Below are 115,343 nucleotides of genomic sequence, written 5' to 3'. Positions count from 1 at the left end.
TTTTCTATCCTCTCCCACAAGGGGAGAGGAACGGGCGCAAGCGGCGCGGCATACGCCTTATCTCTCCGTCCTGAGCTTGTCGAAGGGGTGGGAAAGAAAGCAATTTCAACATCTTAGCCAAAGGCTAAGTGTTAGAAATTGCAAGTGAGGGGTCGATTTTGTTCACAGATCAACAAAAAAACCGGCCCCAAGGGACCGGCTTCCAATCTCAAACTATCACCCCACTCAAATCGCAGCGGTTACGATGAACTCGACCTTGTAATCCGGTGTCGCCAGCGGTGCGCCGCTGGTGGCGCGGGCTGGTGGGTTTGCCGGGTCGATCCAGGCTTCCCAGACGGCGTTCATTTCGCCGAAGGTGGACATGTCGGATAGGTAGATGATGGTCTGGAGGATCTTCGACTTGTCGGAGCCGGCCAGAGCCAGCAGGCGGTCGACTTCAGCCAGCGCAGACTTGGACTGCTCGGTCACGGATGCACCTTCGCCAACCTGGCCTGCGAGGTAAACGGTGTTGCCGTGAACGACGGCGCCGCTCATACGCTTGCCGGGTTCGATGCGCTTGATGCTCATGGGTAAACTCCTGTTGGTAGGCTTAGATGAAACTGGCGCGGATCAGCCGCGCAGATGATGTGTCTTTTCGTAGATGGCGGTTGAGCGTGCGCCGGAGCGGCAATAGCCGAGCATGGGGCGCTGCAAATCGTCCAGCGCATCCACCATGCCGGAGACGGCATCGGGATCCACCCCGAAACGGCCAACCGGCACATGCATGATCGTCAGGCCAAGTTCCTCGGCACGCTCGGCAATATCGGCGAAGCGGGGCTGGCCCTCTTCCTCGTCATCCGGTCTGTGGCAGACAATCGACTTGAAGCCGAGCGCCTTGACCTCGTCGAGATCGGCTACGCTGATCTGACCGCTGACCGAGTAATCGTCATCGATACGTCTGATATCCATATTCTGCCCTCCGATGGTGACGGCCAGGGCTTGGAAACCCTGCATCCACATATTCCGCATACGATGTAGGACGTTAAAACCGGTGCGTCAATGACAGGGTTTTTCAATTACGGTACGGTTTAGAGAATGGAAAACCGCAATGCATATTCGCGGCTTTCGCCCGGCTGGAGCATATTGAACTCACCCGCCTGCTCCAGTTCCGCGCGGTCCACCCAGCGGTGCGAAACGGGCTCGATGCCCAGCACATTTGCAGGCGCTTTCTGGTTTCGCCACATCTGAAGATAAGGCAGCGTATCGTTGCGGAAAGCGACTTTCAGCGTGCGCCCGCCGATGGCTGCAATAGGCCCCAGTTTAAGCTCGCTCCAGCCCGCCTGCCCTTCGGCGGACACGCAGAAAACGCTGCCCGGCTCCTCGCCAAACCGCCAGCCGAAACCGCCGTCTTCGAAGGAAGCGCTTTCCAGCCGCACGGCATCGTCAAACAGCTTTGCGGCAACATTCATGTGATACATGAGGAAAGTGGGGTGCGCGCGGTCGCTGGTATTGGTCACCCGGTCTTCGAGGCTCACCTCGCCGGTCTCGCCGTCGATTCGCCACTGGCGTTCCAGAAGCGCGGTGCCGCCATCGGTAAGCGATACCGGAACCCGCGCCGCCGCCTGCGCATTGACCTCCGATACCGACCATTCGGTGATTTGCGCAGGGTGAGAGGAGAAAGAGCCATGCAGCGGGTATTTCCGCCCTGTCGAATCGCCGGAAATGGGCTGCGGATGGCGGATATGATCCGGCCCGCAGGTGAAGAGGAAGCCCTCGAGCGAGTGATCGATACGCGGGTCGCCGTCATCGGGAATGGCTCTTTCCGGCGCGATGTTCACACCGTCGACAAGGCAAGGCCCGATGTCGAAAACGGATGTTTCATCAAGGAAGATAGAGGGCGATTTTCCGGCTTTGAGTTCCCGCACAGGGTCTCCTTTGTGGCTCATTTGACGCAGCAATCACGCAAAAACTATCGAACGCCATGGAAATTAAGATTGCATTAACCGTGAATTCACCTTTTCCACAATAGGGTCAAGATTAACGTGTGTTTATTGGGAAGAACCCAAGGGATCGCAGGAACGTGAAACTTTTTCTTAACGCAGTGTTCTGTCTCGCAGTCGCAGCGTCGCCGGTGCTTGCACCGTCGAGCGCCAGCGCCCAGCAGCGCTATGTCTATCAGGATCAATCCGTTCTGGTAACGCCGGATGGCCGTGTGCTGGATTTCATGCCGGAACGCGGCGATATCGTCATCAGTAGGGATCGCATGGGCCGCACGGTCTATTACGACCGATACGGCAACCTGGTGGCGACGGAAATGCCGGGCGGCGCAGCGCAGCCGCGCCAGCAGCAGCGCGATCCCTATCAGGCACAGCGTGATCCCTATTACAACGAACCGGACACCTATTACCCACCCCCGCCCGGCCAGTATCGTGAGCAGCAACAGCCGCGCCGCGATTACAGCAATCAGGGCAACGGCCAGTATCGCGACTACCGCGAATTCCGCAACGATGGTAGCGACCGGGATGTCTATACCGGCTCCGTCGAGCCGCGCCGCGGCGATGTGGAAAGCGGCGGCCCCTTGAGCCAGCCGATGCCGGGCGAAAGCACCACCGCTGCCGTGCCGCAGCCGGATCACCTCATCGAACGCAACCAGCCGGTGACCGCACCGGTCAACCGCTCGCGTCAGGAAATCGTGGCACTTCAGGTGTTTCTGGATCGCGAAGGCATCTCACCGGGCGTGATCGACGGCAAGATGGGCGACAACGTCAACAAGGCAATTGCCGCCTGGCAGGAAATGACCGGCGAGCGTCTGGACCCGAACAATACCGATGACATTCTGGAGCGCCTGCGCAACAGCGGCGGCATGGCCATCGTGGATTACACGATTACGGCTGCGGATGCTGCCGGTCCTTACGTGGCCTCGATTCCGGACGATTATGCCGCCAAGGCCCAGCTTCCCGCCATGTCCTTCACCTCCACCACCGAAGCGCTGGCTGAGCGTTTCCACATGGACGAAACCTATCTGAAGGAACTGAACCCCGGCGTTGATTTCACCGTTCCCGGCACCATCATCAAGGTAGCCAGCCCCGGCGATACGAAGAAGGGTCAGGTTGCCCGCATCGTTGCGCATAAGGGCATCAAGCAGGTCTTCGCCTATGATGAGGGCGGCACGCTGATCGCCGCCTACCCGGCAACCATCGGATCTTCCGACACGCCTTCGCCAAGCGGCACGCACACGGTGGAGCGCATTGCGCTGAACCCGGGCTATACCTACAATCCGAAGATCAACTTCCAGCAGGGCCAAAACACCCAGATCCTGCAAATCCCGCCCGGCCCGAACGGTCCCGTTGGTACGGTCTGGATTGCCTTGTCAAAACCGACCTACGGTATCCACGGTACGCCGGAACCATCCAAGATCGGCAAGACCAACAGCCACGGCTGCATCCGCCTGACCAACTGGGATGCGACGGAACTGGCCAAGATGGTTCGTCCGGGTGTTGTTGTGGAGTTTGCGGAGTAAGGCCTCACCACCTTCTCGTCGTCATCTTCGGGCTTGCCACACTACCGTCTGGAAACTGAGTGGGTAGTTTGGAACGAAAGCAGCTCCCCACTTCCGTCATCCCGGACTTGATCCGGGATCCAGCCAGACCAAGTCCTTGGTCTGAAAGACTCTTTTGACGCGCAGACGCGCGTCTGCTGGACCCCGGCTCGAGGCCGGGGTGACGGGCGGGGAGCTGTTCCCGCCCCAAACTACCCACTCAGTTTAATCCAGACAGTAGTGGGTCAAGCCGAGCATGAATAATCGCGGTGAATAATCTTTAGCCCAGCTTCAAAGCCCGCTTCTCACTCCGCCCTTCCGTCAAAAAGAACCCCAGCGCCATAACCGGCAGAGCGAAGCCGAGCCAAGACGCAGCTGCCCATTGGCCGCTCGCATAGGCCCAGCCGCCGAGTGCAGATCCCAATGCGCCGCCCATGAAGAAGGTGGCCATGAAGACGCCGTTGAGGCGGCTGCGGTATTCTGCGCCGAGCGCAAAGATAGCGCGCTGACCAAGCACGAGGGTGGTGGTGACGGCGAAGTCCAGCGTGATCGCGGCCAAAACAAGCAGCGCCAGCGAAAGATGCGTGCCTTCGGACGCGATATGCGTGATGAGGAACGACACGGCTGCCGTCACCAATGCAAACAGGGTTGCGCCCCATGTCCAGCCACGGTCTGCCATCCGCCCCGCAATGGGCGCGGCGATTGCGCCTGCTGCTCCGGCCAATGCAAAGAGCGCGATTTCACCTTGTGTCAGCCGGAAGGCAGGACCGCTGAGATAAAGCGGCGTCGTCGTCCAGAACAGGCTGAAAGCGCCGAACATCGCGGCCTGATAGGCAGAGCGACGCTGGAGAATTGGCGTGTTGCGGGCAAGATGACCCATGGAGGCGAGAAGCGAACGGTAAGGCAGCTTCGCATCCGGCATACGCTGCGGCAGAAGACGATAAAGGACCAGGGCAAGCACGACCATGACCGCAGCCGAGAGCAGGAAGACGCCGCGCCAGGATACGAACTCCGAAAGTACGCTGGAAACCGGCCGCGCCAGCATGATGCCGACCATCAGCCCGCTCATGACATTGCCGACGACGCGACCGCGCGTGGCATGCGGCGTCATATGCGCCGCGAAGGGCACGATCATCTGAACGGCAACCGAACTGATGCCAACGAGGAAAACGGCGGCCAGAAACGGCGCGGCATGCGGGGCAAGTGCTGCGGCTATCAATGCCAGAACAGCGGTCCCAACCGTCGCGACGATCAGCCTGCGGTTCTCCACCAGATCACCCAGTGGCACGACGAAGAGAAGGCCGAGGCCATAGCCGATCTGCGTCAGCGTCACGATCAGGCCGGTTGCGGCAGAGGAAAGGCCGAGTTCGGCGCCGATGACACCGGCGAGCGGCTGCGCATAATAAAGATTGGCCGCCACCAGCCCGCAGGCGCTGGCCAGCAGGAAGATCATGGCGGAAGAAATCGTCTCTTCCTGCGGCTTGGCCGCATCAACAACCGTCGAGGTCATCATTTCACTCCTAATTGGAAATGATCATTTCCGAATTAAACAAAAAATCAATCGAAAACCCGCATCGCGGCATCAACGATCAACGACAATTCCTCCCGTGAGGGGCCGGTTTTCCCGACAACCCGCATTCCGTACAACAGGCAGAGCGCCGTCTTCGCCAGCACGTCGGCTTGGCCGTTACTGACAACGGAGCCATCCGCCTGCCCTTCCCGCACGAGGCGGGCCAAAATCTTTTCGCGTGCTTCGATTGCGCTACGCACCACGCGCGCCATATCCTCATCCAGCGACGCCAGATCGGCTGCCGCGCCGACGACAAGGCAACCCTGCTTGCCGGATTGTCCGGCAGACCCATCCGCATAGAAATTCATCGCCGCCAGCAGTTTCTCGCGGCCATTCCGGCCCGCCTGAACCTTGGCTTCGAAGCGCCTAGTCTGCACCAGCTTGTAGCGCTCCACGGCAGCAATGTAGATGTCTTTCTTATCCTTGAAAGCCTTGTAGAGACTGCCCTGCGTCAAATCCATCGCCTCGGTCAGGTCTCCAACCGACGTGGCATGAAAACCGCGCTCCGCGAAAACACCAATCGCCTTATCGACGGCGGCATCGACATCGAATTCACGCGGACGTCCGCGCTGACGGTTTAGGTGATATGTGGTGGCGATCTCGTTCATGAGGCGGAATATAGGAAATGATCATTTCCAAATCAAGCAAAAAATAGCGAGGCGTCTTTTCAGGTTTGGCGGGTATGGTTCACCCGCCAACACCCCGCTAAAACTCAAGCAGCCCGACGATTGAAAATCCGCAGATCCCGCCCGGACTTCACCACCCGGACCGGCAAAAGCCCAAGAACTTCAGCCGCGAGAAGGCGTACATTTTCCAGCGCCTTATCCACATTGCTGACCTTCTGACAGTCCAGCGCGGCAATGGTTCCGCCATGGTCGAAAATATCGCGGAAGGCGGCGCGTTCGGCGATGGGGGTGTTGAGCACGCGAACGTTTCTCTGGGCAAGAAGCCCCTTTACCAGCAGCAGCGCGCGGGTGCTGATCATGGCGTTGACGCGGGTCAGGACGACGGAGTGATCGATATCGCGGCCCATCTTTTCGCGAAGGAAAGTGAGGTGATCGAGAACTTCGGCGGCACCGCGCGCATCCATGGCCGATCCCTGAACGGGAATGAGAACGTGGTCCGAAATGCCGAGCGCCATGGTCAGAAGCGGGCTCCTGGTGCCGGGCAGATCGATGATGAAACAGTCCGTGCTGGCCTTGTTCTCGCGAATATGCGTTTCCAGCGAAGCCATCGTCACGTTGGAAATGACGGAGAGATTATCGACCGAGCCGGAAAGCTCGAACCAGTGCGAAATCCACAACTGCGGATCGGCGTCCAGAACGGTGACGCGATGACCGGTGCGGGCAAGCTCGGTTGCGAGCAGCAGAACGGCTGTCGTTTTGCCTGCTCCACCTTTGGTGTTGGCGAATGTGATGACTGGCATAGGGCCCCCGAAAATTTCAGAGCCTGAAAATTGCGATGCTCTGCACTGCACCGAAGCAATCATGGTGCTTTACGCACTCTTAACCAACATGGTTAACAAATCGGAAACGCAAGGAGGCTACCTCTCGCCCCGCCGCGTTTGTTCGAACGATTCAGCCACCGCGCCGGGCAGCCTCAATCGTCGCAATGTCGATCTTCTTCATCTTCATCATCGCGTCGAAAGCCCGCTTGGCTTCGGCACCACCGGCGGCCATCGCATCCATCAGCGCACGCGGCGTGATTTGCCAGGAAATGCCCCACTTGTCCTTGCACCAGCCGCATTCACTCTCCTGCCCGCCATTGCCAATGATGGCGTTCCAGTAACGGTCGGTCTCTTCCTGATCGTCCGTCGAAATCTGGAACGAGAAGGCTTCACTGTGCTTGAAAACCGGGCCGCCATTGAGGCCGATGCAGGGAATGCCCGCCACGGTGAATTCCACCACCAGAACATTGCCTTCCTTGCCATCCGGGTAGTCACTGGGCGCACGGGTTACTTTGCCCACGCTGCTGTTCGGGAAGGTCTCGGCGTAAAAACGCGCGGCAGCTTCCGCGTCCTTATCGTACCAGACGCATATCGTGTTCTTGTTCATGATCTTCCTCCCATGGAAGGAATGATCATAGCTTGTTTGTGGGAGGGTGGCGATGTTTTAGAGGACAAGCTCCCCCGCCCCTCATCCCTGTGCCTGTCACAGGGATCCAGCCAGCCCAAGTCCTTGGGCTGAAAAGACTCTCTTAGCCGCGCAGACGCGCGTCTGCTGGATTCCTGTGACGAGCACAGGAATGAGGGAGCGAGACGAGAGGCCCTGCTAAAAGCAATCCTCAAACAACGCCTTGGTATTCTCCAGCGTCATCTCAACCGGATTACCCCCGCAACTCGGATCCTTGATCGCCTCAGCCGTCAACTCATCGATACGGTCCGGCTTGATGCCCATGGCAGTCAGCGTGTCGGGCACGCCGAGTTCTTTGCGCAGTTCCAGCACATAATCATAGAAACCATCGAACCCGCCTTCGATGCCGAGATAGGCGGCGGCGCGGGCGATTTTTTCTTCGATGGCCGGGCGGTTGAAGCGCAGGACGGCGGGCATGACGACGGCATTGGTCATGCCGTGGTGGGTGTTGTAAACCGCGCCGATGGGGTGCGAGAGCGAGTGGATGGCGCCGAGGCCCTTCTGGAAGGACACGGCACCCATGGCGGCAGCGGCCATCATGTTGGTGCGGGCTTCGATATCCGTGCCGTCCTTATAGGCGCGCGGCAGGAATTCCTTGATCAGCCGCATGCCTTCCAGCGCAATGCCCTGGCTCATGGGATGGAAGAAGGGCGAGGAATAGGCCTCAAGGCAATGGGCGAAAGCGTCCATGCCGGTACCAGCCGTGATCGCCTTCGGCATGCCGACAGCCAGTTCGGGATCGCAGATCACAACACCGGGCAGGAATTTCGGATGGAAGATGATTTTCTTCACATGAGTCTTGGAGTTGGTGATGACGCTGGCGCGGCCCACTTCCGAGCCTGTCCCCGCCGTCGTTGGCACCGCAACGATCGGCGCGATGCCATCGGCATTGGCGCGGGTCCACCAGTCGCCGACATCTTCGAAATCCCAGACGGGCCGCGTCTGGCCCGCCATGAAGGCAACCGCCTTGCCGAGATCGAGGCCCGAGCCGCCGCCGAAGGCGACGACGCCATCATGGCCGCCATCCTTGAAGGCCTTCACGCCCGCTTCGAGGTTGATTTCGTTGGGGTTCGGATCGACATCCGAAAAGAGTGCGCGGCCAAGGCCTGCATCTTCGAGAATATCCAGCGCGTGGCCGGTGATCGCCATCGCAGCCAGACCACGATCCGTGACCAGCAACGGCTTTTTGATGCCGAGCGTCTTGCAGGCATCGGCCAGTTCCTTGATGCGGCCACGACCGAGCTTGATGGGGGTTGGATAGCTCCAGTTTGCGACGATATTCATTTCGTGACTTTCTTCAGATGGTATGATTTTGGGCGCGTCAGGTTCTGGAAGCCGATGACGGAAAGCGAACCGCCACGGCCTGTCTCCTTGACGCCGGTCCAGCACAGCGCCGGGTCCAGATAATCCGCACGGTTCATGAAGACAGTGCCGGTTTCGATCTCGCGACCGATGCGCCCTGCCCTGTCAGAATCCTGCGTCCACAGCGATGCCGTCAGGCCGTATTTGCTGTCGTTCATCAGCTTGATCGCTTCGTCGTCGTTCTTCACCTTCATGATGCCGACTGCGGGGCCGAAGGTTTCTTCCTTCATGAACTCCATGCTGTGATCGACATCGATGAGGACCTGCGGCGCGACATAGGCGCTCTCGCCATCATCGGCGGCAAATAGTTTGGGATCGACGAGCGCCTTGGCACCCTTCGAAACCGCATCCGCCACCTGCTGGCGAACCACCTTGGCGAAACGCTTGTTCGCCATCGGCCCCAGCGTCGTTTCCTGCTCGAGCGGATTGCCGAGCTTGTAGTTGGACACCCATGCCACAGACTTTTCAACGAAGGCGTCGAACAGCAACTCATTGACATAGATACGCTCGATGCCGCAGCAGCACTGGCCGGAATTATAGGTCGCACCGTCCATCAACGTATCGACGGCAGCGTCGAGATCCGCGTCTTCCATGACATAACCTGGGTCTTTGCCGCCAAGCTCCAGACCGAGGCCGGTAAATGTGCCAGCCGCCGCGCGCTCGATGGCGCGTCCGCCCTCAACAGAGCCGGTGAAGTTGACGAAGTTGAACAGGCTTTCGGAAATGAGCGCGGACGTGGTCTGGTGGTCGAGGAAGAGATTGATGAAAACATCATCCGGCACGCCCGCCTCGACAAAGGCGCGAACCATGCGCTCACCAACGAGCAGCGTCTGCGCGGCGTGCTTTATGACGACCGTGTTGCCCGCCATCAAGGCTGGCGCAATCGTGTTGATCGCGGTCATGTAAGGGTAGTTCCACGGCGCGATGACGAAGACGACGCCGTGCGCTTCGCGCTCGATGCGACGCTCGAAATTGCCGCTTTCCTCGATGACAAGCGGTGCCAGCGCATCGGCTGCGATGGAGGCAACATAGTTGGAGCGTTCGTTGAAGCCCTTGAACTCGCCGCCATAACGAACCGGTCGGCCCATCATATGGGCCAGTTCCGGCACCACCTCATCCACCATCTCGTTGAGACGCGCCACACCCTTCAGCACCAGCTGAACGCGATCTTCCAGCGGACGACGCGTCCACGCCTTTTGCGCAGCACGCGCCCTCAACACGGCGCCCCGCGCCGCATCCAGCGACATCGCTTCCCGTTCGGCATAAACAGTGCCGTCGATCGGCGAGATATTCTGGATCATGACCATGATTGATTGCTTCCTAAGTTGTTATGCTCTCTCGAAACCACGCGCGACTTCCCAATCGGTGACGCGGCGGTCGTATTCTTCCTGCTCCCACTTTGCGGCGCGGACATAGTGGTCGATGACGTCATCACCAAAGGCCGCGCGCAGCATGGCAGAGCCGTGGAGATGGTCGGTGGCGTCGCGAAGGGTCTTGGGAATTTCCCGCACCTCCTTGCCGCCATAGGCATCGCCCACGAATTGCGGCTCAAGTTCCATCTTCTTCTCGATGCCGTCAATGCCTGCCGCAAGCAGTGCAGCCATTGCCAGATGCGGGTTGAGGTCTGAGCCACCGACGCGGCATTCGATGCGGATGCCTTTGGTGCCGTCTCCACAGAGGCGATATCCGGCAGTGCGGTTGTCCATGCTCCAAACGGCCTTGGTCGGCGCAAAGGTGCCCGCCATATAGCGCTTGTAGGAATTGATGTAGGGCGCGAGGAAATAGGTGATTTCGCTGGCATGGGCCAGAAGCCCCGCCACATAATGCCTCATCATGTCGGACATGCCATGCTCGTCATTTTTGTCCAGAAACATCGGCGTCTTGCCATCCAGGCTCCAGAGAGACTGGTGGATGTGGGATGAGCTGCCAGCCGCGCTATAATTCCACTTGGCAAGGAAGGTCACAGCCTTGCCTTTGGACCAGGCGATTTCCTTGGTCGCGTTCTTGATGATGGCGTGGCGGTCGGCCATGGTGAGCGCATCGGCATAGCGAACGTTGATTTCTTCCTGACCGGCGGATGCCTCGCCCTTGGTATTTTCGACAGGAATTCCAGCACCTTGCAGGCCATTGCGAATGGCGCGCATTACCTCTTCTTCCTTGGTGGTCTGGAAGATGTGGTAATCCTCATTATAGGGGCTTGCGAGCTGCAGGTTGCGATAGCCGCTGGCGCGGGCGGATTCGAAGCTCTGGTCGAAGAGGAAGAACTCCAGTTCGCTCGCCATATAGGCTTTCAGGCCCATGGCTTCGAGCCGGGCAACTTGCTTCTTCAGCATTGCGCGCGGCGAGTGCGGCACTTCGGCGTGAGTGTGGTGGTCATAGGCATCGCAGAGAACGAGAGCGGTGCCTTCCAGCCACGGCACGCGCCGCAGCGTCGCCATGTCGGGCTTTAGCGTATAATCGCCATAGCCCTTTTCCCAGCTGGTGGATTTGTAACCGGAGACCGTCTCCATCTCCATGTCGGTCGCCAGAAGATAGTTGCAGGTGTGGGTTTCCTCATGCGCGCTTTCGATGAAGAACTGCGCCTGAAACCGCTTGCCCATCAAGCGACCCTGCATATCCACGAGGCATGCCAGAACGGTATCGATGCGCCCTTCGGCGACATCTTTTTTAAGCTCGTCGAATGTGTAGGTCGTCATGATGTCACTGTTCCCTTTTTCCTTGTTTGGTGGAAGGCGGCACGAAAACGCGCCGCCTTCCCTTGCGAAACATCAGGCCTTTGCCGCAGCCGCCGCGCTGAGTGCCGCCTGCTTGTGTTCCATCGCAAACTCTTCCTCCGGAGAGAGGATGAGGCGGTGGCGACCGACCATCGCGAAATACGCGATGGCGACGGCAAACCAGATCGCGACCCACAGCACGCCCTTGGTGAAGTTCGGGTCCTGCACCTGATAGAGCAGCGTCACGACAGCGATGATGATGGTCAGTACCGCGCCCGGCACACCGAGTGGCGAACGGAACGGACGCTCGATATTCGGCAGGTTCTTGCGCAGCAGGATGAAGGAAAGCGCCTGCATGATATAAGAGAACATCGCGCCGAAGACGGCCATGTTGATCAACACGCTACCGATGATGCTGCCGCCCTTTTCCGCACCAAGCGCGAACCAGATGATCATCATGACGCTGAGGCCAACGATGGCACCCGTCAGCATGGCGACATGCGGCGTTCTGAACTTGGGATGCGTGATGGAAAGCGCCGTGGGGAAATAGCCCGCGCGCGACAGCGAATAGATCTGCCGACCCTGCGCATAGAGAATGGTGTGGAAGCTGGCGATAAGGCCAGTCAGCGCCACCAGACCCAGAAGCACGACGCCGCTATCTCCATAAACCGCCTTGAAACCATCCAGCAGAGGCTCAAGCGCCGAGCCGAGATGGAACGCGCCGATGCCCGGAAGCGAAGGGTTGAGCAGCACGATCATGAAGGCGGAAATCATCAGCGTGATGATGCCGAGAATGATGCCCTTCGGCATATCGCGCTTGGGATCGACCGACTCTTCCGCTGCCAGCGGCAATTGCTCGATGGCAAGGAACAGCCAGACGGCGAAGGGCAGCGTGGCGAGGACGCCAGAAATGCCAAATGGGAAGAAGGGGCCGTTGCCTTCCGGCAGTTCGACTGCCGCGCCATCCGGGCCGACGCCGATGTTCAATGCCCAGCGGGAGAAATCCATATTCGGAATGGCGCTGATCCAGAAGAAGACGAGAACACCGAGCGAAATCAGTGTGATGACCAGCGTTACCTTGAACGATAGTTCAAGTCCGAAGACGTTTAGTCCTAAGAAGATGATGTAGAACAGTACCCAGAGGAACGGCGAATAGACAGGATCGAGCCCGAGGATGGAGTTCACATAGGCCGTGATGAAGGTAACGATCACGGCGGGAGTGAGAACATATTCGACATTCTCGCAAAGCCCGGTGATGAAACCGCCCCAAGGCCCCATTGCCGTGCGCGCGAAGGAATAGGCTGCACCCGTATGCGGTAGCGCCGGGCTCATCTCAGCAATCGAGAAGGTCAAGCCCAGATACATGATGGCGATGATGATGCCCGCCACCAGCATGCCGCCCCAGCCGCCCGTGGCAAAGCCGAAGTTCCAGCCGGAAAAGTGGCCGGAGATGACCGCACCGACGCCAAGCGCCCAGAGCGACCAGACGCCCGCATAGCGCGAGAGCCCTCGTTTTTCGAAATAGGATGCGTCCGCTTTCTTATAGCTGACGCCGGATGATGAACTGTCCATGCCTTGTCTCTCCTGATCAAGAAAAAAGCAGGCAGTCAGCCGGAATGGCCGATGTTGCCCCAGTTTCGGCCCGGCGGATTTTCCGCTTCAGGGCCGTATGCATCTGCTGTTCCCTTGCCGGGTGGCTGCGCCTGTTTCGGCGTTCTGAACCACGCGGCAATATTCTCGTCCGGCAGGCGAACCCGCCGGAGACGTCAGTGGCTTTGAGTGGCTAGAGCCTTTCTCAAAAGCTCGCTCAAGAACTCGGCAGCGTCCCGCTGCCCCTCCTCATCTGCAATAAGATCGTTGCGAACCTCGATCATCACATTCAGCAAGCCATGCTGCACGGCGTGCAGACGCAACGTATGGGTCACGCCATCCTGCGGTCCGTAAGGCTCGTTGCGCTCCACCCTGAAAGACGGTCCCGCTTCTTTCAGCATCGCATCCGCAAGCCGCGAGTCGGCATCGTGCAGAATGCCGATTTGTACATCGCGTACCCGCCCGTGATAAACCGGCGTGAAGCTGTGGATCGTGACGAGAACTGTTCCCTTGCCAGTCACTTTCCGCCTTTCTATGTGGTCGGAAACGGCTTCGTGAAACGGAATATAGAGCGCCGCAGTGCGGGCAAAACGCTCAGCTTCGCTCAAATCCCTGTTGCCAGGAATGTCGTAGATTTCGCTGGTCAGCGGCATCGCCGAAGGCGATTCCGGCGGACGGTTGCAATCATAGATCAGGCGCGAAAAGCGCTGGAAAATCAGGGTGGCATCAAGCTTTGCCGAGAGAAGCCGGGCGACGGCGAGAGCGCCGGGGTCCCAGGCAATGTGGCTCGACAGAACATCTTCGCTAAGGCCGAGATCACCGTAACGGGCAGGCAGGGTGCGTGAAGCATGCTCGCAGACGAGCAGCACCGCATGTTTCCCCATCTCATTTTCCACCGCGACCGCGTCACCTTCGTCGGCGCTGAAAAACTGCGAACGAACCGTCATGGTCGAACCCCGCTTGTCTCGACCGCTCCCCAGCGGCGAGAAGAGAATTCTTCACAACTTGCAAAGTGTCAAACGTATTTTTGAAATTTTCTCTTCATTTTTTCGATTGACTCCAGCGTGGCCCCGTATCTTAATCATCGCTAAAAGCCGGTCATGAAACCGGAAAAAGGGGAAAAATTTGCGCAATTCATCGTCTTCGACGGTGTCGGAGGTCATTCAGACCCACTATGAAGGTTTGACGCGCGCTGAGAAGCGTTTGGCGGAGAGCCTTCTGGCAAATTACCCCGTTTCGGGCCTTGGCAGCATCACGACAGTTGCGGAAAATGCAGGCGTGTCTACGCCCACCGTGGCGCGCATGGTGCAGAAGCTCGGCTATAAGGGTTATCCGGAGTTTCAGGCAAGCCTCCATCAGGAGCTTGAAGCTACCATTTCCAACCCGATTGCAAAGCACGACCGATGGGCCAGCAACGCCCCCGGCCTGCACATTCTCAACCGCTTCGCGGATGCCATTACCAACAATCTGCGCGATACGCTGAGCGATCTTGATACTGCCGATTTCGACAATGCAGCGGCGCTGCTCTCGGACAGAAAGCGCGGTATCTATTTCGTCGGCGGGCGCATCACGGGGGCGATTGCTGAATATTTCTTTACCCACATGCAGGTCATCCGCCCAAAGACGGCGCTGATGTCCTCCAATTCCAGTTCATGGCCGCAATATATGCTGAACATGAATGCGGGCGATGTGCTGGTGATCTTCGATATCCGCCGCTACGAGCAGGACATGGTGACGCTGGCGCAGGTGGCGCATGAAAACGATGTCAGCATCCTGCTTTTCACCGACCAGTGGACCTCACCCGTTTCGCGCTTCGCCAAACACACATTTCGCGTGCGCATCGAGGCACCATCCGCCTGGGATAGCTCCGTCGTGACGCTATTCGTGGTGGAGGCTCTGATCGAAGCCGTGCAGAACAATGGCTGGGATGAAACCCGCCAGCGCATGAACGCGCTCGAAGGACTTTTTGAGCAGACGCGTCTGTTTAGGAAGCCCGAAAATAAATGAGCTGCAACTGATCTCCAACCGAGGAAAGGGCGCAACCGAAACTTTTTATGTCGCAGCCAATACATCATGACAAAAAAGTGACGTAATGATGGCAATAAAGCGTCAGACGAGGCTAGCGCGACGCAGATCGGCAGCCCTACAACCGTCACAAAACATTCATGCAGACCACGTACAGCGTCCGCCGACGCATGAGACACGAAGAGGAGAACCAAAGTGATCTCGCACAGCCGCCGACTGCTTTCGCTTACCACCGCAATCATCCTTGCCACCTCGGCAATCGCCTCGGCAGCACCGAGCGAGGAACTCATCGCAGCCGCCAAGAAAGAAGGCATGCTGACGACCATCGCTCTGCCGCACGACTGGTGCGGTTACGGCGACGTCATCGCCTCCTTCAAGGCCAAGTATCCGGAAATTCAGGTCAACGAACTGAACCCGGACGCCGGTTCTGCCGACGAAATCGAAGCCATCAAGGCCAACAAGGACAATAAGGGCCCACAGGCTCCTGACGTGATCGACGTCGGTCTCGCATTCGGCCCGCAGGCCAAGAAGGAAGGCCTTCTCCAGCCTTACAAGGTTTCCACCTGGGACGAAATTCCTGACAACGTGAAGGACGCCGAAGGCTACTGGTACGGCGACTATTACGGCGTCATGTCCATCTTCGTGAACAAGGACCTCGTCACCAATTCTCCGAAGGACTGGGCCGACCTCTTGAAGCCCGAATATTCCGGTCAGGTTGCTCTGGCTGGCGACCCACGCGCCTCCAACCAGGCGATCCTGGGTGTTCTCGCTGCCGGTCTCTCCACCGGTGCAAAGGACGGCAAGGAAGCCGGTGAAGCTGGTCTGAAGTACTTCGCCGACCTCAACAAGGCCGGCAACTTCGTTCCCGTCATCGGCAAGGCCGGTACGCTGGCACAGGGTGCCACGCCAATCGTCATCGCTTGGGACTATAACGCTCTCGGTTGGGCAAAGACGCTGAACGGCAACCCGCCGACAGAAGTCGTCGTTCCTGAGAAGGGCGTTCTGGCTGGCGTTTACGTTCAGGGCATTTCCGCCTACGCACCGCATCCAAACGCTGCAAAGCTGTGGATGGAGCACCTCTATTCGGACGACGGTCAGCTCGGCTGGCTCAAGGGCTTCTGCCACCCGATCCGCTTCAACGCTCTTGCCAAGGCCAACAAGATTCCGAAGGACCTGCTCGACGCTCTGCCACCAGCAGCAGCCTATGAAAAGGCAATCTTCCCGACACTCGAAGACGTTGACGCCAACAAGGCCGCCGTCACCGGTGGCTGGGACAAGGTCGTCGGCGCAAACGTGAAGTAATCACTTGATAACAGCCGCCCCGGCTTACAAAGCCCGGGGCGGCTGATTTATGCATAGGAGAGCATTTCCGAGCCAAAAGTGTTTAGCGGTTTTGCGTCCGGACAATGCGTTAAACAAATTGACCGCGATGATCGCGGCATTGGGGACAGCATGTCATCAGCGAATACTGGCACAGCATTGCCGGTTAAACGGCGCTTTCGCCCGAAGCTCGAATGGCTTGGCATTCTGCCATTTGCAGTTTTCGTTCTTCTCTTTTTGATTATGCCGACGATGAAGATTGTCATCGGCGCGTTTCAGAACGCGGACGGCAGCTTTACATTTGAAAATATCATCGGGCTTTTCACGCCCTCCATCCTCGCGGCCTATTGGATATCGATCAAGATCAGCGTCGCTTCTGCCTTCTTCGGCTGTCTGATCGGCTTCGGCGTCGCCTCCGCAGTGGTGCTGGGCGGGCTGCCGCAGAAAATCCGTGCACCGCTTTTGACCTTCTCCGGCGTTGCATCGCAGTTCGCTGGCGTTCCTCTAGCCTTCGCCTTCATCGCAACGCTCGGCCCGGTCGGCCTCGTCACGGTGTTCCTGAAAACCCAGCTCGGCATCGATCTGCGCCTGCTCGGCTTCAACATCCTGTCCTTCTGGGGACTGACGCTCACCTATCTGTTCTTCCAGATCCCACTGATGATCCTCATTATCACGCCCGCTCTGGATGGCCTGAAGCGCGAGTGGCGCGAAGCTGCGGAAATCCTCGGGGCCAGCGGCGTGCAATACTGGCGCATGGTGGCGTTTCCCATTCTGCTGCCATCTATCCTCGGCACGTTCTCGCTATTGTTCGCCAACGCCTTCGGTGCCGTCGCAACGGCTATTGCGCTCACCGGCTCCTCGCTGAACATCGTCCCAATCCTGCTCTTCGCGCAGATCCGCGGCGATGTGCTGGGCAATCCCAACCTCGGCTTTGCGCTGGCCTTCGGCATGATCGTGGTAACCTGCATCGCCAACACGCTCTATATCTGGATGCGCTCGCGCAGTGAGAGGTGGCTGAAATGAAGCGTATTTTCGCTTGGGGCGCCCTCCTTTTCGGCATCCTCTATTTTGCCCTGCCGCTGATCGGCATGACCAACTTCTCGCTGAAAATGCGGCGCGGCGTCTATTCCTTCGATGCCTATGCCGTGGTGCTGAGCGACCCGCGCTTTCAGGAGACCTTCACCTTCTCGGTGATGATGGCGCTGTTTACCATCATCTTCGGCGTGGTGCTGGTGGTGCCGACGGCCTATTGGGTGCGGCTGAAACTTCCGGCTCTTCGCCCGGTCATCGAATTCATCACGCTGCTGCCGCTCGTCATTCCGGCCATCGTCATCGTGTTCGGCTACATCCGCCTTTACAACACGTCCAGCTGGCTGCCGCTGACGGGCTCCACATCCGGCACCAACCTGCTTTTGATGTTCGGCTACACCACGCTCGCTCTGCCCTACATGTACCGCGCCGTCGATACCGGTCTTCGCACAATCGACATCGGAACATTGACGGAAGCGGCACAAAGTCTGGGCGCCGGATGGACCACCATCCTTGCCCGCATCATCCTGCCAAACGTGCTGGTGGCCGTGCTGTCGGGCGCGTTCCTCACCTTTGCCATCGTCATCGGCGAATTCACCATGGCGGCGCTTTTGAACCGCCCCGCATTCGGCCCTTACATGCAGCTGCTCGGCGCGAACCGCGCTTATGAGCCCGCAGCACTGGCCGTCATCTCCTTCGGCATCACATGGGGTTGCCTGGGGCTCATCCAACTCGTCTCCCGCTACCAGAAGGGACAGGCCCCCAAGGCCTGAAGGATCATTCATGAGCTTTCTGACACTTACGCATATCAAGAAATCCTTCGGTCAGGTTCAGGTCGTGCATGACTTCAACATGGCAATCGAAAAGGGTGAATTCGTATCCTTCCTCGGCCCATCCGGCTGCGGCAAGACCACCGTTCTGCGCATGATCGCCGGTTTCGAGACGCCAAGCGACGGCGCAATCGTCATCAACGGCAAGGACCAGACGACGCTGAAGCCGAACCAGCGCAATATCGGCATGGTTTTTCAGGCCTATGCGCTGTTCCCCAATATGAATGTGCGCGAAAACGTCGCCTTCGGCCTCAAGGTTGCGGGCAAGCCCAAGGCGGAAATCGAGGCGCGTGTGCAGGAAATGCTGGCGCTGATCCATCTGGAGCATCTGGCGGATCGCTATCCCTACCAGATGTCGGGCGGTCAGCAGCAGCGCGTGGCGCTGGCGCGTGCACTGGCACCGAAGCCGGAAGTGCTGCTTCTGGACGAACCGCTTTCGGCGCTGGATGCAAAAATCCGCGTGTCGCTGCGCGAGGAAATCCGTCACATCCAGCGCAAGCTCGGCATCACCACCATCTTCGTAACGCATGATCAGGAAGAAGCGCTGTCCATCTCCGACCGCATCGTGGTGATGAATGCGGGCGTTGCGGACCAGATCGGCTCGCCATTTGAAATCTACAACAACCCGGCCACGCGCTTCGTCGCCTCCTTCGTCGGCACGCTGAACCTCATCGACGCCACCGTAACAGACGTGGCGACCAGCACGGTTCTGGTGGGAGATCAGCAGATTTCGCTGAAAAAGCCGCTCGAAAAAGCCAATGGCGACAAGGTGACCGTGGCGTTGCGCCCGGAAGCCGGTTCGCTGAACCCGAGCGCCAAGGGCGATGTCGCCATTTCCGGCATCGTCACCTCCAGCCACTTCCTCGGGTCCGTCATCCGCACGCGTCTGGATGTCGGCGGCACCGTGCTGTCCTTCGACATGTTCAACGACCCCGGCACCGCCCCGCCTGCCATCGGCGAGCGGATCACGCTCAACTTCGCATCAGAAGATTTGATGATTGTAGCAGAGTAGCGCACTGTTTCTCCTTGGCGAAAAGCGCTACTCGGTGCCAATCTCAGGAGAACACAATGCGCGCTTTATTCTACGAACGCTTTGGCGAAGCCCCGAAAATCGCAACGCTGCCCGACCCGGAACCGACTCCGGGCGGCGTGGTTATCGAGGTGAAGGCGACCGGTCTGTGCCGCAGCGACTGGCACGGCTGGATGGGCCACGACAGCGATATCGCGCTTCCGCATGTGCCGGGGCATGAGTTCGCGGGCGTCATCTCTGCCGTCGGCAAAAACGTCATGCGCTTCAAGGTCGGCGACCGCGTCACCGTTCCCTTCGTTTCCGGCTGCGGCCACTGCCAGGAATGCCGCTCCGGCAACCAACAAGTCTGCGAAACCCAGTTCCAGCCGGGCTTTACCCATTGGGGCTCGTTTGCGGAATATGTTGCTATCGACTACGCCGACCAGAACCTCGTCCAGATGCCAAATGAGATGGCTTACGACACTGCCGCCAGCCTTGGCTGCCGCTTTGCGACCTCTTTCCGCGCCGTTGTCGATCAGGGCCGCCTGAAGGGTGGCGAGTGGCTGGCCGTGCATGGCTGCGGCGGCGTTGGCCTGTCCGCGATCATGATTGGCGCTGGGCTCGGCGCGCAGGTCGTCGCCATCGATATTGCCGAAGACAAGCTGGCCCTGGCAAAACAGCTCGGCGCGACCGTTACCATCAACAGCCGCGAGGTTGCTGACGTCACAGAGGCCGTGCGCGATGCGACCGGCGGTGGCGCGCATGTCTCCGTCGATGCGCTCGGCCATCCCCAGACCTGCTGCAATTCCATCAGCAATCTGCGCCGCCGTGGCCGCCATGTGCAGGTGGGCTTGATGCTGGCGGATCACTCCATGCCGCAAATTCCCATGGCGCGCGTGATCGCGCATGAGTTGGAGATTTACGGCAGCCACGGCATGCAGGCATGGCGCTATGACGATATGCTGGCTATGATCAGGAACGGCAAGCTGATGCCGGAAAAGCTGATCGGCAAGCACATCTCGCTTTCCGACGCCGTGACCGCCCTGCCCGCCATGGATAGTTTCAAGGATAGCGGCATCAGCATCATCAACCGGTTCGAGTGAGGGCGACCAGTCTGTCCAATAATTGCCGCTGGTCGGCTGCAAATGGTAATTTCTGCGCTTCCGGTGCTCACATACGTTGAGTACGCTCCGCTCCGGTTCTCGAAATCACCCTTTTTGCTGACCAAGAGAAATTCTTGAATAGACTGGAAGAAACAGGAAGCCGAATGCTCTATCTCGACAGCATCACCGCAAAAGGCGCTTTCGATAACGGCACGGATTACCCCTTCTCCGTCCCGGCTCTCAGAGGTCTGGAACGCATCGAGTTGAAGACGCCGATCACTTTCTTTGCCGGGGACAATGGCTCCGGCAAATCCACTTTGCTGGAGGCGATTGCGGCTGGCATGAAGGCCTATTCTATCGGGACACATGGTCAGGTTGCCGGAGACATCTATCTTCAACATGCAGAAAAGCTGGCGGGTGCGCTTTACTTCGCCAGAAAGAAATATCCCAAGGTGCGCATGTTCATGCGCTCCGAAGATGTGCTGGGATATGTGCGCCGCCTGAACGACGAAAAGCTCGATGATTTCCGGTATTATCGAGAAAAGGCGTTGGAGAAAGGCACAGCTTTTCCCGAGGAAACGCCCGATACTTTCCGCAATATCGTCGGCAGCAATGCCATCGACCAGCGCTCCCACGGCGAAGGATTTCTGGATATTCTGGAGCAGCGGCTGCATGGCGCAGGGCTTTATTTTCTCGATGAACCGGAAAGCCCGCTCTCGCCGCTCAAGCAACTGACGCTCGCCACCATCATTCGCGAGACAGCCGATAACGGCGCTCAACTCATCATCGCCACACATTCTCCCGTGCTTCTGGCAATACCCGAAGCGACGATCTATCACTTCAGCGAGGACGGAATTTCGGAGCGGCTCTACGACGAGCTGGAAAACATCCAGTTCCTGCGCCGCTTTCTCGACAGGCCGACAAAATATCTGGACGAATAGAGCATCGAAACTCAAACCGCGGCCATGGTTGCCAGTATCGTCACCAGTGCAGAGAGGCAGTTGATCTTGGTGTTGGTGTAAGAGGCAACGCCTTCCCTGCCGCGCATCATCCTCACCACCAGATAAAGCACCGTGTGGAAGACGAAGAAGAAAAGAAGCGGGGCAATGAGGAACGTTCCAATCGCCATGATCCAGTTGCCCTCATTCGCCTCTGCGCTGACGAAGCGGGCGCTGAAAATGGAGACGACCATGAACACCGTGATGAGAGAAGAAACTTGCTGCATCATTTCAATCCATTTGCCTATCGTGATCACATATGCATAACACATTCAGCAATCGGAAGGTGCATTATTAATATCTAATATTAGGTAAAGGCGTGGAACAGCCGAGGACACGACGGTAGACGCCATAAAAGACTTGAAATGCAGGCGGCATTGCCGCATGGCACGAAGAACGATGTAAAAGAAGAAGCCATCTCATGTCTCCCACCACGACCCCGGTTACAGCGCGTGCGCTGAACGCTCAGGATTACAGAACGCTTGGCCTTTCCGCGCTTGGCGGCGCGCTGGAGTTTTACGACTTCATCATTTTCGTGTTTTTCGCCACCGTCATCGGGCATCTGTTCTTCCCGCCGGAAATGCCGGACTGGCTGGTGATGATCCAGACCTTCGGCATCTTCGCCGCCGGTTATCTGGTGCGTCCGCTGGGTGGCATCGTGCTGGCGCATTATGGGGACCGTTACGGTCGCAAGCGCGTCTTCGCATTTTCAATCCTGCTGATGGCATTGTCCACGCTCGGCATGGCGTTGATGCCGACTTACGCGACCATCGGCATTGCTGCACCCATTCTGCTGATCGTGCTGCGCATGTTGCAGGGCGCGGCGATCGGCGGTGAAGTTCCGGGCGCATGGACCTTCGTGTCCGAACATGTTCCCTTCCGCCATGTCGGCCTTGCCTGCGGCTTCCTCACTTCCGGCCTGTCGCTCGGCATCATGCTCGGCTCGCTGATTGCCTTTGCCATCAACTCCATCTTCTCTGCGGAAGATGTGGCCGGTTATGCATGGCGCATCCCCTTCCTGCTCGGCGGTGTCTTCGGCCTGATTGCGGTCTATCTGCGCCGCTGGCTGGAAGAAACACCAGTCTTCAACGAAATGAAGAAGTCGAAATCGCTGACCGACAAGCTGCCGCTCGGCCTCGTGCTGAAGAACCATATGCGCGGCGTTATCGTTTCGGCACTGCTGACATGGGTGCTATCCGCCGCAATCGTGGTCACGACGCTGATGACGGCAACCTTCCTGCAGAAGCTCTATGGCTACACGCCGACACAGGCGCTTGCCGGAACCAGCTTCGGCACGCTGTTCCTCATCTTCGGCGTCATCATTGCGGGCGCATTGATCGACCGCATCGGTAGCGGCATCTTCTTCATGGGCGCCAGCATCTTCTTCGGCGTCGCCACCTTCACCTTCTATAGCTATGCCGGAACTTCGCTGAACATAATGTTTGCGCTCTACGCGGTCATGGGCCTTTCCGTCGGCATGGCGGGTGCGGTGCCTTACGTCATGGTCCGCGCTTTCCCCGCCTCGGTTCGTTTCTCAGGCTTGTCATTTGCCTATAACGTGTCATACGCCGTGTTCGGCGGTCTGACGCCGATTGCGGTCAGCACTGGGCTTGCGGTGAACCCTATGGCGCATGCCTGGTATCTGATCTTCATCGCCGTCCTCGCCTTCTTCATCGGCGTCTACCTCCATCTGCGCGGAAGCGAGGTGGAGAGCCATGTGGGCATTGAGGAACTGGCGGTGCTTCAGGGGCGGTAGTTTGAAGGGTTGGGATTGTCGAAAAACTCTAACTGAGGCGTCTTTCTTTCATTGCAAGGCTTTGGACGCAGGCGAAAAACCGGCATGGAATATGTCTAGACACCATCGCCAAACCCACCGCCGTCATTTTCGGGCTTGACCCACTACTGTCCGGTTTAAACTGAGTGGGTAGTTTGGGTCGAAAACAGTTCTCCCCACCCGTCACCCCGCACTTGATGCGGGGTCCAGCAGATGCGCGTCTGCGCGCCGAAAGAGTCTTTCAGACCAAGGACTTGGTCTGGCTGGATCCCGGATCAAGTCCGGGATGACGGAAGTGGGGTTGCACCTTCGCCACCCCATCAAATAGGCGCAGGCACCTTCGGCGGCTCGAAATCCGGGGCGACCAGACCGCCTGAGATCAACAGCTTGGCTGCATCTTCCGGCGACATGTCGAGCATGATGATCTTGTCTTTTGGCACAAACAGCAGAAAACCAGCCGTCGGCACCGGTGTCGGCGGCAGGAAGACCGCGACCATTTCCTGACCCAATTCGTTGAAGCGAAAGGCCAGTTCGCCCTTTGCCTCGGAAGCAACGAAAACCATCGCCCAGGTTCCGGGTGCCGGGAACTCTATCATGCCGACGCGTTTGAAGGAGTTCGAATGCTCTTTCAGCACAGACTCGAAAAGCTGCTTGATGCTGCGATAGATGGGGCGCACCAGCGGCATGCGGTTGAGGATCGATTCACCCGAACGCACGATCCATTTGCCGATGAGGTTATTGCCGAGAAAGCCGATGAGCGTGATGCCGATGACCGCGATCAGAAGACCAAAACCGGGAATGGCGACATCGAAATATTGCTCGGGATCGTAACGCGCGGGAATATAGGGTTTTACCCAGCTATCCGACCATTGCAGAAACGTCCAGACCAGCCACATGGTAATCGTGACCGGTGCAAGAATGAGAATGCCGGTCAGGAAGCTGTTGCGCAGACGTGCCGCGAAGGAAACTTTGAGTGGGTGATCGGTCATCAACTCGCTGAACGCTTGGCAGAATTTTTATGAAACACGGGACGAAAACGGACAATGCCGGAGGGTGTTCCCTCCGGCAATAGTCATATTATGAAATATTCGTCATCAGAAAGGGCTGCCGACAATCTTTGCGGGATCGCGGCGCCGACGACGCAAAATCACTCGACAGTCACCGACTTCGCCAAATTACGCGGCTGGTCTACATCCGTGCCCATGAAGACGGCAGTGTGGTATGCCAGTAGCTGGATCGGCAACGAGAAGACCATCGGTGCGATGATTTCGTCGACTGTCGGCAGGATGATGGTGGCCATGGTTTCGAGCTTGGAGGCTGCGGCCCCCTTCGCATCGGTGATGAAGATGATTTTGCCGCCGCGTGCGGCGACTTCCTGCATGTTCGACACGGTCTTTTCGAAGAAACGGTCGTGCGGCGCAATGACGATGACGGGCATATGCTCGTCGATCAACGCGATCGGGCCGTGCTTCAATTCACCAGCGGCATAGCCTTCGGCATGAATATAGGAAATTTCCTTCAGCTTCAGCGCGCCTTCCAGCGCCAGCGGGAACGAGGTGCCGCGACCGAGATAAAGCACGTCCTTGAAGCGGGAAAGATCACGCGACAGGGTTTCGATCTGCGGCTGGACGGCGTTGAGAACTTCACTCATCACGCGCGGCATCTCGGTGAGATGGCGAACGAGTTCGGATTCTTCCTCAGCGCTCAACGTGCCACGCGCCTTGCCGGCTGAAATGGCAAGCGATGCCAGCACGGCCAGCTGGCAGGTGAAGGCCTTGGTGGAGGCAACGCCGATTTCTGGACCCGCGAGAATCGGGAAAATCGCATCCGATTCACGCGCAATGGTGGACTCGCGCACATTGACGACCGCGCCGATCTTGAGGCCGTTTTCCTTGCAATAACGCAGAGATGCCAGCGTATCCGCCGTCTCGCCGGACTGCGAAATAAAGAGCGCGGCTTGAGTGGGGACAAGGGGCATTTCGCGATAGCGGAATTCCGACGCCACATCGATTTCCACCGGCAGGCGCGCATAGCGCTCGAACCAGTATTTACCGATCAGGCCGGAAAGATAGGCGGTGCCGCAAGCAGAAATCGCAAGGCCGGTGAGCTTGGCGAAATCAATGGCCGGATCGGCGTCCTTCACGCGCTTTTCGGCGAAGTCCACATAGTGGCTCAAAGCATGCGAAATGACTTCCGGCTGCTCGTAGATTTCCTTTTCCATGAAGTGGCGGTGGTTGCCCTTGTCCACCACATAGGCCGTCGCCTGCGAAAGCTGGCGCTGCCGCTGGACCGGCTGTCCAGCAAAGTCGATGATTTCCGCACCTTTAGCGGTGATGATGGCGCAATCGCCATCCACCAGATAGGTGATTTCGTTGGTGAAGGGCGAAAGTGCTATGGCGTCCGAGCCGAGGAACATTTCACCGCGTCCATGACCGACAGCGAGCGGCGGGCCGGAACGGGCCGAAAGCAGCGTGCCCGGCTCATCCTGAAACATGACGACGAGCGCGTAAGCGCCGGTAACACGGTTCAGCATCTTCAGCATCGCATCGCGATGGGACAGCCCCTCGCGGGTGAACTTCGCCAACAACTGCGCCACGACTTCCGTATCCGTCTGCGTGGTGAATATTGCGCCTTCTGCCGTCAGCTCATCGCGAAGCTCGGAAAAATTCTCGATGATGCCGTTATGGACGACTGCAACGCCTTCAACGAAATGCGGATGTGCATTGGTTTCATTCGGCACGCCATGCGTTGCCCAGCGCGTATGCGCAATGCCGGTAAGCCCCGGAAGCGGCTCTTCGGAGAGCTTCTTCTCGAGGTTGAACAACTTGCCCTCGGCACGGCGACGGGCCATCTCGCCATCATGGATCGTCGCAACGCCCGCAGAGTCATATCCGCGATATTCCAGCCGCTTGAGCGCATCCACAAGGCGCTCCGCAACCGGCTGCGTTCCAACAATTCCGACTATGCCGCACATACAATTCTCCAAATATTTTGAGAACACCGGTCAGGCCGTTAGGCTTTCATCCGGTGTTTTTCGATAGCGGAAGTCCTAGCAATTTCCGCAAAAACCGCAATCGCAACGGCGGTCACTTTCAGTGTCTATTCGTTACGAATGTCAGAAGGTTACGAGGATTTCTTCTTGGCATCCTTGATGGCCCGTGCCCGCGCCCGCAGAGCGCTGGCGCGGCCTTCCTTTACCTCCTGGCGCGCGCGGCCAAAGGCCAGAGCATCGGCAGGCACATCATCGGTAATGACGCTGCCGGAGGCGACATAGGCATCGTCCCCAATGGAAACGGGCGCAACCAGCGCAGAATTGGAGCCGATGAAGGCGTTCTTGCCAATCCGCGTTTCATGCTTGTTGATGCCATCGTAATTGCAGGTGATTGTGCCCGCACCGATGTTGCTTCCGGCACCGATGAAGGCATCGCCAATATAGGTCAGATGGTTGACCTTGGCGCCCTCGCCGATTTCGGCTTTCTTGATCTCACAGAAATTGCCGACCTTCGATTTCGCACCGAGATTGGCGCCGGGGCGCAGCCGCGCATATGGCCCGACGGTTGCGCCAGAGCTGACATGCGCGCCTTCCAGATGCGAGAACGCATGAATAACGGCACCCGATTCGATGGTGACCCCGGGACCGATAACGACGTTCGGCTCTATCAGCGCGTCCTGACCGATCCTGGTATCCCATGACAGGAAGACGGTTTCAGGCGCAATCATCGACACGCCATCGATCATGAACTGGTGGCGCGCGCGCTCCTGCCAGAGCTTTTCAATATAGGCGAGTTCTGCGCGGTTGTTGCAGCCGTTCATCTCGGCCTCGGGAGCATCGACAGCCACGGCCTTGCCGCCCTGCGAGCGGGCAATTTCAACGATATCGGTAAGGTAATATTCGCCCTTGGCATTGTTGTTGCCGATGCGGGTGAGAAGATCGAGCGCGCGACGACCATTGATCGCCATCAGCCCGCTATTGCACCAGGTAACCTCGCGCTCTTCTTCGGTCGCATCCTTTTCTTCGCGGATGGCGACGAGCTCGCCGTTTTCGACCAGAAGGCGGCCATAGCCGGTGGGATTTTCCGTATGGAAACCGATGACAACGACATCCACATTCTCCGCCAAGGCCTGCCGCGCCTTGTTCAGCGTCTCCGCGGTCAGAAGCGGCACGTCGCCATAGGCGATCAGAACGTCATCGAAGCCCTTTTCGATTGCTTCGCGTGCAGCCAGCACGGCATTACCGGTGCCCAGACGCTCTTTTTGAAGATAGGGCTCGACCGAAACACCCGCCTCGCGCGCAGCATCCGCCACCTTGTCTGCATCGCGCCCCACGACCAGCGCCGCTGCACTGACGCCCGCACCGGCAACGGCCTGCATCACATGCGCAATCATCGCCCGCCCGGCAACCGGGTGCAGCACCTTGGACATGGACGATTTCATGCGCGTGCTTTCACCGGCGGCAAGAATTACGGCAAGACAGGTGCGTTCCACGAATATCTCCATATTATCGATACATCGCGCCCGCTATAGCCGCTTGAGAATAAAGAAACCATGGAAATTGCGTGAATGGTTGAAAAGCGGCGTGAAGTTGGACGATAGCTCATTTCGTCATTCATTCCATACAACCACAAGGCAATGCGAGAAACGCACTTTACACCCCCGCGGAATCTCATAATCTCGACCGGTATTCCCGCCAACTTCTCAAATTCCGGAACACCGATGTCCCAACCGCAAAGCGTCAGCCAACCCGTCCGTGGAATGCTTATCATGGCGGTGTGCATGATTGTGCTGCCGGTGATGGATGCCATTGCGAAATATATGGCGCATGAGGGCATGTCTCCCGGACAGGTGACCTTCTATCGCTTCTTCTTTCAGCTTGTCTGCACCCTGCCCCTCTTGCTGTTCATCTCCCCTCGCTCGCTGATCCATGCCAAGCGGCCATGGCTCAACCTGCTGCGCGGCGTGCTGCATGCGGCGGCGAGCCTGACATTCTTTGCCGCCGTCAAATATATGCCGCTGGCCGATGTCTTCGCCATTTATTTCGTCGAGCCTTTTCTGCTGACCATCATGTCCGCGCTTTTTCTGGGCGAGCGCGTAGGCTGGATGCGTTGGAGCGCCATTGCGGTAGGCTTCATCGGTGCCATGATCGTCATCCAGCCGAGCTTCGAACTCTTCGGCCTCACCTCGTTGCTGCCGGTTGCCTGCGCCTTTCTCTTCACGCTCTATCTGTTTCTCAACCGGGCGATCGGAGATGGCGACAGCCCGCTGGTGATGCAGACCATGGCAGGTATTGCCGGGACGGTGTTCATGGGTGGCGCGCTTTTGATCGGCAACGGACTTGGTGATGTTAATTTCGAGATGTCACTGCCGGGCTGGACCCACGGGCTGGTGCTGCTGGTTCTTCTCGGCTCCATCTCCGGCTATATGCATCTTCTCGTGGTGAAAGCCTTCCGGCTCGCACCCGTCTCACTTCTGGCGCCGTTCCAGTATTTCGAGATCATCTCTGCGACAGTGCTGGGCTATGTGCTGTTTTCCGATTTTCCGACACCATCGAAATGGCTCGGCATCGCCATTATCGTGGCTTCCGGCCTCTTCATCATCTGGCGGGAACGCCTGAACGCGCGGCGCGTGAAAATGACGGAAGTCGCGGAAGTTTGAGGAATTGCCGCAGCCGCACTTGTTCGCAAACCGAACGTCGGGCAAAACGTGCATCTACGAATGCAAATACATAAGGAGACGAGACGATGGACGTTCGCGCCGCAGTCGCCGTTCAGGCAGGCAAGCCATTGGAAGTTATGACCGTTCAGCTAGACGGCCCGCGTGCGGGTGAAGTGCTGATCGAGGTCAAGGCGACCGGCATTTGCCATACGGACGATTTCACCCTCTCCGGTGCTGACCCGGAAGGCCTGTTTCCAGCCATTCTCGGCCATGAGGGCGCAGGCATCGTTGTCGATGTCGGCCCCGGTGTCACCTCGGTCAAGAAGGGCGATCACGTTATTCCGCTCTACACGCCGGAATGCCGCGAGTGCTATTCCTGCACCTCGCGCAAGACCAATCTCTGCACCTCGATCCGCGCCACACAGGGTCAGGGCGTGATGCCGGATGGCACCAGCCGTTTCTCCATCGGCAAGGACAAGATTCACCACTATATGGGCTGCTCCACCTTCGCCAATTACACGGTTCTGCCGGAAATCGCGCTCGCCAAGATCAACCCTGACGCGCCTTTCGACAAGGTCTGCTACATCGGTTGCGGCGTGACGACCGGCATCGGCGCGGTCATCAATACGGCCAAGGTCGAAATCGGCTCGACCGCCATCGTCTTCGGTCTCGGCGGCATCGGTCTCAACGTGCTGCAGGGCCTGCGTCTTGCCGGTGCGGACATGATCATCGGCGTCGATATCAACCCTGAACGCAAGGCCTGGGGCGAAAAATTTGGCATGACGCATTTCGTCAATCCGAAAGACGTCGGCGACGATATCGTGCCCTATCTCGTCAACATGACGAAGCGCAATGGCGACCTGATCGGCGGCGCGGATTACACCTTCGATTGCACCGGCAACACCAAGGTCATGCGTCAGGCACTTGAAGCCTCGCATCGCGGCTGGGGCAAATCGGTCATCATCGGCGTTGCAGGTGCCGGCCAGGAAATCTCCACTCGCCCGTTCCAGCTCGTCACTGGCCGCAACTGGATGGGCACCGCCTTCGGCGGCGCGCGCGGTCGCACGGATGTTCCGAAGATCGTTGACTGGTACATGGAGGGCAAAATCCAGATCGACCCGATGATCACCCACACCATGCCGCTCGAAGACATCAACAAGGGATTTGAGTTGATGCATAAGGGCGAAAGCATTCGCGGTGTCGTGGTGTATTGATTGATGGTTGGTGGAGCGCAGACGAAGCGTCGTGCGCTCCACTCTTCCACGTCTTGGCGCACGCCGTGTAAACGGATTAAATGCCTGGACGTCGGCTATTGGCGGCGAGCGGTGCCACATGCACCGTCATCCGGCACTTGATGCGCTATCAAGTCGTTGATCGCAAGAGACTCTTTTCGACGCGCAGACGCGCGTCGGCTGGACCCCGCATCAAGTGCGGGGTGACGGAAGTGGATGTTGGCGCGCAATAACTTTAGCGCCTAGACGCTGAAGGCATTGAATACCACCAGCTACAGCTAAAACCCCATCAAGCCGCCGTCTCAACTTCCTTCGCCGCATCCGTCGGCACATAATTCAGCACCGGCCCAAGCCAACGCTCAACCTCTGCCACAGCCATGCCCTTGCGCTGCGCGTAATCCTGCACCTGATCCCGCTCCACCTTGGCGACGCCGAAATAATAGCTTTCCGGGTGGCCGATATAGAGGCCGGAGACGGAGGAGCCGGGCCACATGGCGTAGCTTTCGGTCAGTTCCACGCCGGTCTGGTTAGTGGCGTCCAGCAGGCGGAAAAGCGTTTCTTTTTCCGTGTGGTCAGGCTGGGCGGGATAGCCCGGTGCCGGGCGGATGCCTGCGTAAGCTTCGCCGACCAGTTCCTCATTGCTGAAGCTCTCCCCGGTGGCATAACCCCAGAACTCCTTGCGCACGCGCTCATGCATACGCTCGGCAAAGGCTTCGGCGAAGCGGTCTGCCAGAGCCTTGACGAGAATGGAGGAGTAATCGTCATTGGCGCGCTCGAAGCGCTCCGCAATCGCCACTTCCTCGATACCCGCCGTAACCACGAAGCCGCCGACATAATCGGCAACGCCGCTGTCCTTCGGTGCAACGAAATCAGACAACGCCACATTCGGGCGGCCATCACGCTTGGAAAGCTGCTGGCGCAGCGTGAAGAAGGTCTCGAGCTCCTTCGTCCGGCCCTCGTCGGTGAACAGGCGGATATCGTCTCCCACCGTGTTCGCTGGCCAGAAGCCGATGACGGCGCGTGGGCGGAACCACTTCTCGTCGATGATCTTCTTCAGCATGGCTTGCGCATCCGCATAGAGCTGACGCGCAGCCTCGCCCTGCTTCTCATCTTCCAGAATGGCGGGGTAACGGCCCTTCAACTCCCATGTCTGGAAGAACGGCGTCCAGTCGATGTAACGGGACAGTTCCTCAAGATCGTAGGTTTCGAAGGTCTTTGTGCCGATGAATTGCGGCTTGACCGGCTGATAGCCCGCCCAATCCACCTTCTGCGCGTTTTCGCGTGCGCGAGACAGCGGCAGGCGCTGCTTTTCGCGCTCGTTGCGGGCGTGCGCTTCTGCCACCTTGGCATATTCCGCGCGGATGCCATCGACATAAGCGGGCTTCTGTTCGGCAGAGAGCAGCGAGGAGACGACGCCGACCGCACGCGAAGCATCAGTCACATAGATCGCCTGACCCTTTTCGTAACGTGGGCTGATCTTTACGGCCGTATGAACACGGCTGGTCGTTGCGCCACCAATCAGCAGCGGCAGGTCGAGACCCATGCGCTCCATTTCGGCAGCAACATGCACCATCTCATCCAAGGACGGCGTGATGAGGCCGGAAAGGCCGATGACATCGACCTTCTCGGCAATCGCCGTCTCGAGAATCTTCGTGGTGGGCACCATGACGCCAAGGTCGATGATTTCGTAATTGTTGCAGGCAAGCACGACGCCGACGATGTTCTTGCCGATATCGTGCACATCGCCCTTCACGGTCGCCATCAGCACCTTGCCGGCAGCCTTGCGCTCATCGCCGCCATTCTGGCGCTTCTCTTCTTCCATGTATGGCAAGAGAACGGCCACGGCCTGCTTCATCACGCGGGCGGATTTCACCACCTGCGGCAGGAACATCTTGCCCGAACCGAACAAATCCCCCACCACATTCATGCCCGCCATCAACGGACCTTCGATGACGTGCAGCGGACGTGCTGCCTGCTGCCGCGCCTCTTCCGTATCGGCATCGATGTAATCGGTGATGCCGTTGACGAGCGCGTGTTCCAGCCGCTTTTCGACAGACCATTCACGCCATGCCAGATCCTGCACCTTTGCTTCCCGACCTGGACCGCCACGGAATTTTTCCGCCACAGCCAGCAGCCGCTCGGTGCCATCTTCGCGACGGTTCAGCACCACGTCTTCGCAGGCTTCGCGCAGTTCGGGATCGATGCTCTCATAAACCGCCAGCTGACCGGCATTGACGATGCCCATATCCATGCCGACCTGAATGGCGTGGTAGAGGAACACGGCATGCATCGCCTCACGCACCGGCTCATTGCCGCGGAAAGAGAAGGACAGGTTGGAAACGCCGCCGGAAATATGCACCAGCGGCATGGTTTCGCGGATCGTCTTCGTGGCCTGAATAAAGTCCACGCCGTAATTATTGTGCTCTTCGATACCCGTCGCGACGGCGAAGATATTCGGGTCGAAGATGATGTCTTCCGGCAGAAGACCTGCCTTCTCGGTCAAAAGCTTGTAGGCGCGGGTGCAGATTTCCACCTTGCGCTCATAAGTGTCGGCCTGCCCCACCTCATCGAAGGCCATGACGACGACGGCGGCACCGTAATGGCGCACGAGACGCGCCTGCTCCAGAAACTTCTCCTCGCCCTCTTTCAGCGAGATGGAGTTGACCACGGACTTGCCCTGAACGCATTTCAGGCCAGCCTCGATGATCTCCCATTTGGAACTATCGATCATGACCGGAACGCGCGCGATATCCGGCTCGGCAGCGATGAGGTTGAGGAATTCGACCATGGCCTTCTGGCTGTCGATCAGGCCCTCATCCATGTTGATGTCGATGATCTGCGCACCGTTTTCCACCTGATCGCGGGCAACGGCGAGAGCAGCCGTGTAATCACCAGCCGTGATCAGCTTGCGGAACTTGGCAGAGCCGGTGACATTGGTGCGCTCGCCCACATTGACGAACGGAATATCCTTGGTCAGCACGAAGGGCTCTAGGCCAGACAGAGACATGAAGGACTTGTGTTCCGGCACCTTGCGCGGCTCGAAACCCTTCACGGCTTCGGCGATGGCGCGGATATGCTCCGGCGTGGAGCCACAGCAGCCGCCCACGACGTTGACCAGACCTTCACGCGCAAACTCGGCAACCTGCGCCGCCATCATATCCGGCGTTTCATCATACTGGCCGAATTCGTTGGGCAGACCCGCATTCGGGTATGCGCAGATGAAAGTATCCGCAACGTCGGACAGTTCCTGCAAATGCGGGCGCATGGCGTTGGCGCCCAGCGCGCAGTTCAGGCCGATTGTGAAGGGGTTGGCGTGGCGCACCGAGTTCCAGAAGGCTGACGGGGTCTGGCCGGAGAGCGTGCGACCGGAAAGATCGGTAATCGTGCCCGAAATCATCACCGGCAGATGAATGCCCTTGGCCGCAAAGCGCTCTTCGCAGGCAAAGATCGCGGCCTTGGCGTTCAGCGTATCGAAAATGGTTTCGATGAGGATGATATCGGCACCGCCATCGATCAGGCCATCGATCTGCTCGCCATAGGCCACGCGAAGATCATCGAACGAAACGGCGCGGTAGCCGGGATTGTTCACATCCGGCGAGATGGAGGCAGTGCGGTTGGTGGGGCCGATGGCGCCCGCTACGAAACGGCGGCGTCCATCCTCGCGCTCCGCACGCTGTGCGGCGCGGCGCACGACGAAGGCACCTTCGCGGTTCAGATCGTAAACCGCACCTTCCATCTCATAATCCGCCTGCGCAATGCGCGTAGAGGAGAAAGTGTTGGTTTCCAGAATATCCGCACCCGCCATGGCGTAGCGGTAATGGATTTCTTCGATTGCATCCGGCTGGGTCAGGATCAGCAGGTCGTTATTGCCCTTCTGATGACAGGCACAACCAATGAAGCGATCTCCACGGAAATGATCTTCATCAAATCCAAGCCCCTGAATCTGCGTGCCCATGGCACCATCGAGAATGAGGATACGCTCCTGAGCAGCCTGTCTCAGCGCTTTCAGAATTTCCGCGCCGTCTTGTTTGCCGCCCAGCGGGCCAAACAGATTATCCAACATCGGCACTCACTCCTCATTCTTTGCAAATCAGCAAATCTCAAGTCACATAAAGATATCTTTATGTCAACATATGAAACGGTTCAAGCAAACCATTTGCGTCCTAAACCAAGGTTACGAAATTTCCGTTATGGATGACACCCTTAAGCCTGAAAGATATAGGTAGAATCCAGACTGCATCAAAGGAGGATTGCATGAGCGAGACGGACAGCACGAAAGCCAACTGGAGCACCCTGCCCTGGCACCGGCAATGGCTGGCAAAGCAGGCAGAAGGCCTGTTCGATTTCTTCCAGTATCGCGCGGTCAATCCCAAGGGCGGTTTTTTCGATCTGGACCGTCAGGGCGTGCCTCTCGTTTCCGATAATCAGGTGCGCGGCATCCATGCTTCCGCGCGCATGGTGCATTGCTTTTCTATCGGCCACCTGCTGGGCCGTCCCGGCTGTGGTGATATCATCGACCATGGCATGACTTACCTCTGGAACCAGCACCGCGATGGCGAGCATGGCGGGTATTTCTGGCAGGTGAATGACGACGGCCCGGCAGATGCCACCAAGCAGGGCTATGGCCACGCATTCGTGCTGCTGGCAGCGTCTTCTGCCAAGGTCGTTGGCCACCCGCTGGCGGATGCGATGCTGGCCGATATCACCGAAATCCTCGAGACGAAATTCTGGGAAGACCGGCACGGCGCGATTTCGGAAGAGTTCTACCGCGACTGGTCGACAATCGAGAATTATCGCGGCCAGAACTCCAATATGCACCTGACCGAAGCGCTGATGGCGGCCTTCGAGGTAACGGGTGACAAGGCCTATCTCACCAAGGCCGAGCGCATTGCGGACCTCGTCATCCGCCGTGCGGCGGGTGCGCTGGACTTCCGTGTGCCGGAACATTTCGATGAGAACTGGGTGCTGGACAAGGATTACCGCGGCAATGAAATGTTCCGCCCCTCTGGCTCCACCCCCGGCCACTGGCTGGAATGGGCACGCCTCATCCTTCAGCTCTGGGTGCTTGGCGGGCACAAACATGAATGGATGCCGACGGCAGCGAAATCCCTCTTCGTTCAATCCATGGCGCTCGGTTGGGACCGTGAAAAAGGCGGCTTCTTCTATACGCTCGACTGGGACAACACGCCCGCAAAAACGGAAAAGCTGTGGTGGCCCATGTGCGAAGCCGCAGGTGCAGCCCACTTCCTCAACGAGCACCTGCCAGCCGATGAGTTCTACGAAGACAGCTACCGCCGCATCTGGAGCACCATCGCCAACCGCTTCCTCGACCATCAGCATGGTGGCTGGCATGAGGAACTGACGGAAGACCTCGTTCCCGCCAACACCCTCTTCCCCGGCAAGGGCGACATCTACCACGCTTTGCAGGCCTGCCTCATTCCACTGTTCCCGGCGGATGGAAGCCTGACGAAGGTTATTGCGGAAAAGGGTGGGCGGTTCTGAACTCGGGTTTAAGCGACTGCCGTTGCCTTGGCGCGGCTCTTGTTCTCGCTTTAAACGGTTCTTTTTGCAGCTGAAAACCAAGACCTCCGTCATCCTTGGGTTTGTCCCACTTCTGTCCGGTTTAAACTGGGTGGCTAGTTTGGGGCGAGAACAGCTTCCCCACTCGTCACCCCGGCCTTGAGCCGGGGTCCAGCAGACGCGCGTCTGCGCGTCGAAAAAGTCTTTCAGACCAAGGACTTGGTCTGGCTGGATCCCGGATCAAGTCCGGGATGACGGAAGTGGGGATTGCCGTTGCCACATTCATAGCCAGCGTTGCACTGGCGAGTCCGAGTTCGCACGGAGTACGAAAAACGAAATGCAATCAATGCCCTATACCAAGTCCATAAACCTCAGCCGGACAGCAGTGGGACAAGCCCTAGGATGACGCTCGTGGGTGGGTCAACTCTTCATTCCAAAGGCGCTGGCTTTGCAGAGCGCACCCCAAAAAAAGTTGGCCGGACAGCCCGCGACAAGCTCAGGATGACGGCAGCATGTGCCAATCAAAACCCAATCGTTTCCTCGAACTTATCCCAGGACGAATACATCGCGTAACGTCCGATCCCCGGGATCGGAATATGTCCGTAAAAAGGTGAGAGCTGAAACTCGGCTGCCGCCTCACTCTTCTTTGCCACGGCGCCCACATAGATGGCAGATGCAAGGCCGGTGCGGTTTGCGCCGTGTTCGCAATGAATGAGGATCGGCTTTTCGGCATCCTTCATTACCCGAACCAGCAACTCGGCATCCTTTTCGGAAAGCTCCCTGGCTGAACTGATCGGGAAATCCACGAGCTGTACGCCGCTCTTCTTCGCAGCGTTGCTTTCGGCCTCGTACCAGGCCTCGCGCTTCTCATCCCGCAGATTGATAATGGTTTTGATGCCCTTGGCCTTGGCATATTCGTTCACGTCGGCACCGCTCGGCTGGGCGGAGCGGTAGAGTTCGCCGGGCAGCACCTCGTGGAAGTTTCCGGTCAGCTGGTTGATGCCCATGTGGGCACCGGTCAGCACCGGCAGCCCGACGAGGCATATGGCGGCGATCTTCAAAATTCTGGTGGCGGAAATCAAACGAAAAACCTTCCGGTGCACTTCAGACGCGCGGCTCATGTGCCACCGGCATCCCTTCCGCGCAAGGTGTCAGAAATTGCCCACCAGAAATGTCGTAGTGCAAAACCATTGTAAAATCGCTTGCCGCCAAAGCCTTCCGGCTGCTCTCACGATGGCGTGATAACCCTCAATCGAACTCGGCTGAAATGACGGTCACGCGCCAATCCAGCGTCCTGGGATCCACATTCTCGTTGTTGCGCAGCCTGAACGGACGGCACGCCGCATAGGTCTCATGCGCCTCCAGCCGTCTCTCGCTTATCTGATAGGGATCGAAGGAAACGGATGCACGAAACGCTGGCTCGAAGCCTTCCAGCGTATAGGTCAACCGCCGCACGGCAACGCCGTTCGTGTTTTGAAAGCTGAGGCGAATGGGCGCGTTCGCATCCTGGCAGGTCGTATCGTAAGAAGCCGTCGCGATGATTGCCTCCAGCCTTTCGCCGGAGCGTATCCAGTCGAAAACAACCCAGACCGCCATGGCCGCCCAGACGATGCCAAGAGAAATCACCACCGGTTTCAGATGTCGCGGATAGGCAATGAGAAACAGCAACAAAACCGCCGTCAAAACCGCGCCAACGATCATGCAGGACCTCCCCCAACTTCACACGACATCCCACATGGATTCGCTGCCATTCTAACGATTACGAAAGCATTTGCGACCGGTGGCGTGATGTCGGGCGGTAAAGACCCTGTGACGATGCAACAAAGATCAGCCAGTTGCTGCCTGGGCGCGCTTTGGATTGGCAACATCCAGAACGGCGAACCAGATGGCAGCGATAATCAACATTGCCGTGCCGGATAGGACGGTAGGAAACGTCATATTTTCACTAACCACGATTTCGGCAGCGACCACCAAAATCTGAGCGCCCGCGAGAAAAACCGTTGTGAACGGCGATAACGAACATCCGCGCCGATCAAAATAGCGCCAGTAAAGCCAGACGAAGACCGGGATGAGAATGACGGTCCAAATGGTCTGAAAGGTGATGAACCAAGAAATTGGATGAATGATATCAGACAACAAAAAAGAAAAGGCATCCAAAGAAGTGAGCGGCGTAAGTTGCCGCGCAAACATCATCGCAAGAAAGGGTGGCCATACAACGATTCCCAAAAGGTTTCGGCAGGTAGGTGCACCAGTGCCATGGTCAGATTGGATCATGACGCCTTTCAAAAGCAGCCGGACAGCGAGCATGGATAAGAAAATACCGGCGATACTGCAGCCAATGGCAATCAACGGTTCGGATAATGGAATTGCGCCCATACGTAGCATCTCGAGGGTTCTCATCACAAAAAGCGGCATTGATGACAGCGTGCCAGTAAGCAAGATAAGCCAGAATCCCGACGTCAGAAGCGGCAATCGCAACAAGCCGCCAAGAAAGAGAGTGACTGCAACGCCACCGACGAGTGTGACGGTAATCAGCATGCTTCGAATCACGCTGTCCTCGCCGCCTTGCCCAGTCGCGAGAAGTGCTTGCGAAATACCGTAAGCTTGACTGAGCGCGGAAATAAAGATGAGAACCAGCAGTGAAAGGACGAAAACGCGCCGCCCCTCCAATTTGGGCGCGAGAAGTATCAGCACCTGCCCAAGCGCAAAGATGGTCGGCAGCGGCTGAATTCCAAGCGCCATGATTGAAATACGCGAGGAACCACCTCTTGCCATTGTCTCGTCTACAAGCCCCTGCTCCAAGCCCGGCAAAGGGATAGACCCACCGATTGCAAGGACAATCAGAATACCAAACATCGTCAATATGATAGATCTAACCGAATAATGGTCTTGAGAAAGATTGCGGTATGACAAACGAACATCCTCTGCTGCACGGAAAACATACAACAATAAAACGAGGCGATACCGCAAGTACACGCTTAGCGAAAATATTACTGACACGGAAAAGCAGTAAAAATGGTGGGCCTGGAGGGACTCGAACCCCCAACCAAGCGGTTATGAGCCGCCGGCTCTAACCATTGAGCTACAGGCCCTTCGAATGCGGCGCAATCGAGCAAGAGGCTGCAATGGTTCAGCCGGATGCGGGACAGGCTCTAACGTAATTTTGTTGGCGCGACAAGTCGTTGCAACCATTGTGGTGCCATCAATGCCGTAATAGCCTCATAATCTCCGGTCATAGAGATTGCAGGGACGTCAACAGAGGAAATTTTACATGGCATCCAAACTGGCTCGCTCCGTCGCGCTCGGCTCTTTCACATTGATTGCGGCGCTGCCGCTTGCGGCTTTGGCGCAGGAAAACAAGCCGCGTGAGGCGACCATCAGTGTTTCCGGTGAGGGAGATGCATCGATTGCTCCCGACATGGCGATCCTGTCCTTCAGCGTGGTGAAGCAGGCCGAGACGGCAGCGGCAGCACTGGAGGATAACAGCAAATCCATGGGTGAAGTTCAGGCTGCGCTGAAGGCCGCAGGCATTGCCGACAGGGATATGCAGACGACGAATTTCTCCGTGCAGCCGGTTTACAAGCAGTTTGAGCCGAAGGACGGCGTTTTCGTTCCGCCGGAAATCACCGGATATCAGGTAACAAACGGACTGACCGTGCGCGTGCGTGACCTGAAGAAGCTGGGCGAGATTCTCGACAGCTCCGTCAAGCTCGGCATCAATCAGGGCGGCGACATCACCTTTACCAATGACGACCCGGATGCAGCCGTGGCCGATGCCCGCAAGAAGGCGGTGGAGAATGCCGTTGCCAAGGCGAAAACCTTGAGTGAGGCCGCAGGCGTAAAGGTCGGCCACGTCATAGAGATCAATGAAAACGCCCCTCGCCCATTGCCCGTCCCCGCACCGATGATGCGCGCTTCCATGATGGAAAAATCCGATAGCGTCCCAATCGCGGCTGGCGAGAACACTTACAAAGTCACAGTCAACGTGACCTTTGCTCTTGAGCAATAAGCAGAAAGGCGCCTTCGCGGCGCCTTTTCCAATTTCCTGCCAAAAACAAAAAGCCCCTCACCATCTGCATGGCGAGGGGCTTTTGAATTACATCTAAAGGCCGTTAGCGGCGGATGACCGGGCAGCCGCGAACATTGGCGAAGACGACGCGGTCGCGACCACGACGATCAAAGCCTGCAACGACGACGCGGCGCGGCGACACATCAACGACGCGAGCGCGGCGAAGGCCCATGCGGCTTGCCTTTTCTTCCGCAAGCCAAGACGCGCAACGGTCACGACCGCGATCCGGGCGGCCCCAGCCATGTCCACCGTGACGATAACCATCCTGCACGAAGATGACGCCTGCTTTCACATCCGGGCCAGCGGCTGCGGTTGAGGCAGTTGCGGAAATTCCACCAAGCGCCATAAGCGCTGCCAGGCCTGCTTTTGCAATGTTGCTGATCATGGTCTTACTCCGTTTCGAAATCCTGGTCGTCGGGCCTCTGCGACCCGATCGATTGAGCAGACACTAATCAAGCTCGACTGAACGTTGGCAGAACCAACCATTCAGCCGTCATTCATAAAGATGAATTTCCGCGAAACCGCGAAAACCCGGAACGTTTTTGCTTCAAGCAGAAAGGTGAAGCACCACTTCACGACGATGCGGATGATCGCGGTGCTCGAACAGATAGATGCCCTGCCATGTGCCTAGCACGAGTTTTCCCTTCGATACGGGGACGCCGATGGACACCTGCGTCAGCGCCGATTTGATGTGCGCGGGCATATCATCGGGTCCCTCCATCGTATGTACGATCCACCGCATGGAAGGGTCCGAAGAGGGTGGAACGAGGCGGGCGAAGAACTGCTTCAGATCGCGCTGAACATCGGGATCTGCATTTTCCTGAATGATCAGCGAACAGGATGTGTGCCTGACGAAAACCGTCAGCAGGCCCTCGCCCATATCGGCAGACCTGACGAACTCGGCGACGTCGGCGGTAAACTCGTAAAGACCTTGCCCATGCGTGCTGAGGATGATCGATTTTTGCGGCACGAATATTCCTTCCCATGCGCGGAACCAAATGGCGCGTTCGGCGTTTTTTGTCCTAAGGCGAGGTAGGGACCCTCACGCATTCATTCCATGACAAACGAGACACATCTATGAAATGCCTTGCAAGTGCGCACGCAACAAGCATATGCGAATATAAAAAGATGCCGAATGGCAGAGCTGAATCGTTTGTCTCCAAGTACTTTCATAAATGGAATATTTTAACGCATAGCAATCTATTGTTGTTCCACTACAAAAGCGGCGCGTCTACCTACCATAGCATGACCAAATTCTCGAAAGATTGATATATGACGTCGATAGACCAGCAGGTCGACCTCACAAACTGCGACAGAGAGCCCATCCACATTCCCGGCAGCATTCAGCCGCATGGCTGCCTGATTGCCTGCGACAACGCCATGCGGACGGTGCTACGCCACTCGCTGAACTGTGAGGCCTTTCTCGGCATTGCGGGTGATCTGGTCGGTCGTCAGACGGAAGAAATCTTCGGAAATGTCGCCGTTCATGATTTTCGCAACGCGCTGACAGTAACGGCAAATAGCAGCCGCGCTGCCCTTTTACCCAATGTTCAGCTGGAAAATGGCAAGGTGTTCGATGTTGCCGTTCATCGCTACAAGTCGGTGACCATCATCGAACTGGAGCCCGTAAGCGAGGAAACGCGCCCGCTTCACACTGCCCAGCTGATGATCGACCGTATCCGTGAATCGGATAATGTCGACAGCCTCATTTCCCGCACCTCCCGCCTGATCAAGGCGATGCTCGGCTATGATCGCGTGATGATCTATCGCTTCGAGCAGGATGGCGCCGGAAAGGTAATCTCGGAGGCAAAGCAGCCAGCGCTGGAAAGCTTTCTCGGTCAATATTTCCCCGCAAGCGATATCCCCCAGCAGGCACGCGCGCTTTATCTCAAGAACACGCTGCGTATCATTTCAGATGCGAGCGGCGCGAGGGTCAACGTCGTACCGACGATAGATGCCTCCGGTGAGCCGCTGGATCTTTCCTTTGCGCATCTGCGCAGCGTTTCGCCCATTCACTGCGAATATCTGCGCAATATGGGCGTGGCGGCATCCATGTCCATCTCCATCATCGTGGATGGAGAATTGTGGGGGCTGATTGCCTGCCACCATTATTCACCACGCGTTCTGCCCATGCCCATGCGCATTACCGCAGAAATGTTCGGCGAGTTCTTCTCCCTGCACCTGCAGGCGTTGAAACAGCAAAAGAAGCTGACGACCGCGCAGGAAGCACATGCGGCGCTGGATAAGTTCCTGCGCCTTGCCACCCACCATACGGATATCGAAGAACTGCTGGTCGAAAGCCTGCATGATTTCAAGACGCTGATGCCCTGCGATGGCGTTGGTCTATGGATGAACGACAACTGGTATGGCATGGGCAACACCCCGCCAGATGCGGCCATTCCACAGATCGGAAGGCTGCTCAGTTCCGTTTCCGAAGGAAAGCTTTGGGCAACGCACGCCCTGTTCAACCACCTGCCGGAAGCGGAAGAGTATAGCAGCCAGACTGCCGGTGTTCTGGCCGTATCGCTTTCGCAGGTGAAGAACGATTATCTCATGTTCTTCCGCCGCGAGTTGATCCAGACACTGAACTGGGGCGGCAACCCGGATAAATCCTACGAAACAGGCCCGCTGGGAGACCGTCTGACGCCGCGAAAGAGCTTCGCGCTCTGGAAGGAGACGGTGCACAAGCAGGCCCAGCCCTGGACGGAAGAAGACCGCCAGATCGCCGAGGCCGCGCGTGTGGCACTGGTGGAGGTCGCGTTCCGCCACAGCGAAGTCATGGCGGGCGAGCGAGCGCAGGCGGAAGTGCGTCAGCGCATGCTGAACGAGGAACTGAACCACCGGGTCAAAAACGTTCTCGCCATTATCAAATCGCTCGTCGGCAACCCCACACAGGAAGGCCGCACGCTACAGGAATATGTTTCAGCCTTGAAAGGCCGCATACAGGCGCTCTCCTTTGCGCATGACCAGGTGGTACGCGGCGAAGGTGGCGGCATGCTGAAGGATCTGCTCGATGCCGAGCTGTCCCCTCACCGCTCTCCAGACAGCACGATTGAGATGGACGGGCCGAATATTCTTCTGGACTCACGCGCTTTCTCCGTCATGGCGCTGGTGTTGCATGAGCTTGCAACCAATGCCGCCAAATATGGCGCGCTGGCCCAGCCGGGTGGATCGCTCTCCGTGCGCTGGCGACTTAACGACATGCGCGACTGCGTTCTGGAATGGCAGGAAACCGTGCCCGGCACGGTTACCCCTCCGCTTCGCTCCGGCTTCGGCACGGCGCTCATCAGCCGCAGTGTGCCATACGATCTCGGCGGCAAGAGCCGCATCGACTACCTGCCACACGGCGTAGAGGCCCACATTCTCATTCCGTCGCGCCACGCATCGGTCAGCGCTGCGGGCCCAGATCAAGACGCCGAACTCGGTGGAAAGGCCGACTTCGCATCCTATTCCTCGGAGGAACCCTTGAACGTATTTCTTGTTGAAGACCAGATGCTGATTGCGATGGATGTTGAATATATGCTGGAACAGCACGGCATTACCAACATCGAAACCGCATCCTCCTCTGCCATGGCATTGGACAAGCTGAAGACGGCGAAGCCGGACGTGGCCATTCTCGATATCAACCTGGGTGCCGATACCTCAATTCCCGTGGCTTATGAGCTGCTGCGCCGTGAAATCCCCTTTATGTTCGCAACCGGCTATGCCGACGGCATCATGGTGCCTAGCGAATTTTCGCATGTGCCCGTCATCCGCAAACCCTATGATGAAGACTCGTTGATGTCCTCCATCGGCAGGCTGGTTGGCAGGCGAGTGGACGCGTGAGGCGTCCGCTACTGCGTTCTGAAACCGCGCTGCCGTGCTTCCTCAGGGGATAGTTTCGGACGAATGTCGTAACGGAAATCCGTCACCAGATATCGGTCGATATTCACCGTGCAGTGTCCCTCGAAAGGATACCATTCCGGCCCAACATTGAAGGCGCCACTGGCTTCCCACACATTGTCGTTTATCGTCCGCTTGGAATAGAATATTCCTTCCGCACTCGGTTTGCCACGGCGTTCCGCTGCAAATTGCTGCAGGATTTCGGCCTGGCATAATTGCTGCACCCGGTCGCGGGGCGGCAGGTTCCCGAAGATTTGGCGCATCATCGGCCCAGGCGGCCTTGCTCCCGCAAGTATTTTTCTCGCGGGCTTCAGATCGGGATTACCGCTGCCAGCGGGTGACGCCTCTTGCGAGGCGGGTCGCTCCTCCGGCTTTTCCGGTTTCGGCAAGGGAACGGCGACGTTTGCGATTTCAGTTTCAGCCGGTGCGTCCGAGGCTGGAAGCTCTCCATTTTCCGCAACAGGCGGCAGTGGAGAATTCTTCTCACCAGCCTCTGCCGCGTCTTTCATCTCCTCAGTGGGCTGCTGGGCGGCCTCTTCCTCTTTTGGAAGTTCGTCAGCTTTTGCCTGATCGCCCTCGGCAGGTTTGGGCTGTTCCTGCCCTCCATTTTCCTCTTGCTCACCTGCTTCGTCGCGCTCGTCCAGCTGCGTCTGTCCAGGGCGGATGGCGGCATCTACCGCAGCAGCCGCAGCAGGTTTCGGTGGCGGTGGCGGCTCTTCCTGCTTGGCCTGAGGTGGTGGGGGTTCGGGCTGCTTCTGCTCCTCCGCCTTCTTTTCTTCCGGCGGCGGAGGTGGTTCCTCTTTCGGAGGTTCCACCAGTTCGACGCTTACGCTCTCCGGTTCCGCAGGTGCCTCGCTCATCTGCGGCCATTGCAGATAAAAGGCACCGACAATCAGAACATGCAGCAGCACGGAGGCCGGAAACATCCAGCTCCTCTGCAACCAGTTCTTTTTCGGTGCCTTATCCAATGCGCAAAACCTCTGGCAAACAGTGGGGCCAAATACGACATACCGTTTCAAAAAGAAAAACCCGGCCAGAGACTGACCGGGTTTTTTGTTCTCTTGTCGATGTCAGATCAGCTGTCGAGGAACGAGCGCAGCTTGCGCGAACGGCTCGGATGCTTGAGCTTGCGCAGCGCCTTGGCTTCGATCTGGCGAATACGTTCGCGGGTAACCGAGAACTGCTGGCCGACTTCTTCCAGCGTGTGGTCCGTGTTCATGCCGATGCCGAAGCGCATACGCAGAACGCGCTCTTCACGCGGCGTCAGCGAAGCCAGCACGCGGGTCGTCGTTTCACGCAGGTTCGCCTGAATGGCGGCATCGATCGGCAGAAGCGCGTTCTTGTCCTCGATGAAGTCACCCAGATGCGAATCCTCTTCGTCACCCACCGGGGTTTCGAGCGAGATCGGCTCCTTGGCGATTTTCAGAACCTTGCGGACCTTTTCGAGCGGCATGGCCAGCTTTTCAGCCAGTTCTTCCGGCGTCGGCTCGCGACCGATTTCATGCAGCATCTGGCGCGATGTGCGAACGATCTTGTTGATCGTTTCGATCATGTGCACCGGAATACGGATCGTGCGGGCCTGGTCGGCAATCGAACGGGTGATTGCCTGACGAATCCACCACGTCGCATAGGTCGAGAACTTGTAACCGCGACGATATTCGAACTTGTCGACCGCCTTCATCAGGCCGATATTGCCTTCCTGAATGAGATCGAGGAACTGCAGACCGCGGTTGGTGTACTTCTTCGCAATCGAGATAACCAGACGAAGGTTGGCTTCCACCATTTCCTTCTTGGCGATACGAGCTTCGCGTTCACCCTTCTGCACCATGGAAACGATGCGGCGGAATTCAGCAATCGAGATACCGGTTTCCTGCGCCAGATTCTGGATTTCCTGACGGATATCGCGGATCGTATTGTTTTCTTCGCGCGCGAATTCCTTCCAGCCCTTGGCAGCAAGGTTGGCAATGGACTTCATCCAGTTCGGATCGAGTTCCGCACCGTGATACTGCTCGAGGAAGCTGTCACGCTTGACGCCGTAGGATTCGGCCAGACGCAGCAGACGGCCTTCGTTCTGCATCAGACGCTTGGAAATGTCGTAGAGCTGCTCAACAAGGCTGTCGATACGGTTCTGGTTCAGCGACAGCGACTTGACCGCCGTGATCAGCTGATCCTTCAATTCCTTGTAACGACGTTCCTGACCCGTGGAGAGCGTGCCGGTGCAAGCCAGACGCGCTTCAACCTGCTGATCCTGAAGCTTGCGCAGCTTCTTATAGGTATCGGCAATGGTATCCAGCGTTTCCATGACCTGCGGACGCAGTTCCGCTTCCATCGCGGCAAGCGAGAGGTTGGACTCGTCGTCGTCCTCTTCTTCTTCTTCCGGCGGCAGGCCTTCGCCGCCGACGTTCGTCACGTCGTCGTCGCTGGACGGACCGCGCGCACGGCGGGTCTTTTCCTTTTCTTCGGCTGCCTTGCGGTCAGCCTCGATCTTTTCCGGGCTCTGGAACTGCGGCGCAGCCTTGGCTTCTGGACCGGAATAGGTCGTTTCGAGATCGATGATCTCGCGCAGAAGCGTGGTGCCTTCGTTGAGTTCGTCGCGCCAGATGATAAGCGCCTGGAATGTCAGCGGGCTTTCGCACAGGCCGGAGATCATCGTCTCGCGGCCAGCCTCGATGCGCTTTGCAATGGCGATTTCGCCTTCGCGCGACAGAAGCTCCACCGAACCCATTTCGCGCAGATACATGCGAACCGGGTCATCGGTACGGTCGGTCGGCTCTTTCTTCTTGGCGGTCGCAAGTGCGGTGCCGCTGGAAGGAGCCAGTTCTCCGCCTTCCGATTCTTCGCTATCGGAATCTTCGGCATCGGACTCCGGCGACGCTTCTTCGGCGTCCTCGTCCTCGATGACATTGATGCCCATTTCGCTGAGCATGGCCATGATGTCTTCGATCCGATCAGGATCGACCTGATCAGACGGCAGGACCTCGTTCAGCTCATCCATGGTGACATAGCCGCGCTTCTTGGCGGCTTTGATCATCTTTTTGACTGCGTCATCCGAAAGATCGAGAAGCGGCCCATCCGTCGCGCCATCGCGTTCGTTTTCAGCTTCTTCGTTTTCTTTGACTTTGGTTGCCATCTATCTCGTCGCTTTCCCTGACGCTAACATCCGCTCCTCGGCAACGCCGTCCACCTCATAAAGGTTTCCGGCAATAACCGCGAATCACGTCAAACACCTAACGGAATGATCTTTAATTGCCGATTAACCACGGCACTTACTGGCGGAACATCAAGACAGTGCATCCGGAAATACGTGCTCATGCAGTTTCGATCCGCCAAGGTCCATTCCACCTTACTTTTCCTGAAATGGTGATTCCCGCTATTTCCCGTCACGTCAAGCCTTTCCGGCCAGACCAAGGGTTAAAAACCGAAAAAGCCGTCATTACGGCAGAATTTTGCGGGCCTTCACCAACTTATCCACTATTTAGGTCAATAATCCAAAAAGACAAGCCTGCTGGTTGTCGAAACACCTATCCATGACTGTAGGCCGGACCCTTCACCCGCCCCGACATGACACCGAAACCGTCTATGATCGCTTCCTGATTTTCCATCCGGCCTATCTCAAGCTGCACCTCGGAAAGCGCACGCATCAGAAGCCCGACGCGCTCACCATCGCCCGCCTCGGTCGCCTCGGCAATCTCCCGCTCGAGATCGATCTTCTGCCAGCGAAGCGCTTTCGTGCGCTTGTGCAGCGAAAGCGCCTGCACATAACCTTCGCGCGCATCTTCAGGTGCCGCCTGCTCCGTCGCGGTCCAAAGTCTGGCGTTGCGCACCTGCTGGTTCATGGCTTTGACCATGGTACCGAAACCTTGCACATCCAGCCGCTCGATCAAGCCCTCGCGAGAAAGATCCGCCGCACTTTCCGCCGCATAGGTCAGCACCTGAGACCAGAGCCGCTGCAAATCGCGGTTTTCATAGTCGATTGCGGCAATCTCGTCATATTCCTCAAGCAGCAACTGCGGATGATTGACGATGGTCAGCGCCAGAACGCTTTCCCGCAATGCAGGTGTCGTCAGATACCCCTTTACCAGTCCCGACTGGCTGAGCCTGTCCGAGACACGGCCAGCACTCGCAAGAGCCGTGTTGCCCTGCCCGCGCTGTCCACCGCGCCCGTTTCCGCCCGCGCCACCGCGCTGAAAATTCCGATTGGGCATGTTGCCGCGCTGAAACTGCGGCTGGAAAAAGCCGTTCAGCCTGTCGCGCATATCCTGCTGGTAAAAGCGGCGCACGCTCTCATCCCCGATAACGGACACGATCTGCTTCAGACGGTTTTCCAGTTCGGCGCGCTTTTCCGGCGTATCGAAAGTGACCGAAGCCGTCTCCCGGCTCCAGATCATCGCCGCCAGCGGCTTGGCTTCGGAAAGCACCCGGTCGAACGGCGCCCTGCCGTCATGGCGAACGAGATCATCCGGGTCCTTGCCATCCGGCAGAAGCGCGAAGCTGACCGAACGGCCCGGCTTGATATAGGGCAGCGCAAGATCCGCAGCGCGGTTCGCGGCACGAACACCCGCCCCATCGCCATCGAAGCAGAGAATGGGCTGGGACGTCATCTTCCACAGAAGCTCGAGCTGATTCTCCGTCAGTGCCGTGCCAAGGGGTGCGACGGCGTTTTCAACGCCTGCCTGATGGAGCGCGATCACATCCATATAGCCCTCAACGGCTATAACCGTGCCGGAAGATTGGACGGCACGCCTTGCGCGCGCGAAATTGTAGAGCACGTTGCCCTTGTGAAAGAGCTCTGTCTCGTTCGAGTTCAGATACTTCGCCAGCGCATCCGCCGCCATGGCGCGGCCACCGAAAGCGATGACCTTTTCACGCGATGACAGGATCGGGAACATGATGCGATCTCGAAACCGGTCATAGGAAACCGGCACATTCTCGTGCACCACGAGGCCGCAGGCCTCCATTTGTTCCTTGGTAATGCCCTTGGAAGCGAGATGCTCCTTTAGCGCATTGCGGCTTTCCGGCGCATATCCCAGCCGGAATGTCTCGATGGTTCGTCCCGTCAGCCCGCGATCCCGCAAATAGGCGCGCGCACGCGCACCAGCCGAAGTCTGCAACTGATCCTGAAAGAACAGGGTCGCCATTTCCATGACGTCCTGAAGGGATGCCCGCTCACGCTCACGCCGCTCCGCCTGCACATCCGGTTGCGGCATGGAAACACCGGCCATATCCGCAATCTGCTGCACCGCCTCGGGAAAAGCCATGCCATCGAGTTCGGTCAGGAAACGGAAATGGTCGCCGGAAACGCCGCAACCGAAGCAATGATATCGACCCTTGCGATCTTCGCAATGAAAGCTCGGGCTCTTTTCGCCATGGAACGGGCAGCAGGCCCAATAATCACCCTTGGATGCGTTACTCTTCTTCCTGTCCCACGTCACGCGTCTGCCGATGACATCGGAGATGTTCACCCGGTCGCGTATCTCGTCGAGAAAGGAGTTTGAAAAGCGCATTGTAACCTGAAATCTAAGCCGGCTGATCGGCAGTCTTCTATATAAGACCGTCAAGGCGGAAATACCAAGACCGGATGTCGATCTTGCCCGTTATTCACAGCACCATATTGACATTTTGTATATACAGATGAATATACAGTGACGGCGCATGAGTGCCTTGGAAGCTCTTATTGTTTCGGGTTGCTCATGTATGTTGTGAAAAGAGAATTCTCATCATTCGATTGGGATGAGAACAAGAGGCAGATCAATGTCGAAAAGCATGGCATAGACTTTCTAGTCGCGGCCAGAGCGCTTTCGGGAACCCACGTAGAGCGGCGTTCCGATCAGAATGGCGAATGCCGCATTCTGGCAATATGCCCCGAAACGGATCGCCTGATTGCCGTCGTCTACACGATGCGAGACGAAATTTGCCGCATCATATCAGCAAGGGCAGCGCGGAAAAATGAGCGAGAAAAATATCGTCAGCTACTCGCTGGATGACATTCGAAAGAAGATCGCCGACGGAGAGGATAAAACCGACTGGGCCCGCGTCGATGCGATGACGGACGAGGATATCGAGCGACAGATGCGCGACGACCCCGACTGGGCGGAGTGGATCGATGTGGATTGGTCCAAGGCCGTGGTCGTGATGCCCGTCACGAAGAAGTCCATCTCCATCCGGCTGGATGAAGAGGTCATCGATTTCTTCAAATCCACCGGCAAGGGATATCAGACGCGGATGAACGCGATATTGCGGCATTATGTGCAGGAGCAGAAGAGCCGTAACCGGTAGGATACTGTGCACGGTTCGGGCAAAATTGCGCCGATGCGCAAGGGTTCAAAATTACCTATTTGTAATTTGAAGAAGGGCTAAACCGGGTCTACTCTCTGATCATCGACATGATGTCGAGCGTACAGAGTAACACTGGAAGGCCCGGGCGATATCCCCCCACCGCTAAGCTCGATAAGTCAGCGCCCTCCGCAGGCGCACCTTCCAGTCAAAGAAAGGCAGGGCACCCACATATGCCCTGCCTTTCTTATTTGTACTGAAGCTTACTTCAACAATTCCTTGATCTGCCCCGATGCCTTGCCGAAATCGATCCGACCGGGGTAACGCTCTTTCAGAACCGCCATCACCTTGCCCATGTCGCGCAAGCCTTCTGCGCCGGTTTCGGCGATCACGCCCTCGATGATGCCCCGCACTTCGCCTTCGGGAATTTCTTCCGGCATGAAAGACTTGATGATCGCGATTTCATCGCGTTCCTGCTTCGCAAGCTCATCGCGCCCGGCCTTGTCGTAAATGCTGGCGGATTCTTCGCGCTGCTTGATCATCTTGGCGAGAATCTGGAGAATCTCCTCATCCGACACCGGCTCCTTGCCAACGCCGCGATTGGCGATGTCGCGATCCTTGATCGCCGTCTGAACGAGACGGATGGTCGAAAGGCGAAGGGTGTCCTTGGCCTTCATGGCGTCTTTGAGTGCGGTCGAGAATGTATCGCGGATCATGTCGTTCTCCTTGGAAAAGCCTTGGACCACGGCTCATTTTCCGCAGATGGCTTTTCGTCATAATGTGCCGCCGACATAAACGAGCGGGCGGCAATCGGCAAACTATTTGCATAAGCCCTTGATCTCAAATGGCTTTAATTCCGGGGAATCCGCCGCCTCGCGGTTGACCCCGAAAGCCGCTTTCGTTATTTTCCGGCGCCTGCACAGGATTTTAACGAAGGTTACGACGCGAAGGCTTTCGCGCGCCCTTATCCGCGAGAAAACATGACCGCTTTCATCCTGCCTTTCAAGAGGCGGGCCGAACCGGCAGAAACGGGAAACGAGATGACCGAGACAGCTCCCTGGACAACACGCAAACCGACCGCCATGCTCGTTCTTGCAGATGGCACCGTGATCGAGGGAACCGGCATCGGCGCAACCGGCAAGGTTCAGGCGGAAGTCTGCTTCAACACGGCGCTGACCGGTTACGAGGAAATCCTCACCGACCCGTCCTATCTCGGCCAGATCGTTACCTTCACCTTCCCGCATATCGGCAATATCGGCACCAATGATGAAGACATCGAAGACCTGACACCTGCGGCTCGCCGCGGCGCAGTCGGCGTCATCTTCAAGGCCGACATTACCGAGCCATCCAACTACCGCGCCGCCAAGCATCTGGATGCATGGCTGAAGAGCCGCGGCATCATCGGCCTCTGCGGCATCGACACCCGCGCGCTGACCGCATGGATCCGCGAGAACGGCGCGCCGAACGCAGTGATCGCGCATGACCCGAACGGCGTTTTCGACATCGACGCGCTGAAGGCAGAAGCCAAGGCCTGGAGCGGCCTCGTTGGTCTGGACCTCGCCATCGAAGCAACCTCCGGCCAATCTTCCGTCTGGAACGAAACGCCTTGGGAGTGGAACAAGGGCTACGGCACGCTGGGTGAAAAGGACGCGAAGTACCACGTCGTCTGCGTCGATTTCGGCGTGAAGCGCAACATCCTGCGCCTGTTTGCGGGTCTTGATTGCAAGGTCACGGTCGTTCCGGCTCAGACCTCTGCGGAAGACATCATAGCGCTGAAGCCGGATGGCGTTTTCCTCTCCAATGGTCCGGGAGACCCAGCCGCGACGGGTGAATATGCCGTGCCGGTCATCCAGAACCTCATCAAGACCGACCTGCCGGTCTTCGGCATCTGCCTCGGCCACCAGATGCTCGGCCTCGCCGTTGGCGCCAAGACCGAAAAGATGCATCAGGGCCACCATGGCGCGAACCATCCGGTGAAGGACTTCACCACCGGCAAGGTGGAAATCGTTTCCATGAACCACGGCTTCGCAGTGGATGCCAAGTCTCTGCCGGAAGGCGTTGAAGAGACTCACACTTCGCTGTTCGATGGCACCAATTGCGGCCTGCGCATCACCGGCAAGCCGGTCTTCTCGGTCCAGCACCACCCGGAAGCTTCGCCCGGCCCGCAGGACAGCCACTACCTCTTCCGCCGGTTCGTGAACCTGCTGCGTGAGAAGAAGGGCGAACCGGCGCTTGCAGAGCGCTGATAAGATTCAAGCATTTCCAGATAATGAATGGCCCGCTTTTCAGCGGGCCATTTCGTTTTGCAATTCTTTCTTCGATGACCGCGCTCGTGGTTTTAACCCCTCACCTGAGAAATCTATGACTTAGCTTGCGCTAAGATCATGATTTTTCTTCCTCTCCCACAAGGGTAGAGGTAGCGCGCGGCACCGCCCCTCATACCCTTAAATGTGGAAAAGCATTGAAGCGGTGCGGCGCGTTGTCTCTCCCCCTGCGGGAGAGAAAGCAATTTCAACATCTTAGCTTCAGCTAAGTGTTAGAAATTGCAAGTGAGGGGTTTTGATGAGATAGCCTCATCTCTCGTTTCACCAGCAGATAGAACCGCACCGAAAGCAGTATCGACGCCGCCGTCAAACCGACCACGAAGCCGAACCACACGCCTTGACCACCAAAGCCAAGCGGGAACGCCGTGATCCAGGCCAGCGTGAAGCCGATTGGCCAATAGGAAATCAGCGCCAACATGGCGGGAATGCGCGCATCTTTCAAACCACGCAGAAGACCCGCTGCCACGGCCTGAATGCCATCGACCAGCTGAAACACACCGGCAATGACGACCAGCGTGCTGGCATAGGCCAACACTTCCGGCGCTTCCGGCAGGCGGGCATCCAGAAACCATTTCGCCAGAAACTCCGGCGCAATAGCAAAGAGAATGCCGCCGCTGAGCGCAATCACGCAGGCGACGCCATAGACGGTAATCGCAGCGCGAACGAGATTGGTATAATCACCCCGCCCATGCGCCACACCGATGCGGACGGTCGCAGCCTGCGAAAGCCCGAGCGGGATCATGAAGGCAATCGAGGCCAGCTGAAGCGCAATACCGTGAGCAGCAAGCTCGATAGTGCCGATCTGGCCCATGAGGATGGAGGCTGCGGAAAACAGCATGGTTTCGGCAAGGATCGTAATGCTGATCGGGAAGCCGAGCCGCAGCACTTCGAGCAGTGCATGCCAATCCGGTTTCCAGAAGCGAACGAAAAGCTCATAACGGCGTGTCTCTTCACGCGTCTGAATATAGACGACGATGAAGACGAGGCTGAAAAGGTTGACGATCACGGCGGCAATCGCTGCGCCTTGCATTCCAAGTGCGGGAAAGCCGAAATGTCCGAGCACGAGCGCATAGGCAAGAAAGCCGTTAAGCAGCAGCATGGCAATCGTGGCATACAGGATGACACCAGCGCGACCGATGGCGCTGACCAGCCCGCGCATGACGTAAAATAGCGAGGCCGGAAGAAGGCCCAGTTGGGAAATAGCGAGATAATCGCCGGTCAGCTTCGCGACATTCGGGTTCTGCCCGAGCTTAAGGAGAATGCGCTCCGCATTGAAGAAGAGACCAAGCGTCAAAAGCCAATAGGCAATGGCGACCCACATGCCCATGCGCAGCGCACGCCGCGCGGAAGTGGCATCCCCCTGCCCATAGGCATTGGCGACCATCGGCACGACAGCCACAGAAAAGCCGGTGCCGAAAATGAAGACGACGAAATAAAACTGCCCTGCCAGCACCATCGCCGCGAGCTTTTCCGCGCCAAGCTGCCCGACAATAATCATATCGGTGGTGTGGATACCCAGTTGCGCCAATTGCGCACCGATCAGCGGAATACCAAGCGCAAGCGTTGCTCGAAAATGCGCGGCCCATGAACTGCCGCCCTGCGACACGTTCCCGACAGCTGCCGACGAAGACATGATCTCACCTCAAAATAAAAACCGCCTCCAGAGGGACATCGGAAGCGGTTGACCAACTGAATAAAATATTTGCAGTCCCCGCGCAAGAAAAAGGCACGTCGCCTCAAATTAAGCCACCCGTTTCCGTTACGTGAAGAAAAGCAGAGACTTAATAAAAGTATTTTATAAAACATGCATTTAAGCTTCTTTTTACCGTTATAAAATAGACATTGGCAGTTGATAATAGACAATTTCTCGGGTGCATGAAGCACGCCGCATAAGCCGAGTGGCATGTTTCGAACACATCCGGTTAGGAGCCGGGCAATCCGAGGACCAATATCTTGGCCACGAAATCCAACCTGATGACGAAGATCGTCATCTCGGCATCCTGCGTCGTCGTCGCGGCATTTGCAGGCTTCTCCGTTTACATCGACAGCCTTCAACGCAACGCCGCCAGCAGTTTCGTTTCAGACAAGATCGATGCCACGGGCAAGGAAGCATCGCTCAGCATCGCCAATTGGCTGAATGGCCGCGTGACCATGACCGAAATGGTCGCTTCCGCGCTGACCAAGAGTGCCGATCAGGTTACGCTCGACAAGGCTCTGGAAAACGACGTCCTGACGCGCGAATTCAAATCCACCTATTTCGGCGATGAAGCCGGCGTCTTCACCAACTGGCCGCGTGAAAAGATGCGCGATGGTTACGACCCGCGCCAGCGCCCATGGTACAAGGCCGCCGTGCAGGCCAACGCCCCTATCCTCACCGAACCCTATATCGATGCCTCCACCAACAAGTTGGTCATCAGCGCCGCCATTCCGGTGAAGCGCGATGGCAAGCTTGCAGGCGTTGCCGCAAGCGATTTCACCCTGACCAGCCTCGTTGCCATGATCAATGAAATCGATGCTGGTCCGGACGGTTACGCATTCCTCGTCAGCAAGGAAGGCAAAATCCTTATCCACCCGGATGCAGCGATTGTCTCCAAGGCTCTGACCGACCTCTTCCCCACCGATACGCCAAAGATCAGCACCGCGCTCAGCCACACGCAGCTAAACGGTGTGGATAAGATCATCAGCTTCATCCCGGTCAAGGGCCTGCCCTCCGTGGACTGGCATCTGGGCTTCGTGGTGGACAGCAAGGCGGCCTACGCATCGGTCTCCGAATTCCGCATCGCCGCCATTATCGCCACGGTCCTGGCCGTCGCAGGCATGATCGGCTTCCTGATCTTCCTCTTGAGCCGCATGGTCATCAAGCCGGTCACGCAGATGACGTCTGCCATGGAGCAGCTCGCCGCGGGCAATCTCGATGTCGCCATTCCCGGTCAGGAGCGCACCGACCAGATCGGCTTGATGGCAAGCGCCGTCGCCGTGTTCCGCACCAACGCGCTGGAACGTCAGCGCCTTGAAGGCGATGCCGAGCGCAACCGTACGCTGACGGAAGAGGAGCGCGCCGAGCGTGAGCGCCATTCTGCAAAGGACAGCGCAGATATCCAGTTTGCCGTGGACGCCCTTGCGGAAGGTCTCGCCCATCTCTCGGATGGCGACCTGAACTATCGCATCAATACGCCATTCGTGGCGCGCATCGATCGCCTGCGCAGCGACTTCAACGACTCGATCGCCAAGCTGAATGCGGCCCTCGTCAATGTCGGCCACAATGCCAAGGCCATCGATGCGGGTGCGAGCGAAATCCGCCATTCTGCGGATGACCTCGCCAAGCGCACCGAACAGCAGGCAGCATCCGTCGAAGAAACGGCAGCCGCGCTGGAAGAGATCACGACGACCGTGAAGGACTCGGCCAAGCGCGCCGAAGAAGTCGGTCGCCTCGTGGAGCGCGCTCGCGCCAATGCCGAACAGTCGGGCGTCGTCGTCGGTGATGCGGTCAAGGCCATGGAAGGCATCGAAAACTCATCGACCGAGATTTCCAAGATCATCGGCGTCATCGATGAGATTGCCTTCCAGACCAACCTGCTTGCACTGAATGCAGGCGTGGAAGCCGCCCGTGCGGGCGAAGCTGGCAAGGGCTTTGCCGTGGTTGCTCAGGAAGTGCGCGAACTGGCACAGCGTTCCGCCAATGCGGCCAAGGAAATCAAGACCTTGATCAGCGCCTCTACAACACAGGTAGAAGCCGGTGTCACGCTTGTCGGCAATGCTGGCAAGGCGCTCGACACCATCGTTACCGAAGTTCAGGAGATCAACAAGCACATCGACGCCATCGTGCTTGCCTCTCGCGAACAATCGACCGGCCTCCAGGAAATCAACACCGCGATCAACACCATCGACCAAGGCACGCAGCAGAATGCCGCCATGGTGGAAGAGCAGACCGCCGCAAGCCACGGCCTTGCATCGGAAGCTGCGGCCTTGAACGCGCTGATTTCTCAGTTCAAGTTGGCCCACGGCCAAAGCCAGCGCAACGGCTATAGCCGCGCGGCTTAAACCGGTAGGTCATCTCAGATTGGAAGGCCCGGAAATCCTCAGCGATTTTCGGGCCTTTTCTCTATGGAGTTCCCACAAGACATCCCTGCCCTTGCCGCAACTCCATTAGCAAGACATGTTTTTCCCAACACGATTCGGGAGTAAGAATTCATGTGGGATATAGTGTGGCGGGGAACGGCGATGGGCATCGGCGGCACCATTTTCATGGACATCTGGGCCATCATCCTGCACCGCCTCTTTCGAGAGCCCGCAGCAAACTGGGGGCCGGTTGGACGCTGGTTCTGGCATGTGCCGAAAGGCAAAATCTTTCACGACAGCATCGCCAACGCCGAGCCCCATGAAAACGAAGTCGCCATCGGCTGGATCGCGCATTACGCGGTCGGCATCATCTACGGCATTCTTCTGGCACTCATCGTCCCGCCGGGCTGGTTTGAACGCCCCACATTCCTACTGCCCTTCGTCGTCGGCATCGTCACGGTCGGCGCGGGCTGGTTCCTGCTCCAACCCGGCCTCGGCATCGGCTGGGCAGCTTCGAAGACACCCAACCCGAACAAGGTACGCGCGCTCAATCTGGTGGCGCATACGATTTTTGCTTTGGGGATGCTTGTGACGGCTTTGATTATTCGCTGAGCTGAGAAGAAGAGACGTAAGAGGAGACGGTAATCCACCCACTTCCGTCATCCTCGGCCTTGAGCCGAGGATCCACAGCCATCAACGAAATCAAACGGTTATGGATCCTCGGGTCAAGCCCGAGGATGACGGCAGTGGGAGCAGAGCCGCTGAGTTACCCGACTTGGGCAACGTGCCGGAATGCCACTCAAATATCCGCCGAAAACGTATCGCAGTCCTCAACTCGACCACTCTCGAAACCGCGGCGGAACCACTCCACGCGTTGCGCCGAAGTGCCGTGGTTGAAGCTGTCTGGCACGACATAGCCCTGCGTTTTCTTCTGCAGCGTATCGTCGCCGATCTGGTGGGCGGCGTTTAGCGCTTCCTCCAGATCGCCAGCTTCGAGAATGCCCTTCTGCTGGGTGGATTTGCCCCAGATACCGGCATAGCAATCCGCCTGCAACTCCACCTTCACCGACATGGCGTTGGCTTCCGTCTGGTTCATGGACTGGCGCTGGCGGTTGAATTCCGGCAGCACGCCCGTCAGGTTCTGCACGTGGTGGCCAACCTCATGGGCAATTACATAGGCCTGCGCGAAATCACCGGATGCGCCGAAGCGCTGCGAGAGTTCGCGAAAGAATTCCGTATCGAGATAGACCTTACGATCAACAGGGCAATAGAACGGACCACTCGCGGAAGAGGCCGCGCCGCAGCCGGAGCGCGTCTGGCCCGCAAAAAGCACGAGCGTCGGTTTTTCGTAGGTCTCACCGGATGCCTGGAAAATCTTGCCCCAGGTATCCTCGGTTTCAGCAAGCACGGTGCGAACGAAGGCCGTCGTTTCATCGCTGGACTGGCCTTGCGGGCGGGTGCCGGTGGTCTGCTGGTTGCCGCTATCCATCAACACGTCACCGCCGAAAAGCAACGTCAGCGGGTTTATTCCCAGCGCCCAGCTGATGAGAAGAATGAAGACGAGGCCGCCAATACCGATGCCACCCCCGCGACCGCCGGTGGGAATGCGAAATCCGCCACCGCCGCCCATGCCACCAGAAGACATGCCACGCCGGTCTTCAATATTATCCGATTGACGACGCCCTCTCCACTGCATGGTAGTCTCCCCTTGATTAGCGCTGTCGCTAAACGCTAAATCCCTGAAAGCGTTCCAACAAGAACGCCGTGCGTAGATCGGCCCGCGTAAAGATAATCAGGTATTGGAGTAAACGTAAGCGCCACCCGTTTCGAGCGCACGCTGGTAAGCGGGCCGGGCGCGAATGGTTTCCAGAAAGCGTCGAATAGCGGGTTTATCACCCACGCCTTCGGCACGGCTCATCGCCGCTTCGACGGGGAAGCTCATGGCGAAATCCGCGCCGGTCAATTCGCCGCCAGCGAAATAACCCTCTCTCGAAAGCTCCGCCTCCCAATAGGCCAGATGATCGGTCATCTGAGGATCGATCAGCTTGGCCGACACACCCTTGGAAATCATGCCCGCAACGGGCTTGAGGAAAAACGGCATCTGGCCGGGCAGACGCGAGAAAAGCAGCTTCAGCAGCAGAAGCGGCATTGCCGAGCCTTCCGCATAATGCAGCCAGTAGACATAACGGCGATACTCATCCGTACCCTTTTCCGGCCTGAACCTGCCCTGTCCGTAGGTATCGATGAGATATTCTATGATCGCGCCGCTCTCCGCATATATCTTTCCCGCATCTTCTATGACCGGCGATTTGCCCAGCGGATGCACCTGCTTCAGGCTCTGCGGCGCCCGCATGTCCGATCCACGCTTGTAGGTTTTCACCTCATAGGGAACCCCGAGTTCTTCCAGAAGCCAGAGAATGCGGTGGGCGCGGGAGTTTTCAAGGTAATGAACAATGATCATGGGAGCTCTATGCCGATTCAAAAAGAGGTATTCCGGTGGTTCAACAGGTCTACGAGTGCCGCCCGAGAAAGGATCATGCAAGGGCACAGTTTTATGACAAACCAACTTTCCTGTCAGAAAGCGAAGATTCGGGGTTCCGTTCTCAAAAACATTTGCCTATAAGCCGCTTCTAGCCTGAAAAGATTGGAATTGCGCGCCCCGGCCGGTGAAGTTTCACCATGGCCGTTTTTTGCGCAACATGAAAGCGGAACGAGAGCCATGCCGAAGCGCCAAGATATCAAGTCCATCCTCATCATTGGCGCGGGACCGATTGTCATCGGCCAGGCTTGCGAATTCGACTATTCCGGCACACAGGCCTGTAAGGCGCTGAAGGAAGAAGGTTACCGGGTCATCCTGGTCAACTCCAACCCGGCCACCATCATGACCGACCCCGGCCTTGCAGACGCGACCTATGTCGAGCCGATCACCCCGGAAGTCGTCGCCAAGATCATCGCCAAGGAACGCCCGGATGCACTGCTGCCCACCATGGGCGGCCAGACGGCGCTCAACACCGCGCTTTCGCTCAAGCGCATGGGCGTGCTGGATCGCTACAATGTCGAGATGATCGGCGCAAAGCCTGAAGCAATCGACATGGCGGAAGACCGCGCCCTCTTCCGCGAAGCCATGGCACGCATCGGCCTTGAAACACCGCGCTCCATGCTGGCCAACGCAACCGAGATCAAGGACGCCGACCGCAAGAAGCACGAAGCCGCCCGCACCGAACTGAAGGGCAAGCTTTCCGGCGCGGATCTGGACAAGGCTCTGGACGAGCTTGAAAACCAGTGGAACCTCGGCGAGACGGACCGCAAGCAGCGCTACATGGCCCACGCCATGGCAATCGCAGCTCAGGCCATCGATCACGTCGGCCTGCCCGCCATCATCCGCCCATCCTTCACGCTTGGTGGCACCGGCGGCGGCATTGCCTATAACCGCTCCGAATTCTTCGACATCGTTTCCGGCGGTCTCGATGCTTCGCCAACCACGGAAGTTCTGGTGGAAGAGTCGGTTCTCGGCTGGAAGGAATATGAGATGGAAGTCGTCCGCGACAAGGCGGACAACTGCATCATCATCTGCTCCATCGAAAACATCGACCCGATGGGCGTCCACACCGGCGATTCGATTACCGTTGCGCCGGCGCTGACGCTGACGGACAAAGAATACCAGATCATGCGTAACGCCTCGATTGCCGTTCTACGCGAGATCGGCGTCGAGACCGGTGGCTCGAACGTTCAGTTCGCCGTCAACCCGAAGGATGGCCGCCTCGTCGTCATCGAAATGAACCCGCGTGTTTCGCGTTCCTCCGCTCTCGCTTCGAAGGCAACCGGCTTCCCGATTGCCAAGATCGCCGCGAAGCTTGCCATCGGCTACACGCTGGACGAACTCGAAAACGACATCACCGGCGGCGCAACACCGGCGTCCTTCGAGCCATCCATCGACTACGTGGTCACGAAGATCCCGCGTTTCGCCTTCGAGAAGTTCCCCGGCGCCTCGCCGATCCTGACCACCGCCATGAAGTCGGTCGGTGAAGTCATGGCGATTGGCCGTACCTTTGCAGAATCGCTCCAGAAGGCGCTGCGCGGCATGGAAACCGGCCTCACCGGTCTCGATGAAATCGAAATCCCCGGATACGAAGAAGGCGAAGGCTCCAAGAACGCCATCCGCGCCGCCATCGGCACACCCACGCCAGATCGTCTGCGCATGGTCGCGCAGGCACTGCGCATGGGCATGTCCGAAGCGGAAGTGCACGAAAACTCCAAGATCGACCCGTGGTTCATCGCCCAGTTCAAGGCCATCGTGGACATGGAAGCGCGCATCCGCGAACATGGCCTGCCGACAGACGCCGAAAACCTGCGCATGCTCAAAGCCATGGGCTTCTCCGATGCGCGTCTGGCGAGCCTCACCAACAAGCGCCCGAAGGAAGTTGCCGAGCTGCGCAACAGCCTGAACGTGCGCCCGGTCTTCAAGCGCATCGACACCTGCGCTGCCGAATTCGCGTCGCCAACCGCCTACATGTACTCCACCTATGAGACGCCTTTCGTCGGCGCTCTGCGCTCCGAAGCGCAGGTATCCGACCGCAAGAAGGTCGTCATTCTCGGCGGCGGCCCGAACCGTATCGGCCAGGGCATCGAATTCGATTATTGCTGCTGCCACGCCGCCTTCGCGCTGAAGGATGCTGGCTTCGAAGCCATCATGATCAACTGCAACCCGGAAACCGTGTCCACCGACTACGACACCTCCGACCGCCTTTATTTCGAACCGCTGACCGCTGAGGACGTGATCGAAATCATGCGCGCGGAGCAGGAAAAGGGCGAACTCGTCGGCGTTATCGTGCAGTTCGGCGGCCAGACCCCGCTGAAGCTCGCTGAAGCGCTGGAAAAGAACGGCATCCCGATCCTCGGCACAGCACCCGACATGATCGACCTTGCCGAAGACCGTGACCGCTTCCAGAAGCTTCTGATGAAGCTGGACCTGACGCAGCCGAATAACGGCATTGCCTATTCTGTGGAGCAGGCCCGCCTCGTCGCCACCGAAATCGGCTTCCCGCTGGTCGTTCGCCCATCCTATGTTCTGGGTGGCCGCGCCATGCAGATCATCCATTCCGAAGGCCAACTTCAGACCTACCTGCTCGACACCGTTCCGGGCCTCGTGCCGGAAGATATCAAGCAGCGTTACCCCAACGACAAGACGGGCCAGATCAACACGCTGCTCGGCAAGAACCCGCTGCTCTTCGATAGCTACCTGACCAACGCTGTCGAGGTGGATGTGGATGCGCTGTGCGATGGCGAAAACGTCTTCGTATCCGGTATCATGGAACACATCGAAGAAGCGGGCATCCACTCCGGCGACAGCGCCTGCTCGCTGCCATCGCGTTCGCTTTCCAAGGACATGCTGGACGAGCTGGAGCGCCAGACGACGGCGCTTGCCAAGGCGCTGAAGGTCGGCGGCCTGATGAACGTGCAGTATGCCATCAAGGACGGCACGATTTACGTTCTCGAAGTCAACCCGCGCGCATCGCGTACCGTGCCTTTCGTCGCCAAGACCATCGGCGCGCCGATTGCGAAGATCGCCGCCCGCGTCATGGCCGGTGAGAAGCTCGATCCGGCGATTGCCGCTTACGGCGAAAAGCCGGATCCGCGCAACCTGAAGCACATCGCCGTCAAGGAAGCCGTCTTCCCGTTCGCCCGCTTCCCCGGCGTCGATATTCTGCTCGGGCCGGAAATGCGCTCCACCGGCGAAGTCATCGGTCTCGATACCGATTTCGCGCTGGCATTCGCCAAGTCGCAGCTGGGTGCTGGCGTCGATCTGCCGCGCTCGGGTGCAGTGTTCGTCTCGGTGCGCGATCAGGACAAGGACGGCGTTCTGCCTGCCATCCGCATTCTGGTCGAAGCAGGCTTCAAGGTTCTGGCAACCGGCGGCACGCAGCGCTTCCTTGCGGAACAGGGCATTGCCGCTGAAAAGATCAACAAGGTGCAGGAAGGCCGTCCGCATATCGAAGACGCCATCCGCAACCGTCAGGTCCAGCTAGTCATCAACACCACAGACAGCAACAAGGCGATCTCGGATTCGAAGTCCCTGCGCCGCGCAACGCTGATGCAGAAGGTGCCCTACTACACGACAATGGCTGGTGCCGAAGCTGCGGCCCTTGCCATCAAGGCGCTGAAGGCGGGCAATCTCGAAGTCAAGCCGCTGCAAAGCTATTTCTGAGATGACCGATCTGATCGTGAATGGCGGACGACCGATTTCCGGCACCGTTCGCCCCTCGGGCAACAAAAATGCCGTGCTTCCGATGCTCTGCGCGTCGATCCTGACCGATGAACCGGTGACGTTGGAAAACGTCCCCGAAATCAGCGATATCGACAAGCTGCTGAGCTATTTCGCGGCGATGGGCTCGACCATCGATCGTGATCTGGAGGCGGGTCGGCTGACGATCCGTCATGACGGGGAAGTCTTCAAGCACGGCACCGCCGAGCTTCCGGTCGGCATCCGCGCAGCCGTCCTGCTGCTCGGCCCGGTTCTGTGGCGCAACAAGAGCCTGATCTTCGATACGACCGCGAAGGGCTGCGCACTCGGCGTGCGCGAGATTGATCCGCATCTTGAAGTTCTCGAACATCTCGGCGGTCGCATCGCATCGACCAATCCTCTGGAAGTGAAGCTGGACGGCGATCTGACCGGTGCCGAACTCTGGCCGGACTATGCCTCCGTCACCGCAACCGAAACCTTTGCCATGACCGCCGCTCTGGCCAAGGGCGTTTCGACGCTAACCAATGCCGCCTCCGAGCCGCATGTGCAGGCGCTGTGCGATATGCTGACGGCCATGGGCGCAAAGATCGAAGGTGCGGGCACATCGCGTCTCACCATCACAGGCGTCGAGAAGCTGGGCGGCGTAACCGCCCGCGTTCCAGACGATCACCATGAAGTCGCGACCTATCTCGCCATTGGTGGCGTGACCGGCGGGCGGCTGACGGTGGAAACGGATATGGGCCCGCACATGCCCCTCATCCTGCGTCAGTTCGAGAAGCTCGGAATGTCTTTCGACGTGGAAGACGGCAAGATCACCGTCACCGGCTGGTCGCGCGAGATCGCCCAGCCGCATACGCTGGAAATGCTGCCCAAGATCGAAGCCGCTCCCTGGCCTTACTTTCCGGCAGACCTGCTGCCGCAGGCAATCGGCGTTTCCGTCGGCTGCAAGGGCGATATCCTGTTCTGGAACAAGGTGTACGAAGGCGCTCTGGGCTGGTGCTCTGAACTGCTGAAATTCGGCGCCCGCGCCCACCTCTCCGATCCGCACCGCCTCATCGTCTGCGGCGGCAACACGCTCCGCCCGGCAACCGTGGAAGCCCCCTACATCATCCGCGTCGTCCCCGCGCTGCTAATTGCCGCGATGCAGATCGAGGGCCAATCCACCATCCTCCACGCCGATCCCCTGCGCCGTGCCTATCCGCATTTCGTGGAGAAGCTGACGGCGCTTGGCGCGGAAATTTCCTGGCGCTGATTTTCCTTTGTTTCCATCCGTCAACCGGACTTGATGCATTGGTGTCCGGTCTCAATATGCGCATGTGAGGCAAGGCATTGAATGCATTCCAGTTCCAACCTTCAAATCCGGTTGTGACATGCTTCGACCGCGTTTGCCGCAGGGTGGCGATGGTACAAACCCACCACCGTCATACCGGACTTGATCCGGTATCCAGTCAGACCAAGTCCTTGGTCTGAAAGACTCTATCGCCGCGCAGACGCGCGTCGGCTGGACCGCGCATCAAGTGCGGGGCGACGGGTTGGGGGAGCTGTGCTCACGTCAAACCACCCTTGCCGGTTGAACCAGACAGCAGCGCACCTAATGCGGGGTCAAGCAGATGTGCGTCGAGGAACAACCCCTTCCGACCAGCGACTTGGCCTGACTGAATTTCCAATCAAGTCCAGCGTAACGGAAGACATGTCCACCGATGCATCATCGCGCTGCCGCACGCATAAGAATCGATTGCCATTTCCCAAGCCTCAAGCCAAATTGCGCCTCTTTCATTTCGGGAGGCAATCATGCAGGCATCGAGCATCGAAACCACCGCGCCTTTGGCCGGTCGGCGGGAATGGGTCGGGCTGTGCGTGCTTTCCATTGCCTGCCTGATCTACTCCATGGATCTTTCCGTCCTGTTTCTGGCAATGCCCGCCATCGTTTCGGACCTAGACCCCAGTGCATCCGAACTGCTCTGGATCAACGATATTTACGGTTTCATGGTCGCAGGTTTCCTTGTCACCATGGGCACGCTGGGAGACCGCATCGGTCGGCGCAAGCTGCTTCTGGTTGGCGCCTTCGCCTTCGGCGTCGCCTCGGCACTTGCCGCTTTTTCATCTACCTCGCAGCAGCTCATCATCTCCCGCGCCCTGCTCGGTATCGCAGGTGCCACGGTCGCGCCGTCAACGCTGTCGCTCGTCGTCAACATTTTCAAGAACGAGGCAGAAAGGAACCGCGCCATCGGTATCTGGGGCTCCGCTTTTGCGCTGGGCGGCTTGATCGGACCGCTGATCGGTGGGTTGCTGCTGCAATATTTCCACTGGGGTTCCGTATTCCTCATCAACATTCCGGTGATGCTGGTGCTGCTCGCCATCGGGCCTTTCATTCTGCCGGAATACAGGAATGACGATGGCGGGCGCATCGATCTGGTCAGCGTTTTCCTGTCGCTTGCCACCGTTCTGCCCGTGATCTACGGCTTCAAACACATGGCAGCGGAAGGTTTTGCTCTGCGCCAACTCCCGCCCGTCGCCGCCGGGCTTGCCATCGGCGTGCTGTTCATCAGGCGTCAAAAGACGCTGGCGCATCCTCTAATCGATCTCAAGCTCTTCCGCATTCCGGCCTTTACGGCATCGCTGATCGTCAATCTCGCTGGCGTCTTCTTCGTCTTCGGCACATTCCTCTATCAGAACCTTTTCCTTCAGCTGGTCATCGGCCTTTCCCCGCTGGAGGCTGCTTTGTGGTCGGTGCCTTCTGCATCCGTCTTCGCCATCATGTCCTTTCAGGCGTACCGCTTCACCAACCATTTCGGCCCGGTGAAAACAGTTCTGCTCGGCCTGCTCGTCAATGTCGCAGGAACGACGGCAATGGCCATCGCCGCCTATTATCAGAACCTTTACGGAATGCTGGGCGCCAGCATGCTGATCGGCCTCGGCTTCGTACCCGTCATTCTGACCACGACCGGCCTCATCGTCGGCACCGCGCCGCCGGAACGCGCGGGCTCCGCCTCGGCCATTTCAGAAACCAGCGCCGAATTCGGCGGAGCGCTCGGCGTCGCCCTTCTCGGCAGCCTCGGCACGCTGGTCTACCGCATGGTCATCAGTAGCGCGGATTTGAGCGGCTTGAGCGAAACACAGTCCGCAGCCGTTTCCGCAACACTCGCAGGAGCAGTTGAAACAGCCAAAGCGATGGGCAGCGCGGCAGAACCCGCATGGCTTGCCCCTGCCCGCACCGGCTTCTCACTCGGCTTCGCCGCCTGCTGCCTGCTGGCATCCGTCACATTGCTGTTGCTGGCTATGATTGCGAGGAAGGTTTACGCAAGAGCCCATATCGACGAAAGCGCGATTGGCGGGCACTGATATCCAAGCGTGCTGGAGATAAAGAAAAAGCCCCGCAAAACTATGTCTCGCGGGGCTTTTCTGATTTGTTATCAGGCAGCTTTGGCCAGTGCCGCAGCTTTCACGGACTGCGTGACTTCGTGCCAGGCACCAGTAAGGCCCGTGCGGTAACCGTAGTGGATTTCGCCTTCCGAATAATCGGTGTCAAGAACCAGGGTTGCATAGAAGTTTTCTGGAACGACCGGGCCAATACCGCCCTTTACCGGCCAAACCAGTTCTGGCCAACCCTGCAGATCGATGCGGATTTTCGAACCCTGTCCGATCACCGTTTCGTAGGTATAGTCGCCAGTCACGTGGGATTTTACATCCAGCGGCGGGTTGGTCGCCTGCGTAACTTCAGCAAGGCCCGTGATCTGCTTTTTCGGAGTGTAAACCGTCAGACGCAGATCGAGAACCGGTGCACCCGGCGCGCCGGATGTCTGGAGGTGCAAGTAAAACAGACCAGAAGGACGAACTTCAGACATTCAATATACCTCTATGCAATCGTTGAACCAAAAGGTTGCTTTCATTATTAAATGCAACCCAAGGCAATAAGTGCATGCGAAAGGCGCGTACGCAACCTTTGATAATAAATAAAAATAAAATATCGTAAAAAGAGTATTTGCTTTTGCTTGCACGTCCTGAAGGAATGCGATTTTTGCGTCATCCCGCTCTTTGGTGGAACGGAAAACAACGCATCTGCGACCGCACGACGTGCTCTTTCAAGAGAATCACTGAGCAGAGCGCTCAGCAAGACGCCTACGCTACAGGTTTGCGGCGATCTCCTTCATCAGCTTCATGTCATCCCTGAAGCGTGCGAACTCATAGGATTTTTGAGACTCATCAGGAATGCGCAGTAGATAGGAAGGATGAACGGTGACGAAGAGCATGCGGCCCTCTGACATGGGCATGGGCCGCCCGCGGAGATCGGAAATCTTCTCCTTCATTCCGGTCAGTGAATAGACCGCCGTTGCCCCCATGGCCACGATCAGCTTTGGCTGAACGAGCTCTATTTCCCGCGTCAGCCACCACCGGCAACGCTCCACCTCACCAGCATCCGGGCGCTGGTGTATGCGCTTCTTGCCGCGTGCTTCATATTTGAAGTGCTTGACCGCATTGGTCACATAAAGCGATTTTCTATCGATCTCCGTTTCCGCCAGCACTTGATCGAACACCCTGCCCGCAGGACCGACGAACGGACGCCCAGCCAGATCCTCATGATCCCCCGGCTGCTCACCAACGATCATGATCTCAGCATCGCTCAAACCTTCGCCGAATACCGTCTGAGTCGCCTTGCAATGCAACGGACAAAGCTCACAACTTTGCGCTTCGCGCTTGAGACCTGCCAGCGTATCCGCATCTGGTAACAACTCTTCCGGCTTGGCGGATGCCGCCGCCTGAAGACGATGATGAAAAAGCTGCGGCTCTGTCGCTGCCTTTGCGCCCATTTCCAGCACGCGTGCTTCCGCACCCAGAATAAGTTCAGGGATAAGCCCGGCCTCCGGCAAATTCTTCCAGTATTTCTTCGGCATCTCCGCCGTCATCGCCTTTATTTTCAGCCGTGCCGGGTTGAAGATATTAGCGTAATAGGTGCGCCACAACTCATCCGTCTCGTCGGTAAGATCAGGTTTTTCGGCTGCTTCGCGCGAGGTTTCCAGCGTCTTTCCATCCCAGCGCGCAGAGCCCTTGGGGGTGGCAATCAGCCAATCCATATCTGTGAACCGTCGCTGAAAAAACGGCGCTTTTCGCTCCACGATGAAATGATCCGGCTCGAACCAGGCGATAAAACAGCGCCGCGCCGCTGGCCCTTCACCTTCCACTTCCTTGAAGCGAACGAAGGCCGTCATTTTATGGCTGTCGCGTCGCACCGATTTTTCCAAATGGCGCGCAGTCAGGACGTTCGGGTCGGCCTTGATTTGCAAAAGCGACCTGTCCTTCTGCAATCGCCACAACAACCGATACAGTAACGCAAAGCGCGCTGGATCGCTGTGGCAAATCACCGCTTCCGCAAGCGGTAAGAAGGCGGCTGGAACGCTGATAGCCCGGCTGCTATCGCCCGCTGGGATAGAGCGGCTCTCCTCAAATCCCAGAAGGGTGCCTCTTTCACTCTCCAGGCGCCAGTCCACGTCGCGCGGATCGATATCGGCCATAAGCAGGGAGCGCGCGGCGTTGCGCCACTCGACAAAATCCCCCCGGCCCTCCAGTTCCACGCTGTACATTACAGCAACGACAATTGTTCCGGCTGCGGCGCAAACATGGCGCGCAAATCCGGTCGCTCCGTCAATTTTCCCGGCGTCCATCCATCTGCAAGGACAAAGGCTTTGACCTTTCTCAGCGACACGCCGAAGCGTCCCAGATCTTCCAGTCTCAGCCGCCGAAACCGCCGTGAGGACAGAATGGAATTCACCGTTTTCACGCCAAAGCCCGGCACGCGCAGCAGCATTTCCTTATCGGCCTTGTTCACATCGACAGGAAACTTGGCGCGATTGCCCAGCGCCCATGCAAGCTTCGGATCGATATCCAGATCGAGCATACCGTCCTTCTGCGTGGACGTGATTTCATTGATGTCGAAACCATAGAAACGATAAAGCCAGTCTGCCTGATAAAGACGGTGTTCGCGCATCAAAGGCGGCTTGATGAGCGGCAGGTTTTTAGACGAATCAGGAATGGGACTGAATGCCGAATAATAAACGCGCCGAAGCCCATAGCTGCCATAAAGCCGTGCACTGGTCGAAAGGATCGTGCCGTCATCCGCCCCATCCGCACCCACGATCATCTGTGTGCTTTGCCCGGCAGGCGCAAACTTCTTCACCCGCTTGGTCTTAAGCGTCGGCTCCCCCGCCTCCTCTATCTTCAGGCGAATATCTGCCATGGAACGGCGAATATTGCCGGGCTGCTTTTCCGGCGCAAATTTGCCGATACCGCTATCCGTCGGCAATTCGATATTGATCGACAGGCGGTCCGCATAGAGCCCCGCTTCCTCGATTAGATGCGCAGAAGCCTCGGGAATCGATTTCAAATGAATGTAGCCGCGAAAACCGTGTGTGACCCGCAACTCCCGCGCCACGCGGACCAGCTCTTCCATCGTATGGTCCGACGAACGAATGATACCGGACGACAGGAAAAGTCCTTCGATGTAATTTCGCCGATAGAATTCCAGCGTCAGCCACACCACCTCCTCCACCGTGAAGCGGGCCCGCTCCACATTGCTGGACGAGCGATTGATGCAATAGGCGCAGTCATAAATGCAAAAATTGGTCAGCAGAATCTTCAACAGAGAGATGCAGCGCCCATCTGGCGCATAGGCGTGACAGATGCCCGACCCTTCCGTCGAGCCCAGCCCGCCGCTGGCTGACGAGTTTCGTTTCGCAGTCCCGCTCGAAGCGCACGAAGCATCATACTTCGCCGCATCGGAAAGAATGGCCAGCCGTTCCTTGATTGACTTCTTCATAGATATGTTCTCTATATGTTCCGAAGACGAAAGTCAAATGGGACAGAGAGGGTGTTGAAAATGCACAATTTTATTGGCGATTTTAATTTTCTGGCATTTCACGACGGTCTTCTGATATAGTCGGCTCAATTGTGATTTTGACATGGTTCCGAAGTTTCGCTCCGGAACCTGTTTCTTTTTGTGTCTGCGACTACCGCGGTGCGAATGTGAAGGAATAAAAAGATGGTAGAAAAAGTACCGATGACTCATGGCGGTTTCGTCAAGTTGCAGGAAGAACTCCGCTGGCGCCAGCAGGAAGAGCGTCCGCGCATCATCGAGGCAATTGCCGAAGCGCGCGCCCATGGCGACCTTTCCGAAAATGCCGAATACCACGCCGCTAAAGAAGCGCAGAGCCACAATGAAGGCCGCATCGGCGAGCTCGAGGATTTGACGGCGCGCGCGGAAGTCATCGACCTTTCCAAGATGTCCGGTTCCAAGATCAAGTTCGGCGCAACCGTCAAGCTGGTCGATGAAGACACCGATGAAGAGAAGACTTACCAGATCGTCGGCGACCAGGAAGCCGATGTGAAGGAAGGCCGCATTTCCATCTCGTCCCCCATTGCGCGCGCCCTGATCGGCAAGGAAGTTGGCGACAGCATCGAAGTGAATGCGCCGGGCGGTGCCCGCGGTTACGAGATTCTCTCCGTTAACTGGAACTGAGCAAAGCCCTCTCCTCTTTCGAGACCTCAGACTTGCCCCATGTCGATTTGAGAGACGTCCGGGTGCTTGCGCCGAATTTCAAGCGCAGGCTTTCCGGTGTCACGTCCACGATCATTCAGCTCGTGCCGGTCCAGAATCGGCTCGGGCAAAAGGTCGCCGTAATCGGCCCCGGCCTGCCTCAAAGCCTGCCTTACGTTCGCTTTCGCGATCTTTGGCGGCTTTGGCAGAACGGTCCTGAGGGTAAGCCGCGCGTCTGGCACGCGCGGCGAAATATCGAGATGCTGCCCGCTATCATCCTGCGCGACATTTTGCGGATGAAGCTGAAAATCGTCTTCACCTCCGCCTCACAGCGCAAGCATTCCGGCTGGACGAAATTCCTGATTTCGAAGATGGACGCTGTCATCGCCACGAGCAACAAGACGGCATCCTATCTTGAGTGCCCAAGTACTGTCGTTATGCATGGGATCGACACCGATCGCTTCTCTCCGCCTGCCGATAAATCGGCGGCAAAAGCCGCACTTGGCCTGAACAGCGAACAGAGCTTCCTCGGCTGTTTCGGCCGCGTGCGCCACCAGAAGGGTACGGACCTTTTCGTGGACACGATGATCGCCGTCCTGCCATCACGCCCGCAATGGTCGGCCATCGTGGCTGGCCGCGCAACCGGCCCACATGTGGAATTCGAAAACGGGCTGAAGGAAAAAGTCCGCGCTGCCGGCCTCTCGGAGCGCATCCTCTTCGTTGGCGAGCATACCAACATCAACGAATGGTACCGCGCCCTCGATCTCTTCATCGCCCCCCAGCGCTGGGAAGGCTTCGGCCTGACACCGCTGGAAGCCATGGCGACAGGCGTGCCGGTCATCGCAACGGATGTTGGAGCATTCCCGGAACTTGTCGTCGCCGATCAGACAGGCGAAGTAATTCCCCGAGACGATCTCACGGCAATGACGAGCGCAGCGGCAGGATGGATGGACAACCTCAACAAATTAGCCCAGGCCGCGCCTGGCGCTCAGACCCATGCCGCGCAGCACTTTACCATCGAAGGTGAAGCAGAGGCGCTGGAGCGCGTCTATAGCGCCGTCAGGGCTTCCGGCTGAAAAGCTCCAGATAGCTGGATACGACCGCTTCCTCAGAAAACTGCCCCATCAGGGTAGCGTTGCCGCCAGCGGCAACTTTCTCGGCAAGCGCGGCATCATCCAGCAAACGCCGGATGGCATTGGTGTAACCCTCGACATCGCCAATATCGACCAGCAACCCGTCTTCTGCATCCTTCATGAACCAAAGCGGCCCCTCGGATTTGGATGAGATGACTGGCTTGCGCTGCGCCCAGGCTTCCAGAATGACATTGCCCAGTGGCTCGTGGCTGGATGGCATCACGAAAATATCCGCTGCCGAAACATAAGCGCGCGTATCATCCTGCCAGCCAAGAAACCGCATCCTGTCGCGCATACCGCGCGCATCCACCTGCGCCTCAAGGTTTTCCCGCTCCTCGCCGTCTCCGGCAATCCACAGATAAACACCCGGCAGTGCCGCAACCGCGTCGATCAGATCATGAAAACCCTTGCGCCGAACGAAGCGCCCCATGGACATCACCACCGGCGCATCCTCCGGCGTATCAAGAGACGCCCGCGACACTGGCGCCACCCTTTCCGTATTGGTGAAGTTGGAAACGACCTCAACTCCACGCGTCCAGCCAATCGCCTTCACATGCTCCGCAATTCCGGGAGTATTACAAACGAGGATATCCGTGTTCTTGAAGTAATCCAGCTTGGTCGGGTAATCCCCGAGGCGAGATAGCTTGATGCAGCCTTTGTAATTGGGCATCAGCTCACTGGCCCGCGGTGCCCACGACATAATTGCGTCAGGCTTTAATTTTCTGGCCATAGAGCTTACGCGATACGGCAGGACTAAACGGTCCAGCGACAAATTTCTGAAGTTGCTTTCTTCGATTTTCGCCACGTCGGCAATTTCTCTACGCCACTCCCGATTCTTTCGAATAATGCAGCGCTGCTCAATCCCTTTTCTCGCAAGTGCATTCACCAAATGCACGAAGAAACGTTCGGCTCCCCCATCTTTACCAAAGTGGAAATGGATAATGTTCATTTCACACGCGCTCCCTCGAACAGTGCCAGATAACTATCCGTAATCACCTGTTTCGAGAATCGCTCGCGTATTGTCGTCTTTCCGCCTTCGATCAACTTTGTGCAGAGCTGCTCGTCATCTCGCAATTTCACGATAGCCGATGTGAGGCCTTCTTCATCACCACAATCAACCATCAAGGCATCGACCTGATCCGTCATTGCGAACGATGGCCCTTCCGCTCGGAATGCCACAGTTGGTTTATTGGCACCCCAGCCTTCGAAGCACACGTTTCCTAGCGGCTCGTGCAGGGAAGTGATTGCAAAGACATCGCCTGCTGCGAGATACGCATAGGCATTCGTTTTCCAGCCCGGAAATTTCACCCTGTCCGCAATTCCAAGCTCGTTGGCGAGCGATATCAACGCGTCCTTTTCCGGACCGTCACCAAGCAGCCAAAGATACGCTCCATCAATATTCTTAACTGCCTTAATGAGATGTGCGAACCCCTTACGCTTCACAAACCGGCCCATGCCGACAACGACAAATGCGTCGTCTGGCGTCTGTAGTTCCGCTCGGGAAATCGGTGAAACAGGCGCAGCATTGGTGAAATTTGGAATAACGCTGACGGGCTTGTTCCAGCCCAGTTCACGCACGCGATCAGCCATATCTGGCGTTATGCACACGAGCATTTCCGAGTTTTTATAATAGCCCAGATGCTCTGGATAATCGCCCAGCCGCGATACACGCAAGGCAGATTTATATCCTGGCATGAATCGACTGGCTCGCAGCTGCCATGTCACGATCACATCGGGTCTGAATTGTTTGAGAATGCGCTTCAGCCGCCATGAAAGGACGAAGCGCGACAGAGAAATGCGTCGAAAGACCCCTTCATAGATGGTGACGCTCTCATCGATCGAGGCTCGCCAACTCCGATCCGGTCTTATAAGGGCGCGTTGTTCGATGCCCCGCTCTGCGAGCGAATTTGTGAGATTGACAAAGAAACGCTCGGCGCCGCCTTCTTTACCGAAATGTATGTGCAGAATTTTCATCTATGGAAATCCCCGCGTTCCATGTCATCGACATTGGGACGTCGCTTCAGCGCATGGCGCTGGTGAATTTTTGCCTGGGTGAGAAATGCGTAAACACCGCCGGTTGCCGCCTCGATAAAGCCCGGCACGCCGCAACGCCACAACCCGTTCCTGAAATAAAGCCGCAGGAAATAAAGCCAGGGAGAGACTAGTAACTTTGAGACCTTAGCCTCCTCTCCCTCTTCAAATTGCTGATCTGCCTTAAGGGTGGAGTACTTGTTTTCCTTGAGAATTTGCTCATCGATGATGAGAGGCCGGTAATGCAACAGGCTGCCCTTTTGCGAAGATGCCACCTCACCTTTCGGCACGATGCCCTCATGCACCTTCTGCGCCAGATCATACCCACCCTGCCCGCGTCGGATCAACCTCAGGTTCTTCCGCTCGCGCACATTTTCCGGCGTATAACCAAAACCGATGAGATAAGGCCGCCGCGCGACCTTCCAGCCAACGATATTCGCCGGTGCCGCCAGCAACTCCGGTAAGGCCTGCCGCAAAGCATCATCCAGCCGCTCATCCGCATCGATATTCAGGCACCATTCCTGGCTGCACTGCTCCAGCGCAAACTGCTTCTGCCCCGCATATCCCCGCCAGGGCTCGAACATAAAACGGATCGGCCACCCCTTGTCCGCGTAAGACTGCACAAGCGCCGCGGTACCATCGGTGGACCCGGAGTCGACGATCACGATCTCCGCACAGCCCTCCAGACTTTCGATGCAATGACCGAGATAGGCCTCTTCATTAAGGCAGATGATAAAGGCGGAGACGCCTAGTGTCATTTTGAGTTTTCCATGAAACATGGTGCCAAAAGAAAAAGCTTTCGAGCGCTCAAACATAAAAGTAAAGGTCGTGTAAAGGGTTTTCTCTGGGTTTTCGCGTTTTGAATCGTCGTATATTGATTTGTTGAGGGACGGCTCTATAACGCACCCCAGCAGGTTAAAGCCGCCCCTCACTTTACTTTCGCAACCGACAAACGGGGGTAGCGTGCGTACGATCTTATCGAGCGCATTAAATACTTTACCAACCGACGTCCGCAGAGAGAGAGATCATGACATCTTCGAAGGTTCATTTTTGGCCTCACACAAAAAAGACGTCGGTAGCAAGTCACCGGATACGCTGTCAAAATGTTATGCGAGGGCTTCAAAAAATAGGAATATCAACGGCATATTACCAGAGCCTGCTTCATAGGCGCTTCAATTCTTTTTTTCTTAACAGGCCTCCTAAAATATTGGTCTTATCCAAACGGACCAAGCTTTCCTCACTTGAGTGGGCGATCAAACTCAAGCAGGAACACAACACCAAACTGATATTAGACATATGTGATAATATTTTTTTCAACAGCACCGACGAGCGTAACGTTAACTATAGGAAGACTGTTGCGGCGTTGAACATGTTTGACCTCGTAGTAACACCCTCGAATTTTTTAGCAAATGCTATCGCGCACCATCTCCACCCCCAAATGCGCGTCGAGGTGGTTCTTGATGCCGTGGAACAGTCGATTCCGTATGGTAAATTGGATCATGTCTTCCGGCGGAAACCTATCTCGGAACTTGAGGGGCTGCGGGCAAATATACAAGCATCCGGTGTTGAGTTGGGAAGGCGGCTCGTTTGGTTCGGCCACCACGGCACGACAAAAGCTCAGAACGGGATGTTCGACCTTGAGCACTTCGCAAATATATTCGAACAGCACCATGCGGAAAAGCCAATCAGCCTAACCATAATAAGTAACAACAAAGAAAGATACTTACAGATATTCGAGAAACATCGATTTACAACTCAATATCTCGAATGGAATCTTGGCACAGTGGATCATGCCCTCCAAATGCACGATATTGCGTTGATCCCTGTACGGCAAAACAACTACAATCTATCAAAGAGTGCGAACAGGGTGACGACTTCTCTGGCGAATGGATTGGCAGTATGCGCCTCAGCTATCGATAGCTACGAGCCTTTTCGTAGCTGTATAACTTTAGACGATTGGGAAGATGGCTTGCGCAAACTTATGGCTTCTCCTCAAAAGAGGCAGAGATGCGTCGACGAAGGCATGAGGTTGGTTGAGCAACATTATACTCAGGCTGCGGTTTCACGCCGATGGCAGCAACTTCTGCAAGATTTGTGACGTGCTTCGCTTTCAACCACACGATTGGACAAGGGTTTGCTTTTTTCGAAACTGGAAATTCCCGGACCGGTGCTGATTACCACCCGGAAATTGGGCGATAATCGGGGCTATTTCAGCGAGAAGTTTCGCCTTGATCTCTTCAGGCAGTATGTTGGCTCGTTCGATTTTGTTCAAGAAAATGAATCTCTCTCAGCCAGCGCTGGAACGGTTCGTGGACTACACTTCCAGTCACAACCTCACGCACAAGGCAAGCTTGTGAGTTGCATAAGGGGTGCCGTCACCGATATCGCCGTTGACATCCGAACAGGCTCTCCAAGCTACGGTCGTCACGTTCGAGTAGAACTATCGGAAACGAACGAGCACCAACTATGGATACCGCCTGGATTTGCGCATGGATTCTGTACATTGGCTGAAAACTGCGTTTTGTCTTACAAGGTCACCAACTATTACAGTCGCGAGCATGATAAGGGGCTACTTTGGAATGACCCTGAACTCGGAATTGACTGGCCTATTTCCGTCGAGGATGTAGTCCTCTCAGAGAAGGACGTGGCCCAGCCTCGCCTTCGCGAACTAGAGGCGTTTTTCCAATTTGCAGAATGATCAGGAGACACACATGCGAGTATTGGTAACTGGTGGAGCTGGATTTATAGGTTCGGCACTGGTCAGATATCTCGTATCGCAAAAGGGCTATGATGTTCTTGTTGTCGATAAGCTTACCTATGCGGGTAACATTTCTTCGCTAAACGATGTCCGCGACAATCCGCGCTACCGCTTTTTACAGGCTGATATCTGCAATCGTGAAGCTATCAAAGTTGCGATAGAAACTTTCAAACCCGACAGAATCATGCATCTTGCGGCTGAAAGTCATGTCGACAGATCGATAAACAGCGCAATTGATTTCATCCAGACAAACATCATGGGGTCCTTCACGCTCTTGGAGGCAGCAAGAGATTTTTGGACGACTCTGGATCAGCAGAAACAAAAAGACTTTCGCTTTCTCCATGTTTCAACTGATGAAGTTTATGGCTCATTGGGCTCAATAGGCTTGTTTAGCGAGACGACGCCATACCAACCATCATCCCCTTATTCAGCGTCTAAAGCAGCTTCCGACCATCTCGCCAAAGCATGGGCTACAACATATGGCTTGCCGGTTATCGTATCTAACTGTTCCAACAACTACGGTCCTTATCATTTTCCCGAGAAGTTAATACCGCTTACAATTCTCAATGCGTTAGAACGAAAGCCGATAACGGTGTACGGCCAAGGCGCTAATGTGCGTGACTGGCTATATGTCGATGATCACGTGCGGGCACTGGATACCATCATTGAAAATGGCCGCATTGGAGAGACTTACAACGTCGGCGGCCACAATGAGCTGGCGAATATCGACGTGGTTCAACAAATTTGTGCGCTTATAAATAAACAGATTGAGGGCGACTTTCGCCACGAGAGCCTGATTACTTATGTGACAGACAGACCGGGACACGATGCGCGTTACGCTATCGATGCGAGCAAACTGGAACGCGAATTAGGATGGAAGCCTAACGAAAATTTTGAGACAGGTATCGAAAAGACTGTGACGTGGTATCTTCAAAATGCCTGGTGGTGGATGCCTTTACGAAAAACCTATCAAGGGCAGAGGCTAGGCATTATTTCGAGTACCGTGAAATAAATTATGGCAGTTCGTTATGTCACAACCGGTTACACTGGCCAAGTAGTAACGGCACTAGTCGAGCTCTCTCGCGAGCGAAACGATATTGAGGTTGTCGCCTTGGGACGTCCCCAACTGGATTTATCGGTAGTCGATACTATCGAAAAAAGCTTGTTGGCGGCTCGGCCAGATTTAATCATCTCGGCTGCTGCATATACCGCAGTTGATCAAGCTGAATCCCAACAGCCCTTGGCTTATGCGGTAAATTCGCAAGCAATCGGCCTGATAGGAGAAACAGCGCGAAAGATTGGCGTTCCGGTCATCCATCTTTCGACAGACTATGTCTTCGACGGCACTAGCAAAAGCGCATACACCGAATCGGAGATCACCAACCCAATCAACGTTTATGGCAGATCGAAAAGAGAGGGAGAACGGAAACTTATTTCATCTGGGGCAGATCACGCAATTTTACGTACCTCATGGGTTTATAGCACTTATGGCAAAAACTTTTTGAAGACGATGCTCAATCTGGCCACCAACCGTGATGAGATAAGCGTGGTGTCAGATCAGAGAGGTAGCCCGACATCGGCGCTTGATCTCGCGGACGGTGTTCTGTCTGTTGCAAAGAACATGCTCTCTTCAGCGAACGTAGACATGCGCGGTATCTTCCATTTATGTGGTCAAGGCGCCACAGACTGGGCAACCTTTGCGGAAGAGATATTTTCAGTTTCTAGGAAGATCGGCGGTCCTTACGCTAAAGTTCGGCGCATCACGACAGCAGAGTTTCCTACGCCAGCTCGACGGCCACCTAATTCATGCTTGAATTGCCAAAAGATCGACACCTTCCACGGGGTAAGATTGCCGGACTGGAAAGCGTCCGTTCAAATAGCGGTAAAAAAACTTATTCAGTAAATGCAAAAGGAGAACTGCGACGTGAAAGGCATTATTCTGGCCGGGGGAAATGGAACACGTCTACATCCCATGACGCTCGTTACCTCCAAGCAACTGATCCCGGTCTATGACAAGCCGATGATATATTATTCACTGTCGACTTTGATGTTGGCGGATATACGGGACATTCTCCTGATTTCGACCCCCTCCGACATAGGGAATTTCCAGCGTTTGCTCGGCGATGGCTCTGATTGGGGCATTTCGATTTCCTATTCCATTCAGGCATCGCCAGATGGCTTGGCTCAAGCTTATATACTTGGAGCAGACTTTGTCGCCGGCGGTCCGTCGTGCTTAATACTTGGCGATAATATCTTTTATGGCCATGGAATGACCGAAATACTGACACGAGCGGCAGGAGCTTTTGATGGAGCTACTGTTTTCGCCTATCACGTAAGCGATCCTCAAAGATACGGCGTCGTGGAATTCGATGAAAGCAGAAGAGCCGTTTCAATTGAAGAAAAGCCGACGTCTCCCAAGTCAAACTGGGCTGTTACAGGTCTCTATTTTTACGACGAGAACGTGGTGGATATCGCAGCAAATCTCAAACCCTCAGCCCGAGGTGAGCTTGAAATCACGGACGTCAACAAAGCTTATCTCGAGCGCGGAAAATTGAACGTCGAACTACTTGGGCGAGGCTTCGCATGGCTTGATACCGGGACACCGGATAGCCTTCTCGAAGCAAGTGAATTTGTTGGCACGCTTCAAAAGCGCCAGGGAATCAAAATCTGCTGCCCAGAGGAAATTGCCTGGCGAAAAGGCTTCATCTCGACGGATCAATTTGAGGAGATCGCGAGCAAATACGGAAAGAGCCAATACGGAGCTTATCTTCTAAATATTGCAAAGAGTTCTTATTGAACATGGCTAAGTTCCCCCCAGTTGCGCCTCTTAGTAAAGGACTTTTTGCCAAAGCTCGCACTATGTATGAAACCCGTCGCATCACCGCACGTGAAAAAAGGCAGCGCAAAAAAGTTGAGATGTCGGCGCTGACACGACGTTCAGAACTCTCCTCACCGCAAATCGATCTGGTGTTCGTTTGCCATAATGACATTGAGATACTTCCAAGTTTTCTCCAGCACTACAGGGCACTTGGCATAACCCGCTTCATCTGCGTTGATGACGCCTCCAAGGATGGCACGAAAGAGTTATTGCTGACACAAGCGGACGTCGATCTGTGGACTTCACCGATCCGCTACTCTGAAGCGAGGCGTGGCAGACAGTGGCGAGAACAGCTTTTTGAAATCTACGGGAAAAATCGTTGGTATGTGAACGTTGATTCCGATGAGTTTCTTGTATTTGCCGACAGTGAAACGAAAAGTATTTCTGATTTGGTAAAGGCCATGGAGAGGGCTGGTGACAAGCGCTTGGCGGCACCGATGCTGGACATGTATCGAGGAGCAGATCAAAAGACGCTCAAGGCTAACGATCCGCCCTGGCTCTTTTCAGATCACCTAGACGCTGACAGCTATACCATGGCTCTAGAAAAACGCGGCGTCAGCATCACGGGCGGGCCCCGAGGTCGCAAATTCGGCGAGCAAAATGAGCTGATGAAATATCCTGTCATCTATTGGGATGATGCGTGTTACTTCGGAAGCAGTCCTCACCGCCCTCTACCTTACGGTCGCAACTTTCCCAAGACTTGGGGTGCGCTTTTGCATTTCAAATTCTTCGTGAACTACAAGGAGAAAATTTCTGAAGCGGTTCAGGAGAAGCAGCATTTCGGCGGGTCGGCACATTACGTGAAGCTCATGGACGAGATCAACGACAAGGGTGGGATCGATCTTTACGATGAGAATGTCTCGATAAAGTACACCGGCTCCAAGCAGCTTGAGGAGCTTGGCTTCATCACACCTATCGATTGGAACAAGAACGGTTGAGGCTCAAACCTCAACCAGCCCCACCCGCTTAACCTGCCGGATGGTCAGCATCGTTCGCACCGTGTCCACATGCTCGTCCGCGGTCAGCACTTCAATCACGAAATCCTGGAACTGGGTGAGGTTTTCGGCAACGCAGTGGAGGAGGAAGTCGCTGTCGCCGGAGACCATCCAGGCCTGGCGCACGAGCGGCCAGCGGTCGGTGGCGGCGGCGAAGGCTTTCAGGTTGGCTTCCGACTGGCGCTTGAGGCCTACCATGCAGAAGGCCACGAGGTCGAAGCCGAGCTTCGGTGCGTTGAGCATCGCGTGGTAGCCTTCGATGATGCCCGCCTCTTCCAGCTTGCGCACGCGGCGCAGGCAAGGCGGCGCGGAAATGCCGACGCGGTCTGCGAGATCGACATTGGTCATGCGCCCGTCGCGCTGCAATTCCCGCAAGATTTTCAGATCGATGGCATCGAGTTCGACGCTGGCCACGGCGCGCATTCCTTTATCAGCATGAATGCTTCCTTCTACTCTTCGCGGTGGGATTCGCAATAATCCTTCACGCCCACGACACAAAATTACGTGTTCAGCCGCAACTGGGCTGTTGGTAATGCATGGCTGCCCTTGAATATCGACACTGGACGCCCTTAAATACCGCGCAAGAAGGGGTGTTTTTCTGGCGCCATATTGATTCCGGCCTGCCCGCACCCTGTTGAAAGGAACGTTCCATGTCCGCCCGCCATACAAAGGTTTTGATCATCGGTTCCGGCCCCGCCGGTTACACTGCCGCAATCTATGCTGCACGCGCCATGCTGCAGCCGGTATTGATCGCCGGCATGGAACAGGGTGGCCAGCTGATGATCACGACCGACGTGGAAAACTACCCCGGCTATGCAGACCCCATTCAGGGCCCGTTCCTGATGGATCAGATGCTCAAGCAGGCGCAGCATGTGGGTGCTGAAATCGTCAACGATCTCGTCACCGAAGTCGAAACGACCAGCCGCCCCTTCACCGTGAAAACGGATTCCGGCGCGGTCTGGACTGCCGATACGCTGATCATCTCCACCGGCGCGAAGGCCAAGTGGCTGGGCATTGAAAGCGAACAGCACTTTCAGGGCTTTGGCGTTTCCGCCTGCGCCACCTGTGATGGTTTCTTCTATCGCAACCGGGATGTGATCGTAGTCGGCGGCGGCAATTCGGCTGTCGAAGAAGCGCTTTACCTCGCCAATATCGCAAAGACGGTAACCGTCGTGCATCGCCGCGATAGCTTCCGCTCGGAGAAAATCCTTCAGGAACGCATCTTCGCCAAGGAGAATGTCAAAATTCTCTGGAACACCGAAGTCGCGGAAATCACCGGCACACCTGCCAAGCCGCCAATGCCGCCTTCCGTCACCGGCGCAAAGCTGCGCAACGTCAACACGGGCGAGGTCACCGAAATGCCGATCCACGGCGTTTTCGTGGCGATCGGCCATGCGCCTGCCGTGGAACTGTTCAAGGGCAAGCTGAAGCTGAAGCCGAATGGCTACATGTGGACGGCTCCCGATTCCACCGCAACCGATGTCGAAGGCATCTTTGCCGCTGGCGACGTGACGGACGATACTTACCGTCAGGCCATTACCGCCGCCGGCATGGGCTGCATGGCAGCACTCGAAGCGGAACGTTTTCTGGCGGCGCAGGCGCCGCTTGCTGTCGCTGCCGAATAAAGAAAGGCACCAAACCGCATGCCTATGCCATTGGACTGGGACAAACTGCGCATATTCCATGCGGCTGCCGAAGCCGGGTCGTTCACCCATGCTGCCGATAAGCTGCACCTGTCCCAGTCGGCCATCAGCCGTCAGGTCAGCGCGCTGGAGCAGGATGTCGGCGTCAAGCTGTTCCACCGCCACGCGCGCGGCCTGATCCTTACCGAACAGGGCGAGCTTCTCTACAGAACCGCGCATGACGTGCTTCTGAAGCTCGAAACCGTCAAGATGCAGCTGACGGAAACGACGGAGAAGCCAAGCGGCAAGCTGCGCGTCACCACCACGGTCGGTCTCGGCCAGGGCTGGTTGACGGACAAGGTGCAGGAATTCCTTCAGCTCTACCCAGAAATGTCCATTCAGCTCATCCTCGACAATGAGGAGCTGGACGTGAACATGCGCCATGCCGATTGCGCCATCCGCCTGCGCCAGCCGCAACAGTCGGATCTCATCCAGCGCAAGCTTTTTACCGTTCACATGCACGTCTACGCTGCCCCCTCCTATATCAACCGATATGGAGAACCGCAGTCGATAGAGGATCTGGACAACCACAAGATCATCTCCTTCGGCGAGCCCGCACCGAATTACCTGCTGGATGTGAACTGGCTGGAGAATGCCGGGCGCTCTTCCGATAACACTCGCGTTGCGCATCTGCAGATCAACAGCCAAACCTCCATCAAGCGCGCCTGCCTGCTGGGAATCGGCATCGCCTGCCTTCCGGATTATATCGTGGGCCGCGACCCGGGCCTGATCCAGCTATCGCTTCCGGCAGATATTCCGTCTTTCGACACCTATTTCTGTTACCCGGATGAAATGAAGAATGCGGCGAAGCTGAAGGCTTTCCGCGATTTCATTGTGGCGAAAGCGCGCAACTGGAACTTCTGATTCCTGCCTTTGAGGCAATCAAGAAGCCTGTCAAATCAAGGAGATGAGAGACGCTGACCTGTCCTCATCTCCTTTTCTTTGGCTGACGATTTGCGAAATAAATGTGACAGGTAAAGACAGCGTTGCGCACAATGCATGCCTGTCCTGCACAAAAAAGAGTTGAAGAAAGCACAAAAAATCAGCATATCGCACTCAGTTGATGCACATGGCGGCTTTTCCTCCCAGTTCCGCCGCATCAGCTGTTCCCCTCTGGAGGTTTTTTGACCTTCACACTTACAAGGGCCCTGGAGCAATCTGGTGGCCCTCTTTTTTTACCCGCAATAATTTTCCCTTACACGCTGCTTTATTTAGATAAATCACCCTTGTTCCGAAGGCATTCCAGCGCCATATCTGGGTTGGCCCTCGACGCTCCTTGCTGTCGAGTGCTGTTCCCCTCTGGAGGTTATGACCTTCAAAACTGTCGGGCCGCGGAGAAATCCAGCGGCCTTTTTTTTGCAAAAAATATGCTCGCTTTCCTTGATATCGAAAAATCTCGATATAAGTATCGTTATGTTTAGATATGCAGGAATGAGATGAAACCCGAAGACGTCCTGAAAGCGATTGCACATCCGGTGCGGCTGAAGTTTCTCAAATGGCTCAAAGAGCCGGAGAACCACTTCAACCAGGCGCATCCGTTCAGCATGGGCGTGTGCGCGCATCAGTTCGAAATCAGCGGCCTGTCGCAATCCACCGTGTCCTCCCACCTCGCAGCCTTGCAGGCGGCCGGTCTGGTTCGCTCTCGCAAGGTCGGCCAGTGGAATTTCTATGAACGCGACGAGGAAAACATCGCCAAATTTCTTGAATATCTAAACGACAATCTCTGATGCATTCGCGCAAACGCTGCGCTCTCTATCAACAAGAAGAGAAAGCCACTCCCATGACAAAACTGTTCGAACCGGCACAGGCAGGCGATATTGAACTGGCAAACCGCATCGTTATGGCGCCTCTCACCCGCAACCGCTCTCCGGGCGCAATTCCCAACAATCTCAACGCTGCCTATTACGAACAGCGCGCTACCGCTGGCCTTATCGTCAGCGAAGGCACGCCGATTTCCCAGCAGGCGCAAGGCTATGCAGATGTACCGGGCCTCTACAAGCAGGAAGCCATCGATGGCTGGCGCACGGTAACGGATGGCGTGCACAAGGCTGGTGGCAAAATCGTCGCGCAAATCTGGCATGTGGGCCGCATTTCGCACACATCGCTTCAGCCGCATGGCGGCCAGCCAGTTGCGCCTTCCGCAATTCAGGCCAAGTCCAAAACCTATATCATCAATGATGACGGCACCGGCGCTTTTGCCGAAACCTCCGAACCGAGAGAAATCGGCACCGCTGAAATTCCGGTCATCTTGGAAGATTATCGCAAGGGTGCCCGCGCTGCCATCGAAGCCGGTTTTGACGGTGTCGAAATTCACGCCGCCAACGGCTATCTGATCGACCAGTTCCTGAAATCCGGCACCAACCACCGCACGGATAATTATGGCGGCTCCATCGAGAACCGCGCGCGCTTCCTGCTGGAAGTGGTGGACACGGTCACGAAGGAAATCGGCGCTGGCCGCACCGGCATCCGCCTCTCGCCGGTTACGCCCGCCAACGACATTTTCGAAGCCGACCCTCAGCCGCTATTCGACTATGTGGTGAAGAAACTCGGCAGTCGTGGGTTGGCCTTCATTCACGTCATTGAAGGCGCAACCGGCGGCCCACGCGATTTCAAGCAGGGCGACAAGCCATTCGACTATGCCGAGCTAAAAGCAGCCTACACCAATGCAGGGGGCAAGGGTCTGTGGATCGCCAATAATGGCTATGACCGCGCATCCGCCATCGAAGCCGTGGATAGCGGCAAGGCCGATGCAATTGCCTTCGGCAAGGCCTTCATCGCCAACCCGGATCTCGTGCGCCGTTTGAAGCAGGATGCGCCGCTCAACCAGCCGAACCAGCCAACCTTCTATGGCGGCGGCGCGGAAGGTTACACCGACTATCCGGCCCTCGGCTGATCAAGAATTATCGTCGCGCGCTCATGACAGCGCGCGACGTTCCTCCAACGACGCTTTCGGCGCTGCTTTCGCCCCGTCTCTTTCCAGGCAATTCAAATCCAGAAGTGTCGCCCGAACAGCCTCATCGACTGGCGTCTGCGGTTCCGAGCCCAAAAACTCGACAAGTTTACGATTGCTCATCTGAACTGGCGTCGTCCATAGATAGCGCATTTCCAGCACCTCGCGAAACAGCGGCACAAAGGGTGAGGCAAGCCGGAACAGCCACCAGGGCACCCGCTTCATCTTGACATGATGGCCAGCCACCCGTTCGATGGAAGCAGGCAGATGCCGTCCGTTCGCATCCCAAAACCCTTCCATGTGATAGACGGAGAAGGGTGCCAGCTCATCCGCCCGGTCCAGCAGACGCATCATCGTTTCCGCCACATCCGGCAGATAGGCCCATTGATGGCCGACGCCCGGCACCCCGGGATTGGAAACGGCACGCACCGGCTTGCCCGGCTGCACGAGGCCCTGACTGAACCAGTTGTTGCGCGCCGCCGGACCAAAGAAATCACCCGCCCGCACGATCAGCACCGGCACGCCGCGTTCAGATGCCACGCGCAACCGGCTCTCCATTTCCACCCGTATTTTGCCCTTGCGCGTTACCGGGTTCTGCGGGCTCTCTTCGGTCAGGAGAGGAAACGCATCGGGACCGAAATTATAGACGGTGCCAGGCAGCAAAATCCGCGCGCCAACCGCCTCCGCCGCATGAATAGTATTATCCAGCATCGGCAGAACCAGCTTTTCCCAGTTGCGATAGCCGGGCGGATTGACCGCGTGAACGATGAGAGAAACGCCTTGCGCAGCATTCAACACGTCATCCGCCACCATGGCATCGCCCTGTCGCCACTCCATCATCGAATGCGGCGTGGCTTTCGCCTCACCTCTGATGAGCGCCCGAACTTTCCAGCCCCGTTCCAGCAGGGCTTTCGTAACATGGCCGCCTATGCCGCCGCGCGCGCCTAGAACGAGAGCAATTCTGCCTTGATCGCCTGTATTTGCTGACATGATGAACTCCAATCATTTGCTGTGGCTGGAGTATGCTTGCGAAATGGGCTATACGAAATTGCCTAAACATGTTCACCAACCATACGAAAATTTATGATCGTAGATCGTGAAATTAGCTGGGATTATTACCGTACCTTCCTCAGCGTCCTGAGGGACGGCTCGCTATCGGCAGCAGCAAGAGAGCTTGGCATAACCCAGCCCACCGTCGGTCGCCATATCGGCGCGCTCGAGGATGCGATTGGCTATCAGCTCTTCATTCGCTCTCCGCACGGGCTTGTGCCGACGGATGCGGCGATTGCGCTCAAGCCCTATGCGGAAAACCTTGCAGCAACCGCATCCGCCTTGATGCGCGCCGCTTCCGGTGAGGTCGGCAAGATCGAAGGCGCGGTGCGGATCAGCGCATCGGATGTGATCGGCGTTGAAATTCTTCCGCCCATTATTGCCGCCTTGCAGGAGGCGCATCCAAAACTCGAAATCGAACTCTCTTTATCCGACACGATAGAAGACCTGCTGCGACGCGAGGCGGATATCGCCATCCGCATGACGGAGCCGGTGCAGGACGCCATCGTCATGCGCTATGTGGGCAATTTCCGCGTGGGCTTCCACGCATCGAAAGATTACCTGCAAAGAATGGGAACGCCGCTGACCAAGGAGGATATGGCGGAACACCGGCTGATCGGCTTTGACCGCAAGACGCCCTTCATTCGGGCCATCTTGCAGCGCATGAAGAAGGACACGCCCTCCCTCCCCGATGCTGATCAAATTCCCTTCGCCATCCGCGCCGATAGCAATCTGGCGCAGCTCGCCATGGTGCGCGCAGGGGCAGGCATCGGTATGTGCCAGATCGGACTGGGAAAAGAAGATGAGCGGTTGCAGCACGTCCTGCCGGAAATGGAAGTCGCGCTGCACACCTGGGTCGCCATGCACGAAAACCTCAGAACATCTCCGCGCTGCCGCGCCGTGTTCAGCGCGCTGGTGGATGGGCTGAAGGCGCACTTGAAGGCAACCGACCCGGAAGCGCCATCGGCAAAGCGCTGATGCACGCAACGAAAACGAAGTGACGACGGTCAGGCAGGATTGGCAGCCTGCTCAGCGGCTGCGCATCGATCCACTACCTCGGCCTCCGGCCTGTCACCGCCCTGGCTGTGCTCCTCGTGCCAGCGGCCGCGCTCGTCCTGATAGCTGATTTCCTCGTCCTCTCCGCCCACCTGCTGTTCAGCCGCAGCAATCTTTGCAGCCTGAAGAGCGTCGGAGTGGGATGGGAAGGCTTCGGAATAGGCACCGTCCATGCGGTAAGCCCAACCGCCATCATGCTCGACGATTTCGTAACATATCTTGGTCATGCACACTCCTCCTGATCTCAACCAGAGAAACATGGCAACCAATGCCGCAATCAAGCATTCAAGGACTGCATCGCGGCTTCGTCGCCATGTCCTTGAACCGCACTATCCTACCAAAAAGGCGGGAGCGCAATTGCCAGCGCCACTGCATAGATTGCCGATCATCAATTGAAAGAGACTGGAAGGGGACCATGTCTGTTGTAAACTCTTTGAAAAACGAGCGCTTGCTGCTGCTCGCATTGCCGGTTGCCATCGTGGCTTATCTGGCCGAACACACTGTCCTGCAAGGCGGCAAAGCCCTGTCTTTTGTAGTCGCCGCAGCGCTGATCGCCGTCATCGTCGCGGTATCCATGCGCGTTGCCCACCATGCGGAAATCCTCGCTTCCAAAGTGGGAGATCCATACGGCACGATGATCCTCACGCTGTCGGCTGTGGCCGTAGAGGTGCTGATCCTCGCCATCATCATGAGCGAATCCACCTCGCCGACACTCGTCCGCGATACGATCTATTCCGCAGTGATGATCGACATCAACGGCATTCTGGGCATCGCCGCGCTGCTTGGAGGCCTGCGCCATGGAGAGCAGCCCTATAATGACGATTCCGCCCGCACCTACGGCGTGATGATCCTGACCGCCATGGGCATTTCGATGATTGTGCCCGAGTTTATCCCGGAAGCGAAGTGGCACCTCTATTCCGCCTTCACCATCTTCGCCATGATTGCGCTCTACGCGCTTTTCCTCAAAATGCAGGTCGGTCCGCACAGCTATTTCTTCAGCTACAGCTATCCCCGCACCGAGCGGAAGAAGGTTGCCCCGGAAAGCCCGGAACATGCGGATGAGGATGGCCCGGCCTCCTACTCCATCGGCGTCATCATCGTCGGCGTGGTGCTGATTGGCGTGCTGGCGGAGTTCATGTCGACTTTTCTGTCCCACGGGCTGGAGGGAAGCGGTGCACCCGCAGCACTCATGGCCGTCGTCGTCGCCACCATTTCCGCAGCACCGGAAATCCTCACTGCCATGCGCTCGGCACTGCGCAACCGCATGCAGTCCGTCGTCAACATCGCCATGGGCGCCTCCCTCTCCACGGTCATCCTCACCGTACCCGTCATGGAAGCAATCGCCCTTTACACCGGCCAGCCCTTCATTATGGCGATGACACCGGTGCAAACCGTCATGGTCTTCATCACCCTCATCGTCGCCGCCATCAACCTCAACGATGGCGAAACGAACGCCATAGAAGGCATGACGCACTTCATTCTGTTTGCAACATTCGTGATGCTGTTGTTTCTTGGGCTTTAGAACAGGACGTGCCTCAGGAATTTCATAATGCACTTTTCAATAAGACGTGCCGAACTGCGCGACGCAGCAGATATTGCCCGCTTACATGTAGAGGTTTGGCGGCAAACCTATCGTGGACTCGTCCCGCAAGACGCTTACGCGGCCCTCGATGAAAGCCGCAGACATGAAATGTGGAAGAGTAAGCTTTGCGCGACTGATCCCCATGAGATTGCTCTCGTTGCTGAAAGCGAAGCTCAATTGATCGGCGTAGGAGCCGCAGGTCCGCCATCAGACACCGTTTTCGGGAAAAGAGCGGAGATAAAGCACCTCTACATTCATAGCAGCGCCAAACGGCGTGGTGTTGGCACTCAAATTCTCTCAAAGCTCGCCAGCCACATGAAGATGTGTGGCTACGGTTCAGCGGCGCTGAGCGTCGTCAGAGGCAACGAACAAGCTGAACTATTCTATCGTGCGAGAAAGGGAGAGATCATAGGAGAATTTGTCGATCCCGGTCCGCTATGGCGCTCTCACAACCTCGTCTATGCCTGGGATGACATTAACGAGCTGATTTCCCAATAACAAAAAAGCCCGGCATCGCTGCCGGGCCTTTCAATTCAATTCAACCGCTTAGCGGCAGTTTGCGCAGAAGCGCTGGATGCGGTTGCAGGCCTCTTCCAGCAGCTTTTCCGACGTGGCGTAGGAAATGCGGAAGTTGGGGCCTAGGCCGAAGGCGGAGCCGTGGACGACGGCGACGCCTTCCGTTTCCAGAAGCTCGGTCACGAAATCCTCATCGGTTTCGATGACCTTGCCCGAAGGTGCGGTCTTGCCGATCAGGCCTGCGCAGGAAGGATAGACGTAGAACGCGCCTTCCGGCACCGGGCAATTGATGCCCTTGGCCTGGTTGAGCATGGAAACCACGAGGTCACGACGGCCCTCGAAGATTTTCTTGTTTTCTGGAATGAAGTCCTGCGTGCCGTTCAGCGCTTCGACAGCTGCCCACTGCGCGATGGAAGTCGCGCCGGAAGTCTGCTGACCCTGAATCATGTCCATGGCCTTGATGAGCTGCAGCGGGCCAGCGGCGTAACCGATACGCCAGCCGGTCATCGCATAGGCCTTGGAGACGCCGTTCATCGTCAGCGTGCGGTCGTAGAGCGAAGGCTCCACTTCCACAGGCGTCACGAATTTGAAGTCGCCATAGGTCAGGTGCTCGTACATGTCGTCGGTCAGAACCCAGACATGCGGATGCTTGACCAGCACGTCCGTCAGCGCCTTCAGCTCATCATGCGTGTAGGCCGCGCCCGAAGGGTTGGATGGCGAGTTGAACAGGAACCACTTGGTCTTCGGCGTGATCGCCTTTTCCAGTGCTTCCGCCGTCAGCTTGAAATTGCCTTCCAGCGTGGTCGCAACGAAAACCGGCGTACCGCCGCAGATCGACACCATTTCCGGGTAGCTGACCCAGTAAGGTGTTGGAATAACGACTTCGTCGCCCGGGTTAAGCGTTGCCATGAAGGCGTTGAAAAGAATCTGCTTTCCACCCGTGCCGACAATCGTCTGCTCCGGCTTGTAGTCCAGACCGTTTTCGCGCTTGAACTTCTCGGCAATGGCCTTGCGCAGTTCCGGAATGCCGGAAACGGGCGTGTATTTCGTTTTGCCTGCTTTAATAGCGGCAATGGCGGCTTCCTTGATATTATCGGGCGTATCGAAATCCGGCTCACCTGCGCCAAGGCCAATAACATCGCGACCCTGTGCCTGCAATTCGCGAGCTTTCTGCGAAACGGCGATGGTGGCGGATGGCTTTACGCGGGAGAGAATGTCGGCAAGGAAGGCCATTTTCATCGGTCCTATTGAAGTTGACATCGGCAGAAGTTTGCGGAAGGTCGCCCTCTGCGGCAAGTGGTATGTCGAAAGACCGGGCCAGTTTCAAGGGCAAATGCCATGAAAATGTTACACTGCAAGTTATTTTAATATTTGCTTAATCAGGAAGTAACGCTTTCGATGTTAGTCTCAAAGGGTTGAGATCACTTGCTGGATGAACCCCGTGGCAGCGAAAAGCATTTTCTCAAACCTGAAACGCGAAGCCGACGGATCCTGGTCCACGGTTTATGCCCCTTTTATCCTGCGCTCGGCCCTCCAGCCGCTTTTTCGCCGCCTCAGCGATGGCAGGCTGGATATCGATAGCTTCGAAGGCCTCGTTCGCCCCTATCAGGGCTCGCAACTCGTCACGCCGGGGCAGTTTTTCGCGCAGGTTCACCCGGATGATATCGAGGCCATCGACAGCATTCTGCGCACCATCCATATCTTGAACACCGGCGCGCTGGAACGCTCCCGCGCCCGCATCTTCGTCAACTTTCACCCCGGCCTGTTCCGCACGCCGGGCAAGATGCGGCAGGAAGTGGAGCGCATGCGGCTTTCGGCGCATGAGGCCGGCATGTCCCCGGACAGGATCGTCTGCGAGATTTCCGAGAAGAACGCCTCCGATATCCGCCTCGTCGCAGATTTTGCCGACCACATGCGCGCAATGGGCTTCCGCGTTGCGCTGGATGATTACGGCGCTGGCGATTCCGATATCGAACGGGTCAAGCTGGTCAAGCCGGACTATGTGAAGTTCGAGGCCTCCTGGGTGCGCGAGTTCCTGCGCAACTCGGCAGGTGCGGCCCTGCTGCGCGTCATCGTGCGCCAGTTCATGGAAGAAGGGATAGAGCCGGTTTTCGAAGCTCTGGAAGAAGAGCGCGAGGTCGAGCTTTGCGCAGAACTCGGCGTCACCCTCATGCAGGGTTACGCGCTTGCACGGCCAGAGCTTGCGCCCACCACCTTCAACCAGCGCTTTCCGGAGCTTTTCAATACCAGCCGCCCGGCCTTTCAGGCGCGGCGGGAAGACCTGCAATATTCCGCTCCCCGCGCTCCACTCAGCTTTGAAGGACGCGCCGTAAAGCCCGTCAAAACCTTCGGAAAACGCGGCGTTTAGCGGCATTTCAGCAACTGTTAACCTTTGCCTTTATATCGCCACAATAAATACGCCGGACTGACTGAATTCGGTCTCCAAGAGGTCTCTTTCGGAGCCTCTTTTTGTAGCCACGCAAGAGCGACAAGGGACCGCGACAATGTTCATCAATGACCGGAAATCGGCAGATCGGCTAAGAGCCTGTTTGGAAACGCGGCGGCGGAGAGCCGGAGAATGATTTTTGTGTCCTGCAAGGAGAAGATCGAAGGCGATATCCTTCGATATCGACAAGATTTTCGACGCGGCGGGGCGCAAAAAGCGTCGCCGGATCGACCCGTCCGCGTTTCCAAACAGGCTCTGAAGGCACAGAGAATGCTGTTTTCTCTCTGGATGGCGCTTGCCGCACTCATGGTCATCATCACCATGGCAGCGGGCCTTGCAACCTCCTCTCACGCGTCTGAAATTGTCGATCCAATGACGACCTCCGCCATTGCCAACGCGCCCATTTCTCAGGCTTCGGACCGCATCTTCGTCATCGGCCTCGTCGTTCTCGGCTTCGCCACCATGGCAGTGGGCGGCATCGTGCTGACGCTTAACAGCATTCGCGATAGTTCCGTGCGCAACCGGCGCGACTGATAGGCCCTGCACTCGCCTTGCCGAAGCTCAGGCTTCCTGATACAGCACCGACGAAACCGGCGTCCCGCCATTTTCCACGTTCAGATCTGTAAACCGTATTCAGCGCGCAAGCGTTGTCTGAAGCGCCTATTGCGCTTCGAGGAACATACAGATCGCATTCGGTCGAAGCTAATGTCGCGCATACAGGCCAATCTCGTTCTGCTTCTTGCAGCTGCCATCTGGGGCGGCGGCTTTGTCGCACAATCGACGGCTATGGAGAGCATCGGCCCGTTCTGGTTCGTCGGCCTGCGTTTTGCCATTGCCGCACTTGCCGTCCTGCCTTTCGCGCTCATGGAAACACGCCGGCTTAATGCGAAGCCGACCGTGGCCGAGTACCGCGCCTTCGGCCTTGTCGGCCTTGCGCTATTCCTTGGCGCAACCACGCAACAGGTCGGCCTTCTGACCACGACCGTTACCAATTCCAGCTTCCTAACGGCGCTTTACGTCATCTTCGTTCCCGTCATCGCCGTATTGATCTACCGTCGCCATCCGCATTGGATCGTCTGGCCGGGCGCAATCATGATGCTGATCGGCATTTTCCTGCTGTCCGGCGGCGCCTTTACCAGCCTCACGACGGGCGATTTTCTCAGCATTACCTGCGCCTTTTTCTGGGCAATCCAGATCACGCTTGCCGGGCGCGCGGTGATGAAAAGCAACAGGCCACTCGCGCTTTCCTGCGTGCAGTTTTCGGTCTGCGCCATTCTCAGCATGGCCATCGGCGCCGGGTTCGAACCCATCGACTATCAGGCCATCGCCTCATCGATCACCGAAATTCTGTATGTCGGCCTCGTCTCTTCCGGCCTCGCCTTCGTGCTTCAGGTTATCGGCCAGCGCTACACCACCGCGCCGCAGGCTGCGATTTTTCTTTCCTCGGAGGCTTTATTCGGCGCAGTTTTTGCCGCAATATTCCTTCAGGAAACGATTGCCGGAGCTGGCTATATCGGCTGCGCGATCATCTTCTCAGCCATTTTGCTGGTTGAACTGGTGCCGGAACTTACGAAAAGACGTCAGCGAAAAATTGCTTCCGCTCTCTGAGCGTATTTTTGCATTGAGACAAAATTTACTTCTTCTGCGCGAAAATAAACGGAAATTCGTATCGCCAACGATGTTTTCGTTTCACAACCTGCCCATGATGGGAAAAAATTTATTGACCCCGTGCTTTGCGCGCTAAACGCGAACCATCCACCATGGTTAGCGTATAAAAACTTTTGCTTGCCAATTTCAAATAAACACAGCACTCTACCGCCGTTCGGGCAATTTGCGAGCATGGGAAGACCTAGAAATTGATGCACCGGAGACAATACTTCGGGCGGTGGGGACAAGAAAACGTTGATCAGAACGTCCAAGACTTCCACAGCCAAGGTCCAATATCTCAAAATTCAAGAACTGCCTGCCGTACGCCCTTGCGGGCAAAACTGTAATGCTGCCTGGAGCTGAACACAGGCAGAGCGAAAAGGACCTGATGCATGGCCGAGACTGGCACCGTTAAATTCTTCAATACCGACAAAGGCTTCGGCTTCATCAAGCCAGACAATGGTGGCGCTGATATCTTTGTTCACATCTCTGCTGTACAGGCTTCCGGCCTGTCCGGTCTTTCAGAAAACCAGAAAGTGAGCTTCGACACGGAACCGGATCGTCGCGGCAAAGGCCCCAAGGCTGTCAATCTTCAGATTGCTGGCTGAGCCACAACGACTTTCTCTTCTAGTTGAAGCCCGGCAGGAATGCCGGGTTTTTTTGTGCGCGTCGTGAAAAGATTGTCATGAACGACGCTCAAGACGAAATGCCAGTACACGCGGCTCACCCCCCTCTGTCCTGCCGGACATCTCCCCCACAAGGAGGGAGATCGGCAAGACGCACCACCTTCCCTAATCTACAACGTTTGAAGACGGTCGAGCGCGTCCCGCAAATCGATCTCCCCACCTGTGGGGGAGATGTCCGGCAGGACAGAGGGGGGTGAGCCGCCGATACTGTCGTGAACTGTGAAATCATGACCCGCCTCACCGCACCTCATCGCCCGCTTTCATCCCTCCATCTCGGGAAACACGCTGCTCCTCCGCGCGCGGCATATGCTTCTCCAGAGAGCGCAGCGTATCCGCGACCCGCTCCCGGCTGGTCTTTTCCGGTGGCAGAATAGTATAGGGCCGCACTTCGATCTGCCGCGCAAGAACATGGCGCAAGTGATGCAGGTAAATCGCATAGCTGCTGATGAAGAGAATACCGGGCATGTAAATCAGTAGCACTTTCACGCTATCGGACATCATGCGGAAGGTTTGCAGAAGATCAGCAAGAAAGCTGTACTGTTCCATGTCATTTCCCCATTGCTGTGGCCACACGCCGCGAGGCGCTGAGACACAATCCCGTTGAAACGGAAATGACCACCGGAGGAAACGACCTCTGGTGGCCGGGGAATTCGCAAGCCGCGTAAGAACGACCGCCCTGACCTTTAGGCTTGCGCCTTGGACATGCGTCAGAGCCTCCCCAGCCATAGAGACAGAAGAGTTATATAGTCATAATGGACCGCCTCAGCCACAAACCTATGGCTGAGGGGTGTCATTGACGGCCGACACTGGCCGTCTTACGAGGGATTGCGAGTCCCAAGACCGGCTCGTTAACTCCGATCTCGGTGCAACCATAGAGAAAGTGCGCGGTGAAGGATATGGCTATTTTTCGCATATCCGATTGATGGGATGTGAAGCTCTCGTGAGGTTTGAGATGACGGCGTGCCGAAACCACCGCCAAACCCGCCGTCATCCTTGGCCTTGAGCCGAGGATCCATCGCTATCAACGAAATCAAGGGGTTATGGATCCTCGGCACAATGCCACTACTGTCCGGTTTAAATGTGCAGATGCGAGGCGAGGCTTTGAATGCATTGCAGTTCCATCCTTCAAATCCGGTTAGAACACGCTTTGACCGCGTTCGCTGTAGGGTGGCGACGGTGCAACCCCACTTCCGTCATCCCGGACTTGATCCGGGATCCAGCCAGACCAAGTCTTTGGTCTGAAAGACTCTTTTGACGCACAGACGCGCGTCCGCTGGACCCCGCATCAAGTGCGGGGTGACGGGTGGGGGAGCTGTTCTCGCCCCAAACTACCCACCCACGTTAAACCGGACAGCAGTGGGACACCCCCCAGGATGACGCTATGGAGTTCGGCATTCCGCAAAGCAGCGAACCTACGTCCTCAACGAGGAAGCGTCCGGTTACTCAGCGCCCAAAAGCCCCTGAAGATAAGGATTATTCCGCCGCTCTTCGCCAATACGCCCGCCGGGGCCGTGGCCGCAGATGAAGCCTACCTCGTCGCCCAGCGGCAGTACCTTGTCGCGAATGGATGCCAAAAGTTGCTCGTGGTTTCCGCCCGGCAGATCGGTGCGGCCGATGGAGCCGCTGAACAGCACGTCGCCCACATGGGCAAAGCCCTGCTCGCGGTTGTAATAGATGACGTGGCCGGGTGCGTGGCCGGGGCAATGATAGACTTCGAATGTGTGGTCGCCGAAGGAAACGACTTCGCCATCCTTCAGCCAGCGGTCCGGCAGCACGTTTTGCAGGCCCGTAATCCCGTATTTCTGCGCCTGAACTTCGATCCGCTCCAGCAATGGCCGGTCGTCCTCATGCGGGCCGATGATAGGGAGTGAAAGGCGCTCCTTCAATTCCTTGGCGCCGCCCGCATGGTCGAGATGGCCGTGGGTCAGCCAGATTTCCTTCAGCGTAATGCCGTTTTCCGAAACCGTCTGAACGATGACATCCACATCGCCGCCGGGATCGACCACGATACCTTCCTTCGTATCGTCATCGAAGAGAATCGTGCAGTTCTGCTCGAATGGCGTGACTGGAATGATCCCTGCCTGCAACTTACCCATGACGACCTCTTCCTTTCTAAAAAACAATGCTTCCGTATAGACGCCCACGCGGCGCAGCACAATAAAACGATAAAAAACAATAGCTGCCGAGGGTTTAAGCAGGCTGAAATTTACTTGGAAAATCAGCGGGATACTTCAGGATAACTACCGGATTCGGAAACATAGTGTTCACGAATTCGGGAACGGACCGGCGATATGTGCGTTCTTGCCCCAGTCTTCAAATGGAGTGAGACAAAATGGACAAGAAGCTGAAACTCATGATCGCTGGCGGCGCCTTTGCGCTTATCGCCGGTTATGCCAATGCGGCGATGGTGGCCACCACAGCATCGGATATTTCGGTGCGTTCCGGTCCCGGCGAAGATTACCCCGAAGTAGGCCTCGCAACACGCGGCAGCAATGCGGTTCTTGACGGTTGCATGGAAGGCAGCGCCTGGTGCCGTATTGAAGTGAACGGCGTTCGCGGCTGGGCCAATGCAGATTATCTGAACGTTATGTATGAAGGCTCCCCGGTTATCCTGCGCGAACGCCGCGCGGATATCGAAGTGCCCGTCGTGACCTACGAAAAGACCGCCAGCGTTCAGCAGGAAGAACCGAACCCCGGCGACCCGAACCTTGGCCGCGTCGGTGAGGTAAACCCGCCAGAGCAGGTCATCACCTATATCGACCGCCATCCGGGACAGACAGTGCGTTACGACGGTGATGTCGTCGTCGGCACCACGGTTCCAGCCAGCGCCGAACTCGTAACGATCCCGGACTATGAATATAGCTATGTCCGCGTCAACGACCGCCGCGTTCTGGTAGAACCGAGCACACGTCGCGTGGTCTATGTCTACGAATAAGCAAAGTCTCTGACTTTACGAAAAGAGCGCGGCCTACCGCGCTCTTTTTGCATTTGGCGCCCGGCACGATAGTCGTCACGCATATTGGCGTTGATGTTCAACCTGCGGCATATTATCGAACGCAACAGAAAATGATCGGGACAGTCTCCCGACCGTCACCATTTTGGCAAATCTCATGCTAATGGTGACGAAGCGCGATAATGACGAAGGAAAAGAAGTGCCCGCCCAATCGCTGAAAAAGGCTGCCGTCAAACAGGCCCCAGCCCTTCCCCATGTCGATGATGCGAAAATCGACTTTGATACGATTGAGGCGTTTTTCTTCGCTTACCGGGATTTCGTTTCCGACCCCGATGCCATTCTCGAAAAGCTGGATTATGGCCGGGCTCACCACCGCGTCGTCTATTTCGTCTGCCGCAATCCGGGCATGACGGTGGCCGATCTTCTCGATACGTTGCAGATTACCAAGCAGAGCCTCGCCCGCGTTTTGAAACAGCTGATCGATGATGGCTATATTCGCCAGATGGCAGGCCCGGAAGATCGCCGCCAGCGCAGGCTCTACCCCACGCTGACGGGCCGGGAACTGGCACTTGCGCTGAGCGACCCTCAATCGCGGCGCGTCGGTCGCGCGCTTGAGGGCATGTCGGCGGATGCGCGCGCCTGCGTGCTTGAATTTCTCGCGCGGATGCGCGACCCCGAAACGACGGGAGCGGAGTAACCATGCCGACTTCGACAACGAAACAGCCTCTGGCAGATGACGACGCGCCTCACCTGCTGATCGTCGATGACGATGCGCGTATCCGCGATCTTCTCCAGCGCTTTTTAGGCGACAAGGGGTATCGCATCACCGCTGCCGCAGATGCCGCCGAGGCGCGCCGCAAGATGCAGGGCATCAAGTTCGATCTTCTGATCCTCGACGTGATGATGCCGGGCGAAAACGGTCTTTCGCTGACCCGTTCCCTGAACGAAGACAAATCCGTTCCGGTCATCCTCCTGACCGCGCGCTCGGAAGCGGATGCGCGGATTGCGGGCCTTGAGGCGGGCGCGGACGATTATCTCGCCAAGCCCTTCGACCCGCGCGAACTGGTGCTGCGCATCAACAATATTCTGCGCCGCAATACCTCGCCGGATACGCCCAAGATCGAGCAGATCATCTTCGGCCCCTATAATTTTTCGCTGCACAAGAAGGAGCTGCGCCGCGGCCCGGAAGTCATCCGCCTGACGGATCGCGAGCAGGATATCATGCTGCTTTTTGCCATGCGCGCGGGCGATACCATTCCCCGGCATGAGCTGGTGGATGCCGATGCCGATGTCGGCGAGCGCACCATCGATGTGCAGATAAACCGTCTTCGCCGCAAGATCGAAGACGACCCGGCCAATCCGGTCTACTTGCAGACGGTACGCGGCATCGGCTACCGTCTAAGCGTGGATTGACGGCAGACATCTGCTGGTACGCCGGTAACGAATAGGCGATATATGGCAAGCCTCGATTTTCTGACCGCCGCCCGCAACAGCGCACCAGCGCGCGGATGGCGTTTCTTTGTAAGATGGCTGCGGCACTGGCTGCCCACCGGCCTTTATACGCGCTCTCTGCTCATCATCATCCTGCCGATGGTTCTGTTGCAGGCGGTCGTTGCCGCCGTGTTCATGGAACGGCACTGGCAGCTGGTGACGGAGCGGCTTTCCGCAGCGGTCACGCGCGATATTGCCGCCATCATCGAACTGATCGAGACCGATCCGGAAGAGGACGATTATCAACGCGTCATCAAGATCGCCCGCGAGCGGCTCGATCTCAGCGTCTATATCGAGCCGAAAACGGAACTGCCCCCTGCCCGCCCGGAACCGCTCTTTTCCATTCTCGATTCCATTCTCGCCGACCAGATCACCAGCCAGATCGGCAGACCTTTCTGGCTCGATACCTATGGCAATGGCTCGTTGGTCGAAATACGCATCCAGCTGAAGGACAAGACGCTGCGCGTCTTCACCCGCCGCAGCCAGGCCTATGCTTCCAACACGCACATCTTCCTCGTCTGGATGGTGGGGGCGTCGCTGGTGCTGCTCGGCATTTCCATTCTGTTCCTGCGCGGCCAGATCAGACCCATTCTCTCACTTGCCAAGGCCGCCGAAAGCTTCGGTCGCGGCCAGAAAATCACGGCCTATTCGCCGCGTGGTGCCGATGAAGTTCGCCGCGCTGGCCTTGCCTTCATTCTCATGCGCGAGCGCATCGAGCGCCAGATGGAGCAGCGCACAGCGATGCTGAACGGCGTCAGCCACGACCTGCGCACCATCCTTACCCGCTTCAAGCTCCAACTGGCATTGGCCGGAGACAACCCGGACCTCGAAGGGCTGGACAAGGATGTGGACGACATGCAGTCCATGCTGGAAGCCTATCTCGCCTTTGCCCGCGACGATGCCGAAGAGGATGTCGGCAAGCTGGAACTGGCACCCCTGCTTGAAAAAATCCAGAATGATTTCCTGATGTTCGGCAAGACCATGCGTTTCGAACTGAACGGCGTCGAAGAGCTCGCCGTGCGCCCCAACGCCTTCTCGCGCCTCATCGGCAACCTCGCCGCCAACGCCCAGCGCTATGCTACAACGCTTGCTGTAGAGCTTCGCCGCGCACCGAAATCGGTCAGCATCATCTTCGATGACGACGGCCCCGGCATCCCAGCGGAATCGCGCGAAGACGTGTTCAAGCCCTTCTTCCGGCTGGATGAAGCCCGCAACCTCAACGCCTCCGGCACCGGCCTCGGCCTGTCGATCGTCAGGGATATCGCCAGAAGCCACGGCGGCGACGTGACGCTGGACGAAAGCCCGCTTGGCGGACTGCGCGTTATCGTGAAGATACCTGCGTGATCCCTGTGCCGTCCGGTTTGGGTTTATGCGCCCTTTATGCGAAGCCAGAGGCTTGAGGAGAGACGGTAAATCCACCCGCACCGTCATCCTCGGCCTTGTGCCGAGGATCTACCAACATCAACAAAATCAATCGGTTGCAGATCCTCGGGACAATCCCACTTCTGTCCGGTTTAAACTGGGTGGGTAGTTTGGGGCGAGAACGGCTCCCCAACCCGTCACCCCGCACTTGATGCGGGGTCCAGCAGACGCGCGTCTGCGCGTCGAAAAAGTCTTTCAGACCAAGGACTTGGTCTGGCTGGATCCCGGATCAAGTCCGGGATGACGGAAGTGGGGATTGCCGTTGCCACATTCACAGCCAGCGTTGCAGTGGCGAGTCCGAATTCGTACAGAGTACAAAAACCGAAATGCAGTCAACACCCTATACCAAGTCTATAAATCTCAACCGAACAGCAGTGGCCTGATCCGGGCATCAGCGCTGCGTCAGCACATCTTCGCACCATTCGGCACGTCGCGCTCGACGCAGGCCAGCACGATATCGCCATTCGCATCGGCAAAGCCCAGCGTCAGCACCTCGGAGCGAAACGGTCCGATCTGGCGTGGCGGAAAATTGATGACCGCGAGAACCTGCCGCCCGACGAGCGTTTCCAGAGTATAATGAACGGTGATTTGTGCGGAAGATTTCTTGATGCCGATTTCCGGCCCGAAATCGATCTTCAGTTTGAAAGCAGGCTTGCGCGCCTCAGGAAATGCCTCGGCTTCGATGATGGTACCGGCCCGGATATCGACTTTCTCGAAATCCGCGTAGCTGATCTCACCATTCATCCTAGTAGCTCCTTACAGTCTGTTCAAGAATTGCTGCTGATCAGGCGAAAACGGTAATTTCGAGAACCGGAGCGCAGCGTACTTAAGGTACGTGAGCACCGGAAGCGCAGAAATTGCCGTTTGCAGCCGACCTGCGGTGATTATTGGGCAGACTGTTAATTCGCAAGCTCTTCAGCCCGTGTCTTCGCCGCCGCAATCGCCTTGTCGAACAGCGGCTGCATGCCATCATCCGCCATCAGAACCGAAAGCGCAGCAGCAGTTGTACCACCGGGAGACGTCACGTTCTGGCGCAGCCGGGAAGCCTCTTCGGGGGACTGGTGAAGCAACTCACCAGCCCCCGCGACGGTTTCCCGTGCAAGGCGCATGGCGAGGTCCGCCGGCAGGCCCGCTTTGCGTCCTGCTTCTGCCATGCATTCCACGAGATAAAACACATAGGCAGGGCCGCTCCCCGAAACGGCGGTCACGGCGTCGATATCGCCTTCGCTCGCCACCCATTCCACCGGGCCGCTAACCTTTAGCAGCTCTTCCACCACAGCGCGCTGAGCCGCGGAAACGGCCTCATTGGCATAAGCGCCGGTCACGCCGCGGCCAACCATGGCAGGCGTGTTGGGCATGGCGCGAACGGTCGCTGCCTTGCCCAGATGGCTTTCGATATTGGCAAGCGTCTTGCCAGCGGCGATGGAGACGATCACCGTCTCCTCGCCGACCAGCGTTTTGAGGGATGGCAGAACCGTATCCATCAGCTGCGGCTTGACCGCCAGAAACAGAATGCCAGCCTTGATGTTCTCAGGCGCAGCCGTCACATGGCTTGCTCCGGCATCCTTCAACACCGAAGTCATGGCGTCCGATGGCCGCGGATCGACAACGATGACCGAAGAGCCGGGAACGCCTTTCTTCAGCCATCCGGACAGCATCGCGCCGCCCATATTGCCAGCACCGATAAGGACGAGCGGAGCGGAGCCAAGCGACACCATCGGTATCAGGCCTCGCCAACCGTTTCGAAGAGCGCCGCATCCATCGCAGCCTTCGCATCCATGCCGGACCAGACGACGAACTGGAACGCTTGATAATATTGCTCGCAAGCCTCGAGCGCGCTCGAAAGCAGAACTTCGACCTGCTGGTTGGTCGGCTCCGCGCCGCCTGCCAGAAGCAGCGACTGGCGGAAGATGATCACATCTTCCTGACGCCACAGATCGAAGTGGCCCATCAGCGTCTGGCCGTTGACTTGCGAGAGAAGGCGGATCACCTCGTTGACGCGATGATCGGGCACCTTGATATCGAAGGCGCAGGCCAGATGCAGCGCTTCGAACTGCTCCATCCAGGAAAAAGATACATGATAGTCGGCCCAGCGGCCTTCTACCGTCATGGCGATTTCGTCCTCGCCGGAGCGCTCGAAAGACCAGTCGTTGGAGGCCGCCACGAACTCGATCATATCGACCGGGTTGGAGAGACGTTCAACTTCAAATTCCATTAGGCTCATGCGGCACCTTTTCAGCCGGAGATGAATGTTTTGTTTCGCACGCGAAAGCACAAAAACGCACATACAAATGCCGGTTACATCAGTTTAGGACGATTGCCCGACGCCGCCAGATTAACGCAGTGAACCTGTCTGGAGCTTACCGAGTTCGTTTCGAATCATCATTTAAAATCAGTCTATAGCGAGCGAGTCCCATCGCCACCCCCCGCCACCCCATTTTCCAGTGGGAACCGTGGATATCTCTTAGTTCGGAAGTTCAGTTCAGAGTCATAACCGACTCTGCCGATTGCGTTTTTCGGGAGTGTCCACAGACGTTAAAAAAATGCGAATGAAAACGCTTGCTCTTTAAAGGCGAATCCGCACTCCGGGAAAAACTGCATCAAAACAACACAAAACGAAAAGGCCGGACCTTTTTCGGGGCCCGGCCTTCAATGCAGCGATTCAATTAGTGGAGGAGATTGGGGTCAGGAAGCGTTGCCCGCAAGCCTGGCTTCCAGCGCCTCGATTCTGGCTTTCAGCACGTCGTTTTCGTCGCGCGCCTTGATTGCCATTTCACGAACGGCTTCGAATTCCTCACGCTTGACGACATCAAGGCTGTTCAGCCAGCGATCCGCCTGCGCATGGAAAGCAGATTCCATTTCCTTACGCACACCCTGCGCCGCACCTGCGGCATCGGTCATCAGCTTTGCGAATTCATCGAAAATGCGGTTGGTTCCGGTGGTGCTCATGGCGCGATGTCCTTGGTCTATATCCGGAGAGGCCTTTTGCCCTGTCCGGTTCATGCATTTCAGGTAGGCACTCGGCTGGCGTCTTGCAAGCGAAAACAGGAGCGCGGGCCGAAGTAACCTTACTTTGCACCGCCATGGATGCGCCAAAGAATCGCCTTGACCGCTCCCATTTCACCGGCCATTTTCCCGCACCGGGAAAGCTTACGCTAATCATTCCCATCGTGCCGATTTGGGCGCTATCAATGAAATGGAATACGCGATTTGTTTGCACCGCTTACCCAGTTTTCGATCATGCCGTTCCCGAATATCGATCCGGTGGCCATCGCCATCGGTCCGGTGTCGATCCACTGGTACGGCATTGCCTATGTCGTGGGCATTCTGCTGGGCTGGTATTATGCGCGCAAACTCTCCATCACAGATCGGCTGTGGCCGCATGAAAAATCGCCGGTGACGCCGGTTCATCTGGATGACTTCATCGTCTGGGCCGCCGTCGGCATCGTGCTTGGCGGACGTCTCGGCTATGTCTTTTTCTACGACCTGCCCGCCGTCATGGCCAATCCGGTGCGCGCCTTCGAAATCTGGAATGGCGGCATGTCCTTCCATGGCGGCTTCCTCGGCACCACTATCGCCATGTATCTGTTTGCCCGTCGCAACGGCATTCCGGTCTGGAGCATGTTCGATATCATCGCCGCCGTTGCGCCCATCGGCCTGCTCTTCGGTCGCATCGCAAACTTCATCAATGGCGAATTGTGGGGCCGCCTGACGGATGTGCCTTGGGCCGTGGTCTTCCCGACGGGCGGGCCCTTCGCGCGCCACCCCAGCCAGCTTTATGAAGCGGCTTTGGAGGGACTGGCGCTGCTCATCGTCCTGTCCATCCTCATCTATGGTTTCAAGGCGCTGAAGAAGCCCGGCACAATCACCGGCACCTTCGTTGCAGGATACGCCCTGTCGCGTATCTTCGTGGAGTTCTTCCGCGAGCCGGATGCGCAAATCGGTTATTTAGCCGGGAACTGGTTGACCATGGGAATGGTTCTGTCCACGCCCATGTTCGCATTCGGCATCTGGGCCATTTTCCGCGCGCGCCGCGCAACCGTTGCCGAGATTGGGTGATCGTCCATGCCCACGCCGCTTGCCCGCCGCATCAAGTCCCTGATCCGCCTCAACGGGCCGCTCAGCGTTACGGATTATTTCTCGCTGTGCCTCGCAGATCCCGAACACGGCTATTACAAAACCCGCCAGCCCTTTGGCCGCACGGGTGATTTCGTCACGGCACCGGAAGTCAGCCAGCTCTTCGGAGAGATGCTTGGCGTCTTCATGGTGCATGCATGGCAGCGCCACGGCACGCCCGCCAATGTGAGGCTGGTGGAAATCGGCCCCGGTCGCGGCACGATGATGGCGGATATGCTGCGGGTCATAGAACGCATCGCCGCACCCCTTTATGAAAATATGAGCGTGCATCTGGTCGAAACCAGCCCTCGCCTCACCGAGACCCAACAGCAGACCCTTCAGTCTCACGGCGAGAAAATCAGCTGGCACGAAAGCTTCGATGACGTGCCGCCCGGCTTCCTTCTGATTGCTGCAAACGAACTCTTCGATGCGATCCCCATTCGCCAGTTCGTCAAGACGGCGCAGGGTTTTCGCGAAAGGGTGGTCAGTCTGGATGCGCAGGACGAACTCGTCTTTTCCGCAGGCATCGCCGGTCTCGACCCCGATCTTCTGCCGCCGCAGCCGGAGCGCCAGCCGCTGGGCGCCATCTTCGAATATTCGCCTGCACGCGAAGCGGTGATGACCGCGCTCTGCGAGCGGCTGAGGATCAATGGCGGTACGGCGCTGATCATCGATTACGGCCATATCGTCTCCGGTTATGGCGATACGATGCAGGCCTTGCGCATGCATGAATTCGATCCCGTTCTTGCCCATCCCGGTGAAGCCGATCTGACGAGCCATGTGGATTTCGAAAGCCTGATGAAAACGGCAGGCGCCAGCGATGTGCACATCAATGGCTGCCTGCATCAGGGTGACTTCCTTTACGGCCTTGGCCTGAGGGAGCGCGCCGAGGCGCTCGCCGCCAAGGCAACGCCGGATCAGACCTTGCAGATTGCCGAGGCCGTCAACCGTCTGGCGGGCGAAGGCGCGGGCAAGATGGGTGAGCTATTCAAGGTGCTTGCCGTCTCCAGCCCTGCCCTTCATCTGCTGCCCTTCCGCGCACTGGATTGACACGGGCACTTGGCTTGGGCCAACATCGCGCCAAATCGAAGCAGAGACAAATCTGCCGAACGGCATCGTTCGCGATGCGCTCATCGGAAACACTCGCTCGCAAATCTCATTGAAAAATCAGCGACATCGCCAAGGATTGAAAACCCCATGCAGGACGAAACGCTGCCGCTTCCCGTGCAAAGCCCGCTGCTTGCCGCCGATTCCACCAGCCGGATTCGCCACGGCTTCTTCACCCGCCATGGCGGCGTGTCGGAAGGTATTTATCGCGGATTGAATGTCGGTCTGGGCTCGGAGGACGAGCGCGAGGCCGTGCTGGAAAATCGCCGCCGCGTGGCGGAATGGTTCGGCCTGCCGGTCGAAAAACTGGCGACGGTTCATCAGATCCACTCCCCCAATGTCGTGGTCGTGGATGAGACTTACGATGGAGATCGCCCCCAGGCGGACGCCATGGTCACTGCCACGCCCGGCGTCATCATCGGCGTGCTCAGCGCCGATTGCGGCCCGATCCTCTTTGCGGATACTGAGGCGGGCGTCGTGGGTGCGGCCCATGCGGGCTGGAAAGGTGCGGTTCATGGCGTGCTGGAAAACACCATCGAAACCATGGTCGCGCTCGGCGCGCGCCGGGAGCGCATCGTTGCCGCCCTTGGCCCGTCGATCAGCCAGGACAATTACGAGGTCGGACCGGAACGTGTCGAAGATCTGAAGAAACTCGATCCGTCTCACGAGACCTATTTTGCGCCGTCACCCAATGCCGGGCACGCTTTCTTCGACCTGAAACAACTGACCGTCGATCGTCTGGTGAAAGCCGGTGTGCGGGCGGAAAATCTCAACATCTGCACTTATCCGGATGACGAGCGCTTCTTTTCCTTCCGCCGCACGACCCATCTTTCGGAACCGGATTACGGAAGACAGATTTCAGCAATAGCAATTTTGGAGGACTGAGATGGCCCTGCACTTTGACACCGCCGAATTCGAGGCCCGCCGCGCCCGCCTTATCGAGAAGATGGCGGAAGAAAAGCTGGATGCCATGCTGCTTTTCGCGCAGGAAAGCATGTACTGGCTGACCGGCTACGACACATTCGGCTACTGCTTTTTCCAGACGCTGATCGTAAAGGCTGACGGTAGCATGACGCTGCTGACGCGCTCGGCAGATCTCCGCCAGGCCCGCCAGACGTCCAACATCGAGAATATCGTCATCTGGGTGGATCGCCTGAACGCCGATCCGACGCTCGACCTCAAGAACCTGCTCAGCGAGATGGACCTGCTTGGCTGCCGTATCGGCATAGAGTTCGATACCCACGGCATGACCGGTCGCGTCGCGCGGCTTCTGGATAACCAACTGGCGACCTTCTGCCAGATCGTGGATGCATCCTACCTCGTAAGCACGCTTCGACTGGTAAAAAGCGATGCCGAAATCGCCTATGCGAAACGCGCGGGCGAGCTGGCGGACGATGCGCTGGATGCGGCCTTGGCGCTGATCAAGCCCGGCGCGGATGAGGCGGATATTCTCGCCGCCATGCAGGGCGCAGTCTTTTCCGGCGGCGGCGATTATCCCGCAAACGAGTTCATCATCGGCTCCGGTCAGGATGCGCTTCTGTGCCGCTACAAGGCCGGACGCCGCAAGCTGGATGAGAAGGACCAGATTACGCTCGAATGGGCAGGCGCGAGCGCCCATTACCATGCCGCTATGATGCGCACCGTCATCGTCGGCGAGCCGGAGTTCCGGCATCGGGAACTCTACAATGCCTGCGTAGAAAACATCCGCGCCATCGAGGAGGTTCTGCGCCCCGGCAATACCTTCGGCGATGTGTTCGATGTGCATGCCAAAGTCATGGACGAACGCGGCCTGACCCGCCACCGCCTCAACGCCTGCGGCTATTCGCTCGGCGCGCGCTTCTCACCCTCATGGATGGAACATCAGATGTTCTATGCCGGAAACACGCAGGAAATTCTGCCCAATATGACGCTCTTCGTTCACATGATCATCATGGACAGCGATGCGGGCGTAGCGATGACGCTGGGCCAGACCTATCTGACGACGGAAGGCGCACCGCAATCGCTCTCCCGCCACAGCCTCGATATGCTGACGGTTTGAGCTAGAGCGTTTCCTTGTTGAATGGAAACGCTCTCTATTTGACTCCAACTGGAAACGAAACATACATTGCCGCATTCGGGCGGACGGGACGGAGTACATCATGAAGAGACATTCGGCATGAGCAGGCTCGGCGTGGTGCTTTCGATACCGGCCCTCGTCCTCGCTCTATCTGCATGCAACACATCGGATGCGCTGACGCCACAGGTTGACGTCGGCCATAACCGCACGCAATCGACGCCCGTCACGCAGGGCGATCTGGACCAGATGGCCGCCGCCGCGGATCGCTCCTCGACCGGCGTTACAAGCCAGGTTCCGGCCTATGCCCCGCAAAATACGCTTCAGGCACAGGCGCAGGCCATGACCAGCGGCGCGCAATATGGCGAGCCGGTAGCACGCCAAACGCAACCACAGACATCAGGCGCACCGCAGCAGCAGACCGCATCTCTCGGCGCTTCCGGTGCGGCTGGCAGCATCCGTTTCCTGCCCATCATCGGCGCGCCGGTTCAGGCCGTAACGCCGCTATCGCGCCAGCTGGGCGCCGAAGCCCGCGCCAAGGGCCTGACGATCCGGCCTTCGACGGATACGTCCGCAGAAAATATCCTGAAGGGCTACCTCTCGGCATTCGATGATGGCGGCAAGGTTACCGTCATCTATGTCTGGGATGTGCTCGACGCCAATGGCGCACGCCTTCACCGCCTGCAGGGGCAGGAAACCATCGCATCGCGCGGTACGGACCCATGGGCGGCAGTCAGCGATAGCGTGATGCAGAAGATCGCAGCCAAGACGCTGGACGAATATCAGGCATGGAAGCAGGCAGGGCGTGGATAAAGAGCGCTTCCAATCGATTGAAAAACAGCTTGCAAGACTTGAGTCACAAAGTTTTCACGAAAATCATGGGTAACGCGGTTCCGCCTATTGCATTCACGGGCAACAGCGGTATTAAGGCGCCCATGGCAAAACGGCATGTCCGGCACCCCTTCGGGTCGGGTATTCCTTCCCGTTGAACGACGCACTGGCCGCGGTAACATCTTTACCGGGCTCAAGCGATGGCATGGAAACAGGCGGCACCAATGAAGGTTTTCGCAGGCAATTCGAACCGGCATCTGGCCGAAGCGATCTGCAAGTATCTTAATGTTCCTCTCGGAAATGCCACGGTAAAGCGGTTTGCGGACCAGGAAATCTTCGTAGAAATTGGTGAGAACGTGCGCGGCGAAGATGTCTTCGTTGTTCAGTCCACCTCTTTCCCGGCAAACGATCACCTGATGGAACTGCTGATCATGATCGACGCCATGCGTCGCTCCTCGGCAAAGCGCATCACGGCGGTTCTTCCCTATTTCGGCTATGCCCGTCAGGACCGCAAAGCCGGTCCGCGCACGCCGATTTCGGCAAAACTCGTGTCAAACCTCATCACCGAAGCCGGTGCCGACCGCGTTCTGACGCTCGATCTTCACGCCGGTCAGATTCAGGGCTTCTTCGATATCCCAACGGACAACCTTTTCGCAGCGCCTATTCTGGCTCGCGACGTGAAGGAACATTACGACACCAAGAACGTCATGGTCGTTTCGCCTGACGTCGGCGGCGTGGTGCGCGCCCGCGCGCTTGCAAAGCGCCTCGACTGTCTGCTCGCGATCGTCGACAAGCGCCGCGATCGCCCCGGTGAATCCGAAGTCATGAACGTCATCGGTGACGTCACCGGCAAGGATTGCATCCTCATCGACGATATCGTCGATTCCGGCGGCACGCTCTGCAATGCTGCGGAAGCCCTTCTCAAGAACGGCGCAACCAGCGTCACCGCTTACATCACCCACGGTGTTCTCTCCGGCGGCGCGGTTGCCCGTGTCGCCTCGTCCAAGCTGCGCGAGCTCGTCATCACCGACAGCATCCAGCCGACGACCGGCGTACAATCCGCCCACAACATCCGCGTCATCACGACAGCAACGCTTCTCGGCGAAGCCATCAACCGCACGGCGATGGAACAGTCCGTCTCCGGCCTGTTCGACTAAAAGTCTATTCCAGAAACGCCGCTGGTCGGCTGCAAACAGCAATTCTGAGACAGACTTTAAGACAGTCATCATTTTGCAGATAATCAGCGGGCTGTCACTCAGCCCGCTTTTTTGTGCCTGATCCTTGCCGACTTGTCCTACTCCACCGTCGCGCCAGACCGGCCTTGGCTGGAAAACCGGGCATATTCCCTCAACGCCAAAACCCTTGTCCGCAGCGCCGCCCAACTTGTCCTGTCCAAGACAATGCGTGACGTCTTCACCACATAGCGGCTCGCATGCGCGAGAATGTTCGATAAATCTGCGAGGATCGGCGCCGCCGTGAAGACATGCCGGTGGTTGCCGATGGCAAGGACGCGGTATAGGAAGACGGAAATCAGGGCGGCAAACAGCATCGACATCGTCGTATCGCTGAGAAAGTGCCGTCCGGCGGCAATGCGCATCATTGCAGTCGCAACCACCGCCGCGATTGCCAGAAAGCCAGCAATTATCCGGCCATTGCGCGAAAGCTGCGGCCAGATGAGCACGCAAAGCGGCAGAACCACGCTTGCCACCAGCGCAACCTCGCCGGATGAAAAGGAACAGTTCGAGGAACATTGGTCGCTCAACTGGAATGGCGGTGTAAAAAGCTGCTGCCCGCCGAATTCGAGAACGCCATTCGGCCTCGCACGGCCCAGATTGGATTTGAGAATGCCGTTGACCAAAACACCCGCGCAGGAAAGCGTGCTGAGCCACAGATAGGCCCAGACCCGCCAGCCGGTTTTCTGCTGCTGACCGAGCACGAGATTGCCGACGAAAATCAGGAAGGCGATGGCAGCGATGGCTTCCCCGCTTCTGCGCACGACATTGCGCCAGAACTCGAAAACAGGTCCACCCGCCACCCAGCTCCCGGCTTCGCCCATGAAAAACAGCGCGGAAACCTTGAGGTCGATGAAAGGAAACGCCGCAAAGACGATGACGGAGAAAAGCGTCGCGATCATCAGCCAGATCGTGATCCGCATATGGGCGATATCAAGTTCCATTCTCTGCCCTCTCAATGCAGGATGACGGTATTTTCCAGAGACCAATTTCATTGCCTTCCATGAAGCCCGCAGTCGCCACCCAGCGCGCGACCGGCTGCTGGTCCTTCAAGCAGTCCGGCACCGATCCGATGCGGGAGAGATAGAGCGCGTTCTTCTCCTCGCCGGGGCGCAACGGGTAAAGCAGGGCGTAATGGCTGGAAGGCGGCTGCGCGCCTTCGTTCCATGCCCGCGGCGCAATGCGGTGACCGGACTTCAACTGGTAGAACATTTCCGCCAGAAACGACCGGTCGGAGGCCACGAGCACGGTCGCATGAAGCCTCTCTGCATCGCTGATTGCCGTGGAAACAAGAGCCGAGCGACCGAGATAGCGCTTCAGGGCAAGCTCGCCGTTCGGCAGGCGCAGCTCCGTACCGAAGATCGTCAAAAGCGGCAGAATGATTGCAACCGCCGTATTGAGGATCAGGGAAGCGCGCATCCAGTGCGGGCGAGCGGCCATCCATGGAATGGCGAGCAGGATTCCCGCTGCATAAGCGCCCACCGCCCAGTTGGCGAAAGCGCGCGAAATCAGCGCCTGAACCGTCATGAACAGGATAAGCGGTATGCTGAGCGCGGAAAGCGCCCGCGCGCGCTCCGTCCTTAGCTGCCAAAGCGCTGCCAGCATGGCGATGAAGACGAAGGGACCGACAACGCCCGCCTGCGCCCCGAAAAACTCGAGTGCAGAGCCAATTTTGAACCGTAGCCCGTCCCAATGTGCAATGGAGACGGTGTGGCGCGCAGTGGCGAAATCATGCGCGTAATTCCACCAAAGATTGGGCGCGACAACCGCCGCAGAAACCAGACCGGCCAGGATCGCGTCGCCCCACCGGATCCGCCATTCACGGTCCAGATAAGCCGCCAGCGGCACCAGCGGAAACAGAAACGCCATCGCATATTTGGACAGAAACCCCAGCCCAACCGCAAGGCCAAGCACTATCGCGAAATGAATGCCGGAAGCGCCAGCAGCTTTAGCCCCGGCAAGCTTGCGCCAGAAAATCAGCGACAGCAGAATGAACAGCATCATCGGCGTGTCGGTGGAAATCAGCAGGCTGGAAAGCGAAACGCCGGGCAGCGTCAGATAGGTCATCGCAGCCAGAGCGCCCAGCCGCGCATCGTAGATCATGCGGCCCAGATAGAGCATGGCGGCAGCCGCAAAAGCATGAATGACCGGCGCGGCAAGGCGAACCTGAAAAGTGCCCTCACCGCCGGAAATCCATGTGGTGAAACGAATGATCCAGCCGATCAGCGGCGGCTTGGAGTAAGCCCCGAAAGCAAGCTCTCGGCCCCAAAGCCAATATTGCGCCTCATCGACAAAGAGATCGGTCCTGTTGAAAGTGAGACCAAGAATGCGCAATGCTGTTACGAGCAGGATCGATAGCAGCGCGAGCCTGACCCATTGCGTGCTTTCCACGCCGCGCGAAAGCTCCTGCTTCGCATCCTGAAACCGCCCCGCCACGTCGGTCATCGGATCGATCCGCGTGGCGAGAGGGACAAGAGACAAGCAATAAAAGTGTGACGGCGCATATCGATCTACCGCAAAATGACGGAACCGATATGCGCGAAATTGATGACACTATTACGTCAATTCGGGCCTTCTCCAACAATCATTATCCGGGCTCCCGGAGAGCTGACGTTCTCCGGGAGATGCCGGTGGCACGCGCCACCGGCTCCGGGGAGGACCCGCTCATGCGGATCAGAAGAAGCCGAGCTTGTTCGGGCTGTAGGATACAAGCAGGTTCTTGGTCTGCTGGTAGTGGTCCAGCATCATCTTGTGCGTCTCACGCCCGATACCGGATTGCTTGTAACCGCCAAAGGCAGCACCAGCCGGATAGGCATGGTAGCAATTCGTCCAGACACGACCGGCTTCGATACCGCGCCCTGCCCGGTAGGCAAGGTTCGTATCGCGGCTCCAGACACCCGCGCCAAGACCATAGACCGTGTCATTGGCAATCTCGATGGCTTCTTCCACCGTCTTGAAGGTGGTAACGGAAACGACCGGGCCGAAGATTTCCTCCTGGAAGACCCGCATCTTGTTGTTGCCTTCGAAAACGGTCGGCTGAATGTAGTAGCCGTCCTTCAGGTTGCCGGAGAGCGACTTCCTGTCGCCACCGGTCAGCACCTTGGCGCCCTCCTTTTTGCCGATTTCCAGATAGCTCATGATCTTGTCGAACTGCTCCTGAGAAGCCTGCGCGCCGATCATGGTGGCATTGTTCAGAGGATCGTCCTGGCTGATGGCCTGCACGCGCTTCAGCGCCTTTTCCATGAAGCGGTCATAAATGGATTCATGCACCAGCGCGCGCGATGGGCATGTGCAGACTTCGCCCTGGTTCAACGCGAACATCGCAAAGCCTTCCAGCGCCTTGTCCAGAAATGCATCGTCTTCATTCATCACATCGGCAAAGAAGATGTTCGGCGATTTGCCGCCAAGCTCCAGCGTGATGTTGGTAACGTTATCCGCCGCATAGCGCATGATTTCCTTGCCGACGGAGGTCGAGCCGGTAAAGGCGATCTTGGCGATGCGGTTGCTCTGCGCCAGCGGCTTGCCTGCTTCGGTGCCCAGACCATTGACGATATTGATGACGCCCGCAGGCAGCAGATCCTCGATCAGTTCCATCACCAGCAGAATGGAGGCAGGCGTCTGTTCCGCGGGCTTCAGCACCACGCAGTTACCGGCAGCAAGCGCCGGTGCAAGCTTCCACGCGGCCATCAGAATCGGGAAGTTCCACGGAATGATCTGGCCGACGACGCCAAGCGGCTCGTGGAAATGATAGGCAACCGTATCATTGTCGATCTGCCCGATGGAGCCTTCCTGCGCGCGCACGCAACCCGCGAAATAGCGGAAGTGATCGATGGCGAGCGGAATATCCGCATTGGTGGTTTCACGCAGCGGCTTGCCATTGTCCCAGGTCTCGGCGCGGGCAATGACATCCAGATTATCCTCGATCCGCTGCGCGATCTTCAGGAGAATGTTGGAGCGTTCGGCAACGCTGGTGCGGCCCCAGGCAGCGCGTGCCTTGTGGGCGGCGTCGAGCGCGGCTTCGATGTCGTTTGCATCGGAACGCGGCACTTCGCAAATCTTCTGTCCCGTCACCGGCGAAAGGTTATCCATGTAACGACCGGACTTCGGCTCCACCCATTGACCGCCGATATAGTTGCCGTATTTCAGCTTGAACGGCGTTTCTCCGGCCTTCTGCTGGACTTGAATATTCATGATTCATCCTCCCTGATGAACGACGATCAAGGGTTGATCGCGTGCAGAGAGGTTGTGCCTACATTCGGGCAAATCAAAGGGTGGCGCCCGCATTCCGCAGTGCACATTGTTTCACATCTGCGACAGAGACCCCGTTATTCGCAGGGGTCTCAGTGCACCGCCAGCTTTTTCATCTTGCGGTGAAGCGTCGCCCGGCTGATGCCAAGCAGCGTTGCCGCCTGGGTGATGTTGCCATTGGCACGGCTCAACACCCGGCGAAGTGCAGCCCTCTCGGCTTCGGCCAGATCCGAGCCCTTGTCATGCCGCTCTTCCTTCAAGGCATCGGAGGCGGGTACACCCTGCGCAATCCGCGCATCATCCAGCCGCAGCGCCAGCCGCGCCGCGCGCGTGGCTCCAAGAATGATATCGTCCTGATCGATTGCCAGAAGCGACAGCATGGCAGCGTTGGCCGAAGGCACCATAAGGATGCGCGCACCGGGAAAGGCCCGGCGAAACAGATTGCCCTCGATACGCTGCGCCGCATCGCGCACCGCCTGCGTCACCATGGAAAAGGTCAGCTCGTTGATATCCTCGCGGCAGGTGGAAATATCGAGCGCGCCGGTCACCTGCCCGCGATGATCGCGGATCGGCGCCGTGGTGCAGGACAGGTTGATGTTGGACGAAAAGAAATGCTGGTCTCGATAAACCACCACCGAACGCTCATCCGCCAGCGCCGTGCCGATGCCATTCGTGCCGACGCTCGCTTCGCTCCACAACGCACCGGACCACAGCCCGGCACGGCGAAAATCATCATCGTCACCCGCCGCACCGCGCCGGTCCAGAGCCACACCCTTGGAATCCGTCAGCAGCAGACAACACCCGGCCTTCCCAACGGCAGAAAAGATGCGGTCCAGTTCGTCTGCGCTTTCGGCAAGCAGATCATGCGCATCGTCGCGGGCTTTCAGAAACTCCGCCTCGGACAGAAAGATCGGCTTCCGGTTCTCCTCCGGCGCCAGATGGTGCATCGTCATGCATCGCCGCCAGGAAGCGACTATCGGCGAACTGGCCGCCGCAGATGAACGGTTCGCGCTTTCATAGACGTGGCTCGCATGGGCTGCGTCGGCTGTCATCGGCTCCTCCCAAAGCATTTTTCCGCAATGGTGCGCCCTGCCCGTTCATCTTTCAATGAAAAAATGCGTGTGTCAGCTTGCAGCCCTGAACGGATCCGCCGCGCTGTCCACGATAGAGGCAATGGTTTCCAGCGGTCCCGGCTTCCCGAAATAGAAGCCCTGTACGAAATGACAGCCCTCGCGCCGCAGAAATGCCAGCTGCCCTTCCGTTTCCACGCCTTCTGCCAGCACCACGATGTTCAAACTATTGGCCAGAATAAGCGTGGAGCGCACGATGGCATCAGACTGAATGCTGTCCGGCAGGCCTTCCACGAAAGATCGGTCGAGCTTGATCTTGTCGAACGGAAAGCTTTGCAACGTGGAGAGCGAAGAGTGCCCCTTGCCATAATCGTCCATGGCAATCTTCAACCCCAAAGCCTTCAACCGGCGGATCGTCGCGAGCGCATATTCATGGTCCGAAATGATGCTGCTCTCGGTTATTTCCAGTTCAAGCCGACGCGGGTCCAGTCCGGTTTCGCGCAGGATCGTCTCCAGCTTGGTGGTGAAGGCCCTGTCCGCCAGTTGCTGCGGCGCGACGTTGACGGCAATCCCGAAGGGATTTTTCCAACCCGTCGCCTGTCGGCACGCCTCCGCCAGCACCCATTCGCCAAGCGGAACGATGAAGCCGCTCTTTTCGGCAATGGGAATGAACTCGGCTGGCGAAACCAGACCTCTTTCCGGGTGGCGCCAGCGCAGTAAAACTTCGAAGCTCACGATGTGACCGGATGCCGTGTCGTTCTGCTGCTGGTAGTAAAGCTCGAACTCACCCCGGCCCAACCCCGCGCGCATGGCCGTTGCCAGCGCGTTCCACTCCAGAACCGCCTCATCCATCCGCTTGTCATAGAAACAGATCGTGCCGGAAACACCGCTTTTGGCGCGGTACATGGCCACATCCGCCCGGGTCATCAGCGCATCGACACCGCGCACCTCGGAAGAAAACACCGAAATACCGAAGCTGACACCGACCGAAAGAATCTGTTCCTGCCACTCGATTGGCTTGGTGATTTCCTTTTGCAAGCGCCGGGCAAATTCCACCGCATCGCTGCGGGAATAGTAGCTTTCCGTCAGCCCGACGAATTCATCACCGCCGATCCGCGCCAGAAACTCGCGCGGGCCCAGAACCGCAGACGCCCTCTGCGTGATTGCGCGCAGCACGGCATCTCCCGCAGCATGGCCATAAACGTCGTTGATTTCCTTGAAGCGGTCCAGATCGAAGGACAGCAGCGCAACACCGGCTGCGGTCTTCGCTTCGCGCTCCAGCACGACATTGAGATGTTCCTTGAAGCCCACGCGGTTCGGGATGCCGGTCAGCGGATCATGCAGGGAAAGGTGGCGATAACGCTGCAAGGCCTGTTCGGTCGATTGAAGATCGATCCTGTAAGTCGCAAAGCCGGAAGACATCAGCGCAAGGATGATGATGATCGCACCCGTGGCCGTTACCGCAGGCGATACGAAACTGTCCTCTATCCGGGCCGTCGGATCGAATTCCAGCGACATGGCTGCCATGCCGATATAATGGCCGACGATGATCGCAAGAAACATCAGGATCGCGCCACTGTGGCGGCAAAAGCCGTTGACGGGTCGAACCACCCGGTTGAGGGCAAACAGGCCGAGAAGAAGCGACATGCCGATGGAA

101 protein-coding genes and 1 tRNA gene (1 of these 102 cut by a window edge) are annotated in these 115,343 nt (G+C 57.4%); 51 read left to right on the top strand and 51 right to left on the bottom strand.

Annotated elements, in window-relative coordinates; all coding sequences use genetic code 11:
- Positions 1–225: 225 nt before the first annotated feature.
- The 3 genes from CFBP5473_RS05345 to CFBP5473_RS05335 all read right to left on the bottom strand — a co-directional run bounded on the left by CFBP5473_RS05345 (position 226) and on the right by CFBP5473_RS05335 (position 1,925).
- Positions 226–567, bottom strand: coding sequence for a RidA family protein (locus tag CFBP5473_RS05345; protein ID WP_027674348.1), 342 nt, complete (start codon positions 565–567; stop codon positions 226–228).
- Positions 568–609: 42 nt separating this feature from the next.
- Positions 610–948 (bottom strand): protein tyrosine phosphatase family protein, encoded by a 339-nt coding sequence (locus tag CFBP5473_RS05340; protein WP_027674347.1) that lies wholly within the window; start codon positions 946–948, stop codon positions 610–612.
- Positions 949–1,067: 119 nt separating this feature from the next.
- On the bottom strand, positions 1,068–1,925 hold the full coding sequence (locus CFBP5473_RS05335) for an aldose 1-epimerase family protein (protein ID WP_169696874.1): 858 nt from the start codon (positions 1,923–1,925) through the stop codon (positions 1,068–1,070).
- Positions 1,926–2,059: 134 nt separating this feature from the next.
- On the opposite strand from CFBP5473_RS05335, the gene CFBP5473_RS05330 reads away from it, so the two are divergent.
- The gene (locus tag CFBP5473_RS05330; RefSeq protein ID WP_027674345.1) at positions 2,060–3,499 is read left to right on the top strand and encodes a L,D-transpeptidase family protein; all 1,440 of its coding nucleotides are present in this window, start codon (positions 2,060–2,062) and stop codon (positions 3,497–3,499) included.
- A 298-nt stretch (positions 3,500–3,797) separates the two neighbouring features.
- Here the strand turns inward: CFBP5473_RS05330 and CFBP5473_RS05325 are convergent, their stop codons facing one another.
- The 9 genes from CFBP5473_RS05325 to CFBP5473_RS05280 all read right to left on the bottom strand — a co-directional run bounded on the left by CFBP5473_RS05325 (position 3,798) and on the right by CFBP5473_RS05280 (position 13,832).
- Positions 3,798–5,030, bottom strand: coding sequence for an MFS transporter (locus CFBP5473_RS05325; RefSeq protein WP_084631517.1), 1,233 nt, complete (start codon positions 5,028–5,030; stop codon positions 3,798–3,800).
- A 44-nt stretch (positions 5,031–5,074) separates the two neighbouring features.
- Positions 5,075–5,695: a TetR/AcrR family transcriptional regulator gene (locus CFBP5473_RS05320; protein ID WP_027674343.1), complete on the bottom strand. Its 621-nt coding sequence runs from the start codon at positions 5,693–5,695 to the stop codon at positions 5,075–5,077.
- 104 nt (positions 5,696–5,799) lie between these two features.
- On the bottom strand, positions 5,800–6,513 hold the full coding sequence (locus tag CFBP5473_RS05315) for a ParA family protein (RefSeq protein WP_027674342.1): 714 nt from the start codon (positions 6,511–6,513) through the stop codon (positions 5,800–5,802).
- Between the two features lie 151 nt (positions 6,514–6,664).
- Positions 6,665–7,141: a VOC family protein gene (locus CFBP5473_RS05310; RefSeq protein WP_027674341.1), complete on the bottom strand. Its 477-nt coding sequence runs from the start codon at positions 7,139–7,141 to the stop codon at positions 6,665–6,667.
- 216 nt (positions 7,142–7,357) lie between these two features.
- Positions 7,358–8,503 (bottom strand): iron-containing alcohol dehydrogenase, encoded by a 1,146-nt coding sequence (locus CFBP5473_RS05300; protein ID WP_027674340.1) that lies wholly within the window; start codon positions 8,501–8,503, stop codon positions 7,358–7,360.
- Positions 8,500–9,888 carry an aldehyde dehydrogenase family protein gene (locus tag CFBP5473_RS05295; protein ID WP_027674339.1) on the bottom strand — a complete coding sequence of 463 codons (1,389 nt, stop codon included), beginning with the start codon at positions 9,886–9,888 and terminating at the stop codon, positions 8,500–8,502. Before CFBP5473_RS05295 ends, CFBP5473_RS05300 begins: the two co-directional genes overlap by 4 nt.
- Positions 9,889–9,909: 21 nt before the next feature.
- Positions 9,910–11,277 (bottom strand): glutamine synthetase family protein, encoded by a 1,368-nt coding sequence (locus tag CFBP5473_RS05290; RefSeq protein ID WP_027674338.1) that lies wholly within the window; start codon positions 11,275–11,277, stop codon positions 9,910–9,912.
- Between the two features lie 72 nt (positions 11,278–11,349).
- Positions 11,350–12,867: an amino acid permease gene (locus CFBP5473_RS05285; protein ID WP_027674337.1), complete on the bottom strand. Its 1,518-nt coding sequence runs from the start codon at positions 12,865–12,867 to the stop codon at positions 11,350–11,352.
- Positions 12,868–13,061: 194 nt separating this feature from the next.
- Positions 13,062–13,832, bottom strand: coding sequence for an N-formylglutamate amidohydrolase (locus tag CFBP5473_RS05280; protein WP_027674336.1), 771 nt, complete (start codon positions 13,830–13,832; stop codon positions 13,062–13,064).
- A gap of 178 nt (positions 13,833–14,010) precedes the next feature.
- On the opposite strand from CFBP5473_RS05280, the gene CFBP5473_RS05275 reads away from it, so the two are divergent.
- The 7 genes from CFBP5473_RS05275 to CFBP5473_RS05245 all read left to right on the top strand — a co-directional run bounded on the left by CFBP5473_RS05275 (position 14,011) and on the right by CFBP5473_RS05245 (position 21,142).
- Positions 14,011–14,892, top strand: a complete 882-nt coding sequence (locus CFBP5473_RS05275) for a MurR/RpiR family transcriptional regulator (RefSeq protein WP_027674335.1) — start codon at positions 14,011–14,013, stop codon at positions 14,890–14,892.
- Positions 14,893–15,105: 213 nt separating this feature from the next.
- Positions 15,106–16,212, top strand: a complete 1,107-nt coding sequence (locus tag CFBP5473_RS05270) for an ABC transporter substrate-binding protein (RefSeq protein ID WP_027674334.1) — start codon at positions 15,106–15,108, stop codon at positions 16,210–16,212.
- Positions 16,213–16,362: 150 nt separating this feature from the next.
- A complete protein-coding gene (locus CFBP5473_RS05265) occupies positions 16,363–17,253 on the top strand; it encodes an ABC transporter permease (RefSeq protein ID WP_027674333.1) in 891 nt (296 codons plus the stop codon).
- Positions 17,250–18,032 carry an ABC transporter permease gene (locus CFBP5473_RS05260; RefSeq protein WP_027674332.1) on the top strand — a complete coding sequence of 261 codons (783 nt, stop codon included), beginning with the start codon at positions 17,250–17,252 and terminating at the stop codon, positions 18,030–18,032. The genes CFBP5473_RS05265 and CFBP5473_RS05260 overlap by 4 nt, the downstream gene beginning before the upstream one ends.
- A 10-nt stretch (positions 18,033–18,042) precedes the next feature.
- Positions 18,043–19,101 (top strand): ABC transporter ATP-binding protein, encoded by a 1,059-nt coding sequence (locus CFBP5473_RS05255; RefSeq protein ID WP_027674331.1) that lies wholly within the window; start codon positions 18,043–18,045, stop codon positions 19,099–19,101.
- Between the two features lie 56 nt (positions 19,102–19,157).
- Positions 19,158–20,201 (top strand): zinc-dependent alcohol dehydrogenase family protein, encoded by a 1,044-nt coding sequence (locus CFBP5473_RS05250; protein ID WP_027674330.1) that lies wholly within the window; start codon positions 19,158–19,160, stop codon positions 20,199–20,201.
- Between the two features lie 164 nt (positions 20,202–20,365).
- On the top strand, positions 20,366–21,142 hold the full coding sequence (locus CFBP5473_RS05245; protein WP_027674329.1) for an AAA family ATPase: 777 nt from the start codon (positions 20,366–20,368) through the stop codon (positions 21,140–21,142).
- A gap of 11 nt (positions 21,143–21,153) precedes the next feature.
- Here the strand turns inward: CFBP5473_RS05245 and CFBP5473_RS05240 are convergent, their stop codons facing one another.
- Positions 21,154–21,429: a hypothetical protein gene (locus CFBP5473_RS05240; RefSeq protein WP_027674328.1), complete on the bottom strand. Its 276-nt coding sequence runs from the start codon at positions 21,427–21,429 to the stop codon at positions 21,154–21,156.
- Positions 21,430–21,620: 191 nt separating this feature from the next.
- Here CFBP5473_RS05240 and CFBP5473_RS05235 point away from each other — a divergent pair, with 191 nt between their 5' ends.
- The gene (locus tag CFBP5473_RS05235; RefSeq protein ID WP_027674327.1) at positions 21,621–22,955 is read left to right on the top strand and encodes an MFS transporter; all 1,335 of its coding nucleotides are present in this window, start codon (positions 21,621–21,623) and stop codon (positions 22,953–22,955) included.
- 338 nt (positions 22,956–23,293) lie between these two features.
- Here the strand turns inward: CFBP5473_RS05235 and CFBP5473_RS05230 are convergent, their stop codons facing one another.
- From CFBP5473_RS05230 to glmU, 3 genes are all read right to left on the bottom strand, one after another.
- Positions 23,294–23,962 (bottom strand): DUF502 domain-containing protein, encoded by a 669-nt coding sequence (locus CFBP5473_RS05230; protein WP_027674326.1) that lies wholly within the window; start codon positions 23,960–23,962, stop codon positions 23,294–23,296.
- 158 nt (positions 23,963–24,120) lie between these two features.
- Positions 24,121–25,947, bottom strand: coding sequence for a glutamine--fructose-6-phosphate transaminase (isomerizing) (gene glmS / locus CFBP5473_RS05225; RefSeq protein WP_027674325.1), 1,827 nt, complete (start codon positions 25,945–25,947; stop codon positions 24,121–24,123).
- Between the two features lie 149 nt (positions 25,948–26,096).
- Positions 26,097–27,458, bottom strand: coding sequence for a bifunctional UDP-N-acetylglucosamine diphosphorylase/glucosamine-1-phosphate N-acetyltransferase GlmU (gene glmU, locus CFBP5473_RS05220; protein ID WP_027674324.1), 1,362 nt, complete (start codon positions 27,456–27,458; stop codon positions 26,097–26,099).
- Between the two features lie 228 nt (positions 27,459–27,686).
- Here glmU and CFBP5473_RS05215 point away from each other — a divergent pair, with 228 nt between their 5' ends.
- Both CFBP5473_RS05215 and CFBP5473_RS05210 read left to right on the top strand, forming a co-directional pair.
- A complete protein-coding gene (locus tag CFBP5473_RS05215) occupies positions 27,687–28,625 on the top strand; it encodes a DMT family transporter (RefSeq protein WP_027674323.1) in 939 nt (312 codons plus the stop codon).
- Between the two features lie 86 nt (positions 28,626–28,711).
- Positions 28,712–29,839, top strand: coding sequence for an S-(hydroxymethyl)glutathione dehydrogenase/class III alcohol dehydrogenase (locus CFBP5473_RS05210; RefSeq protein WP_027674322.1), 1,128 nt, complete (start codon positions 28,712–28,714; stop codon positions 29,837–29,839).
- A gap of 307 nt (positions 29,840–30,146) precedes the next feature.
- Here the strand turns inward: CFBP5473_RS05210 and metH are convergent, their stop codons facing one another.
- Entirely contained in the window at positions 30,147–33,920 is a 3,774-nt protein-coding gene (gene metH / locus CFBP5473_RS05205) for a methionine synthase (protein ID WP_027674321.1), read from the bottom strand.
- Between the two features lie 191 nt (positions 33,921–34,111).
- On the opposite strand from metH, the gene CFBP5473_RS05200 reads away from it, so the two are divergent.
- The gene (locus CFBP5473_RS05200; RefSeq protein ID WP_027674320.1) at positions 34,112–35,359 is read left to right on the top strand and encodes an AGE family epimerase/isomerase; all 1,248 of its coding nucleotides are present in this window, start codon (positions 34,112–34,114) and stop codon (positions 35,357–35,359) included.
- A 539-nt stretch (positions 35,360–35,898) separates the two neighbouring features.
- Here the strand turns inward: CFBP5473_RS05200 and CFBP5473_RS05195 are convergent.
- The 4 genes from CFBP5473_RS05195 to CFBP5473_RS05180 all read right to left on the bottom strand — a co-directional run bounded on the left by CFBP5473_RS05195 (position 35,899) and on the right by CFBP5473_RS05180 (position 38,469).
- Complete coding sequence (locus tag CFBP5473_RS05195; protein WP_051441196.1) at positions 35,899–36,498, bottom strand: dual specificity protein phosphatase family protein; 600 nt, start codon at positions 36,496–36,498, stop codon at positions 35,899–35,901.
- A gap of 127 nt (positions 36,499–36,625) precedes the next feature.
- Entirely contained in the window at positions 36,626–37,078 is a 453-nt protein-coding gene (locus CFBP5473_RS05190; RefSeq protein WP_027674318.1) for a hypothetical protein, read from the bottom strand.
- Between the two features lie 126 nt (positions 37,079–37,204).
- Positions 37,205–38,233 (bottom strand): hypothetical protein, encoded by a 1,029-nt coding sequence (locus CFBP5473_RS05185; RefSeq protein ID WP_037170775.1) that lies wholly within the window; start codon positions 38,231–38,233, stop codon positions 37,205–37,207.
- 160 nt (positions 38,234–38,393) lie between these two features.
- Positions 38,394–38,469 (bottom strand) — tRNA-Ile (locus tag CFBP5473_RS05180).
- 179 nt (positions 38,470–38,648) lie between these two features.
- Here CFBP5473_RS05180 and CFBP5473_RS05175 point away from each other — a divergent pair.
- Positions 38,649–39,386 (top strand): SIMPL domain-containing protein, encoded by a 738-nt coding sequence (locus CFBP5473_RS05175; RefSeq protein WP_027674316.1) that lies wholly within the window; start codon positions 38,649–38,651, stop codon positions 39,384–39,386.
- A gap of 103 nt (positions 39,387–39,489) precedes the next feature.
- Here CFBP5473_RS05175 and CFBP5473_RS05170 read toward each other — a convergent pair whose 3' ends face one another.
- Together CFBP5473_RS05170 and CFBP5473_RS05165 are read right to left on the bottom strand one after the other, a co-directional pair.
- Positions 39,490–39,831: a hypothetical protein gene (locus CFBP5473_RS05170; RefSeq protein WP_027674315.1), complete on the bottom strand. Its 342-nt coding sequence runs from the start codon at positions 39,829–39,831 to the stop codon at positions 39,490–39,492.
- 162 nt (positions 39,832–39,993) lie between these two features.
- The gene (locus CFBP5473_RS05165; RefSeq protein ID WP_027674314.1) at positions 39,994–40,416 is read right to left on the bottom strand and encodes a secondary thiamine-phosphate synthase enzyme YjbQ; all 423 of its coding nucleotides are present in this window, start codon (positions 40,414–40,416) and stop codon (positions 39,994–39,996) included.
- Between the two features lie 302 nt (positions 40,417–40,718).
- Between CFBP5473_RS05165 and CFBP5473_RS05160 the strand changes: the two genes are divergently transcribed.
- Positions 40,719–43,271 (top strand): HWE histidine kinase domain-containing protein, encoded by a 2,553-nt coding sequence (locus tag CFBP5473_RS05160; protein ID WP_027674313.1) that lies wholly within the window; start codon positions 40,719–40,721, stop codon positions 43,269–43,271.
- An 8-nt stretch (positions 43,272–43,279) separates the two neighbouring features.
- Here the strand turns inward: CFBP5473_RS05160 and CFBP5473_RS05155 are convergent, their stop codons facing one another.
- The 3 genes from CFBP5473_RS05155 to dnaG all read right to left on the bottom strand — a co-directional run bounded on the left by CFBP5473_RS05155 (position 43,280) and on the right by dnaG (position 48,832).
- Entirely contained in the window at positions 43,280–44,254 is a 975-nt protein-coding gene (locus tag CFBP5473_RS05155) for a DUF930 domain-containing protein (RefSeq protein WP_027674312.1), read from the bottom strand.
- A 149-nt stretch (positions 44,255–44,403) separates the two neighbouring features.
- The gene (rpoD, locus tag CFBP5473_RS05150) at positions 44,404–46,458 is read right to left on the bottom strand and encodes an RNA polymerase sigma factor RpoD (RefSeq protein ID WP_027674311.1); all 2,055 of its coding nucleotides are present in this window, start codon (positions 46,456–46,458) and stop codon (positions 44,404–44,406) included.
- A gap of 391 nt (positions 46,459–46,849) precedes the next feature.
- Positions 46,850–48,832, bottom strand: coding sequence for a DNA primase (gene dnaG / locus CFBP5473_RS05145; protein ID WP_027674310.1), 1,983 nt, complete (start codon positions 48,830–48,832; stop codon positions 46,850–46,852).
- Between the two features lie 186 nt (positions 48,833–49,018).
- Here dnaG and CFBP5473_RS05140 point away from each other — a divergent pair, with 186 nt between their 5' ends.
- Positions 49,019–49,312, top strand: a complete 294-nt coding sequence (locus tag CFBP5473_RS05140; protein ID WP_084631510.1) for a BrnT family toxin — start codon at positions 49,019–49,021, stop codon at positions 49,310–49,312.
- Positions 49,275–49,604 carry a BrnA antitoxin family protein gene (locus CFBP5473_RS05135; RefSeq protein ID WP_027674309.1) on the top strand — a complete coding sequence of 110 codons (330 nt, stop codon included), beginning with the start codon at positions 49,275–49,277 and terminating at the stop codon, positions 49,602–49,604. Before CFBP5473_RS05140 ends, CFBP5473_RS05135 begins: the two co-directional genes overlap by 38 nt.
- A gap of 260 nt (positions 49,605–49,864) precedes the next feature.
- Here CFBP5473_RS05135 and CFBP5473_RS05130 read toward each other — a convergent pair whose 3' ends face one another.
- Complete coding sequence (locus CFBP5473_RS05130) at positions 49,865–50,317, bottom strand: GatB/YqeY domain-containing protein (protein ID WP_037170792.1); 453 nt, start codon at positions 50,315–50,317, stop codon at positions 49,865–49,867.
- Positions 50,318–50,641: 324 nt separating this feature from the next.
- On the opposite strand from CFBP5473_RS05130, the gene carA reads away from it, so the two are divergent.
- Positions 50,642–51,847 (top strand): glutamine-hydrolyzing carbamoyl-phosphate synthase small subunit, encoded by a 1,206-nt coding sequence (gene carA / locus CFBP5473_RS05125; protein WP_027674307.1) that lies wholly within the window; start codon positions 50,642–50,644, stop codon positions 51,845–51,847.
- Positions 51,848–52,130: 283 nt separating this feature from the next.
- On the opposite strand, the gene CFBP5473_RS05120 is transcribed toward carA, so the two are convergent.
- Positions 52,131–53,558: an MATE family efflux transporter gene (locus CFBP5473_RS05120; protein ID WP_051441195.1), complete on the bottom strand. Its 1,428-nt coding sequence runs from the start codon at positions 53,556–53,558 to the stop codon at positions 52,131–52,133.
- Between the two features lie 320 nt (positions 53,559–53,878).
- On the opposite strand from CFBP5473_RS05120, the gene mcpU reads away from it, so the two are divergent.
- Positions 53,879–55,966 carry a methyl-accepting chemotaxis protein McpU gene (mcpU, locus tag CFBP5473_RS05115; protein ID WP_027674305.1) on the top strand — a complete coding sequence of 696 codons (2,088 nt, stop codon included), beginning with the start codon at positions 53,879–53,881 and terminating at the stop codon, positions 55,964–55,966.
- Positions 55,967–56,116: 150 nt separating this feature from the next.
- A complete protein-coding gene (locus CFBP5473_RS05110; protein ID WP_027674304.1) occupies positions 56,117–56,596 on the top strand; it encodes a DUF2938 domain-containing protein in 480 nt (159 codons plus the stop codon).
- Between the two features lie 187 nt (positions 56,597–56,783).
- On the opposite strand, the gene ypfJ is transcribed toward CFBP5473_RS05110, so the two are convergent.
- Together ypfJ and CFBP5473_RS05100 are read right to left on the bottom strand one after the other, a co-directional pair.
- Positions 56,784–57,680 carry a KPN_02809 family neutral zinc metallopeptidase gene (gene ypfJ / locus CFBP5473_RS05105; RefSeq protein WP_027674303.1) on the bottom strand — a complete coding sequence of 299 codons (897 nt, stop codon included), beginning with the start codon at positions 57,678–57,680 and terminating at the stop codon, positions 56,784–56,786.
- A gap of 96 nt (positions 57,681–57,776) precedes the next feature.
- Positions 57,777–58,445, bottom strand: coding sequence for a glutathione S-transferase family protein (locus tag CFBP5473_RS05100; RefSeq protein WP_027674302.1), 669 nt, complete (start codon positions 58,443–58,445; stop codon positions 57,777–57,779).
- Between the two features lie 258 nt (positions 58,446–58,703).
- Between CFBP5473_RS05100 and carB the strand changes: the two genes are divergently transcribed.
- The 3 genes from carB (at position 58,704) to CFBP5473_RS05085 (ending at position 65,567) form a co-directional block, all read left to right on the top strand.
- Positions 58,704–62,189, top strand: coding sequence for a carbamoyl-phosphate synthase large subunit (gene carB / locus CFBP5473_RS05095; protein ID WP_027674301.1), 3,486 nt, complete (start codon positions 58,704–58,706; stop codon positions 62,187–62,189).
- 1 nt (position 62,190) lies between these two features.
- Complete coding sequence (locus CFBP5473_RS05090; RefSeq protein ID WP_027674300.1) at positions 62,191–63,477, top strand: UDP-N-acetylglucosamine 1-carboxyvinyltransferase; 1,287 nt, start codon at positions 62,191–62,193, stop codon at positions 63,475–63,477.
- 539 nt (positions 63,478–64,016) lie between these two features.
- On the top strand, positions 64,017–65,567 hold the full coding sequence (locus CFBP5473_RS05085; protein ID WP_037170774.1) for an MFS transporter: 1,551 nt from the start codon (positions 64,017–64,019) through the stop codon (positions 65,565–65,567).
- A 71-nt stretch (positions 65,568–65,638) separates the two neighbouring features.
- Here the strand turns inward: CFBP5473_RS05085 and CFBP5473_RS05080 are convergent, their stop codons facing one another.
- The 3 genes from CFBP5473_RS05080 to CFBP5473_RS05070 form a co-directional block, all read right to left on the bottom strand.
- Positions 65,639–66,070 carry a DUF1842 domain-containing protein gene (locus CFBP5473_RS05080; RefSeq protein WP_037170773.1) on the bottom strand — a complete coding sequence of 144 codons (432 nt, stop codon included), beginning with the start codon at positions 66,068–66,070 and terminating at the stop codon, positions 65,639–65,641.
- Positions 66,071–66,349: 279 nt separating this feature from the next.
- Positions 66,350–67,804 carry a UdgX family uracil-DNA binding protein gene (locus tag CFBP5473_RS05075; RefSeq protein WP_027674298.1) on the bottom strand — a complete coding sequence of 485 codons (1,455 nt, stop codon included), beginning with the start codon at positions 67,802–67,804 and terminating at the stop codon, positions 66,350–66,352.
- Complete coding sequence (locus CFBP5473_RS05070) at positions 67,804–69,036, bottom strand: putative DNA modification/repair radical SAM protein (protein ID WP_027674297.1); 1,233 nt, start codon at positions 69,034–69,036, stop codon at positions 67,804–67,806. Before CFBP5473_RS05070 ends, CFBP5473_RS05075 begins: the two co-directional genes overlap by 1 nt.
- 222 nt (positions 69,037–69,258) lie before the next feature.
- Between CFBP5473_RS05070 and greA the strand changes: the two genes are divergently transcribed.
- Both greA and CFBP5473_RS05060 read left to right on the top strand, forming a co-directional pair.
- The gene (greA, locus tag CFBP5473_RS05065) at positions 69,259–69,735 is read left to right on the top strand and encodes a transcription elongation factor GreA (protein WP_027674296.1); all 477 of its coding nucleotides are present in this window, start codon (positions 69,259–69,261) and stop codon (positions 69,733–69,735) included.
- Between the two features lie 32 nt (positions 69,736–69,767).
- Complete coding sequence (locus tag CFBP5473_RS05060; protein WP_027674295.1) at positions 69,768–70,829, top strand: glycosyltransferase family 4 protein; 1,062 nt, start codon at positions 69,768–69,770, stop codon at positions 70,827–70,829.
- Here CFBP5473_RS05060 and CFBP5473_RS05055 read toward each other — a convergent pair.
- The 3 genes from CFBP5473_RS05055 to CFBP5473_RS05045 are packed head-to-tail and all read right to left on the bottom strand — an operon-like array spanning position 70,813 to position 73,675.
- The gene (locus tag CFBP5473_RS05055) at positions 70,813–71,835 is read right to left on the bottom strand and encodes a glycosyltransferase (protein ID WP_027674294.1); all 1,023 of its coding nucleotides are present in this window, start codon (positions 71,833–71,835) and stop codon (positions 70,813–70,815) included. The two genes, CFBP5473_RS05060 and CFBP5473_RS05055, sit on opposite strands and share 17 nt — an antisense overlap.
- Positions 71,832–72,860, bottom strand: coding sequence for a glycosyltransferase (locus CFBP5473_RS05050; protein ID WP_027674293.1), 1,029 nt, complete (start codon positions 72,858–72,860; stop codon positions 71,832–71,834). Before CFBP5473_RS05050 ends, CFBP5473_RS05055 begins: the two co-directional genes overlap by 4 nt.
- Positions 72,857–73,675, bottom strand: coding sequence for a glycosyltransferase family 2 protein (locus CFBP5473_RS05045; RefSeq protein WP_037170788.1), 819 nt, complete (start codon positions 73,673–73,675; stop codon positions 72,857–72,859). Before CFBP5473_RS05045 ends, CFBP5473_RS05050 begins: the two co-directional genes overlap by 4 nt.
- A gap of 269 nt (positions 73,676–73,944) precedes the next feature.
- Between CFBP5473_RS05045 and CFBP5473_RS05040 the strand changes: the two genes are divergently transcribed.
- The 6 genes from CFBP5473_RS05040 to CFBP5473_RS05015 are packed head-to-tail and all read left to right on the top strand — an operon-like array spanning position 73,945 to position 79,491.
- Positions 73,945–75,015 (top strand): glycosyltransferase family protein, encoded by a 1,071-nt coding sequence (locus CFBP5473_RS05040; RefSeq protein WP_136954319.1) that lies wholly within the window; start codon positions 73,945–73,947, stop codon positions 75,013–75,015.
- Positions 75,016–75,051: 36 nt separating this feature from the next.
- Positions 75,052–75,615, top strand: coding sequence for a dTDP-4-dehydrorhamnose 3,5-epimerase (rfbC, locus tag CFBP5473_RS05035; protein ID WP_027674290.1), 564 nt, complete (start codon positions 75,052–75,054; stop codon positions 75,613–75,615).
- 13 nt (positions 75,616–75,628) lie between these two features.
- On the top strand, positions 75,629–76,687 hold the full coding sequence (gene rfbB, locus CFBP5473_RS05030) for a dTDP-glucose 4,6-dehydratase (protein ID WP_027674289.1): 1,059 nt from the start codon (positions 75,629–75,631) through the stop codon (positions 76,685–76,687).
- A 3-nt stretch (positions 76,688–76,690) separates the two neighbouring features.
- Positions 76,691–77,578: a dTDP-4-dehydrorhamnose reductase gene (rfbD, locus tag CFBP5473_RS05025; RefSeq protein ID WP_037170772.1), complete on the top strand. Its 888-nt coding sequence runs from the start codon at positions 76,691–76,693 to the stop codon at positions 77,576–77,578.
- Positions 77,579–77,599: 21 nt separating this feature from the next.
- The gene (gene rfbA, locus CFBP5473_RS05020) at positions 77,600–78,472 is read left to right on the top strand and encodes a glucose-1-phosphate thymidylyltransferase RfbA (protein WP_027674287.1); all 873 of its coding nucleotides are present in this window, start codon (positions 77,600–77,602) and stop codon (positions 78,470–78,472) included.
- 2 nt (positions 78,473–78,474) lie between these two features.
- Positions 78,475–79,491, top strand: coding sequence for a glycosyltransferase family 2 protein (locus tag CFBP5473_RS05015; protein ID WP_051441194.1), 1,017 nt, complete (start codon positions 78,475–78,477; stop codon positions 79,489–79,491).
- A 3-nt stretch (positions 79,492–79,494) separates the two neighbouring features.
- Here CFBP5473_RS05015 and CFBP5473_RS05010 read toward each other — a convergent pair whose 3' ends face one another.
- Complete coding sequence (locus CFBP5473_RS05010; protein WP_027674285.1) at positions 79,495–79,962, bottom strand: Lrp/AsnC family transcriptional regulator; 468 nt, start codon at positions 79,960–79,962, stop codon at positions 79,495–79,497.
- 236 nt (positions 79,963–80,198) lie between these two features.
- Here CFBP5473_RS05010 and trxB point away from each other — a divergent pair, with 236 nt between their 5' ends.
- The 4 genes from trxB to CFBP5473_RS04990 all read left to right on the top strand — a co-directional run bounded on the left by trxB (position 80,199) and on the right by CFBP5473_RS04990 (position 84,123).
- On the top strand, positions 80,199–81,173 hold the full coding sequence (gene trxB / locus CFBP5473_RS05005) for a thioredoxin-disulfide reductase (protein ID WP_027674284.1): 975 nt from the start codon (positions 80,199–80,201) through the stop codon (positions 81,171–81,173).
- A gap of 24 nt (positions 81,174–81,197) precedes the next feature.
- The gene (locus CFBP5473_RS05000) at positions 81,198–82,094 is read left to right on the top strand and encodes a LysR family transcriptional regulator VtlR (protein ID WP_027674283.1); all 897 of its coding nucleotides are present in this window, start codon (positions 81,198–81,200) and stop codon (positions 82,092–82,094) included.
- Between the two features lie 572 nt (positions 82,095–82,666).
- The gene (locus tag CFBP5473_RS04995) at positions 82,667–82,957 is read left to right on the top strand and encodes an ArsR/SmtB family transcription factor (RefSeq protein WP_027674282.1); all 291 of its coding nucleotides are present in this window, start codon (positions 82,667–82,669) and stop codon (positions 82,955–82,957) included.
- A gap of 53 nt (positions 82,958–83,010) precedes the next feature.
- Positions 83,011–84,123, top strand: a complete 1,113-nt coding sequence (locus tag CFBP5473_RS04990; RefSeq protein WP_027674281.1) for an alkene reductase — start codon at positions 83,011–83,013, stop codon at positions 84,121–84,123.
- A 21-nt stretch (positions 84,124–84,144) separates the two neighbouring features.
- Here CFBP5473_RS04990 and CFBP5473_RS04985 read toward each other — a convergent pair whose 3' ends face one another.
- Positions 84,145–85,170: an NAD(P)H-binding protein gene (locus tag CFBP5473_RS04985; protein ID WP_106389344.1), complete on the bottom strand. Its 1,026-nt coding sequence runs from the start codon at positions 85,168–85,170 to the stop codon at positions 84,145–84,147.
- Between the two features lie 93 nt (positions 85,171–85,263).
- On the opposite strand from CFBP5473_RS04985, the gene CFBP5473_RS04980 reads away from it, so the two are divergent.
- Positions 85,264–86,208, top strand: a complete 945-nt coding sequence (locus tag CFBP5473_RS04980) for a LysR family transcriptional regulator (RefSeq protein ID WP_027674280.1) — start codon at positions 85,264–85,266, stop codon at positions 86,206–86,208.
- 29 nt (positions 86,209–86,237) lie between these two features.
- Here the strand turns inward: CFBP5473_RS04980 and CFBP5473_RS04975 are convergent, their stop codons facing one another.
- Entirely contained in the window at positions 86,238–86,513 is a 276-nt protein-coding gene (locus CFBP5473_RS04975; protein ID WP_027674279.1) for a DUF2188 domain-containing protein, read from the bottom strand.
- A gap of 188 nt (positions 86,514–86,701) precedes the next feature.
- On the opposite strand from CFBP5473_RS04975, the gene CFBP5473_RS04970 reads away from it, so the two are divergent.
- Entirely contained in the window at positions 86,702–87,808 is a 1,107-nt protein-coding gene (locus CFBP5473_RS04970) for a calcium:cation antiporter (RefSeq protein WP_027674278.1), read from the top strand.
- A gap of 27 nt (positions 87,809–87,835) precedes the next feature.
- Positions 87,836–88,366 carry a GNAT family N-acetyltransferase gene (locus CFBP5473_RS04965; RefSeq protein ID WP_027674277.1) on the top strand — a complete coding sequence of 177 codons (531 nt, stop codon included), beginning with the start codon at positions 87,836–87,838 and terminating at the stop codon, positions 88,364–88,366.
- A gap of 48 nt (positions 88,367–88,414) precedes the next feature.
- Here CFBP5473_RS04965 and CFBP5473_RS04960 read toward each other — a convergent pair whose 3' ends face one another.
- Positions 88,415–89,617, bottom strand: a complete 1,203-nt coding sequence (locus CFBP5473_RS04960; RefSeq protein WP_027674276.1) for a pyridoxal phosphate-dependent aminotransferase — start codon at positions 89,615–89,617, stop codon at positions 88,415–88,417.
- A 208-nt stretch (positions 89,618–89,825) separates the two neighbouring features.
- On the opposite strand from CFBP5473_RS04960, the gene CFBP5473_RS04955 reads away from it, so the two are divergent.
- The 4 genes from CFBP5473_RS04955 to CFBP5473_RS04940 all read left to right on the top strand — a co-directional run bounded on the left by CFBP5473_RS04955 (position 89,826) and on the right by CFBP5473_RS04940 (position 93,085).
- Positions 89,826–90,752: an EAL domain-containing protein gene (locus CFBP5473_RS04955; protein ID WP_027674275.1), complete on the top strand. Its 927-nt coding sequence runs from the start codon at positions 89,826–89,828 to the stop codon at positions 90,750–90,752.
- Between the two features lie 210 nt (positions 90,753–90,962).
- Positions 90,963–91,364 (top strand): hypothetical protein, encoded by a 402-nt coding sequence (locus tag CFBP5473_RS04950; RefSeq protein WP_051441192.1) that lies wholly within the window; start codon positions 90,963–90,965, stop codon positions 91,362–91,364.
- 171 nt (positions 91,365–91,535) lie between these two features.
- Positions 91,536–92,438 (top strand): DMT family transporter, encoded by a 903-nt coding sequence (locus CFBP5473_RS04945; protein WP_027674273.1) that lies wholly within the window; start codon positions 91,536–91,538, stop codon positions 92,436–92,438.
- Between the two features lie 431 nt (positions 92,439–92,869).
- On the top strand, positions 92,870–93,085 hold the full coding sequence (locus CFBP5473_RS04940) for a cold-shock protein (RefSeq protein ID WP_003494703.1): 216 nt from the start codon (positions 92,870–92,872) through the stop codon (positions 93,083–93,085).
- Between the two features lie 315 nt (positions 93,086–93,400).
- Here the strand turns inward: CFBP5473_RS04940 and CFBP5473_RS04930 are convergent, their stop codons facing one another.
- Both CFBP5473_RS04930 and CFBP5473_RS04925 read right to left on the bottom strand, forming a co-directional pair.
- Positions 93,401–93,709 (bottom strand): hypothetical protein, encoded by a 309-nt coding sequence (locus tag CFBP5473_RS04930; protein WP_027674272.1) that lies wholly within the window; start codon positions 93,707–93,709, stop codon positions 93,401–93,403.
- An 893-nt stretch (positions 93,710–94,602) separates the two neighbouring features.
- Positions 94,603–95,259: an MBL fold metallo-hydrolase gene (locus CFBP5473_RS04925; protein WP_027674271.1), complete on the bottom strand. Its 657-nt coding sequence runs from the start codon at positions 95,257–95,259 to the stop codon at positions 94,603–94,605.
- Positions 95,260–95,495: 236 nt separating this feature from the next.
- Here CFBP5473_RS04925 and CFBP5473_RS04920 point away from each other — a divergent pair, with 236 nt between their 5' ends.
- The 4 genes from CFBP5473_RS04920 (at position 95,496) to CFBP5473_RS04905 (ending at position 98,951) form a co-directional block, all read left to right on the top strand.
- Positions 95,496–96,098: a DUF1236 domain-containing protein gene (locus CFBP5473_RS04920; RefSeq protein ID WP_027674270.1), complete on the top strand. Its 603-nt coding sequence runs from the start codon at positions 95,496–95,498 to the stop codon at positions 96,096–96,098.
- 175 nt (positions 96,099–96,273) lie between these two features.
- Positions 96,274–96,813, top strand: coding sequence for a MarR family winged helix-turn-helix transcriptional regulator (locus CFBP5473_RS04915; RefSeq protein WP_234881780.1), 540 nt, complete (start codon positions 96,274–96,276; stop codon positions 96,811–96,813).
- A gap of 2 nt (positions 96,814–96,815) precedes the next feature.
- A complete protein-coding gene (locus CFBP5473_RS04910; protein WP_027674268.1) occupies positions 96,816–97,529 on the top strand; it encodes a response regulator in 714 nt (237 codons plus the stop codon).
- A 42-nt stretch (positions 97,530–97,571) separates the two neighbouring features.
- A complete protein-coding gene (locus CFBP5473_RS04905; protein ID WP_027674267.1) occupies positions 97,572–98,951 on the top strand; it encodes an ATP-binding protein in 1,380 nt (459 codons plus the stop codon).
- Positions 98,952–99,431: 480 nt separating this feature from the next.
- Here the strand turns inward: CFBP5473_RS04905 and CFBP5473_RS04900 are convergent, their stop codons facing one another.
- From CFBP5473_RS04900 to CFBP5473_RS04885, 4 genes are all read right to left on the bottom strand, one after another.
- Positions 99,432–99,773, bottom strand: coding sequence for a tRNA-binding protein (locus CFBP5473_RS04900; protein WP_027674266.1), 342 nt, complete (start codon positions 99,771–99,773; stop codon positions 99,432–99,434).
- 155 nt (positions 99,774–99,928) lie between these two features.
- Positions 99,929–100,747 (bottom strand): pyrroline-5-carboxylate reductase, encoded by an 819-nt coding sequence (gene proC / locus CFBP5473_RS04895; RefSeq protein ID WP_027674265.1) that lies wholly within the window; start codon positions 100,745–100,747, stop codon positions 99,929–99,931.
- A 5-nt stretch (positions 100,748–100,752) separates the two neighbouring features.
- Positions 100,753–101,253 (bottom strand): type III secretion system chaperone family protein, encoded by a 501-nt coding sequence (locus CFBP5473_RS04890; protein WP_027674264.1) that lies wholly within the window; start codon positions 101,251–101,253, stop codon positions 100,753–100,755.
- 461 nt (positions 101,254–101,714) lie between these two features.
- Positions 101,715–101,978: an accessory factor UbiK family protein gene (locus tag CFBP5473_RS04885; protein WP_027674263.1), complete on the bottom strand. Its 264-nt coding sequence runs from the start codon at positions 101,976–101,978 to the stop codon at positions 101,715–101,717.
- A gap of 291 nt (positions 101,979–102,269) precedes the next feature.
- On the opposite strand from CFBP5473_RS04885, the gene lgt reads away from it, so the two are divergent.
- The 6 genes from lgt to CFBP5473_RS04855 all read left to right on the top strand — a co-directional run bounded on the left by lgt (position 102,270) and on the right by CFBP5473_RS04855 (position 108,293).
- On the top strand, positions 102,270–103,088 hold the full coding sequence (gene lgt, locus CFBP5473_RS04880; protein ID WP_037170786.1) for a prolipoprotein diacylglyceryl transferase: 819 nt from the start codon (positions 102,270–102,272) through the stop codon (positions 103,086–103,088).
- Between the two features lie 6 nt (positions 103,089–103,094).
- Positions 103,095–104,195: a class I SAM-dependent methyltransferase gene (locus CFBP5473_RS04875; RefSeq protein ID WP_027674261.1), complete on the top strand. Its 1,101-nt coding sequence runs from the start codon at positions 103,095–103,097 to the stop codon at positions 104,193–104,195.
- Between the two features lie 147 nt (positions 104,196–104,342).
- Positions 104,343–105,137, top strand: a complete 795-nt coding sequence (gene pgeF / locus CFBP5473_RS04870; protein ID WP_027674260.1) for a peptidoglycan editing factor PgeF — start codon at positions 104,343–104,345, stop codon at positions 105,135–105,137.
- Between the two features lies 1 nt (position 105,138).
- Entirely contained in the window at positions 105,139–106,290 is a 1,152-nt protein-coding gene (locus CFBP5473_RS04865) for a M24 family metallopeptidase (RefSeq protein WP_027674259.1), read from the top strand.
- Positions 106,291–106,407: 117 nt separating this feature from the next.
- Positions 106,408–107,118 carry a hypothetical protein gene (locus CFBP5473_RS04860; RefSeq protein WP_027674258.1) on the top strand — a complete coding sequence of 237 codons (711 nt, stop codon included), beginning with the start codon at positions 106,408–106,410 and terminating at the stop codon, positions 107,116–107,118.
- Between the two features lie 242 nt (positions 107,119–107,360).
- Positions 107,361–108,293, top strand: a complete 933-nt coding sequence (locus CFBP5473_RS04855; protein ID WP_027674257.1) for a ribose-phosphate pyrophosphokinase — start codon at positions 107,361–107,363, stop codon at positions 108,291–108,293.
- A gap of 137 nt (positions 108,294–108,430) precedes the next feature.
- Here CFBP5473_RS04855 and CFBP5473_RS04850 read toward each other — a convergent pair whose 3' ends face one another.
- The 5 genes from CFBP5473_RS04850 to CFBP5473_RS04830 all read right to left on the bottom strand — a co-directional run.
- A complete protein-coding gene (locus CFBP5473_RS04850; protein ID WP_051441191.1) occupies positions 108,431–109,312 on the bottom strand; it encodes a phosphatase PAP2 family protein in 882 nt (293 codons plus the stop codon).
- Positions 109,302–110,813, bottom strand: coding sequence for an ArnT family glycosyltransferase (locus CFBP5473_RS04845; protein ID WP_027674256.1), 1,512 nt, complete (start codon positions 110,811–110,813; stop codon positions 109,302–109,304). Before CFBP5473_RS04845 ends, CFBP5473_RS04850 begins: the two co-directional genes overlap by 11 nt.
- A 228-nt stretch (positions 110,814–111,041) precedes the next feature.
- A complete protein-coding gene (adh, locus tag CFBP5473_RS04840) occupies positions 111,042–112,559 on the bottom strand; it encodes an aldehyde dehydrogenase (RefSeq protein ID WP_027674255.1) in 1,518 nt (505 codons plus the stop codon).
- A 149-nt stretch (positions 112,560–112,708) separates the two neighbouring features.
- The gene (locus tag CFBP5473_RS04835) at positions 112,709–113,668 is read right to left on the bottom strand and encodes a helix-turn-helix domain-containing protein (RefSeq protein ID WP_027674254.1); all 960 of its coding nucleotides are present in this window, start codon (positions 113,666–113,668) and stop codon (positions 112,709–112,711) included.
- Between the two features lie 72 nt (positions 113,669–113,740).
- A protein-coding gene (locus tag CFBP5473_RS04830) for a putative bifunctional diguanylate cyclase/phosphodiesterase (RefSeq protein ID WP_027674253.1) crosses the window boundary here: on the bottom strand, positions 113,741–115,343 show its 3' portion. The gene runs 446 nt beyond the window's last position; only the last 1,603 of its 2,049 coding nucleotides appear in the window; the start codon falls outside the window, past its right edge; its stop codon occupies positions 113,741–113,743.

The sequence above is a fragment of the Agrobacterium larrymoorei genome (assembly GCF_005145045.1).
GTDB classification, from domain to species: Bacteria; Pseudomonadota; Alphaproteobacteria; order Rhizobiales; family Rhizobiaceae; genus Agrobacterium; species Agrobacterium larrymoorei.
The sequence above is the reverse complement of the archived record's forward strand: the minus strand, read 5'-3'. Positions and strand labels throughout refer to the sequence as shown.

Excerpts from the sequence above, each read along its gene's own strand:
- greA (WP_027674296.1), top strand. The coding sequence starts at position 69,259 with ATGGTAGAAAAAGTACCGATGACTCATGGCGGTTTCGTCAAGTTGCAG.
- CFBP5473_RS05135 (WP_027674309.1), top strand. The coding sequence starts at position 49,275 with ATGAGCGAGAAAAATATCGTCAGCTACTCGCTGGATGACATTCGAAAG.
- CFBP5473_RS05235 (WP_027674327.1), top strand. The coding sequence starts at position 21,621 with ATGTCTCCCACCACGACCCCGGTTACAGCGCGTGCGCTGAACGCTCAG.
- CFBP5473_RS04910 (WP_027674268.1), top strand. The coding sequence starts at position 96,816 with ATGCCGACTTCGACAACGAAACAGCCTCTGGCAGATGACGACGCGCCT.
- CFBP5473_RS05130 (WP_037170792.1), bottom strand. The coding sequence starts at position 50,317 with ATGATCCGCGATACATTCTCGACCGCACTCAAAGACGCCATGAAGGCC.
- CFBP5473_RS05000 (WP_027674283.1), top strand. The coding sequence starts at position 81,198 with ATGCCATTGGACTGGGACAAACTGCGCATATTCCATGCGGCTGCCGAA.
- CFBP5473_RS05240 (WP_027674328.1), bottom strand. The coding sequence starts at position 21,429 with ATGATGCAGCAAGTTTCTTCTCTCATCACGGTGTTCATGGTCGTCTCC.
- CFBP5473_RS05295 (WP_027674339.1), bottom strand. The coding sequence starts at position 9,888 with ATGGTCATGATCCAGAATATCTCGCCGATCGACGGCACTGTTTATGCC.
- CFBP5473_RS05335 (WP_169696874.1), bottom strand. The coding sequence starts at position 1,925 with ATGAGCCACAAAGGAGACCCTGTGCGGGAACTCAAAGCCGGAAAATCG.
- CFBP5473_RS04890 (WP_027674264.1), bottom strand. The coding sequence starts at position 101,253 with ATGAGCCTAATGGAATTTGAAGTTGAACGTCTCTCCAACCCGGTCGAT.
- CFBP5473_RS05040 (WP_136954319.1), top strand. The coding sequence starts at position 73,945 with ATGACATCTTCGAAGGTTCATTTTTGGCCTCACACAAAAAAGACGTCG.
- CFBP5473_RS04975 (WP_027674279.1), bottom strand. The coding sequence starts at position 86,513 with ATGACCAAGATATGTTACGAAATCGTCGAGCATGATGGCGGTTGGGCT.
- CFBP5473_RS04970 (WP_027674278.1), top strand. The coding sequence starts at position 86,702 with ATGTCTGTTGTAAACTCTTTGAAAAACGAGCGCTTGCTGCTGCTCGCA.
- rpoD (WP_027674311.1), bottom strand. The coding sequence starts at position 46,458 with ATGGCAACCAAAGTCAAAGAAAACGAAGAAGCTGAAAACGAACGCGAT.
- CFBP5473_RS05245 (WP_027674329.1), top strand. The coding sequence starts at position 20,366 with ATGCTCTATCTCGACAGCATCACCGCAAAAGGCGCTTTCGATAACGGC.
- adh (WP_027674255.1), bottom strand. The coding sequence starts at position 112,559 with ATGAATATTCAAGTCCAGCAGAAGGCCGGAGAAACGCCGTTCAAGCTG.
- CFBP5473_RS04980 (WP_027674280.1), top strand. The coding sequence starts at position 85,264 with ATGATCGTAGATCGTGAAATTAGCTGGGATTATTACCGTACCTTCCTC.
- carA (WP_027674307.1), top strand. The coding sequence starts at position 50,642 with ATGACCGAGACAGCTCCCTGGACAACACGCAAACCGACCGCCATGCTC.
- CFBP5473_RS05255 (WP_027674331.1), top strand. The coding sequence starts at position 18,043 with ATGAGCTTTCTGACACTTACGCATATCAAGAAATCCTTCGGTCAGGTT.
- CFBP5473_RS05250 (WP_027674330.1), top strand. The coding sequence starts at position 19,158 with ATGCGCGCTTTATTCTACGAACGCTTTGGCGAAGCCCCGAAAATCGCA.
- CFBP5473_RS05080 (WP_037170773.1), bottom strand. The coding sequence starts at position 66,070 with ATGTCTGAAGTTCGTCCTTCTGGTCTGTTTTACTTGCACCTCCAGACA.
- pgeF (WP_027674260.1), top strand. The coding sequence starts at position 104,343 with ATGCAGGACGAAACGCTGCCGCTTCCCGTGCAAAGCCCGCTGCTTGCC.
- trxB (WP_027674284.1), top strand. The coding sequence starts at position 80,199 with ATGTCCGCCCGCCATACAAAGGTTTTGATCATCGGTTCCGGCCCCGCC.
- CFBP5473_RS05325 (WP_084631517.1), bottom strand. The coding sequence starts at position 5,030 with ATGATGACCTCGACGGTTGTTGATGCGGCCAAGCCGCAGGAAGAGACG.
- CFBP5473_RS05280 (WP_027674336.1), bottom strand. The coding sequence starts at position 13,832 with ATGACGGTTCGTTCGCAGTTTTTCAGCGCCGACGAAGGTGACGCGGTC.
- CFBP5473_RS05200 (WP_027674320.1), top strand. The coding sequence starts at position 34,112 with ATGAGCGAGACGGACAGCACGAAAGCCAACTGGAGCACCCTGCCCTGG.
- CFBP5473_RS05085 (WP_037170774.1), top strand. The coding sequence starts at position 64,017 with ATGCAGGCATCGAGCATCGAAACCACCGCGCCTTTGGCCGGTCGGCGG.
- CFBP5473_RS05160 (WP_027674313.1), top strand. The coding sequence starts at position 40,719 with ATGACGTCGATAGACCAGCAGGTCGACCTCACAAACTGCGACAGAGAG.
- CFBP5473_RS04900 (WP_027674266.1), bottom strand. The coding sequence starts at position 99,773 with ATGAATGGTGAGATCAGCTACGCGGATTTCGAGAAAGTCGATATCCGG.
- CFBP5473_RS05215 (WP_027674323.1), top strand. The coding sequence starts at position 27,687 with ATGTCCCAACCGCAAAGCGTCAGCCAACCCGTCCGTGGAATGCTTATC.
- CFBP5473_RS05185 (WP_037170775.1), bottom strand. The coding sequence starts at position 38,233 with ATGTTTGGTATTCTGATTGTCCTTGCAATCGGTGGGTCTATCCCTTTG.
- CFBP5473_RS05175 (WP_027674316.1), top strand. The coding sequence starts at position 38,649 with ATGGCATCCAAACTGGCTCGCTCCGTCGCGCTCGGCTCTTTCACATTG.
- CFBP5473_RS05055 (WP_027674294.1), bottom strand. The coding sequence starts at position 71,835 with ATGAACATTATCCATTTCCACTTTGGTAAAGATGGGGGAGCCGAACGT.
- CFBP5473_RS05120 (WP_051441195.1), bottom strand. The coding sequence starts at position 53,558 with ATGTCTTCGTCGGCAGCTGTCGGGAACGTGTCGCAGGGCGGCAGTTCA.
- CFBP5473_RS04995 (WP_027674282.1), top strand. The coding sequence starts at position 82,667 with ATGAAACCCGAAGACGTCCTGAAAGCGATTGCACATCCGGTGCGGCTG.
- proC (WP_027674265.1), bottom strand. The coding sequence starts at position 100,747 with ATGGTGTCGCTTGGCTCCGCTCCGCTCGTCCTTATCGGTGCTGGCAAT.
- CFBP5473_RS04915 (WP_234881780.1), top strand. The coding sequence starts at position 96,274 with ATGCTAATGGTGACGAAGCGCGATAATGACGAAGGAAAAGAAGTGCCC.
- CFBP5473_RS05090 (WP_027674300.1), top strand. The coding sequence starts at position 62,191 with ATGACCGATCTGATCGTGAATGGCGGACGACCGATTTCCGGCACCGTT.
- CFBP5473_RS04920 (WP_027674270.1), top strand. The coding sequence starts at position 95,496 with ATGGACAAGAAGCTGAAACTCATGATCGCTGGCGGCGCCTTTGCGCTT.
- rfbB (WP_027674289.1), top strand. The coding sequence starts at position 75,629 with ATGCGAGTATTGGTAACTGGTGGAGCTGGATTTATAGGTTCGGCACTG.
- CFBP5473_RS04950 (WP_051441192.1), top strand. The coding sequence starts at position 90,963 with ATGATTTTTGTGTCCTGCAAGGAGAAGATCGAAGGCGATATCCTTCGA.
- CFBP5473_RS05170 (WP_027674315.1), bottom strand. The coding sequence starts at position 39,831 with ATGATCAGCAACATTGCAAAAGCAGGCCTGGCAGCGCTTATGGCGCTT.
- CFBP5473_RS04865 (WP_027674259.1), top strand. The coding sequence starts at position 105,139 with ATGGCCCTGCACTTTGACACCGCCGAATTCGAGGCCCGCCGCGCCCGC.
- CFBP5473_RS04845 (WP_027674256.1), bottom strand. The coding sequence starts at position 110,813 with ATGACCGACGTGGCGGGGCGGTTTCAGGATGCGAAGCAGGAGCTTTCG.
- metH (WP_027674321.1), bottom strand. The coding sequence starts at position 33,920 with ATGTTGGATAATCTGTTTGGCCCGCTGGGCGGCAAACAAGACGGCGCG.
- CFBP5473_RS04925 (WP_027674271.1), bottom strand. The coding sequence starts at position 95,259 with ATGGGTAAGTTGCAGGCAGGGATCATTCCAGTCACGCCATTCGAGCAG.
- CFBP5473_RS04990 (WP_027674281.1), top strand. The coding sequence starts at position 83,011 with ATGACAAAACTGTTCGAACCGGCACAGGCAGGCGATATTGAACTGGCA.
- CFBP5473_RS05230 (WP_027674326.1), bottom strand. The coding sequence starts at position 23,962 with ATGACCGATCACCCACTCAAAGTTTCCTTCGCGGCACGTCTGCGCAAC.
- CFBP5473_RS05345 (WP_027674348.1), bottom strand. The coding sequence starts at position 567 with ATGAGCATCAAGCGCATCGAACCCGGCAAGCGTATGAGCGGCGCCGTC.
- CFBP5473_RS05110 (WP_027674304.1), top strand. The coding sequence starts at position 56,117 with ATGTGGGATATAGTGTGGCGGGGAACGGCGATGGGCATCGGCGGCACC.
- CFBP5473_RS05070 (WP_027674297.1), bottom strand. The coding sequence starts at position 69,036 with ATGAAGAAGTCAATCAAGGAACGGCTGGCCATTCTTTCCGATGCGGCG.
- CFBP5473_RS05075 (WP_027674298.1), bottom strand. The coding sequence starts at position 67,804 with ATGTACAGCGTGGAACTGGAGGGCCGGGGGGATTTTGTCGAGTGGCGC.
- CFBP5473_RS05015 (WP_051441194.1), top strand. The coding sequence starts at position 78,475 with ATGGCTAAGTTCCCCCCAGTTGCGCCTCTTAGTAAAGGACTTTTTGCC.
- CFBP5473_RS05300 (WP_027674340.1), bottom strand. The coding sequence starts at position 8,503 with ATGAATATCGTCGCAAACTGGAGCTATCCAACCCCCATCAAGCTCGGT.
- CFBP5473_RS05310 (WP_027674341.1), bottom strand. The coding sequence starts at position 7,141 with ATGAACAAGAACACGATATGCGTCTGGTACGATAAGGACGCGGAAGCT.
- CFBP5473_RS04850 (WP_051441191.1), bottom strand. The coding sequence starts at position 109,312 with ATGGAACTTGATATCGCCCATATGCGGATCACGATCTGGCTGATGATC.
- CFBP5473_RS04860 (WP_027674258.1), top strand. The coding sequence starts at position 106,408 with ATGAGCAGGCTCGGCGTGGTGCTTTCGATACCGGCCCTCGTCCTCGCT.
- ypfJ (WP_027674303.1), bottom strand. The coding sequence starts at position 57,680 with ATGCAGTGGAGAGGGCGTCGTCAATCGGATAATATTGAAGACCGGCGT.
- CFBP5473_RS04885 (WP_027674263.1), bottom strand. The coding sequence starts at position 101,978 with ATGAGCACCACCGGAACCAACCGCATTTTCGATGAATTCGCAAAGCTG.
- CFBP5473_RS04875 (WP_027674261.1), top strand. The coding sequence starts at position 103,095 with ATGCCCACGCCGCTTGCCCGCCGCATCAAGTCCCTGATCCGCCTCAAC.
- CFBP5473_RS05320 (WP_027674343.1), bottom strand. The coding sequence starts at position 5,695 with ATGAACGAGATCGCCACCACATATCACCTAAACCGTCAGCGCGGACGT.
- CFBP5473_RS05195 (WP_051441196.1), bottom strand. The coding sequence starts at position 36,498 with ATGAGCCGCGCGTCTGAAGTGCACCGGAAGGTTTTTCGTTTGATTTCC.
- dnaG (WP_027674310.1), bottom strand. The coding sequence starts at position 48,832 with ATGCGCTTTTCAAACTCCTTTCTCGACGAGATACGCGACCGGGTGAAC.
- lgt (WP_037170786.1), top strand. The coding sequence starts at position 102,270 with ATGCCGTTCCCGAATATCGATCCGGTGGCCATCGCCATCGGTCCGGTG.
- CFBP5473_RS04835 (WP_027674254.1), bottom strand. The coding sequence starts at position 113,668 with ATGACAGCCGACGCAGCCCATGCGAGCCACGTCTATGAAAGCGCGAAC.
- carB (WP_027674301.1), top strand. The coding sequence starts at position 58,704 with ATGCCGAAGCGCCAAGATATCAAGTCCATCCTCATCATTGGCGCGGGA.
- CFBP5473_RS04930 (WP_027674272.1), bottom strand. The coding sequence starts at position 93,709 with ATGGAACAGTACAGCTTTCTTGCTGATCTTCTGCAAACCTTCCGCATG.
- CFBP5473_RS05155 (WP_027674312.1), bottom strand. The coding sequence starts at position 44,254 with ATGTTTCCGGCCTCCGTGCTGCTGCATGTTCTGATTGTCGGTGCCTTT.
- CFBP5473_RS05285 (WP_027674337.1), bottom strand. The coding sequence starts at position 12,867 with ATGGACAGTTCATCATCCGGCGTCAGCTATAAGAAAGCGGACGCATCC.
- CFBP5473_RS04945 (WP_027674273.1), top strand. The coding sequence starts at position 91,536 with ATGTCGCGCATACAGGCCAATCTCGTTCTGCTTCTTGCAGCTGCCATC.
- CFBP5473_RS05290 (WP_027674338.1), bottom strand. The coding sequence starts at position 11,277 with ATGACGACCTACACATTCGACGAGCTTAAAAAAGATGTCGCCGAAGGG.
- CFBP5473_RS05210 (WP_027674322.1), top strand. The coding sequence starts at position 28,712 with ATGGACGTTCGCGCCGCAGTCGCCGTTCAGGCAGGCAAGCCATTGGAA.
- CFBP5473_RS05100 (WP_027674302.1), bottom strand. The coding sequence starts at position 58,445 with ATGATCATTGTTCATTACCTTGAAAACTCCCGCGCCCACCGCATTCTC.
- CFBP5473_RS05050 (WP_027674293.1), bottom strand. The coding sequence starts at position 72,860 with ATGAAAATTCTGCACATACATTTCGGTAAAGAAGGCGGCGCCGAGCGT.
- CFBP5473_RS05045 (WP_037170788.1), bottom strand. The coding sequence starts at position 73,675 with ATGACACTAGGCGTCTCCGCCTTTATCATCTGCCTTAATGAAGAGGCC.
- glmS (WP_027674325.1), bottom strand. The coding sequence starts at position 25,947 with ATGTGCGGCATAGTCGGAATTGTTGGAACGCAGCCGGTTGCGGAGCGC.
- CFBP5473_RS04940 (WP_003494703.1), top strand. The coding sequence starts at position 92,870 with ATGGCCGAGACTGGCACCGTTAAATTCTTCAATACCGACAAAGGCTTC.
- rfbD (WP_037170772.1), top strand. The coding sequence starts at position 76,691 with ATGGCAGTTCGTTATGTCACAACCGGTTACACTGGCCAAGTAGTAACG.
- CFBP5473_RS05260 (WP_027674332.1), top strand. The coding sequence starts at position 17,250 with ATGAAGCGTATTTTCGCTTGGGGCGCCCTCCTTTTCGGCATCCTCTAT.
- CFBP5473_RS04960 (WP_027674276.1), bottom strand. The coding sequence starts at position 89,617 with ATGGCCTTCCTTGCCGACATTCTCTCCCGCGTAAAGCCATCCGCCACC.
- CFBP5473_RS04855 (WP_027674257.1), top strand. The coding sequence starts at position 107,361 with ATGAAGGTTTTCGCAGGCAATTCGAACCGGCATCTGGCCGAAGCGATC.
- CFBP5473_RS04985 (WP_106389344.1), bottom strand. The coding sequence starts at position 85,170 with ATGTCAGCAAATACAGGCGATCAAGGCAGAATTGCTCTCGTTCTAGGC.
- CFBP5473_RS05140 (WP_084631510.1), top strand. The coding sequence starts at position 49,019 with ATGTATGTTGTGAAAAGAGAATTCTCATCATTCGATTGGGATGAGAAC.
- CFBP5473_RS05315 (WP_027674342.1), bottom strand. The coding sequence starts at position 6,513 with ATGCCAGTCATCACATTCGCCAACACCAAAGGTGGAGCAGGCAAAACG.
- CFBP5473_RS05265 (WP_027674333.1), top strand. The coding sequence starts at position 16,363 with ATGTCATCAGCGAATACTGGCACAGCATTGCCGGTTAAACGGCGCTTT.
- CFBP5473_RS04965 (WP_027674277.1), top strand. The coding sequence starts at position 87,836 with ATGCACTTTTCAATAAGACGTGCCGAACTGCGCGACGCAGCAGATATT.
- CFBP5473_RS04905 (WP_027674267.1), top strand. The coding sequence starts at position 97,572 with ATGGCAAGCCTCGATTTTCTGACCGCCGCCCGCAACAGCGCACCAGCG.
- CFBP5473_RS05340 (WP_027674347.1), bottom strand. The coding sequence starts at position 948 with ATGGATATCAGACGTATCGATGACGATTACTCGGTCAGCGGTCAGATC.
- CFBP5473_RS05190 (WP_027674318.1), bottom strand. The coding sequence starts at position 37,078 with ATGATCGTTGGCGCGGTTTTGACGGCGGTTTTGTTGCTGTTTCTCATT.